At 36.9% G+C, this 115,343-nt stretch carries 116 protein-coding genes, 3 pseudogenes and 9 riboswitches (2 of these 128 running past the window's edge); of the genes and pseudogenes, 29 read left to right on the forward strand and 90 right to left on the reverse strand.

Annotated elements, in window-relative coordinates:
* The 8 genes and pseudogenes from O7776_RS11470 to O7776_RS11500 all read right to left on the reverse strand — a co-directional run.
* Positions 1-22, reverse strand: the beginning of a protein-coding gene (locus O7776_RS11470) for a GntR family transcriptional regulator (protein WP_274307202.1). Its footprint begins 356 nt before the window's first position; the window shows 22 of its 378 coding nt (coding positions 1-22); the start codon lies at positions 20-22; its stop codon lies off the left edge, out of view.
* A gap of 297 nt (positions 23-319) precedes the next feature.
* Positions 320-1,360, reverse strand: coding sequence for a serine hydrolase domain-containing protein (locus tag O7776_RS11475; RefSeq protein WP_274307203.1), 1,041 nt, complete (start codon positions 1,358-1,360; stop codon positions 320-322).
* 678 nt (positions 1,361-2,038) lie between these two features.
* Entirely contained in the window at positions 2,039-2,632 is a 594-nt protein-coding gene (locus tag O7776_RS11480) for a sensor histidine kinase (RefSeq protein ID WP_274307204.1), read from the reverse strand.
* Entirely contained in the window at positions 2,595-3,245 is a 651-nt protein-coding gene (locus O7776_RS11485) for a hypothetical protein (RefSeq protein WP_274307205.1), read from the reverse strand. Before O7776_RS11485 ends, O7776_RS11480 begins: the two co-directional genes overlap by 38 nt.
* Positions 3,246-3,805: 560 nt before the next feature.
* Positions 3,806-3,964, reverse strand: a pseudogene (locus O7776_RS20365) (hypothetical protein); the annotation flags it as partial.
* 284 nt (positions 3,965-4,248) lie between these two features.
* Complete coding sequence (locus O7776_RS11490) at positions 4,249-5,154, reverse strand: cation diffusion facilitator family transporter (protein WP_274307206.1); 906 nt, start codon at positions 5,152-5,154, stop codon at positions 4,249-4,251.
* 128 nt (positions 5,155-5,282) lie between these two features.
* Positions 5,283-5,453 (reverse strand): SDR family oxidoreductase, encoded by a 171-nt coding sequence (locus O7776_RS11495; RefSeq protein ID WP_420802180.1) that lies wholly within the window; start codon positions 5,451-5,453, stop codon positions 5,283-5,285.
* 96 nt (positions 5,454-5,549) lie between these two features.
* Positions 5,550-6,260, reverse strand: a complete 711-nt coding sequence (locus O7776_RS11500) for a metallophosphoesterase family protein (RefSeq protein WP_274307207.1) — start codon at positions 6,258-6,260, stop codon at positions 5,550-5,552.
* Between the two features lie 170 nt (positions 6,261-6,430).
* On the opposite strand from O7776_RS11500, the gene O7776_RS11505 reads away from it, so the two are divergent.
* The 3 genes from O7776_RS11505 (at position 6,431) to O7776_RS11515 (ending at position 8,857) form a co-directional block, all read left to right on the forward strand.
* Complete coding sequence (locus O7776_RS11505) at positions 6,431-6,994, forward strand: DUF6434 domain-containing protein (RefSeq protein WP_274307208.1); 564 nt, start codon at positions 6,431-6,433, stop codon at positions 6,992-6,994.
* Between the two features lie 498 nt (positions 6,995-7,492).
* On the forward strand, positions 7,493-8,029 hold the full coding sequence (locus O7776_RS11510; RefSeq protein WP_274307209.1) for a PadR family transcriptional regulator: 537 nt from the start codon (positions 7,493-7,495) through the stop codon (positions 8,027-8,029).
* A 78-nt stretch (positions 8,030-8,107) separates the two neighbouring features.
* Positions 8,108-8,857, forward strand: coding sequence for a transporter (locus O7776_RS11515; RefSeq protein ID WP_274307210.1), 750 nt, complete (start codon positions 8,108-8,110; stop codon positions 8,855-8,857).
* 381 nt (positions 8,858-9,238) lie between these two features.
* Here the strand turns inward: O7776_RS11515 and O7776_RS11520 are convergent, their stop codons facing one another.
* Positions 9,239-10,513 (reverse strand): histidine--tRNA ligase, encoded by a 1,275-nt coding sequence (locus O7776_RS11520; RefSeq protein ID WP_274307211.1) that lies wholly within the window; start codon positions 10,511-10,513, stop codon positions 9,239-9,241.
* Positions 10,514-10,844: 331 nt separating this feature from the next.
* On the opposite strand from O7776_RS11520, the gene O7776_RS11525 reads away from it, so the two are divergent.
* A complete protein-coding gene (locus O7776_RS11525) occupies positions 10,845-11,243 on the forward strand; it encodes a cobalamin biosynthesis protein CobN (protein WP_274307212.1) in 399 nt (132 codons plus the stop codon).
* A 41-nt stretch (positions 11,244-11,284) separates the two neighbouring features.
* Here the strand turns inward: O7776_RS11525 and O7776_RS11530 are convergent, their stop codons facing one another.
* Together O7776_RS11530 and O7776_RS11535 are read right to left on the reverse strand one after the other, a co-directional pair.
* Complete coding sequence (locus O7776_RS11530) at positions 11,285-12,043, reverse strand: class I SAM-dependent methyltransferase (protein WP_337999474.1); 759 nt, start codon at positions 12,041-12,043, stop codon at positions 11,285-11,287.
* 20 nt (positions 12,044-12,063) lie between these two features.
* Positions 12,064-12,951, reverse strand: a complete 888-nt coding sequence (locus O7776_RS11535) for an alpha/beta hydrolase fold domain-containing protein (protein ID WP_274307213.1) — start codon at positions 12,949-12,951, stop codon at positions 12,064-12,066.
* A gap of 940 nt (positions 12,952-13,891) precedes the next feature.
* A riboswitch (cobalamin riboswitch) is annotated at positions 13,892-14,071 on the forward strand.
* A gap of 136 nt (positions 14,072-14,207) precedes the next feature.
* Between O7776_RS11535 and O7776_RS11540 the strand changes: the two genes are divergently transcribed.
* From O7776_RS11540 to nrdF, 4 genes are read left to right on the forward strand one after another with little or no spacing between them, the layout of a single operon-like run.
* Positions 14,208-14,432 carry a glutaredoxin family protein gene (locus O7776_RS11540; RefSeq protein ID WP_274307214.1) on the forward strand — a complete coding sequence of 75 codons (225 nt, stop codon included), beginning with the start codon at positions 14,208-14,210 and terminating at the stop codon, positions 14,430-14,432.
* Entirely contained in the window at positions 14,429-14,794 is a 366-nt protein-coding gene (nrdI, locus tag O7776_RS11545) for a class Ib ribonucleoside-diphosphate reductase assembly flavoprotein NrdI (RefSeq protein WP_274307215.1), read from the forward strand. Before O7776_RS11540 ends, nrdI begins: the two co-directional genes overlap by 4 nt.
* The gene (gene nrdE, locus O7776_RS11550) at positions 14,794-16,887 is read left to right on the forward strand and encodes a class 1b ribonucleoside-diphosphate reductase subunit alpha (protein WP_274307216.1); all 2,094 of its coding nucleotides are present in this window, start codon (positions 14,794-14,796) and stop codon (positions 16,885-16,887) included. Before nrdI ends, nrdE begins: the two co-directional genes overlap by 1 nt.
* A complete protein-coding gene (nrdF, locus tag O7776_RS11555) occupies positions 16,875-17,837 on the forward strand; it encodes a class 1b ribonucleoside-diphosphate reductase subunit beta (protein WP_241369011.1) in 963 nt (320 codons plus the stop codon). Before nrdE ends, nrdF begins: the two co-directional genes overlap by 13 nt.
* A 43-nt stretch (positions 17,838-17,880) precedes the next feature.
* Here nrdF and O7776_RS11560 read toward each other — a convergent pair whose 3' ends face one another.
* The 5 genes from O7776_RS11560 to cobI are packed head-to-tail and all read right to left on the reverse strand — an operon-like array spanning position 17,881 to position 22,054.
* The gene (locus tag O7776_RS11560; RefSeq protein WP_274307217.1) at positions 17,881-19,080 is read right to left on the reverse strand and encodes a CbiX/SirB N-terminal domain-containing protein; all 1,200 of its coding nucleotides are present in this window, start codon (positions 19,078-19,080) and stop codon (positions 17,881-17,883) included.
* Positions 19,031-19,918, reverse strand: coding sequence for a class I SAM-dependent methyltransferase (locus O7776_RS11565; RefSeq protein WP_274307218.1), 888 nt, complete (start codon positions 19,916-19,918; stop codon positions 19,031-19,033). Before O7776_RS11565 ends, O7776_RS11560 begins: the two co-directional genes overlap by 50 nt.
* A gap of 18 nt (positions 19,919-19,936) precedes the next feature.
* On the reverse strand, positions 19,937-20,695 hold the full coding sequence (cobA, locus tag O7776_RS11570; protein ID WP_420802116.1) for a uroporphyrinogen-III C-methyltransferase: 759 nt from the start codon (positions 20,693-20,695) through the stop codon (positions 19,937-19,939).
* Between the two features lie 2 nt (positions 20,696-20,697).
* Positions 20,698-21,324, reverse strand: a complete 627-nt coding sequence (locus O7776_RS11575; RefSeq protein WP_274307220.1) for a precorrin-2 dehydrogenase/sirohydrochlorin ferrochelatase family protein — start codon at positions 21,322-21,324, stop codon at positions 20,698-20,700.
* Positions 21,325-21,349: 25 nt separating this feature from the next.
* Entirely contained in the window at positions 21,350-22,054 is a 705-nt protein-coding gene (cobI, locus tag O7776_RS11580; protein WP_274307221.1) for a precorrin-2 C(20)-methyltransferase, read from the reverse strand.
* Positions 22,055-22,196: 142 nt separating this feature from the next.
* Positions 22,197-22,380: riboswitch (cobalamin riboswitch) on the reverse strand.
* Between the two features lie 218 nt (positions 22,381-22,598).
* Positions 22,599-22,774, forward strand: a riboswitch (cobalamin riboswitch).
* 124 nt (positions 22,775-22,898) lie between these two features.
* Here cobI and O7776_RS11585 point away from each other — a divergent pair.
* From O7776_RS11585 to O7776_RS11605, 5 genes are read left to right on the forward strand one after another with little or no spacing between them, the layout of a single operon-like run.
* Positions 22,899-23,642 carry an energy-coupling factor ABC transporter permease gene (locus O7776_RS11585; protein WP_274307222.1) on the forward strand — a complete coding sequence of 248 codons (744 nt, stop codon included), beginning with the start codon at positions 22,899-22,901 and terminating at the stop codon, positions 23,640-23,642.
* A 1-nt stretch (position 23,643) separates the two neighbouring features.
* The gene (locus O7776_RS11590; protein ID WP_274307223.1) at positions 23,644-23,931 is read left to right on the forward strand and encodes an energy-coupling factor ABC transporter substrate-binding protein; all 288 of its coding nucleotides are present in this window, start codon (positions 23,644-23,646) and stop codon (positions 23,929-23,931) included.
* The gene (gene cbiQ / locus O7776_RS11595) at positions 23,918-24,694 is read left to right on the forward strand and encodes a cobalt ECF transporter T component CbiQ (protein ID WP_274307224.1); all 777 of its coding nucleotides are present in this window, start codon (positions 23,918-23,920) and stop codon (positions 24,692-24,694) included. Before O7776_RS11590 ends, cbiQ begins: the two co-directional genes overlap by 14 nt.
* Positions 24,695-24,707: 13 nt before the next feature.
* Positions 24,708-25,559 carry an energy-coupling factor ABC transporter ATP-binding protein gene (locus tag O7776_RS11600; RefSeq protein ID WP_274307225.1) on the forward strand — a complete coding sequence of 284 codons (852 nt, stop codon included), beginning with the start codon at positions 24,708-24,710 and terminating at the stop codon, positions 25,557-25,559.
* Between the two features lie 14 nt (positions 25,560-25,573).
* Entirely contained in the window at positions 25,574-25,705 is a 132-nt protein-coding gene (locus O7776_RS11605; protein ID WP_274307227.1) for a hypothetical protein, read from the forward strand.
* Between the two features lie 51 nt (positions 25,706-25,756).
* Here the strand turns inward: O7776_RS11605 and O7776_RS11610 are convergent, their stop codons facing one another.
* Positions 25,757-27,553, reverse strand: a complete 1,797-nt coding sequence (locus O7776_RS11610) for a carbon starvation CstA family protein (protein WP_274307228.1) — start codon at positions 27,551-27,553, stop codon at positions 25,757-25,759.
* Between the two features lie 332 nt (positions 27,554-27,885).
* A riboswitch (cobalamin riboswitch) is annotated at positions 27,886-28,064 on the forward strand.
* 352 nt (positions 28,065-28,416) lie between these two features.
* Here O7776_RS11610 and O7776_RS11615 point away from each other — a divergent pair.
* A pseudogene (locus O7776_RS11615) lies at positions 28,417-28,524 on the forward strand (biotin/lipoyl-containing protein); the annotation flags it as partial.
* Positions 28,525-28,687: 163 nt separating this feature from the next.
* A riboswitch (cobalamin riboswitch) is annotated at positions 28,688-28,868 on the forward strand.
* A gap of 441 nt (positions 28,869-29,309) precedes the next feature.
* Entirely contained in the window at positions 29,310-29,498 is a 189-nt protein-coding gene (locus tag O7776_RS11620; protein WP_274307229.1) for a hypothetical protein, read from the forward strand.
* Between the two features lie 276 nt (positions 29,499-29,774).
* Here the strand turns inward: O7776_RS11620 and O7776_RS11625 are convergent, their stop codons facing one another.
* From O7776_RS11625 to O7776_RS11695, 15 genes are all read right to left on the reverse strand, one after another.
* Positions 29,775-30,311 (reverse strand): histidine phosphatase family protein, encoded by a 537-nt coding sequence (locus O7776_RS11625; RefSeq protein WP_274307230.1) that lies wholly within the window; start codon positions 30,309-30,311, stop codon positions 29,775-29,777.
* A complete protein-coding gene (locus O7776_RS11630) occupies positions 30,280-31,362 on the reverse strand; it encodes a pyridoxal phosphate-dependent aminotransferase (protein ID WP_274307231.1) in 1,083 nt (360 codons plus the stop codon). Before O7776_RS11630 ends, O7776_RS11625 begins: the two co-directional genes overlap by 32 nt.
* Complete coding sequence (cbiB, locus tag O7776_RS11635; RefSeq protein ID WP_274307232.1) at positions 31,337-32,290, reverse strand: adenosylcobinamide-phosphate synthase CbiB; 954 nt, start codon at positions 32,288-32,290, stop codon at positions 31,337-31,339. Before cbiB ends, O7776_RS11630 begins: the two co-directional genes overlap by 26 nt.
* Before the next feature lie 68 nt (positions 32,291-32,358).
* A complete protein-coding gene (locus O7776_RS11640; RefSeq protein WP_274307233.1) occupies positions 32,359-33,831 on the reverse strand; it encodes a cobyric acid synthase in 1,473 nt (490 codons plus the stop codon).
* Positions 33,831-34,370: a cob(I)yrinic acid a,c-diamide adenosyltransferase gene (locus O7776_RS11645; RefSeq protein ID WP_274307234.1), complete on the reverse strand. Its 540-nt coding sequence runs from the start codon at positions 34,368-34,370 to the stop codon at positions 33,831-33,833. Before O7776_RS11645 ends, O7776_RS11640 begins: the two co-directional genes overlap by 1 nt.
* Before the next feature lie 10 nt (positions 34,371-34,380).
* Entirely contained in the window at positions 34,381-34,935 is a 555-nt protein-coding gene (locus tag O7776_RS11650) for a nitroreductase family protein (RefSeq protein WP_274307235.1), read from the reverse strand.
* Positions 34,936-36,306: a cobyrinic acid a,c-diamide synthase CobB gene (locus O7776_RS11655; protein ID WP_274307236.1), complete on the reverse strand. Its 1,371-nt coding sequence runs from the start codon at positions 36,304-36,306 to the stop codon at positions 34,936-34,938.
* A 2-nt stretch (positions 36,307-36,308) separates the two neighbouring features.
* Positions 36,309-37,439: a cobalt-precorrin 5A hydrolase gene (locus tag O7776_RS11660; RefSeq protein ID WP_274307237.1), complete on the reverse strand. Its 1,131-nt coding sequence runs from the start codon at positions 37,437-37,439 to the stop codon at positions 36,309-36,311.
* A complete protein-coding gene (gene cobM, locus O7776_RS11665) occupies positions 37,432-38,214 on the reverse strand; it encodes a precorrin-4 C(11)-methyltransferase (protein ID WP_274307238.1) in 783 nt (260 codons plus the stop codon). The genes O7776_RS11660 and cobM overlap by 8 nt, the downstream gene beginning before the upstream one ends.
* Complete coding sequence (cbiE, locus tag O7776_RS11670; protein ID WP_274310491.1) at positions 38,211-39,422, reverse strand: precorrin-6y C5,15-methyltransferase (decarboxylating) subunit CbiE; 1,212 nt, start codon at positions 39,420-39,422, stop codon at positions 38,211-38,213. Before cbiE ends, cobM begins: the two co-directional genes overlap by 4 nt.
* Entirely contained in the window at positions 39,397-40,491 is a 1,095-nt protein-coding gene (locus O7776_RS11675) for a cobalt-precorrin-5B (C(1))-methyltransferase (RefSeq protein WP_274307239.1), read from the reverse strand. Before O7776_RS11675 ends, cbiE begins: the two co-directional genes overlap by 26 nt.
* Before the next feature lie 16 nt (positions 40,492-40,507).
* Positions 40,508-41,173 carry a precorrin-8X methylmutase gene (locus O7776_RS11680; RefSeq protein ID WP_274310492.1) on the reverse strand — a complete coding sequence of 222 codons (666 nt, stop codon included), beginning with the start codon at positions 41,171-41,173 and terminating at the stop codon, positions 40,508-40,510.
* Positions 41,163-41,942 carry a precorrin-6A reductase gene (gene cobK / locus O7776_RS11685; RefSeq protein ID WP_274307240.1) on the reverse strand — a complete coding sequence of 260 codons (780 nt, stop codon included), beginning with the start codon at positions 41,940-41,942 and terminating at the stop codon, positions 41,163-41,165. The genes O7776_RS11680 and cobK overlap by 11 nt, the downstream gene beginning before the upstream one ends.
* An 8-nt stretch (positions 41,943-41,950) precedes the next feature.
* Positions 41,951-43,591 carry a precorrin-3B C(17)-methyltransferase gene (gene cobJ / locus O7776_RS11690; RefSeq protein ID WP_274307241.1) on the reverse strand — a complete coding sequence of 547 codons (1,641 nt, stop codon included), beginning with the start codon at positions 43,589-43,591 and terminating at the stop codon, positions 41,951-41,953.
* 144 nt (positions 43,592-43,735) lie between these two features.
* Positions 43,736-43,922, reverse strand: a riboswitch (cobalamin riboswitch).
* Between the two features lie 156 nt (positions 43,923-44,078).
* Entirely contained in the window at positions 44,079-44,747 is a 669-nt protein-coding gene (locus tag O7776_RS11695) for a hypothetical protein (RefSeq protein WP_274307242.1), read from the reverse strand.
* A 339-nt stretch (positions 44,748-45,086) separates the two neighbouring features.
* On the opposite strand from O7776_RS11695, the gene O7776_RS11700 reads away from it, so the two are divergent.
* The 5 genes from O7776_RS11700 to O7776_RS11720 are packed head-to-tail and all read left to right on the forward strand — an operon-like array spanning position 45,087 to position 47,908.
* On the forward strand, positions 45,087-45,542 hold the full coding sequence (locus O7776_RS11700) for a LytTR family DNA-binding domain-containing protein (RefSeq protein ID WP_274307243.1): 456 nt from the start codon (positions 45,087-45,089) through the stop codon (positions 45,540-45,542).
* A complete protein-coding gene (locus O7776_RS11705) occupies positions 45,539-45,949 on the forward strand; it encodes a DUF3021 domain-containing protein (protein ID WP_274307244.1) in 411 nt (136 codons plus the stop codon). The genes O7776_RS11700 and O7776_RS11705 overlap by 4 nt, the downstream gene beginning before the upstream one ends.
* A gap of 2 nt (positions 45,950-45,951) precedes the next feature.
* A complete protein-coding gene (locus O7776_RS11710; RefSeq protein WP_274307245.1) occupies positions 45,952-46,863 on the forward strand; it encodes an ABC transporter ATP-binding protein in 912 nt (303 codons plus the stop codon).
* Between the two features lie 8 nt (positions 46,864-46,871).
* Positions 46,872-47,738, forward strand: coding sequence for an ABC transporter permease (locus O7776_RS11715; protein ID WP_274307246.1), 867 nt, complete (start codon positions 46,872-46,874; stop codon positions 47,736-47,738).
* 11 nt (positions 47,739-47,749) lie between these two features.
* Positions 47,750-47,908: a hypothetical protein gene (locus O7776_RS11720; RefSeq protein ID WP_274307247.1), complete on the forward strand. Its 159-nt coding sequence runs from the start codon at positions 47,750-47,752 to the stop codon at positions 47,906-47,908.
* A 57-nt stretch (positions 47,909-47,965) separates the two neighbouring features.
* On the opposite strand, the gene O7776_RS11725 is transcribed toward O7776_RS11720, so the two are convergent.
* The 10 genes and pseudogenes from O7776_RS11725 to ribE all read right to left on the reverse strand — a co-directional run bounded on the left by O7776_RS11725 (position 47,966) and on the right by ribE (position 57,213).
* On the reverse strand, positions 47,966-49,681 hold the full coding sequence (locus O7776_RS11725; protein WP_274307248.1) for an FTR1 family iron permease: 1,716 nt from the start codon (positions 49,679-49,681) through the stop codon (positions 47,966-47,968).
* On the reverse strand, positions 49,656-50,915 hold the full coding sequence (gene efeB, locus O7776_RS11730) for an iron uptake transporter deferrochelatase/peroxidase subunit (protein WP_274307249.1): 1,260 nt from the start codon (positions 50,913-50,915) through the stop codon (positions 49,656-49,658). The genes O7776_RS11725 and efeB overlap by 26 nt, the downstream gene beginning before the upstream one ends.
* Positions 50,916-50,921: 6 nt before the next feature.
* Positions 50,922-51,797 (reverse strand): iron uptake system protein EfeO, encoded by an 876-nt coding sequence (efeO, locus tag O7776_RS11735; RefSeq protein WP_274307250.1) that lies wholly within the window; start codon positions 51,795-51,797, stop codon positions 50,922-50,924.
* A gap of 273 nt (positions 51,798-52,070) precedes the next feature.
* Complete coding sequence (locus tag O7776_RS11740; protein WP_274307251.1) at positions 52,071-52,826, reverse strand: ABC transporter permease; 756 nt, start codon at positions 52,824-52,826, stop codon at positions 52,071-52,073.
* Between the two features lie 131 nt (positions 52,827-52,957).
* Positions 52,958-53,392, reverse strand: a complete 435-nt coding sequence (locus tag O7776_RS11745; RefSeq protein ID WP_274307252.1) for a GNAT family N-acetyltransferase — start codon at positions 53,390-53,392, stop codon at positions 52,958-52,960.
* A 104-nt stretch (positions 53,393-53,496) separates the two neighbouring features.
* Positions 53,497-53,811, reverse strand: coding sequence for an ArsR/SmtB family transcription factor (locus tag O7776_RS11750; protein ID WP_274307253.1), 315 nt, complete (start codon positions 53,809-53,811; stop codon positions 53,497-53,499).
* A 12-nt stretch (positions 53,812-53,823) separates the two neighbouring features.
* On the reverse strand, positions 53,824-54,771 hold the full coding sequence (locus O7776_RS11755; RefSeq protein WP_274307254.1) for a cation diffusion facilitator family transporter: 948 nt from the start codon (positions 54,769-54,771) through the stop codon (positions 53,824-53,826).
* A 709-nt stretch (positions 54,772-55,480) separates the two neighbouring features.
* Entirely contained in the window at positions 55,481-55,948 is a 468-nt protein-coding gene (gene ribH / locus O7776_RS11760) for a 6,7-dimethyl-8-ribityllumazine synthase (RefSeq protein ID WP_274307255.1), read from the reverse strand.
* Between the two features lie 35 nt (positions 55,949-55,983).
* Positions 55,984-56,568: pseudogene (ribB, locus tag O7776_RS11765) on the reverse strand (3,4-dihydroxy-2-butanone-4-phosphate synthase); the annotation flags it as partial.
* Positions 56,569-56,580: 12 nt separating this feature from the next.
* Positions 56,581-57,213 (reverse strand): riboflavin synthase, encoded by a 633-nt coding sequence (gene ribE, locus O7776_RS11770; RefSeq protein WP_274307256.1) that lies wholly within the window; start codon positions 57,211-57,213, stop codon positions 56,581-56,583.
* Between the two features lie 130 nt (positions 57,214-57,343).
* A riboswitch (FMN riboswitch) is annotated at positions 57,344-57,477 on the reverse strand.
* Between the two features lie 168 nt (positions 57,478-57,645).
* Positions 57,646-57,780: riboswitch (FMN riboswitch) on the reverse strand.
* A 163-nt stretch (positions 57,781-57,943) separates the two neighbouring features.
* On the opposite strand from ribE, the gene O7776_RS11775 reads away from it, so the two are divergent.
* Positions 57,944-58,474, forward strand: coding sequence for an NUDIX hydrolase (locus O7776_RS11775; protein WP_274307257.1), 531 nt, complete (start codon positions 57,944-57,946; stop codon positions 58,472-58,474).
* Between the two features lie 195 nt (positions 58,475-58,669).
* On the opposite strand, the gene O7776_RS11780 is transcribed toward O7776_RS11775, so the two are convergent.
* A complete protein-coding gene (locus tag O7776_RS11780; RefSeq protein ID WP_274307258.1) occupies positions 58,670-59,221 on the reverse strand; it encodes a GNAT family N-acetyltransferase in 552 nt (183 codons plus the stop codon).
* A 162-nt stretch (positions 59,222-59,383) separates the two neighbouring features.
* Complete coding sequence (locus tag O7776_RS11785) at positions 59,384-59,965, reverse strand: O-methyltransferase (RefSeq protein WP_274307259.1); 582 nt, start codon at positions 59,963-59,965, stop codon at positions 59,384-59,386.
* A 236-nt stretch (positions 59,966-60,201) separates the two neighbouring features.
* On the opposite strand from O7776_RS11785, the gene O7776_RS11790 reads away from it, so the two are divergent.
* Positions 60,202-61,053: a pentapeptide repeat-containing protein gene (locus tag O7776_RS11790; RefSeq protein ID WP_274307260.1), complete on the forward strand. Its 852-nt coding sequence runs from the start codon at positions 60,202-60,204 to the stop codon at positions 61,051-61,053.
* Positions 61,054-61,201: 148 nt separating this feature from the next.
* Here the strand turns inward: O7776_RS11790 and O7776_RS11795 are convergent, their stop codons facing one another.
* Entirely contained in the window at positions 61,202-61,927 is a 726-nt protein-coding gene (locus tag O7776_RS11795) for a nucleotidyltransferase domain-containing protein (RefSeq protein WP_274307261.1), read from the reverse strand.
* Between the two features lie 491 nt (positions 61,928-62,418).
* Here O7776_RS11795 and O7776_RS11800 point away from each other — a divergent pair, with 491 nt between their 5' ends.
* Positions 62,419-62,970 carry a nucleotidyltransferase family protein gene (locus O7776_RS11800; RefSeq protein WP_274307262.1) on the forward strand — a complete coding sequence of 184 codons (552 nt, stop codon included), beginning with the start codon at positions 62,419-62,421 and terminating at the stop codon, positions 62,968-62,970.
* Between the two features lie 347 nt (positions 62,971-63,317).
* On the opposite strand, the gene O7776_RS11805 is transcribed toward O7776_RS11800, so the two are convergent.
* Both O7776_RS11805 and O7776_RS11810 read right to left on the reverse strand, forming a co-directional pair.
* Positions 63,318-64,565, reverse strand: a complete 1,248-nt coding sequence (locus tag O7776_RS11805; protein WP_420802117.1) for an MFS transporter — start codon at positions 64,563-64,565, stop codon at positions 63,318-63,320.
* A gap of 222 nt (positions 64,566-64,787) precedes the next feature.
* Positions 64,788-65,939, reverse strand: a complete 1,152-nt coding sequence (locus O7776_RS11810; RefSeq protein ID WP_274307264.1) for a cation:proton antiporter — start codon at positions 65,937-65,939, stop codon at positions 64,788-64,790.
* A gap of 338 nt (positions 65,940-66,277) precedes the next feature.
* Between O7776_RS11810 and O7776_RS11815 the strand changes: the two genes are divergently transcribed.
* Positions 66,278-66,943: a 2OG-Fe(II) oxygenase gene (locus O7776_RS11815; RefSeq protein ID WP_274307265.1), complete on the forward strand. Its 666-nt coding sequence runs from the start codon at positions 66,278-66,280 to the stop codon at positions 66,941-66,943.
* Between the two features lie 108 nt (positions 66,944-67,051).
* Here the strand turns inward: O7776_RS11815 and thrS are convergent, their stop codons facing one another.
* The 7 genes from thrS to O7776_RS11850 all read right to left on the reverse strand — a co-directional run bounded on the left by thrS (position 67,052) and on the right by O7776_RS11850 (position 75,208).
* The gene (gene thrS, locus O7776_RS11820; RefSeq protein WP_274307266.1) at positions 67,052-68,983 is read right to left on the reverse strand and encodes a threonine--tRNA ligase; all 1,932 of its coding nucleotides are present in this window, start codon (positions 68,981-68,983) and stop codon (positions 67,052-67,054) included.
* Between the two features lie 952 nt (positions 68,984-69,935).
* The gene (locus O7776_RS11825) at positions 69,936-70,565 is read right to left on the reverse strand and encodes a hypothetical protein (protein WP_274307267.1); all 630 of its coding nucleotides are present in this window, start codon (positions 70,563-70,565) and stop codon (positions 69,936-69,938) included.
* A gap of 24 nt (positions 70,566-70,589) precedes the next feature.
* On the reverse strand, positions 70,590-71,504 hold the full coding sequence (locus O7776_RS11830) for a Kiwa anti-phage protein KwaB-like domain-containing protein (RefSeq protein ID WP_274307268.1): 915 nt from the start codon (positions 71,502-71,504) through the stop codon (positions 70,590-70,592).
* 394 nt (positions 71,505-71,898) lie between these two features.
* The gene (gene cdaS / locus O7776_RS11835) at positions 71,899-72,489 is read right to left on the reverse strand and encodes a sporulation-specific diadenylate cyclase CdaS (RefSeq protein WP_420802181.1); all 591 of its coding nucleotides are present in this window, start codon (positions 72,487-72,489) and stop codon (positions 71,899-71,901) included.
* Between the two features lie 297 nt (positions 72,490-72,786).
* On the reverse strand, positions 72,787-73,560 hold the full coding sequence (locus O7776_RS11840) for a Cof-type HAD-IIB family hydrolase (protein ID WP_274307270.1): 774 nt from the start codon (positions 73,558-73,560) through the stop codon (positions 72,787-72,789).
* Between the two features lie 160 nt (positions 73,561-73,720).
* Positions 73,721-74,305, reverse strand: a complete 585-nt coding sequence (locus O7776_RS11845; protein ID WP_274307271.1) for a GNAT family N-acetyltransferase — start codon at positions 74,303-74,305, stop codon at positions 73,721-73,723.
* A 27-nt stretch (positions 74,306-74,332) separates the two neighbouring features.
* The gene (locus tag O7776_RS11850) at positions 74,333-75,208 is read right to left on the reverse strand and encodes a hypothetical protein (RefSeq protein WP_274307272.1); all 876 of its coding nucleotides are present in this window, start codon (positions 75,206-75,208) and stop codon (positions 74,333-74,335) included.
* A gap of 137 nt (positions 75,209-75,345) precedes the next feature.
* A riboswitch (SAM riboswitch) is annotated at positions 75,346-75,445 on the forward strand.
* Between the two features lie 89 nt (positions 75,446-75,534).
* On the opposite strand from O7776_RS11850, the gene O7776_RS11855 reads away from it, so the two are divergent.
* Both O7776_RS11855 and O7776_RS11860 read left to right on the forward strand, forming a co-directional pair.
* Positions 75,535-76,818 (forward strand): Na+/H+ antiporter NhaC family protein, encoded by a 1,284-nt coding sequence (locus tag O7776_RS11855; RefSeq protein ID WP_274307273.1) that lies wholly within the window; start codon positions 75,535-75,537, stop codon positions 76,816-76,818.
* Between the two features lie 252 nt (positions 76,819-77,070).
* Complete coding sequence (locus O7776_RS11860; protein WP_274307274.1) at positions 77,071-77,406, forward strand: 2Fe-2S iron-sulfur cluster-binding protein; 336 nt, start codon at positions 77,071-77,073, stop codon at positions 77,404-77,406.
* 75 nt (positions 77,407-77,481) lie between these two features.
* Here the strand turns inward: O7776_RS11860 and O7776_RS11865 are convergent, their stop codons facing one another.
* From O7776_RS11865 to O7776_RS11880, 4 genes are all read right to left on the reverse strand, one after another.
* Positions 77,482-77,883, reverse strand: a complete 402-nt coding sequence (locus tag O7776_RS11865) for an HIT family protein (RefSeq protein ID WP_274307275.1) — start codon at positions 77,881-77,883, stop codon at positions 77,482-77,484.
* An 88-nt stretch (positions 77,884-77,971) separates the two neighbouring features.
* Positions 77,972-79,156 (reverse strand): MFS transporter, encoded by a 1,185-nt coding sequence (locus O7776_RS11870; RefSeq protein ID WP_274307276.1) that lies wholly within the window; start codon positions 79,154-79,156, stop codon positions 77,972-77,974.
* A gap of 10 nt (positions 79,157-79,166) precedes the next feature.
* Entirely contained in the window at positions 79,167-79,595 is a 429-nt protein-coding gene (locus O7776_RS11875; RefSeq protein WP_274307277.1) for a MarR family winged helix-turn-helix transcriptional regulator, read from the reverse strand.
* Positions 79,596-79,985: 390 nt separating this feature from the next.
* Entirely contained in the window at positions 79,986-81,008 is a 1,023-nt protein-coding gene (locus O7776_RS11880) for a TlpA family protein disulfide reductase (RefSeq protein ID WP_274307278.1), read from the reverse strand.
* A gap of 328 nt (positions 81,009-81,336) precedes the next feature.
* Between O7776_RS11880 and O7776_RS11885 the strand changes: the two genes are divergently transcribed.
* A complete protein-coding gene (locus tag O7776_RS11885) occupies positions 81,337-81,723 on the forward strand; it encodes a YflT domain-containing protein (protein WP_274307279.1) in 387 nt (128 codons plus the stop codon).
* An 89-nt stretch (positions 81,724-81,812) separates the two neighbouring features.
* On the opposite strand, the gene O7776_RS11890 is transcribed toward O7776_RS11885, so the two are convergent.
* A complete protein-coding gene (locus O7776_RS11890; protein WP_274307280.1) occupies positions 81,813-83,372 on the reverse strand; it encodes an acyl-CoA carboxylase subunit beta in 1,560 nt (519 codons plus the stop codon).
* A gap of 2 nt (positions 83,373-83,374) precedes the next feature.
* Positions 83,375-83,788, reverse strand: a complete 414-nt coding sequence (gene mce, locus O7776_RS11895) for a methylmalonyl-CoA epimerase (protein ID WP_274307281.1) — start codon at positions 83,786-83,788, stop codon at positions 83,375-83,377.
* Positions 83,789-83,904: 116 nt separating this feature from the next.
* Between mce and prli42 the strand changes: the two genes are divergently transcribed.
* Positions 83,905-84,000 (forward strand): stressosome-associated protein Prli42, encoded by a 96-nt coding sequence (prli42, locus tag O7776_RS11900; protein ID WP_241368944.1) that lies wholly within the window; start codon positions 83,905-83,907, stop codon positions 83,998-84,000.
* Between the two features lie 22 nt (positions 84,001-84,022).
* Here the strand turns inward: prli42 and O7776_RS11905 are convergent, their stop codons facing one another.
* The 10 genes from O7776_RS11905 to O7776_RS11950 form a co-directional block, all read right to left on the reverse strand.
* The gene (locus tag O7776_RS11905) at positions 84,023-84,979 is read right to left on the reverse strand and encodes an aromatic acid exporter family protein (RefSeq protein WP_274307282.1); all 957 of its coding nucleotides are present in this window, start codon (positions 84,977-84,979) and stop codon (positions 84,023-84,025) included.
* Between the two features lie 73 nt (positions 84,980-85,052).
* The gene (locus O7776_RS11910; protein ID WP_274307283.1) at positions 85,053-85,493 is read right to left on the reverse strand and encodes a BrxA/BrxB family bacilliredoxin; all 441 of its coding nucleotides are present in this window, start codon (positions 85,491-85,493) and stop codon (positions 85,053-85,055) included.
* A 179-nt stretch (positions 85,494-85,672) separates the two neighbouring features.
* Positions 85,673-86,749 carry a methylmalonyl Co-A mutase-associated GTPase MeaB gene (gene meaB / locus O7776_RS11915; RefSeq protein WP_274307284.1) on the reverse strand — a complete coding sequence of 359 codons (1,077 nt, stop codon included), beginning with the start codon at positions 86,747-86,749 and terminating at the stop codon, positions 85,673-85,675.
* Complete coding sequence (scpA, locus tag O7776_RS11920) at positions 86,749-88,899, reverse strand: methylmalonyl-CoA mutase (RefSeq protein ID WP_274307285.1); 2,151 nt, start codon at positions 88,897-88,899, stop codon at positions 86,749-86,751. Before scpA ends, meaB begins: the two co-directional genes overlap by 1 nt.
* Positions 88,896-90,584: a methylmalonyl-CoA mutase family protein gene (locus tag O7776_RS11925; RefSeq protein WP_274307286.1), complete on the reverse strand. Its 1,689-nt coding sequence runs from the start codon at positions 90,582-90,584 to the stop codon at positions 88,896-88,898. The genes scpA and O7776_RS11925 overlap by 4 nt, the downstream gene beginning before the upstream one ends.
* 120 nt (positions 90,585-90,704) lie before the next feature.
* Positions 90,705-92,024 (reverse strand): dihydrolipoamide acetyltransferase family protein, encoded by a 1,320-nt coding sequence (locus O7776_RS11930; protein ID WP_274307287.1) that lies wholly within the window; start codon positions 92,022-92,024, stop codon positions 90,705-90,707.
* A 277-nt stretch (positions 92,025-92,301) separates the two neighbouring features.
* On the reverse strand, positions 92,302-93,285 hold the full coding sequence (locus O7776_RS11935; protein ID WP_274307288.1) for an alpha-ketoacid dehydrogenase subunit beta: 984 nt from the start codon (positions 93,283-93,285) through the stop codon (positions 92,302-92,304).
* On the reverse strand, positions 93,285-94,295 hold the full coding sequence (locus O7776_RS11940; protein WP_274307289.1) for a thiamine pyrophosphate-dependent dehydrogenase E1 component subunit alpha: 1,011 nt from the start codon (positions 94,293-94,295) through the stop codon (positions 93,285-93,287). The genes O7776_RS11935 and O7776_RS11940 overlap by 1 nt, the downstream gene beginning before the upstream one ends.
* A 143-nt stretch (positions 94,296-94,438) precedes the next feature.
* On the reverse strand, positions 94,439-95,848 hold the full coding sequence (gene lpdA / locus O7776_RS11945) for a dihydrolipoyl dehydrogenase (RefSeq protein ID WP_274307290.1): 1,410 nt from the start codon (positions 95,846-95,848) through the stop codon (positions 94,439-94,441).
* Positions 95,849-95,881: 33 nt separating this feature from the next.
* Positions 95,882-96,976: a Glu/Leu/Phe/Val family dehydrogenase gene (locus tag O7776_RS11950; RefSeq protein ID WP_274307291.1), complete on the reverse strand. Its 1,095-nt coding sequence runs from the start codon at positions 96,974-96,976 to the stop codon at positions 95,882-95,884.
* Positions 96,977-97,350: 374 nt separating this feature from the next.
* Between O7776_RS11950 and O7776_RS11955 the strand changes: the two genes are divergently transcribed.
* Entirely contained in the window at positions 97,351-97,587 is a 237-nt protein-coding gene (locus O7776_RS11955) for a DUF2627 domain-containing protein (RefSeq protein ID WP_241368933.1), read from the forward strand.
* A gap of 72 nt (positions 97,588-97,659) precedes the next feature.
* Here the strand turns inward: O7776_RS11955 and O7776_RS11960 are convergent, their stop codons facing one another.
* From O7776_RS11960 to O7776_RS12055, 20 genes are all read right to left on the reverse strand, one after another.
* Positions 97,660-98,376 (reverse strand): glycerophosphodiester phosphodiesterase, encoded by a 717-nt coding sequence (locus O7776_RS11960; RefSeq protein WP_274307292.1) that lies wholly within the window; start codon positions 98,374-98,376, stop codon positions 97,660-97,662.
* Positions 98,376-99,947 (reverse strand): flagellar assembly protein A, encoded by a 1,572-nt coding sequence (locus O7776_RS11965; protein WP_274307293.1) that lies wholly within the window; start codon positions 99,945-99,947, stop codon positions 98,376-98,378. The genes O7776_RS11960 and O7776_RS11965 overlap by 1 nt, the downstream gene beginning before the upstream one ends.
* Positions 99,948-100,765: 818 nt before the next feature.
* A complete protein-coding gene (locus O7776_RS11970) occupies positions 100,766-100,891 on the reverse strand; it encodes a hypothetical protein (protein WP_274307294.1) in 126 nt (41 codons plus the stop codon).
* Between the two features lie 201 nt (positions 100,892-101,092).
* Positions 101,093-101,470, reverse strand: a complete 378-nt coding sequence (locus O7776_RS11975) for a PH domain-containing protein (protein WP_274307295.1) — start codon at positions 101,468-101,470, stop codon at positions 101,093-101,095.
* A 252-nt stretch (positions 101,471-101,722) separates the two neighbouring features.
* The gene (locus O7776_RS20370; RefSeq protein ID WP_420802182.1) at positions 101,723-101,848 is read right to left on the reverse strand and encodes a recombinase family protein; all 126 of its coding nucleotides are present in this window, start codon (positions 101,846-101,848) and stop codon (positions 101,723-101,725) included.
* A 194-nt stretch (positions 101,849-102,042) separates the two neighbouring features.
* Positions 102,043-102,663 carry an NAD(P)-dependent oxidoreductase gene (locus O7776_RS11985; protein ID WP_274307296.1) on the reverse strand — a complete coding sequence of 207 codons (621 nt, stop codon included), beginning with the start codon at positions 102,661-102,663 and terminating at the stop codon, positions 102,043-102,045.
* A 164-nt stretch (positions 102,664-102,827) separates the two neighbouring features.
* Positions 102,828-103,040 carry a hypothetical protein gene (locus O7776_RS11990; protein WP_274307297.1) on the reverse strand — a complete coding sequence of 71 codons (213 nt, stop codon included), beginning with the start codon at positions 103,038-103,040 and terminating at the stop codon, positions 102,828-102,830.
* Between the two features lie 20 nt (positions 103,041-103,060).
* Positions 103,061-103,246 (reverse strand): hypothetical protein, encoded by a 186-nt coding sequence (locus O7776_RS11995; protein WP_274307298.1) that lies wholly within the window; start codon positions 103,244-103,246, stop codon positions 103,061-103,063.
* Between the two features lie 155 nt (positions 103,247-103,401).
* On the reverse strand, positions 103,402-104,190 hold the full coding sequence (gene spo0A / locus O7776_RS12000) for a sporulation transcription factor Spo0A (RefSeq protein WP_274307299.1): 789 nt from the start codon (positions 104,188-104,190) through the stop codon (positions 103,402-103,404).
* A gap of 332 nt (positions 104,191-104,522) precedes the next feature.
* Positions 104,523-105,446: a SpoIVB peptidase S55 domain-containing protein gene (locus tag O7776_RS12005; RefSeq protein WP_274307300.1), complete on the reverse strand. Its 924-nt coding sequence runs from the start codon at positions 105,444-105,446 to the stop codon at positions 104,523-104,525.
* A 122-nt stretch (positions 105,447-105,568) separates the two neighbouring features.
* The gene (gene recN, locus O7776_RS12010) at positions 105,569-107,260 is read right to left on the reverse strand and encodes a DNA repair protein RecN (RefSeq protein WP_274307301.1); all 1,692 of its coding nucleotides are present in this window, start codon (positions 107,258-107,260) and stop codon (positions 105,569-105,571) included.
* 16 nt (positions 107,261-107,276) lie between these two features.
* Positions 107,277-107,726, reverse strand: a complete 450-nt coding sequence (gene ahrC, locus O7776_RS12015) for a transcriptional regulator AhrC/ArgR (protein WP_274307302.1) — start codon at positions 107,724-107,726, stop codon at positions 107,277-107,279.
* Between the two features lie 247 nt (positions 107,727-107,973).
* Entirely contained in the window at positions 107,974-108,792 is an 819-nt protein-coding gene (locus O7776_RS12020) for a TlyA family RNA methyltransferase (RefSeq protein WP_274307303.1), read from the reverse strand.
* Between the two features lie 7 nt (positions 108,793-108,799).
* The gene (dxs, locus tag O7776_RS12025) at positions 108,800-110,695 is read right to left on the reverse strand and encodes a 1-deoxy-D-xylulose-5-phosphate synthase (RefSeq protein ID WP_274307304.1); all 1,896 of its coding nucleotides are present in this window, start codon (positions 110,693-110,695) and stop codon (positions 108,800-108,802) included.
* Positions 110,696-110,860: 165 nt separating this feature from the next.
* Positions 110,861-111,745: a polyprenyl synthetase family protein gene (locus O7776_RS12030; RefSeq protein WP_274307305.1), complete on the reverse strand. Its 885-nt coding sequence runs from the start codon at positions 111,743-111,745 to the stop codon at positions 110,861-110,863.
* A gap of 3 nt (positions 111,746-111,748) precedes the next feature.
* The gene (gene xseB / locus O7776_RS12035) at positions 111,749-111,976 is read right to left on the reverse strand and encodes an exodeoxyribonuclease VII small subunit (RefSeq protein ID WP_274307306.1); all 228 of its coding nucleotides are present in this window, start codon (positions 111,974-111,976) and stop codon (positions 111,749-111,751) included.
* Entirely contained in the window at positions 111,973-113,331 is a 1,359-nt protein-coding gene (xseA, locus tag O7776_RS12040; protein WP_274307307.1) for an exodeoxyribonuclease VII large subunit, read from the reverse strand. Before xseA ends, xseB begins: the two co-directional genes overlap by 4 nt.
* 90 nt (positions 113,332-113,421) lie before the next feature.
* Positions 113,422-114,285, reverse strand: a complete 864-nt coding sequence (gene folD, locus O7776_RS12045) for a bifunctional methylenetetrahydrofolate dehydrogenase/methenyltetrahydrofolate cyclohydrolase FolD (protein WP_274307308.1) — start codon at positions 114,283-114,285, stop codon at positions 113,422-113,424.
* 140 nt (positions 114,286-114,425) lie between these two features.
* The gene (nusB, locus tag O7776_RS12050) at positions 114,426-114,812 is read right to left on the reverse strand and encodes a transcription antitermination factor NusB (RefSeq protein WP_241369165.1); all 387 of its coding nucleotides are present in this window, start codon (positions 114,810-114,812) and stop codon (positions 114,426-114,428) included.
* Between the two features lie 304 nt (positions 114,813-115,116).
* Positions 115,117-115,343: the 3' portion of an aminopeptidase gene (locus O7776_RS12055; protein WP_274307309.1), read on the reverse strand. It continues 40 nt past the right edge of the window; 227 of the gene's 267 nt are visible here — the last part of the coding sequence; its start codon lies off the right edge, out of view — the gene reads right to left on this strand; it ends in the stop codon at positions 115,117-115,119.

Consider the following 115,343-nt stretch of genomic DNA (forward strand, 5'->3'; position numbering starts at 1 on the left):
CATTACTAATAATAATATTCATAACACACCTCATGTTTATAGTGTATATACTGTGTATACACACTATAATTTACAAACAGTATATTGTCAATAAAAAAAGATATGCGTTGAACACAATTGTTCAACGCATATCTTAACTATTAAACTAAGCTGCCCCTTTAGTTCAATTAGAAAAAAGAGCTGCATATGCAACTCAATGATCTTCAAGTAAAGCCCTCGTTAGTTGAAGAAGAAAAGAATCACTTATTCAACAATCGCGCCCGATTGTGGAATAACATATGCATTTGAGTAGCTCTGCAACACCTTTCAAACATTAATGTTATTGTATTGTTGATTTTATAGAACATTTATAAACAGTATCTCCAAAAGATTGAATGTCGCTTAGATAATCGTATCCTTCAGATGAACCATAACGGTTGAGCATTCTTACTGCTACTACGTTTTCCTCTGGAATGACGAGCAGAGCTACATTGGTGTAGCCGAGTAATTGATAAGAACCTTTTGGGACTGTATCGCCTATCTGGTTAAAACTATGGTTTGTGTCTTTTACAAACCATAAAAATCCGTTCTTCTGAATAGGAAGTGTTGGGTTAGGAGTTTGAATGGATGTAGCCATTTGAATGATTTCTCTAGGAATAATCTGTTTTCCTTCCCATTTCCCTTCTGTTAAATGAATGTAACCCAATAAAGCAAGCTCTTTTGCAGACACATACATATTCATTCCAGAACCATCTACTACATCCGTCTCAGTCCAAAAAGGGTTATCTGCATCTCTAATAGCGTCTGCAATTTTTGAATGAGGCTTACTCATCCTAATCCATTCTGTCGATTGAAAGCCTAGTGGTTCAATAACTTGCGATTTAATAATTTCAGCAACAGACAGTCCCGTTGTTTTTTGGATAATCATTGTCAACAGATCAATACTTGGACCTCTATATGCCCATGATTCACCAGGTTTATATTCACTTACTAGTTTATTAACATCAATAATTTTTAGCCCATGTGTGTGAGTTAATAAGTGACGAATGGTTACCTCTTCATACGCGGACAGATGTGAATCTTCTACAAACTGTTTAACTGGGGCATCAATAGAAAAGTAGCCATTGTATATAGCGTAAGCCGCAGCAAAACCGATATAAGCCTTTCTTACAGAGGCAATGTGGAATTGAGTGTCTACTTGAACATCTCGAGCGTGCTTTGCATTAGACTGTTTACCAAAATACGACTCTGTTACGATTTTGTCGTTACGGATAATAAAAATGGCACCACCACTAGCACCTAACTTTTCAGCACTTTCCATTACATGAGTACGTACATCTTCAAATAAGTTTGTGTAATCATTCTCGTTCTTTAAAATCAATTTTTTCACCCTCCTTAGAAAATAAAAAATGCCCCCAATATGATTGGAGGCACTGTGCAACATTACTGTTTTTAACCATTAAGGACACCAACACAAGTTATCTCACTTATGTCACCTGTATAACTATTATAATTGTATTTTAATTTAATAATTTTAGCAATAATCAGTTTTTTATCACAAACATCATTTATACCTTAATTTATTCAGTTAACCAGCCCTGTTTGTTTAAGTTAAATCCTTCACTCTCACTTGCATTACATAAATTATTTATTTACTCCACAATATGGCCCTTAAACGCAAATAGAGCCTTTCCTTATTCAAGGAAAGCGCCCTTTAATGGAATAACTATAAAATCACTTTGTCTTCTTCTCTATTTAAAATACTTACCCATAAATATATGGAGACACATACGACTGCGGCAAAACCGATAATTATTGGATTGATTGTTCACCTTTCTTCGGTAAAAATACCATTGCGAAAGCAGCTGAATATACAATTAGCCGGAAAAATTTTTCAACTAGCTGGCTATTCGTCGTGCGTACCGTAACAGTGCGCTATTTTTATATTTCGGGCTTATGGACGACTTGCTCTAGACACCGCTTAAAAAACTTATACTTTCTTTTCCACTAAGAAAGGCTATGGCACGTCATTTGAATTTGTACCACAACCTTTTACTATTTACTTAGTAGGGATTTTCACAATCGCTATTGTCTCTTTTTCGTTTATTGTATCAAGTGTAATCGTTCCATTGTATTTATTAATTGTTTCTTTAACAATAAACAAACCTTGTCCTCTAACTCTTCCTTTCTCTACTTTTTTCGTTGAGTAGCCTTGTTTAAAAATTTGATTTATGTCAGGTAGCTTTCGCCCAGCGTTCGTAATCGAGAACGTATAATATAACTCGTCTGCTTTACAGCTAACTGTAATATTACGTTGTTCCTCTGGCAACTCCATTGTCGCTTCTATCGCATTATCAATTATGTTCGATAATATATTGATTAAATCAATCGTTTTTATGTTATCAAATGGATTATCATCAACGGTTATCTGTATATCAATTTGTTGATTTTGACATGTTAATTTTTTTGTTTGCAGTAATATCGCTAATCCCGGGTGATCAAGATTCAATTTAATGGATTCAATTGCCTGTATGTCTTTAGACAAAGAATCGACATACTTTGTCGCTTGATCTACTTCACCTAAATGCAGAAATCCATGTAAAACTTGGATATGATTAATATAATCGTGCCTTAATAATAACAATAATAACAAAAAGTCCACTGAGTACTAATAGAACAATATTACTATTAATAACTGTTTCTTTAATCCCGTCAAGTGTATCCGTACTAATATCAATGCTAAGGTAGCTAATGATTTCCCCTTCTCCATTCATAATAGGAGTCCCAACCGTTATATAATGATGACCATATTTCGTATCTTCTAGAATCTCTGTTACAAATTGCTTTCCTTCCTCATACGCTAATTTCACTTGGGCTTCCGGTACTGTACAAGCTTCACCTATTAGAAAATCATTTGGATTATCCTTGTTTTCAGGATAACCTACAATTAAAACTTTCGATGTAGTAGGATTGTCTATTTCCATAGTATAGACGTATAATACACCTAGTTTTTCTCGGGCATCATTCAAATAATGTCGTATTGTCCAATAATCTTCATCACGATTCCGTTCTTTTAAAAATCGCTCATACGTTTCCAGATCAATCGCCTTTGCAATGGATTTGGCAGCTTCAAGATTTTGGTTAGCAATCGCCTCTTCCACTGTATCTTCAATCTTTGTATAGGAAGTATACATACTTATTCCAATAAAGAATGTGACTAATACGATAGATAACACTATAATTAGCTTTAATTTAAAACTTTTCATATCAAAACAATACTTCCTTCCTATAAAATAAATATTTTGCCGCAAATTAAACAATTAAATTATTTTCCCAAAAATGAAATAGCCCATCCCACCGACTGATGAAATAAGAGCTATTTCATTTAATTTCTTTATTCTTTGTACCAATGAAAAACACTTTAATACCATTTATTCGATATAAAGGAACAAAAAACAGTATAAATGTTCTAAATCCTTTTGTCCAAAAAAACTTTTATATTACCAAATAATGTAATTATTTATTTTTTCCACAAAGTTAATCCAATTTTTTTAGAATACTGCTAATTAATCTATTTAATTTGATAATAGATAAAGTCAAGGAAAAATCCCCTGGCTTTCACTTATTTATATCCTCAAACATGGTTGGTAACCTTTCATAAATAAAAATCTACAACAATAGCGCACGATTGTTGATTCCAATTACCTCACCAATATAAAGAAAATGTTATTTAGCTATAAATCGTTCTACTTTGACAATCTGATCCATTGTAATTTTTGGAGTAACACCTTGCATCCACTCATCATCAAAATTGCCTGCCCATTCTTTAGGACGGCTCGCAAGCCAATACAGATATTTCACCGCAAATAGCAGAGGAATATTTAAATCTGGTTTTTATTACAGCCATATCAATCCCCATTGCTGCTAAGTTAGAAGCATGTGTATGTCTTAGTGAATGTGGCGTTATTATCTTACGTTGTAGCCCAGAATGTTTATTAGTATTTCAAAAAAGGTAGTATATCTTATTAAAAGACATACCACCTTTTTATTTACACATTATTCATTCAATTCACAATTTACACATATAATCCCATCCAAAACCCTTATTAATCAAGCTATTAATGTAAGATTTTACAGTATTAGATTTATCCATCAAAATCAAATCAATTGTCTCTTAATAAACGCCTAAGATTAGACATTCTTTTTCAACAAATCCTTATAAATAACAAGGAATATCAGTATATCTTAGAATTGACAGTTCATTACCTATCAGAAATGATAATCATCTTCACAAATAATCATCTCTTTCGGATCATATGGCTCAATATGCACGAGTGTCATGGCATGCGGATTAAGTTGTTGCACCGCTTTTTCAATTTGCTCGGTAATAGTGTGCGAATCGCGAACATTTAAATTCGGGTTCACACAAACGGTAATATCCACTAAAATCAAACTTCCGTGCTGACGTCCGCGCACCTCTACTACTTCTCGAACGCGCGGAATTGTTGTTACACGTTCTTCGATTGATGAAATAAGCTCAGTATCAAAGCCATCTGTTAATGAAAATACCGCTTCTTTGAAAATTTCAATGGCCGTTTTAATAATGATTAAACCAATAACAAATGCTGTAATGGTATCAATTATTGCGAAGCCTAAAATTGCTGCCGTAATCCCGATTGCTGTTCCGATACTTACAAGGGCATCTGAACGATTATCATAGGCAGCCGCTTTAACCGCGCTACTATTAATTTTTTTCGCTAATGCGAAATTGTATTTATATACCGCAAACATCACAATCGCACTAAAAATCGCAATGACAATTGTTAATACGCTTGGCTCCTGATGAATCGGATGCACAATATTTTCAACAGCCGTCTTTAATACTTCAATTCCTACATAAACCATGATGAATGACGCAATTAGTGAAGCAATCGTTTCCGCACGAAAATGTCCATAACGATGATCGTCATCAGGTGGGCGCTGCGAAATTTTCAATCCTATTAATACCGCAATCGAAGCGATAATATCCGTCGTATTGTTTAAACCATCTGCTTTTAATGCTTCCGAATCGCCTAGATAGCCGACAATTAATTTAAGTAAGCTTAAAAAAATATAGGCGATAATCGAGATGTACGCGCCTTTTTCACCAGCACGTAAATTTGTATACTGCTCCAAAATGTTTCCTCCTTGAAAAACTTCTGTAAACACGAAAGAGGCTACCCCTTCTCAAAAAATTTTGAAAAGGAGTAACCTCTTTTACATGTAGTTTTTATTAGTATACCAAAAAATTGCGCGAAAAACGACTAAATCTTATTGGTATTGTTTATTGCTTGACGCATGCGCGCCATATTAGCAATTGTACCGCCATCTACTAGCAAGTCTGTCCCCGTTACATAAGACGCTGCATCACTCAGCAAAAACCCCACCACTTTTGCGATTTCGTCTGTATCGACCTCACGACGTAAGCGAGTGATTTATCAAGCATTGCCGATTCGCAGTTTATTATGTTAGAAAAATACAGATCTAGCTAAAAACTAGCGCTATGCACATTTAACGCATAACGCTAGTTTTTAACTCTGAACTTTATAAATTTCTAGTAATTCCCCTTGTTTATTCAACAATACTGCGTTTAACTGCCCGCTCATATAGCAACCACCATCAATGGCAATATAGCACTTGTCATCACTAAGCCATACATCATTAGATTCATGGATGTACGTTAAGGGTGTATGACCAAACACATTGATATACGGTGTTTTATTTGTTATTTCATAATGCTTACGAATCCAAATAAAATCACGCTCTGTTGTTTCTTCAAGTGTTGCAAACTCAGAATTAAAGCCAGCATGTGTGAAAAGTACATTGCCAATAATTTTATATACGGGAGCTAATTTCAAAAACGCTAGCTGTGATTTGTAATGCTCCTTTATTTCATTGGCTTGTAAGATATATGGTTGTTCCATTATGTAGGCAGGTAAAAGAACAAGTAAATTTTGCATCGTTTCTTTACCACCATTCTTATAATAATGCTCCTGCATTTCCATTGGATTGTTTAAAAAATTCAGCAGCATATCTTCATGGTTGCCTTTAACAAAAACCACATTATCACCGTATGATTGCTTAAGTTCAATTACTTTTTCAATTACCTGTAAGGATTGCGGCCCACGATCGATTAAATCCCCTAAAATCACTAGTACATCTTCTTGATTCCAATACGTTAATAGTTCTTCAAATTGCTTGTAATGTCCGTGAATATCACTTACTACGAATAGGTTGCTCATATTGTTTCATCTGCCGTTTCTGTAAATTATTAATGCCATTTTTTCTATAATAACACTATAAATAATGCAAAGTAGCTAACTATGAAAAGTTAATTCATTAAAATCCCATTGCCAAACAAAGAACAAACGTTCTATAATATATATGGATAAATTTTCAAAAGGAGCCTACTATGCGACCATTATTAAACAAAGATATACAAATACATGATTTTCTTAATTATTATTGGCTAAAAGAGGAGCTACAGCAATTTTGCCGAGAACACGGACTTAGTGCAACCGGTTCTAAGGCGGATATCACAAACCGAATTAAACTATTTTTAGATACGAGTGAAGTTGTAAAGCCAGAACGTAGCCAATCTTCAAAACAAAGCGTTGGAAAAAACAATTTAACATTGGAAACACTAATCAAAAAAGGACATACATGTAGCCAGCCTGTACGTCACTTTTTTAAACAGCATATTCCTAACTTTCATTTTTCCACATATATTCAAAACTATTTTAAAGAGAATATCGGTAAAACATATCAAGACGTCATTAATGCTTGGCACAAAGAACAGCATCGCCTTAAAGATCCTACTTATACGAAGAAAATCGCTCCTCAATTTGAATATAATCAATTTATTCGTGATTATTTTGCTGATCCAGCGAACAAAGCTAAAACAAGAAACGATGCTATCGCTGCTTGGAATGTAATCAAATCACAACCGGGAGACAACAAATACAAATTAAGATAAAGTATCTCAATTCTAAAAATGACTATATGAGAATACTGAATAACTCAAAAAGCGCTATTAATCAAGCCCTTACTTCTATTGAGATTTTTTACAATACTATTGAAAAGATAGGCGGATTTGGCTATGAATATTATAGACTTATAAAAGAATATGGACATTAGTAGCATGCTTAAATAATAAAACACGATGTGAATACACCTGTATCGAGTCTTATTTTTTGTTTAATTTCGGGATGTATTTTAAATTTGACGCGCTTCTTTTTATGTCTGTGGAAATAGTCCCCTTTAAAATGACTTCTATTATGACTACATCAGTATTCGCCACTTCAACTACGTCAACTATTTACTTGCAAAATTCGATGTACTTTCCGATCAAATACTGGGTTCTAAAGAGACTCTTCTAATTGAATTCACCTATCTCACATAATTATTATTGACATGGATAATTTAATCAAAGTAAAATACTCAATGTAAAGTATTTTTTGAGAAGGTGAATTTTTTGACTCAACTCCTTGTTTTAGGAGCATTAAATATGCAGCCAATGTCTGGTTATGACATACAAAACATGCTGCAAGAGAACGAAGCAGAAAGATGGTCGGGAGTACTAGTAGGTTCTATTTATCACGCTTTAAAAAAACTTGAGCAGAATAATTTTATAGAAATAGATCGAATTGAACATAGTGGTAATCGCCAAAAGTCTATCTATAAAATTACTGAGCTAGGAAAAGAACATTTAAAAGACTTAGTATACAATTCAATTATCTCTTCAGATGTCCCTTATCCCCTATCCTTTTACGCAGGTTTATCATTTATTGAGCAATTAGACGTTGAGAGAGCAATTGAAGCATTAAGACATCAATTAACAATGCTTGAACGTGAACTTGTTATAGTCGAAAGTGGAATATCAATAAAAGAAAAACATTTATCAACTGGGCTTTCACCATTAATGTCTATTGTATCAAATAATATGGTGAATATTATAAAACAACAAATTAACTTCGTGAAAGATTTATTAAAGAATTATAATTGCAATTAGTTTTGTTCCTCTATTAGGAGGAACAAAAAAATACATCAATACTCAATGTTGAGTATTGATTATAAGGAGCGATCAATTATGAAGATAGATCATTTAGTAATGAATGTAACTCCTCATTACCAGCAAGAAAGTAGTGAAGTTCAAAATATAAGAAAAGCTGGTCTCCCTTATAATGTAAAGAAAGGTAAGGGAACAAAAGGATTTAGGGCAACTAACATTTGGATTGGGCAAGAGTATTTTGAATTGATAACAATAAATAGTAATGACGGGGGCGGTTGGAAAAAAGAATGGGTCCATGCTTATAATACCGGACAACGAGGGCTAATTTGCCTAATGCTAGATGTAAATAACTTAGATGAGGTTGTTCAACGTTTACAAACACAAGAAATTTCAATTTCCGATCCTGAAAAAATAAAAATTGAATTTTTCTTTAAATTGTTTTCTAAAACAATGCCTTGGCAAAATAGTTATTTGAATTTTTTTGAAAATGTCCCCCTTCAAATTGGATTTCAACAACTAGATAGTAAAAAAATCCGAAAAGGGTTTGAAAAATATATGGTCCCTAATTCTAGTGAGAATAATATATCTGGTATCACACAAATCCATATTTTCGGTAACTTTACACTTTCTGATTTTAAAATGCTATGCACCGTTTTTGAAGAAACTATACTTACTGAAAATCAATTAACGGTACTTCTTGAAAACTGCCAAAAACTTATTTTTGAAACAAGTAAAGATTATTCAGTGCAAGTAACATTAAAAAGTGAAAATAATTTCTTTAATGTGGGGACATGTATAATCGAAAACACATCAATCAATTGTAAATAACACTTTATATACACCCTGGTATCCATCCCTTCTGTTAGGTTAGACATTGTACTAAGCAAAGGTGATAGGATAAAGTAAAATAAATCGAGTTCAAGACGAATGAAACTAAAAAGTGGACGTTTTTACAGTTATTGAAACGTTCACCACAAAAAGACTGCCTATTAATAGGGCAGTCTTCTTAAAAATTTTTGAAAAGAATGAAGTTAATTAGCCACTCATTTCGATAAACGGAATGACACGTGCGAGTTACATTATTGCTTCCACTAATATACCTATATGCATTTTTAAATCTCTATTCATCTCACCCCGGTTCAATTAAATTTTTGAAAATAAATAAATAAATAAATAAATAAATAAATAAACATATGACAGTTCATTTAATTAAAATTTAAATTCCACCTCTTCTACTCGACCACTTTCCATATCTTTTATGGCAATTTTATTTGCCGCAACTTCATTTTCTCCTAGTACAATAACTTTCCCAACATTTTCGCGATTGGCCTTATCCATTGCCTTCGATAATTTTTTCCCTGATAGCTCTACTTCAACACGTTGGCCAGTTTTTCTTAAAGCTTTTGCAAGGTACAAAGCTTGTTTTAATGTGTTCATTGGAATAATGTAGACATCAAATTCGCGTGGTTTTTGTTCTATTTTGTTTACTAATTCAAACGCAGTATAAATAACATCTAAGCCAAATGAAATGCCCACTGTAGCAAATGACGCATCCGTTCCAATCAGTCCACCAATAGCATTATCATAACGTCCACCACTGCCGATGCTTGATTTAATGGCACCATTTGTTAAGAAAATTTCGTAAATCGTTCCTGTATAAATTTCTAAGCCTCGCGCTAAAAACGGATTGAATAAGCATGAACTTTCAATTTGCAGTGCTTGTAAATAATCCATTAGTTCACGAATTTCTGTTACCCCTTGTGCAATAAAATCATTTTGGAAACTGTAATTTTCAAAATATGAAAGCGATGGATTAGCATCTAAAAAAGACTCAATATTATTTAGTGTTGCAGGTGTAAGTGCTAATTCAGCCAACTCTTTAACTAGAGTAATTCGGTCAATTTTCTCCTTTTTATCTAATATTAAAATGACACGATTCATCGCAGTTTCAGACACTTCAAACAATTGCAGTAAGCCTAACAAAAGCTTGCGGTTATTATATTGGATTTGAACCGACACTTGTAACTTTTCAAATGCATCGACTGCCATCATCATGAGCTCTGCTTCAGCTGCTTGTGACGCTACACCAACTATGTCTACATCACATTGCGTAAATTCTCGGAAACGCCCTGCTTTAATTGGTCCATCTCGGAAAACTTTACCGATTTCATAGCGCTTAAATGGCATTGCCAAATTTGGGTTCATCGCAACTACTTTGGCAAATGGAATGGTTAAATCATAGCGCAAAGCTAAGTCACGTTCGCCGCGATCCGTTAGTGTGTACATTTCCTGTAAAATTTCTGAACCACCCGCATATTTTGATGCCATTAGCTCCGTATAGTTAAGCATCGGTGTTTCTAATGGTTTACAGCCATATAAGATAAATGTATCTTCTAATGTCCCGCGAATTTTTCGGCGTACAACCTCCTGCTCAGGTAAAAAATCTTGAGTTCCTCTTACATTTTGATAATCCATTTTCTTCATATTCGTTCGCTCCCTTCGATTTTTGGCAAATAAAAAAATCGTATCTATATAAAGCTCCAAGTGGCTTTATGTATACGATTTCACGACGAAAAGTCTTCCTATTCGATATTAAAAAATTTAATAAAGATAGCAAGACTTTTATTTATGATGATGATTAGTAGTAAATAATTGCGACAAGTTCAATTGCATACAACCTTCTCCTTTCGATTAACTACAGACTATACAGTAAAAAAAATATAGACGCAACTGAAATTACAAAAAATTCACAATTTATCGAAACATTATTAATCATTTATCCGTATAATTATTATCGACTAAGGGGGCGACGATTATGTTACTTGGGTTTTATAGTGGACTCATCGTATTTGTACTACTGTTTTTTATAGTGCTATTTGTTTGGATTAAAACCTTTAAATTAAAGAAGCAAAATAAGATGCCTATTATAATGCTTGGTGTGCTAATGGTATTTACACTTGTTGTTGCTAGTATTTATACCACGGACTTTTTTTATTTAAAAACAGAGCAAACGAAGTCAACTGCCGGTGCTTGTACGCTCGAGTTTGTTAGTGGTGGCGGTAATAGCTTAGATACAACAGAAGTGATAATCGATAACAAAAAATATTCTATTAAATCTGAGCACTTCAAAGATATTGCAGATGGAAATTATTTTTGTGAAATCACCTATTTACCGGTAACAAAAATTGTGACAGAAATTTCGATTAAAAACTAAGCCATGCGTAGTAATCATTGAACTGCTACGCATGGCTATATTTATAATTTCCCAATATAAGCGACACTTTTATTTGGGACTTCAAGTACCCCATTTACGACAAATCGATTATATAAATTTGTTAACTCTTGCAGGTAATCCTCAAATAGATCGTCCCCTTGCTTCAACGAATAAGATGCGGATAAACTGCGTGCAATAAAGTCATCCTTTGAATAATATAGGTGATTTGAAAAGCTTTTAACAAAGAAATCACCATCAAAAAATGCTGAAATTTGCTCGTCGTTTTGTTTAATGCCTCCACTAAATCCCGTAAAGTTCCTACAATACTTTTGAAAAATTCGATATGTCTCTTGATTAACTGGTGACGCTTCATCACGCATATTCCAAATTAATAAAACTAGACCATTTGGTTTTAGAATACGCGTACATTCTTGTTTAAATCTTTCAATATCAAACCAATGAAATGCTTGTGCAACAGTAATAGCGTCTACTGAATGATCCGCTAACGATGTAGCTTCATCTGTTCCATTCAGTATTATCACGGTGTCAAAATACCGAAATCGTTCAGTTAATACAGCGCGCATGTCGTTGTTTGGTTCAATCGCAAACACCGTATTGCCCTTTTGCAAAATTAGCTCTGTGAATTTACCAGTACCTGCCCCGATATCCGCAACTATAGAATGTGGTGTTAAATAACCATTTTTATATAAATCATCTATTAATTCAGGTGCATACGAGGGACGACCTTGATTATAATGTTGTGCTTTTCCTGAAAATTTATCTATATTCTTTATAGTTATTACCTCCTACTTACTTAACATTATGTTTGAATAATGCTTAACAGTTCTTTAAATGCTTTTTTTGCCTCTGGAACCGGAAATACTGGGAATACATGATTCATTTTACTATATTCAAAATAATGGAGCGGCACGTGTTCTTGCTGCGCTTTTTCACGTAGCATATGTGCATCCACCAATAAAAGCTCCCCTGTTCCAACGAAAAGTGTGAGTTTCCCAATATCTTGTATATCCCCATTTAATGGGCTGACCTTGTAATTTTTTATTCCAACATCCTTTGCCCACAATCGACCCAGCTCTTGTGCCCCTTGAATCCCTAACATCGGATCAAACTTTTCAAGTTGTTTATAGCGAGGGTCCTCTCCGGTCACATCTAACCACGGCGAATGCAGGATAATATGCTCAGGCTGCCGCTTTTTTAACAACTTTACATCTTGTGCAAAACCTAGTGCTAATCCACCTCCTGCTGAATCTCCCATAAAAATAAAAGGGGCATCATAATGTTCTAACAGTCGCTCATATAAAGCATAAATCGCCTCATAGCATTCAAGTACTGTATGTCGAGGAAGCTTCGGATAAATCGGCACTACAATTGTATACTCTGTAGCTTTGGCAAGTTTTATTAAATAACGCCAATGAAAGCTTAGAGGATCATTAATATAAGCGCCACCGTGAAAATAATAAATCACCTTTTTCGGTTTGCGCTGTTCGTTAATTGTATAATATCGCATTCCGCTGATTTCATTTTTCAAAATGTCTTTCTTCACTCGAAAGGACTCATCTAATTGGTATGGTAACTCGTTATATTTACTTGCTATAAAATCATCCAATAATTTGGAATCTTGAAACTTTTTTTTCGATCCGCGCATAATTAAATACCATTTAAACGCTACACTTTGCCAGCTACGCATTGTCGACACCTCATTCGAGTTTATTTGTAGTGCATTTCCCCAAAATTACTTGTCTTTCAACATATGCATCTCGTGCGCTTTGTATAATTCATGTAGGTGTAGCTTTTTTTGTTCAATAATTAATTACGCTTGCTGTAGTGTCACCTGTTTTCACTTTTAACGCACAACATTATAATTTTCACGAGTATAAATTTACCCATCAATAAAATAACTTGTCATTCTGCTAACAACTTTGTACCATTTGTTTTATTTGGTATAATTATGATTATTCACAAATTTATACAAATTTTATGAGTAATAGAGGTGAATTTAAATGATGAGTAGTTCTGTTTTTTGGGTGAGCCTATTGATCAATCTCACCATTATTTCGCTTTTGACGTTTGGCTTAAAAAAGTATTATCGAAACAAGCCAAAAGTTGACAAAGGGTTTAAATTTGCTTATTTCGGCTTATCTTATCGTCGAAAATTTTTACGCACGTTTTATTCGATACCGTTTTTTCTATTGCTTATTGTTTTTATGTATTTTTTATTAGGGTTGAGTCCCCTATTTATCGGTTACGTTATTTTTGTTGTGATTATTTTCATCGTGCAGGTTAGCTACAATTATGTGAAATGGCAGGAAGAAAAAAAATCAGTATAGCATTGGCACATCATTTGAATGGTATCCTTTTTCAATTTTTTACTATTCAACTAACATTCTGCTTTTTCTAAAATCAATGAAAATTAGAAGAATGGATATTAAGAACGAATCGTTTTAGCAAAAATCCTAGTTAAATAATAAATCTATGCTAGAATAAAAAATAGCTATCAGAACGCAAATAGAAATTCTCACAAAAGAACTATACTTTTGCGAAGTATTTATAAAGAGTCAGTTGTCCGACTTTAAAGTCTAGCTTTACTTTTAACATACGAACACTTATACTCATATTCATAACTAGATATTGTGTTAATTTAACGCGGTACTACTAAATGTAGTTTAATAGGGAAGTTTGGTGCAAAACCAACGCTGTCCCCGCAACTGTAAAAGCTGACTGAAGACGTAAACCACTGTGTCAATGCACGGGAAGGTGTCGGAGGAATGACGCAAAGCCAGGAGACCTGCCACGCTAAATTCACGTACATTTCTTCGGGGAATAGGAAATGGAAACGAAAACTTAATTTTTGTTTCCATTTCAAGCTATCCTTTAATTGGATAGCTTTTTTCTTTGCCCAAATGTTATAGCACAATAAATTTATCATTAGTGAGGGATACCATTATGAAACTGTATACAAAAACAATTTGCCCAAAATGCCTATGGGTAAAATCAGAACTTGAAACAGCCAATTTACAAGTAGAAGTGATAAATATTGATCATGACGAAAATGCGAAGCAAACAGTAGTGGATGCAGGCTTTTTAGCAGTACCTGTGTTAGAGGTGAATGGAGAATGGTTTGCGGAGCCTAGCTCAATTATGGACCGTATTGCCGAGCTTAGCGCATGATTGTTTATGCTTCACGCACTGGGAACGTTCAAAGCATTGTCGGAAAACTTGGTTTACCTGCAATCGCAATTGATCAAGCGATATCCATAACAAAGCCGTTTTTACTGTTCACCTATACGGATGGACTAGGCTCGGTTCCCCTAGTCGTGGAAAATTATATGCAGCAGAACCACATGCTTTGTAAAGGAATCATTGTCAGTGGCAATAGAAATTTTGGTCATTCGATGTTTGGCCGTGCCGGTGATTTATTAGCGAACTATTACCAGCTTCCCTTAATCGCAAAGCTAGATTTACGTGGAACAACTGCTGATTATGAGCAAATAAAGCAATTTTATAACTCCATTTGGAATGAGGCTAGATGATGAAACAATATTTAACTCTTAACAACGATATTCTCAACCGCTACCGTGCGACAGGCGAAATCGATTTACAAAAAGATAAGGATGCGACACGCCGTTACTTTTTAGAGGAAATCAATGTGCGTCTTCGCTATTTTATTGATATCGAAGAAAAAGTACGCTATTTGGTGGATGAAGGCTACTATGAAAAGGAATTTATTGAACGTTATTCTATGGATTTCATTAAGCGCATGTACAAAAAGGCGTATGCTTATAAATTCCGCTTCCCTTCATTTATGAGTGCGTCTAAATTCTATGATAGCTATGCAATGAAAAGTAGAGATGGCAAAGAAATATTAGAAAAATATGAGGATCGCATTGTTATTATTGCTCTATACCTTGCACAAGGTGATGAAGCATTAGCAGAAAATGCAATAGAAGCAATTATGACTGCCTATCAGCCCGCTACCCCTACTGCATTAAACAGCGGAAAAAAAGCGCGTGGAGAACTGGTTTCATGCTTTAAATTAACGATGGATGATACGATGAACTCCATTGCTGAAAATATAGGCTATTGCTTAGAGTTATCTCGATTAGGTGGAGGTGTTGGTGTAAATTTAACCGACCTTCGTCCACTAGGTGATCCGATTAAAGGCATTTTAAACCGTGCAAGTGGTGTTATGCCAGTTGCAAAGTTGTTAGAAAACTCATTTAGCTATTCCAATCAGCTTGGTCAGCGCAATGGCTCTGGGGTTGTCTATTTGAATATTTTCCATGGTGATATTGAAAGCTTTGTTTCATCGAAAAAGCCAAATGCCGATGACAAAATTCGTCTAGCTACTCTATCTACCGGCATTATCATACCAGATATTTTCTTTGAACTTATGCGCCGTGATAAAGACATCGTGTTGTTTAGTTCATATGATATTTACAAAGAATATGGTAAACGCATGTCGGAAATTTCGATGACCGAGATGTATTACGAGCTTTTGGATAATCCAAATATCCGTAAGCTAAAACGCATCAATGCACGTAAATTATATACCGAAGTGAAAAAAGCACAATTTGAATCAGGCTACCCGTTTGAAATAATGGATGATAATGTAAATAACACTCACCCATTGAAAAATATCGGTCGCGTAAAAATGTCGAATTTATGCACTGAAATTCTTCAGTATCAGCAAACTAGCGTGATTACCGATCAAAATCAGCCAAATGAATATGGCTTAGATGTGTCATGTAACCTAGGCTCAATTGATATTCACGAAGCGACAAAGGTACATAGCTTTGAACAACTAGTACAAACTGCGATGCGCTTATTAACTAACGTATCGACGATGACCGACATCATTAATGTTCCTTCCGTATCAAAAGCCAATAAGGTAATGCACTCGGTTGGACTAGGTGTTATGAACTTACATGGTCATTTAGTAAGTAGTGGCATTCGTTATGGTTCAAAGGAATCAATCGCCTTTATCGACGCTTTTATGGAAGCATTGAATTATTATTCAATAAAAGCTTCTATGGAATTAGCAAAAGAGAAGAAAGAAACGTTTTATCGTTATGATGATAGTGATTATGCGTCAGGTACTTTCTTTGAAAAATATATTACGAAAGAAATAACGGAGCTTGACCAAATCGTTCAACACGCATTAGGTTCAACGCCAATCATTACTAACGAAATGTGGCAGCAGTTAAAAGTAGATGTTCAAACATACGGGCTTTTCCATAGCTACCGTTTAGCGATCGCGCCTACGGGATCCATTTCCTACATCCGTTCATGTACAGCGTCAATCTCACCTGTAACAGAGCGTGTGGAGGTTCGTGACTACGCAGACAGTCGAACAATTTATCCGATGCCGTTTTTAACGAATGATAACAAGGATCTTTATACAGAAGCCTATGACGTCAATCCTTACGAGCTTATTGATTTATACGCAGCCGCACAGCAGCATGTCGATCAAGGTATCTCGATGACATTATATGTAACCGATCAATGGAATACTGAACAGCTTGCAAAAGTTTATATTTATGCATGGATGAAGGGTATTAAATCGGTATATTATGTTCGTCAACGTTTACTGACAATTGAGGAGTGTGTCGCATGTCAAATTTAACTTACAAAGCAGTCAACTGGAACAAACCCACAAGTGAGCTTGCACGTATTTTCTGGGATCAGCAATGGAAACAAATTTGGTTCCCAGAAGAAATCGCTGTCAGTAAGGATGTAAAGCAATGGAAGGAATTCGAGCATCAGGATACGTATAAAAAAGTATTCGGTGGTCTTACACTACTCGATACAGTACAAACGAATATCGGAATGAACGAAATCGCCAAATTCACCCCTGATTTACAGGAAAAGGCCGTTCTAACTGTATTTGGCGCATTTGAAGCGATTCATGCAAAATCGTATTCGTACATTTTTACAACACTTTGTACGAATACCGAAATCGATGAAATTTTTGAATGGGTTCAAAAAAATGAATTCCTTCAATATAAAGCGAATCGCATAGGCGACGTTTATAAAGCAATACAAGAAGATGACCCTGAAAGCCTATGGAAAGCAATGTATGCCTCTGTCATGCTAGAAAGCTTCCTATTTTATTCAGGCTTCTTCTACCCTCTTTACTTAGGTGGACAAGGAACGCTACGTAACTCTGCAGAAGTGATTTCACTAATATTACGCGACGAGAGCATTCACGGTGTTGCAGTAGGCTTTTTTGCACAAAACATTTTCAAGGCGTTTTCTGAAGACAAAAAACAAGAATTAACGCTATGGGGCTATGAATTTTTACTCGATTTATATCAAAATGAAATGAAATATACAGAAGACCTTTACGCCGAAACAGGTCTATCCCCAGAAGTGAAAAAATATGTGCGCTACAATGCCAACAAAGCGCTGATGAACCTAGGTTTTGAAACCATGTTCCCAGAAGAAGAAGTGAATCCCGTTGTTATGAACGGAATTACGAATACTGGCTCAACATATGATTTCTTCAGTCAAAAAGGCGCTACATATGCAGTTGCAAAAGTAGCACCGATTACCGATGACACATTTAAATTTTAAAAAGAAGCTACTGACCACAATTGTGGACAGTAGCTTCTTCGCATTAATGATGATGGTGATGATGTTCATAGCCATGCTCTTCTGCATATTTTCTAAAGTTTTCTAAATCTTGCATTCCTGTAGATGTGCCATCAAGCGCTTGCTGCATACGCTCTAAAAGTACGGTTTTTAATTTTGGATGATAGCCAAAATAACCAGCAAGTTCGATTGTTATATCAGGGTATTGTGAAGTAAACTGCGTAGCCATTTTATGCATACGCTCCATTAAAATCCCCGTAAATAGGAAGTATGGCAGCATAATAATCTTTTTCGCGCCTAATTTGACACAACGTTCAATCCCTTGCTCAACTGTTGGCGTTGTTACCCCCATAAAGGCACTTTCAACAATTGGTACATTATGTTTCTCCCATAACAAACGCGAAATTTTATAAAAATCACCGTTCGCATACGGATCACTTCCACCTCGTGCAATTAATAATATTGCTGTGTCATCATGCTTTTCATCTGGATTGAAACCGATTTCCATTAAGCGAGACGATAAAATTTCAAAGATTTCTTCATGAATACCGATTGTTTGTCCATAAGTAAAGCGAATATCTGGAAAATGCTCTTTCGCATGCTCAATTTCGGCTGGAATATGCATTTTCGAATGCCCTGCATGCAATAAAATAATTGGAATGACATGCACTTCATCTGCCCCTTGTTCGATACAATGATGAATGCCATCTTCAATATCTGGTGATGCAAACTCTAAAAAGCACGTTTCTACGAGTAGCGACGAATCAATCATCGGTCTCATTTGCTGAACAAATTTACGCACTTCTTCATTTCCAGCTTCTAACTTGCTGCCATGTCCGACAAATAAGATCGCTTTTTTCACAGTCCCCTTCTCCTTTTTATATTTTTCAATTCCTTTTATTCGGTGTTCTGACCTTTTTCTCTCACCGTCTTGCATTGTATAAATAACCGCTTGTTCTTCAACATTTTCATGAACAATGGAACGCGCTGTTTGTTCAGCCTGAACGGAATACCAAGTACCTTTTGGATAATCGATTACTACACATTTATCCTTACAGCGACCGTTACAGCGTGTTCGTGATGTATGAATATTCTCATCCAATCTGGATTTACGAATTTCATCGCGAATTTGCTTGGTTACTTCTTCTGCTCCCGCACCCATGCAAGTTGCGCCATTACAAATAAGCAGATGACGCTGCATGTTTGTTAAGTTCCAAGTTGTCATCATATCCTCCTAGTTTAACTGGCTCCCAGCTAATAATGGCCGCATAAAATGTATGGCGGTACTCAATTTTACCTTGAATTTCTTCAATAAATGGCACTAGTGATGCCTTCACATGCGCTATATCAAATTGAGAATCTAATATCTTTTTACTCTGAGCAGCAAATAAAGCTTCCTCATTTTCGTAGCGATATGTTCGCTCCAGCTTTAACATTTCACAATCTGCGTAAATACCAAGCTGATACAGCATATTCACGATTTGAATATAATCACGACGTGGGTATTTAATTTTGTAACCATATTTTTGTTGAAGCATTTCATAATGCGGTTGAATCGGCCCTGTTGTAAGACCAATAATCGCACGTTTTTTCGCGAGCGCATTCATTTTTATAAGCGTCTCGTTCATTTCATACATGCGATAATAGCAATTGACGCCTACAACAATATCATGTGGCTCAAGCATTGCATCTTCCCATTTTGCATGCACAAACTGAACAGCTTCATCGTCTACGAAATACTGTTTTAAATAGTGGAGCACACTTTCTGAACCATCTACTAAAGTTAATTTTTCAACATCTTCTTGCAGTGAAAATGTATAATTTCCCCAACCTGGTCCAATCTCAATACAGCTTGCGCTAGCTGGGATATGGCGCTTCATTTTTTTATAAATTTGTTTGGCATGGGTGTCGGTTTGCTTATACGTTTTCTTTTGCATCGATTGTGCCCAAAATGCTTCTTCTAATTTATCATCGATCATTCGTTCTGGCATCTTACCATGCCAATCATGCATGCCCTCTTTCCATTGCTGTTCAAAATTTATCGTTAAAGGGGATTCTTTCATACAGTGAATCTCCTTTCATTAAGAAATCGTTAGCTTTTCTTTAAACCAAGCAATTTGGTCATGTAGCTGAACTACATCTCCAACTAATATCATAGCTGGATTTTTAATTTGTTCCGCTACAATTTGTTCACTAATCGTAGCAAGCTGACCCGTAATTGTACGTTGACGCTCGGTTGTACCCCACTCGATTACAGCAACAGGCGTATGTGCTGCTTTCCCATGTGTAATCAATTTTTGTGCTATAAATTCAATATTGCCCACACTCATATAAAAAGCGATTGTATCAATTTGTACTAATGCGTCCCAGCGTAAAAAATCTTGTCCTTTATCCTCACGACCATGTCCCGTGACAATCGCAAAGCTATTCGAAAAATCACGATGTGTTACCGGAATACCTGCATAGGCAGGTGCTGCAATGCCCGCTGAGATACCAGGTACAATTTCAAAGGACACATCATGTTCCTTTAAAAAAAGGGCTTCCTCCGCTCCACGGCCAAATACGAAAGGATCGCCACCTTTTAAGCGAACTACTAGTTTTTTGTTTTTTGCATGATTAACCAATGCTTCATTAATTTCTTGTTGAATCAGTCCATGCTTTCCAGGTTCTTTACCGCAATAGATTAACTGCGCCTCTTTTTTTGCATGCTGTAAAATTAGCGGATTCACCAATCGATCATATAAAATCACATCTGCTAACTGGAGACATTCCAATGCTCGAATTGTTAATAATTTTGGATCTCCCGGACCAGCACCAACTATGTAAACAAAGCCACTCACATTCATTCACCTTCTAATAATTGTTGTAAATAATTTTCACATTGCTCAAAATCTTGTTGTTGAATCCACTGTAAAACTTGCGGTTCTAAAAGTGCGGCTACAGCTAGACGTTTTTGCTCGCCTTTAAATTTCTCCAAAATGGCCTTTCTACCATGCTTTAAAAATGACGTATATGCCTCATAACTATCATCAAACTGTTCACTTAATTGTTGTTTTACTTGTCGCGTAAATGCTGGACTTGCCCCAGAAGTGGAAACGGTTAATACAAAATCACCTCGACGTACAACGGCTGGGTTCATAAAATCCATACGACCATTGTTATCTACCCTCATGAACAATTGCCAGTGCTGTGTTGCTTGTTCGATTTGATCATTGACCGTTTCCTCGTTAGTTGCAGCAAAAATTAATATCGCATCATCTAAATCTGCCGGCTCAAACGTTTTATTGCGCCACTGAATTTTTTGGAGTTGTGAGTAATGCTGTAACGTTGCCGTAAGCATTGGACTGACAACGACAATATTAGCCTTCGTCTCAAGTAGTGCCTCTACTTTTTGTGTTGCAACATGTCCACCACCAACAACGACTACTTTTTTATAATCGAGATTAAGCATAATTGGAAAATAACTCATCTTCTGTCCTCCAACGTTATCTTTCTTATTTACGAACAATCATGCACGATAAATAGTTCAATTCTGTACCACGTAAATTTTCAACCTCCCATATCACTTCTTCATCCGAAGTCACTTTTGTAACGACATGTGTGTTTTTTAATAAGTTCATTTCCTCCAACAAATCAAGCATTTGATCTAGTACTTTTGCGATTTTAATAAATACAATGCCATCATGTGTTTCTAATACATTACGCATTTCTTCTTTATTATCTGTTGCTGGAATCATCGCCACATGATCATCCCCATCAGCTAACGGTATATGAAGGCGATTAGCTGTTCCATTAAACGAAGAAATACCTGCAACCGATTGCATTGGTACGTCTGGATGTTGTTCTTTCATTAATTTCATCAAATGAATATACGTACTAAATAACATGGGGTCTCCTTCAGTTACAAAGGCTACATCCTTACCTTCCTGTAAATGGGCGTATATTTGCTCGACGGATTTTTTCCACTCTTGCTGTAACGTTTCTTGGTCCTTCGTCATTGGAAAAACGAGACCTAGCATTGTTTTTTGTTGTGGTTCCACATATAAATCAATTATTTTTTGAGCATATGATTTACTGCCGCGCATTTTTTTCGGATATGCAATTACTGGGCATTCCTTTAATTTACGAAAAGCTTTTATAGTAATTAATTCCGGATCTCCAGGACCAACGCCCACACCATATAATGTTCCAACTGTCATTGTCTTTTTCCCCTTTTAAAAAAATCGTATAAACACAAAAAAGCCTATTTCCGGCAAGTGCTAGAAATAGGCATGGACATCCTAAAAAAGTAAAAGGAAATACAAGTAATGTATTTGTCGCCGTCCTTCTCCCACCGAAAAGTCGTGTTGCAATAATAAAGCAGGTTTCCTGGCTCAGGCGTCATTTTACTATCACATCTTCCCATCTTTTTGACAGTGATTGGTTGTGAGTTCATCAGCTATTACAGTAGCGGGGGCTGCATTAGATTTTAACTAATTTCCCTTTTAACTCTTATAAAAAGAGCACTTTATTACTTGTACTATGAAATTAAAGTAACTCTATCACGTTACCACACTTTTGACAATATTAATTTACGAACAATTTATACAATTCAGAAGAAAAAACAGAATATACTAGAAAGCTACGCTCATAAATGACAGATAATTTTACATTATTTTCAGAAAATGACCTTGGATTTTGGAAGGGTTGAAAAAATTAATGATGACAAATGAAATAACGAATGATACTATTTCCTCACATGGTGAAAATTGAATGATTTTTGGTGCTTTTACAAGCTTAATAGGGAAACCGGTGTAATTCCGGTACTGTCCCGCAACTGTAACTTGGAGTATTACATAACACGTCACTGCATTTTTTGTGGGAAGACATGTAATACGTCGAAAAGAAGTCAGGAGACCTGCCAAAAATTAAGTTATTCAAACCTACGAGGATAGGTGCGTGAAACAAGCAAAATCGCTTGCTTTTTTGTGATGCACTTTTACTCTCAAAAGTGTATTTTTTTATGCACTTTTTTTCATCAAATAAGAAAAAAGGAGTAGAAACATGAAGCAATACTTACCAAAACTTGCTTACTTCGGTATCGTTTTATTATTTATGCCAAAGCAAGCATATGCCATGCACATTATGGAAGGATTTTTACCAATTGGTTGGGCAATTTTTTGGTTTGCACTATGCTTACCATTCCTTGTAAAAGGACTAAAAGTGATCCGCATCGTCGTGAAAGAAAATCCAGAAAGTAAATTATTACTTGCCCTATCAGGGGCCTTTACATTCGTCTTATCTGCATTAAAAATCCCATCAGTAACCGGGAGCTGTTCTCACCCTACTGGCGTTGGCTTAGGTTCAATTTTATTTGGACCTTTTGTTATGAGCGTTTTAGGATCAATCGTCCTATTATTCCAATCGCTATTACTAGCACATGGTGGCATAACGACTTTAGGCGCAAATATTTTCTCGATGGCTATCGTTGGTCCATTTATTGCAGTAGGTGTTTATAAGCTCGCAACAAAATGGGGCCTATCAATTAGCGTCGCAGTATTTTTCGCTGCCATGCTTGGTGATTTAGGAACATATGTTATGACATCTGTACAATTAGCATTAGCGTTCCCTTCAGAAGTTGGCGGCATTTTAGGTTCATTCCAAAAATTCGCAAGCATCTTTGCGTTAACACAAATTCCATTAGCGATCAGTGAAGGATTATTAACCGTAATGATTATGAACTTCTTACAAAAATATAACATGAAAGAATTAGTTCAATTACGTATTTTAAAGGCTAAGGAGAGCTAACATGTTTAAGAAAAATCTACTATTACTATTAGGCGTCGTGATCTTAGCGATTTTACCAATATTATTTTTACAGGATGCAGAATTCGGGGGTGCTGATGGTGAGGCTGAAGAAGCGATTACAGAAATCGCTGTAGACTATGAGCCTTGGTTTAGCGCTATTTGGGAGCCTCCAAGTGGTGAAATCGAAAGCTTATTATTCGTTTTACAAGGTGTTATTGGTGCACTAATTATCGGCTATTTCATCGGTTATATGCGCGGAAAGCATACAAAAGATCATGCTAAACATTGATTTTCTAGCGAGCCATAATGCGATTCAAAAGGTTGCCGCTAGTCAAAAAATAACGTTTAGTGTCATTTCATTATTACTTGTAACATTATTACGAAATAATATTTTATCGGTTTGGACACTACTCTTCATGAGTAGTGTCATTATCTTTTATGCCAGAATTCCTTGGAAAACATATGTAACATTACTTATCGCGCCAATTGGTTTTGTTTTTGCAGGTATGATAGCGATCGTGTTGTCCATTTCATTTGCACAACCTATACCAATTTCCGCATTATGGCATAGCACATTTCTTGGCATGCAGCTGTTTATATTGCCGAATGATTTACTTCGAGCTATCACGATATTTTTTACCTCGATTAGTGCAACAAGTTGCTTGTATTTTTTAATTTTAACAACACCGATGTATGAAATTAGCCCAGTACTTGCTAGATTAAAAGTACCAACGATTATCATTGAATTAATTGAGTTAATGTATCGTTTTATATTTTTACTTTTACAAACAGTTGCGCAGCTTTATACTGCGCAGGATGCTCGGCTAGGCTATCGAACATATCGAATAAGCTTTCAATCTTTAAGCTTACTCATTAGCGCTCTGTTTCGTTCGATTTTTTTCCGTCATCAGGCGATGTCCTATGCGATGACGGCACGAAATATTGAACAATTTATTATTCCACAGCAATTTTTGAGTGAAAAAGCATGGGATCAAAAACTGACTTTTATAGCAGGTGGATTTTTGATCGTTGCAATTGCATTAATCTTTTAAGGAGATTTTAGTTATGACAGAAAGCTATTTTACGTTTGAGCATGTATCATTTCAATATAGTGATGGTACACAGGCATTACATGATTTATCATTAACGATTCCAATGGGAAAAAAAGTAGCGATATTAGGTGAAAATGGTTCAGGTAAATCAACATTTTTCAAATTGCTCATGGGGCTAGAAAAACCTAGTATTGGTAAAATTCAATTTTTAAACGAACCATTACATTATTCTAAAAAACAATTAATTAAGTTACGGGAGCATGTTGGCTTTATCTTTCAAGAAGCAGACAATCAATTATTTGCCTCTACAGTTAAGCATGATATTTTATATGGTCCGATTAATTTAAAATGGCCACATGAAAAAATAGAACAACATGTTGATACCGCCATACAATTAACTGAATTAGAGGACTTAACCGAACGACCGATTCATTTTTTAAGTGGTGGACAAAAAAAACGTGTGACCATTGCAGGTGTTTATGCAATGGATCCTAAACTTTATATTTTAGATGAACCGACGAGCAGTTTAGATTACTATTTTTCAAATCAGCTTACAGCATATTTGGATGAATTAGATACAGAAAATCGAACATTTTTATACTCGACACATCAGGTCAACTTAATTTATGGGTGGGCAGATCATTTTATTGTTTTTCATAAAGGGCAATTATTGTATTCAGGTCAAAAGGATGTACTTTTCTCGAATGATGCACTACTAGAAAAAGCGCATATCGAAAAGCCTTGGATTGTAAAATGTTATGAGTCAATGTTACGTGAAGGGCTCATTCAACCACAACAGCAACTTCCCCGCTCGATGGATGAATTAATGCAATTGATGAAATGTTACACATTTACTACCCTTTAGTTAGGAGGCAGGCTATGAAAAACGACTTATTACAACCTATTGAAGCACAAGAACTCGTTTTATCAATTGATGAAAATGTTTATGAGGATTACGAAACATGTTTTATTCAATATGTAACAGCTTCACTAATAATTGAACTAAACTGATAATAAAAACAGCAAAAAAGCATCCCTTCGGTTTGAAGAGATGCTTTTTCATTACACTTGTTGAACTTTTTGCGTAAAACGTGGATGTGCCCAAAGCTCACGCCATTTCATGCATGATGCCACAACGATTATTAACCCTAACGTTAACATAATCACTGATAAAATTCCGTTTAACACATTATAGCCACCTGCTGCTGAATTCCAGTACACATTTTTCACCATCCAGAAACCTGCAACGTTTACTGTTACATAAAGGTATGCTAATGGAATGAAGCATGTTAATGCGTAAATGCGCTTGTCCGCAATTTTTAATACGAATGTTACACCACATACTAAACCGATTGCCGCCATTAACTGATTGGATACACCAAATAACGCCCAAACTGACGCGATATCACCTGAATTTAACAGATAGCCCCACATTAAACATGCGAGCGCACTTGCACCAATCGCACCGGGCAGCCAATCCGTTTTTTTCAGTGGCTTATACACATTACCTAAAAAGTCTTGAATTAAGTAACGTGCTGTACGTGTTCCAGCATCGATTGCAGTTAAAATAAATACCGCCTCAAACATGATTACGAATTGATAGAAATAACTTGTTAAATGACTAAACCATTCGACACCAGAGAAAATCGACGCCATACCTACAGCAAGTGTTACCGCCCCTCCTGTACGCCCTTCTAAATCCATACCAATTGCTTCAGAAAGCACTGGTAAATCGACAACTGACATACCAAGTGTAGCAAATTTTTCAGGTGCTGAATTAATAGCAAAATAGTCACCTGGATGTAAAACTGTAGCTGCAATTAGTGCCATAACCCCAACTACACACTCTACTAGCATCGCTCCAAAACCAACAACGCGAATATCTTCCCAACGATCAAGCATTTTTGGTGTCGTACCTGAACCGACAAAGGCATGGAAACCAGAAATCGCACCACAAGCAATAGTAATCGATACGAACGGCCAGACAGGTCCCGCTACAATCGGTCCTCCTCCGCCTAAAAAGTCAGGAATAACTGCTGGGAATTGAATAACAGGATTAATAATGAATACACCAATAATTAATGCAATAAATACACCAATTTTCATAAAGCTCGATAAATAATCACGCGGTGCTAATAAGAACCACACTGGTAATGCTGCTGCAAAAAATGCATAGATTGGTAAAATTAATGATAATGTCGCTTTATCTAATGTTAAAAGATCACCAAGCCATGAACCTTGGATATTTGGTCCGAAGAAAACAGCAGCAATTAACAATCCTACCCCTAAAATCGTTGATAACTTCAAATTGCCGGTAAATTTATTGATAACCCCCATTAACATCGCAATTGGAATTGTTGCTGCTACAGCAAATGTACCCCATGGATTATCTGCTAATGCACCTAAAATAACCATTGATAAACCCGCCATTGTTATCGTAATGATAAATAGCATCGCTAAACCTGTACAAAATCCTGCAACTGGTCCTAGTTCTTCACGCATTACTTCCGAAAGCGATTTACCGCCCTTTGTCATCGAAGCAAATAATACTACCGCATCATGTACGGCTCCACCGATTACTGCACCAACAAGTAGCCAAATATACCCCGGTAAATAACCAAATTGAGCAGCTAAAATAGGACCAACTAAAGGACCCGCCGCAGCGATTGCCGCAAAGTGATGACCAAATGCTACCCATTTATTCGTTGGCACGAAGTCCTTACCATCATTATTGGCATGCGCTGGTGTAGGCATATCCTCATTAATTTTTAAAACCTTTTTTGTAAAGAAAATTCCATAAAAACGATAGGCAATAACTAAAATACAGATTGCCGCAATTACTAAAGTTATGGCATTCATGAGCTTCCTCCAATATGTATCTATTAATCAACAATGCATTTCATTATTTTTAGATAATTCCAAATAGTTTTACATTGCTTTGTTTTCATAATCCTAGCATCTTTTATGTTATATAACAATCATTTTTCCAAACTCAACCTGTTATATATACAGATGCATTTATATAGTAAAAACACACTTTTTAATAGAATTTTCAAAATTTAATTTATACAATTTTACTGTTTTTCACGTCAATATTATTCTAAAAAAGTTCACATTCTTTTCAAATTCATAGTCTATTGTCTAAAAAATAATATTGCAATCGAAAATCATCTCTTTTAGCGTAAATAGCATAAATCAATCATTGAATTGGTATAACGAGTTCACCTCGTTAATAAAAGGGAAGTCTGTGAAAGTCAGACACTGTCCCGCAACTATATTTGGGAGTTTATTAGCAAAAGCCTTTTTCATTGGAAGATGCGATTAAATTTTGATCATAAGTCAGGAAATCTGCCAATTTCATGGCATCGATCAACCTACGTGGATTTAGGGAAGATGTTAATATTTGTCGCACAGAAAGCACAACAAAAAATGTGTCATTCAAATAGTTGCCAGTCATGGCTTAAAGAAGCAAGTCATTATGCCGACACATACGGCTATCTGATTATGATAAAAGCCGCACTTGGTGGTCATTCGTCTTATTGAAAGTGCTAATCATAAGGCTACTTAGGGCAGCCACATGGTGGATTCCTTAAAGAATTGCAACATATTATATTAATAAATCGTCAATCTAAAATGGTACGACCATGTGAACTATTACCAAAGTAGATTTATCACTAATTCAGCAAATGCTAGAGGATAAATATCCGCAACGGAAATTTACGAAAATGGAAACAACTGTTCAAGCTCCTAAAGATGGCATCATTAAAGACATTTATGTACATGCGGGCTCAGCCCTATCAACTGGCGATTTATTAATCAAATTCGAATAGATGAACTTACCCAAAAAGGAACACAGCTTAGTTTGTGTTCCTTTTTCCAACGTTTTTGTTGAACTAGAACTATTCAATACTAAATATTCTTAAAATTTGAATTTTTATTGACGAAACGTTATTTATCGCTTACACTAATTATAGTTTACTAATATAACTTTATATGAATCGTGTAAGTTATGGTGCTTATGAGAATAAGCTTAAAAGGGAAGAACGGTGTGATTCCGTCGCTGTCCCGCAACTGTATAATCGGAGTTTTTTACAAATGCCACTGGGTTAAACCTGGGAAGGTGTAAGAAATGTTGATGATAAGCCAGGAGACCTGCCAGAAACCAGTACACACCAATGCTCACGTGGAAATGAGTGGTGAAAATTCTCGTACGTCAAACGAATTTAAATGCCTTGTTTATCAGGCTTATTTGAATTGACATTTACCGACCATCTTCCATCTTTATGCGAAGATGGTCTTTTTTAGTGCTTGTCGGATGTCGATTTGTCTTAACTCTCCCCTATAAAGTTAACAAATCGGCATCTTGGAATTACTAAGATTTTCCCAAACAAGTAGTAGCTTCGTGCTAAAGCTCCTACTGCGAAATGGTTAGTCATACATGAAACACATTTCTTACATTGCCGAACATAGACTTTCGTGTTTTACAGATGATTAACCATTATTGCAAAATAATAAGGTTATTTAACTGAATAATTTTTTACTACCACTCATTCCTTGTTAGTGTAAGCAGTTTCTAAATAGCTTGAAAATTACGTTTACCTAGGAGGAAAATAAAATGATTGAAACTTACATTGATCTTTTAAAAGAGCAAATTATGCAAAATACATTAGGTAACACGGCAAAAACCTTAAACGAAATTGCCGAATCATTAAAACAACAATACACTGATCACAGTCAAGAAATTTCACAGGCTTTGCAACTTGTAAGTTTTGAACTTTCAGGTGAACCATTATTAGAAAAGTAAACTGTACACTATTTGGTGTGAAATGGTGACATTCATTTTGAAACGAGCTGTTTTTTTGATGGAAACGAGATTATATTCTGAAAAACAAGATTATCTTGAAAAAACGAGATTATTTCATAAACTGGTCGCTTTTATCTAAGTAGCACTCCAACTCAAAACGAGCCCCTAAATAAGAGGCTCGTTTTTCATGTCATATTTGAGTTTCTCCCTATTTAAATAAATAGAAATTCTGCTATCCCTTTATTACGTCTAAAATACTGATAAAGACGCTCATTGTTATTGATTTATCCAATCATATGCCTCGTAAGCAGCACTTGTCAGCATATATTCCCATAAATTCTCAATTGAATCATTACGTAACGCGCAAAATAAACAGGCTAACGCCACCCCATGTGAGACCACTGCAATGTTCTCATAGGTTGAGGCGAGCAGCTGCTCATGAACATGCAGCATGCGTTTTGTAACTGTGGCAAAGGATTCCTGTGATTGTGCCCTAAAATGCTGAGGTGTTTCCTGATAGCATTGATAGTGCGAATCGTGTTGTAATTGTTCAATCCATTTCCCCTGCCAGTTTCCTAGATAAATTTCACGAAGCTCGGCTCTTTGATGGATTGTATCATTAGGAAACATATAGTTCGCTGTAGCAACCGCCCGTTGTAGATCGCTACAATAAACAACATCAGGTTTCCACATAATTTGCTTCGCTAGTAAAACCCCATGCTGGGTTAACGGCGAATCATGCCACCCCTGTAATCTCCCTTGTTTATTCCACTCGGTTTCACTATGGCGATAATAACGAATTGTTTTTGACATAATCTTCAATCTCTTTCTTAGCTTGCTCCCACATGGTTTCTGTTTTTACTGCTATACGGAACCATTCTCCATGTAAGCCCTCATAATTTTTCGTATGGCGCAGTACAATACCGCGCTTTAATAAATAACTAAAAAAGTGCTGCGTATCATAAATTGCTGGTAATTTAAACAGCAAATAATTAGCTACGCTATTTGTATATATACAATCAATAGAATGAAAATAATATTTCATCTTTTTTAGTAAGTTCGCACTGTAATCCCTAGATTCTACAATAAATTTTTGTTGCTCTAGACAAATACAACCTAGCTCAATTGCTATATTACTTACACTCCAATGCGGTAAATAAGGACGTAATTTTTCAACTTGTTGTCCTAGCAAATAACCTAAACGAACACCTGCCATCGCAAACATTTTCGTCATCGAACGTACAACGATAACATTTGCATAATGTTTAATTAGTGTAATTACGGACTGGGCTTCATCTGTCCAATCGATAAATGCTTCATCAACGATAAATACGCACTGCCGATGCTGTTTGATTAATGCTTCAAGCCACTCATGATCATGCAGCACACCTGTTGGATTATTTGGATTACAAATATAACAGGCACGCGCATTTTGCAATCGGTTATGTAAATCATTCATATCAAATTCATAGCATTCTATGTCATTTGCCACTATTGATTGAATATGGCAATTATGCTGCTGCAACGTTCGCTTATATTCTGAAAATGAAGGCTCTAACACCACCACATTTTGCCCCTTAAAGTACTGTGCTAGAAGCATTAACCCTTCTGCTGCACCATTTGTAACAAGCACTTGATGTAACTGTACAACATGTGATTTTGCAACAAGTGAACGAAATGGCTCTGCTTGCTCATGTGGATAAGCCGAAACCTTTTCGATCAGCTTAGGCCATGCCTGTATGATTGCAGCTGGTATTCCTAAAGCATTGACGTTTTCACTCAAATCAATTACTTGCTGTGGCATTGTTATTCCCATCGCTTCATATAAAGTGCTTGCATTAGCTCCATGTGCTGGCAATTGCATAGAAAATCCCTCCCAATAGTAAACATCCGTATGTACAACGCTGCATTTGTTTAAGCGCTTCTAAAATATGTTGTTTGCCCATGACAAACAATGGCTCGCCCATATACGCGCGAAATGATTCTAGTTGACCATAACGATTATAGCCACCTAAACGAATCCCAAGCTGGTAGGCCGTTGCAGCTTCTAAATATCCACTGTTCGGACTTGGATGCTTTTTCGCATCAACAAGCCACTGTTTAAAGCGCTCACGAAATGTTTTTGACGAATAATTTTTCGTTATAATAAGTAGCATAAAACCCGAAATACGGCTAGGTAAAATATTGGCGACATCATCTAATTTCGCTGCAAAATAACCAAAATCCTCATAGCGCTCATTTTTATAGCCAACCATCGAATCCAGCGTATTAATCGCTTTATAGCACCAGGCGCCCGTTGAACCAAATAATAATGCATAAAACAAAGGTGCCGTAATGCCATCACTTGTATTTTCCGATACCGTTTCAATTACACCGCGCACTATTTCAGGTTCATCTAAATGCGCAGTATCTCTCCCAACAATCCAGCTTAAATAGTGGCGGGCATCCTTTATGTCACCGCGCTGCAAGGCGTCATACACAAGCATTGCAGCCTCCTTTAACGACTTTTGTGCAAGCGCCAGACTAATAAAAGCTACCTCAATCGTAAACCAGAGCGCAATATGAATTTTCATGGCTAACAACACAACGAAAAATACTGCGCATGTTGTCGTCATCACAACAAGTATTACGGTCAATAATCCTTTTACCTTACGAAATTTTGTATGATTCCATTTTCGTTCAAAAAATGAAATCATGTTACCTATATAAATAACGGGGTGCTTCCATTTCCTTGGATCTCCCAGCATTTGATCGCTGACAACCGCCAACAAACAAGCTAAAAATAATAGCATAACCTCACCTCGTAAAACTTCAAATACCGGTATACAAAATGCGTACACCGGTTCGATTTAATCATTCATTAAGCTAGTAATTCATATATTTTTTCCATATTTAAATGTTTGCGTACATGCGTATCTAACATTTCATATGCCTGTTCTCGTCGTTCAAAGTCTGATAATACAGCCTCTGAAATCAGCTCAAGTCCTTTGTTCTCACGAATTTCATTAAAATAGCTGCGCGTAAATTCTCGATTTTGGAAAATACCGTGCACATATGTACCAATCACTTTTTCTGTGTAAACACCATCTGTGCGTCCATCCTCAAATTCGATAAATGGCTGTACTGCTGACAGCATTTCGCTACGCCCTAAATGGATTTCGTAGCCACTAACCATATGACCTGTACACGTAATACCATGAACTTGAATTGTTTGCTTTTCATCTATAAATGTCGTTTCAATGGGTAATAGACCGAGTGCGACATATGTCCCACCACTGCCCTCGATCGCCTGCTCATCACGCAATGTTTCACCGAGCATTTGATAGCCACCACAAATTCCAACGATGCGAATATTCGTATGCTGAAGCTGCAAAATCCCTTGCATAAGCCCGGTTTGCTGTAGCCATAAAAAATCTTCTACTGTATTTTTTGTACCGGGGATAATCAATACATCTGGCTTTTTCAAGTCTTTTAATGAAGAGACAAAACGCACACCAACCCCTGGCTCTTCGAATAATGGATCTAAGTCCGTAAAATTGGAAATACGAGGCAAATGAATAACCGCTACATCAATAGCAAATTCGCTTGCTAATGGCTTTTTCAAGCGCAAGCTCGACAAAGCCAATGAATCTTCTGCTTCGATTTGCACATCAATATATGGAATCACCCCAAGTACTGGAATACCTGTATAGTCCTCTAGCCAATCAATACCGCTCGTTAATAATTCCTTCATGCCACGGAATTTATTAATAATAATTCCTTTCACTCGCGCTCGCTCAGATTCATCTAACAGCATGAGTGTACCAACAAGTGACGCAAAAACACCACCGCGCTCGATATCTGCGACTAAAATGACTGCTGCATCTGTTTCATGAGCCATACGCATATTAGCAATATCGCGGCTCTTCAAATTTATTTCTGCAGGGCTCCCAGCACCTTCTAATACGAGCACATCATAATCTTTCGACAAACGCTCTAATGATGAGCGCACCTCTGGCATCACTTGTTCCACAAAATTTTCACGATAGCTCATCGCATCCATATTGGCAAAATGCTTGCCGTGTAAAATAACCTCTGACACCATGTCCCCTTTTGGTTTGAGCAATATAGGGTTCATATCCGTTGTCGCCTCAATTTTGGCTGCCTCTGCTTGTACACCTTGTGCACGTCCAATTTCACCGCCATCTTTTGTAATATATGAATTGAGCGCCATGTTTTGTGATTTAAACGGAGCAACACGGTAACCATCATTTGCAAAAATGCGACAAAGTGCGGTACAAAGCACACTTTTTCCAACATCTGAAGCGGTACCTTGAATCATTATTGCACGCACTAGAATTCAAGCCCCTTCATCGCTGAGACGTCCTGTTCTTTATAGTAATGTTTTGTAGGTTCAATCGTTGACACAAGATCAGCCATTTCAAGTAATGTAGGGTGTGCTGAGCGTCCAGTAACGACTACATGCATTTTTGTTGGTCGATTTTGAATTGCCTCAAGTACTTCTTCAAGCGGTAACACATCGTCAATTGGAAACTTGGTAATCGCAAGTGCATTATTCAATTCATCTAATACAAGCACATCTGTTGTTTCGTCCTGCAACTCGTTTTTGACAATCGCCCATGCATTTTTTAATGCTTGACGGTGTTCTTCCGGTGTTTTTGTCCAAGTAAACCCAATTCCAAGCTGTACCGTTTCGACACCTAATTTTCGTAAGGCAATTTGCTCGCCATATGTACGGTCAGGAGATTTAATAAACTGAAAATATTTTACGTTCATCCCACGGCCAATTGCGCGTAAGGTTACACCCAATGAAGCCGTTGTTTTCCCCTTTCCTTCACCTGTATATACAAGTAGCATCCCTTTTCGCGCCATTGTAATCCCCCTAAACCCACGTTGTTTTTTCAGTAAATGGTGTTCGTTTTTTTTCTGTAGTAATTGGCGCTTCTGAATAACCGATACAAAGTGTCCCGATTAAACGTTCATTTTCTGTTGCGCCGATAAATTCATGGAGAGCTGTATCATGCACTAAACCCACCCCACGTGTACGCCAAACCATGCCTAAATCAAGATTTTCTGCCATTAGCCACATGGACATAATGGCACTGCTTACAGCAAATGTATTGTCAATCGTAGCACCTTCATCGCCTTCGACAACTTCTGACGTTACGACAATAATTAGTGGCGTATTTGTCACTGCCTTCATCGAACTTTCTACCAGCTGCGGCTTTGTTGGAAAACGCTGCTGTAAATAATCCAAAGCAACTTGTTCAAATTGTTTTAAACTTTTCCCTTGTAGCACATAAAAATGCCATGGCTCACGCATACGGTCGTTCGGTGCATACGTTGCAGCCTCTAACAAGCTTTCAATTTTCTCACGCTCTACCGGCTGTGGTAAAAAATTGCGAATCGCGCGTCGTTTTTTTAATGTCTCTAACATTTATTCAACCTCATTTCTAATTGATTTTTCACAGGCGGTTAGCCAATTTTTCACAAGCTGTGGATTTGATGCGAAATGGAAATGTGTATAGCCTGCCACTAAGTTTTCCTGTAAGTAACCTTCCTGCTGTGCGCGGAATCGCCCTTTACTAAAATACGCTGGTGACTCATGCGTGCCTTCATATACCGAATAATGGAATTCATGCCCTTTAGCCTGTTCGTGCTGTGAAATAAGGAAATTGCCCGCAACACCGCTAATTTCACGATAACCAAGTGCCGCTAATTTCGTTTGCATTTTAACACTACCTGGAATCATACCGACCATCGGAAAGCTTTGACCATCACGATTTCGAATGCTTTCGGTTAAATACATAAAGCCTCCGCACTCCGCTAATGTCGGTACACCACGCTTAATCGTTTCTTTAACAGAATATAGCGTCTCTTTGTTTGTCGCAAGTTCACTAGCAAATTCTTCTGGGAAGCCACCACCAATATACAAACCTTGCGCAACTTCTGGTACAACTTCATTAGCAAGTGGTGAGAAGAAATGAAGTACCGCGCCATTTGCTCTCAGTAATTCAAAATTTTCTTCATAATAAAAGTTGAAGGCTGCATCCTTTGCGACGGCGATATGTATCGGATTTACATTTTCTGCCGCTTCAAAAATCGTTGAACTTTGTTGTAACACTTTCGCTTTCGTGACCTCTAACAGTAAATCTAAATTGACATGCTCCTCAATTGCGGCTGCTAATTCATCGAAGTAGCCGTCCAATTCACCACGTTCAATGGCTGGCACTAGCCCTAAATGACGACTCGGTAACGTCGGCACAGCACCTTTTGGCAAATAGCCGAGCACCGGTACATTACACTCATGCTCAATCGCAGCTTTAACGATTTCAAAATGACTTTTACTGCCTAATTGATTAACAAGTACACCGACAATATTGGAATTTTCATCTAGCGATTGAAAACCTTTAACAATGGCCGCAACTGAGCGTGCCATACTTGCCGCATTGACAATTAAAATAACCGGGCTTTTTGTAATTTCACTAATATGTGCGGCTGAGCCTTCATTTGATAACGGGGATTTCCCGTCATAAAAGCCCATTACACCTTCAATAATTGCCACATTAGCATCCGCACTATTTTTTGCGACAATCGATTGCACAACCTCTTCAGTCATCATATAGCTATCAATATTACGAGAAATGCGCTTTGTTACGGCGGTATGATAGGTCGGATCAATATAATCTGGCCCACATTTGAATCCTTGAACAGTTAAACCTCTTTTCATCAATGCGCGCATGATTCCAATTGTGAAAGTCGTTTTCCCAACGCCACTTCCTGTTCCTGCAAGTACAAAACGATTCATATTCATACCTCCTCAAAAGCTATTCGTGCAACTGAAATTGTGACATTGCCGCTTTTCTTTTTTTCTAGTACCCATGAATTCGCATTTGCATAACGCAACGCGGCTGGCTCACTTACACCATAAGCACCCGTATATTTAAATACCGTTTCAGATGGGTTCGACAACGGCATTTCATTTAATTCTTGCGGGCTATACGTTACAAATTGCCAATGATTTTTGGCAGTTACGTCTATAAAGCCCTGTTCATCCTTTTTCAAATCAATTGTTGCAATGGCTTTCACGCTTTTCTTACTTAGCTTTAACTCGGCTAATGTTGCATCAATGCACGCTTCGATTTCCTCAGCGGACGTGCCACGGTTGCAGCCCATCCCAAGAACAAGAGATTTTGGGCGATAAATGACCCCGTTTTCTAAGAGCACTTGTTCATGCTGGTCAATTATTCGGTCTGTAATAAGTAATGTCGCATGAGGCTGTGCGGCGATAGCAGCCGCTGTTGTTTCATAAATATTTAACGTGGCTGGCATTGGCGTATCATGCATCCACCAATCGGCCTCTCCTGTTTCTTGTACAATCGCGACATGCTCCTCATTTACGACTGAAGCGCTGACTGGAGTTAATTTTCCCTCACTGTCCCACACCCAGCCAAAGCGCGCACCGAATAAATCAACAGGTATCGTTTTTTGTACATCAGATGCCGTTGTAATAATCGGTGCTGCATGAATGGCTTGCGCAAATTCATGCGTTAATGCATTTGCACCGCCAATATGACCTGATAGAACACTAATAACAAATTGGCCTTTATCATCAACAACTAAAACAGCAGGATCGGTTTTTTTATCTTCTAGAATCGGCGCAATCATGCGAACGACTGCTCCTAACGAAATAATTAAAATCATCGCCTTATATTGCTTAAATAATGCGGGTAGTAGTAATCGCACCGTGCCGTCAAATAATTGAATATTCTTTTGCGCTTCATCACCATATTCAAATTTCTTCATATAATAGACGTCTACATATGGAAACTTCTCTGCATAAGCACGTGCATTGGCAACACCGTGCTTTGTAATGGCCACAAGTGCATACGGCTTTGACACTTTAATTTCTGGAATTTCACCTTCTATTAAATTAATCATCAACCTTCACACCTTTGCGGAAGCCATGTGTAAACGTCGCATCATATAATTTTGAACGGTAATCCTTTTCATGAATTGCTGGATCTAATGCCCAACCTGCTAAAATCATGGCATGCTTGCGAATCCCATTGACGCGCATCGCTTCATCTAATTCACTAATCGTTGTGCGTACAATTTTTTGGTCAGGCCAAGATGCGCGTTGCACAACAGCCACTGGTGTATTTTCTGCCCAGCCAGCTGCGATTAATTCTTTCGTAATCTTTTTCGTTAATGTTGCACTTAAAAACATTGCAATCGTACAATGATGACTTGCTAAATCACGTAGCTGCTCACGCTCCGGCACCGGGGTACGACCTTCTGCACGTGTTAAAATGAGTGTTTGTGTTAATTCAGGAATTGTTAGCTCTGCCCCAACTGCTGCAGCCGATGCAAAAACCGAACTCACTCCCGGTACAACCTCATAACCTATTTCATGCTCTTTTAATAATGCAACTTGCTCCATTGTAGCACCGTACATTGCCGGATCACCTGTATGTAATCGCACAACCATTTTCCCTGCATGCACGCGCTCTGCAATACAATCAACCATTTCCTGTAAATGCATGCCGGCTGTACGAATTATTTCTGCTGTTTCAGAAGCTTTTGCAACAAGCTCTTCATTTACTAATGAATCGGTATACATGACAACATCCGCCTGCTGTAATAGCTTTAGGCCCTTTACCGTTATTAAATCCGGGTCTCCTGGTCCTGCTCCAACTATCCAAATTTTCTTCATTCGCTTTCACCATCATTTTCAATTATTTTTTGTGCAGTTAAAATAAATATCGGCGTTAACGGCTGTAAACGCGTTAAATTTAAAATCGGCTTGCTTCGGGAAATCGACGCTTGGATAAAATTCACTTCGCAATGAAGTGCTTTTAAAAACTTCAGCGCATCGGCAAAATTTTCAATCGTTGCTAAATTAATCACAATGCGACCATTCGGCTTTAAGCGACGCACACAAACTTCAAGCAGCTGCTCCATATTACCACCTGTACCACCGATAAAAATCGCATCTGGGTCCGGAAATTCATCTAATCGTGCAGGTGCTTTCCCTAAAACAGCCGTTAAATCTACTCGGTGTAAATGTTGATTTTGAATACAATTTTCTAAATCTAGCTCGTTTTTTTCAATGGCATAGACTTGACCTTCACGTGCTTGCTTGGCCATCTCAATTGCAACGGAGCCCGTGCAAGTACCAATATCCCACGCCACACTATTTTCCTGTAGCGCCAACGCATGTAATGACAGTACACGAATTTCTTTTTTTGTTACGAGGCCTTTTTCGGGTTTACGTTGAATAAACGAATCATCATCAATACCCATAGTTGCACGTTGTACAGGAACTCGCTGCTTTAAAATAACGACGTTTAACGGGCTGAAATCTGCATTTTCCATTTCATCTAATGTCAAGTAACGACAGCGCTCATCTTCACCCTCTAAATTTTCTGCAACAAATGCGTCGTATTCCGTCATGCCAAATGCTTTTAAATACGTCGCAATGGCATTTGGTGAATTTGTTTCATCTGTTAAAATGGCGACTTTTTTTCTGCCATCAATTTTTTGTGCTAAGCCTTTCATTGGTCGACCATGCACACTCGTTACATAAGCATCTTGCCAGCTGTCCTGCATCTTTGAAAAAGCTAATTGCACCGAGCTAGTATGCGGAAATAGTTCAAGTGACAGCTTTTTCGCTAGCACGCTCCCTAAGCCATAAAATAATGGATCTCCTGATGCTAAAATGACCACGTTACGTGTCTCCTGCTGTAAAGTAGCAACAAGTGCCTTTAACCCACCCTTAATTACAAGCTTTTCCCCAGTGAAATGTGGAAAAAAAGCTAAATGACGCTCTCCACCAACAAGTACATCACATTGTTCAATCCATTCTCTATATTGAGGCAGTAAGCTATTTGCGCCATTATCCCCGATACCAATCATTTTCATCCATTTTGTCAATATGCTCAGCCTTTCCTAATAAGTCTCCATTCATTGCATAAAGCGTTGTCGAAACGCTTAACTTTTCTTTCGTATGCTCAAGCGCATAGTAGCAGCAATTACGGCATAGTCCTTCAAAAAATGCCACATTATCCTGCATGATTTCTCCAACTTGCGAGGCGGTATTCGCTGTCAAAATTTCTTCTACCTGCTCTTTTGTAGCACCTGATTTTGCGGCAACCGCTGCTAAAAATTCTAGGCTCACTGGTGCACTTTTCGAATGCACCATCATGACCCCCTGTGCAACCTTCGAAAATTTCCCCATCATGCCTACGAGCGAGACATTCGGAATTTCTTTACGTGCAATATGTTTCAGTGTAAAGCCTACAAAATCACCCATTTCTATAAATGCTTCCTCTGGCAAATCTGGGTATTGCTTCATGGCGTATTTTTCACTACGACCACCCGTTGTAATGACTAAATGATCGCAGCCTGCCTCTTTTGCAACACTAATCGCCTGAACAATACTCGCCATATAAGCCGAGCTGGAAAACGGGACGACCGTGCCACGCGTGCCCAAAATCGAAATGCCACCTAGAATTCCAAGGCGCGCATTTAATGTTTTCTTCGCTATTTCTTCCCCGTCTGGTACGGATATAATAACTTCAATACCTTGCTCAAGCTGAAATTGCTCGATGGATTCCTCTACTACACCAAGAATCATTTTTCGTGGTACTGGATTTATTGCAGCTTCGCCAACAGCTACAGGTAATCCGGCTTTTGTCACACGGCCAACGCCAACACCACCGTCTAAATGAACTCCACGTTGCTCTACAAAACGCACCGTACTTTGAATGCGCGCTTTATGTGTTGCGTCTGGGTCATCCCCCGCATCTTTAATCGTTTCACACATTACCTCATTGTCTGTTACTATAAAAGATGCCACTTCAAAAGTGGCATCCTGTCCAACGGGTAAATGAATCGTTACTACTTCTGGTACTTCTCCTGTCACAAGCGCATGCAAGGCTGCTTTTGTCATCGCTGTTGCACAAGCTCCTGTTGTGTAGCCATGTCGCATTTGTGAAGGATCCTTTTTATTTCGATTTCTTTTTTCGTTCATCTGCCATAAGTGAGATGGCGTTTAAAGCTGCAACGGTAACGGTACTGCCACCTTTTCGTCCTACATTTGTAATGAATGGAATACCTTCTAAAATTGCAAGTTCTGCCTTTGATTCAGCAGCGGATACGAATCCTACAGGCATTCCGATAATTAAGTCCGGCTTTGCTAAACCTTCTTTAATTAAACGAATTAATTCAAGTAATGCAGTTGGTGCATTACCAATCGCGTAAATACCACCTTCATGCAGCTGAGTTGCTTTTTGCATTGAAATAATGGCACGCGTTGTCCCTAATTTTTTTGCCTCGATAGATACATCTTCGTCTGCAATATAACAGTGTAAATCCCCACCGTGTTTTTGGAATCGTTTACGACCTGACCCACTTTCAATCATTTGTACATCTGCTACGACATGACGTCCTGCTAAAATCGATTGAATGCCAGCTTCAATTGCATCATCTGTAATGATCATGCTACGTCCTAATTCAAAGTCAGCCGATGCGTGAATAACGCGACGTACAACTAACCACTCTTCATCTGTAAATGAATGCTCACCCATTTCCTCTGCGATAATTGAAAAACTGTAATCATAAATTTTGTCAGGATCAACCGTTAACGGTACGAAATCTGTATTAAAGTTCATGTTTGCCATATTGAATGCCTCCTAATTTTTCGTGTACTTCTTGAAACGTTGTACATTGATTTTCATATTGGATTTTTGGTCGTTTTATTAAAATAACCGGAATGCCTAGCTCGATGGCGGCCTCCATCTTTTCATCGACCGACCCTACTTTACCGCTTTCCTTAGTAATCACGAGGGTTGTTTCATATTGCTTATAGAGCGCGGTATTTAGCTCCTTAGAAAACGGACCCTGAATTGCAATAATGTCACGCTGTTTGACACCAAGAATATCGCATTTCTCCATATTTTCCTTGTTTGGTAGCATGCGGCAAACAACGCGGATTTTTTCATTACCGAGTAGCTTTTCCGTAAAGGTAGCTAACGTTTTGCTGCCAGTTGTCAGCATAATTGTTCCTTCGTGTGTCGTTGCCAATGCAGCTGCCTCTTCATATGTTTCCACTTTTGTAACTAGTGGATCGGCAAAATCCTGTGTTGGTCGTTCATAACGAATGTATGGTAAACCATGTTGCTTTGCTGCTGCCATCGCGGTTTTTGATGCTTCCTCTGCATATGGATGGCTAGCATCAATGATTGTTTGAATGTTTTCTTGTTCAATCATTGTACTCATATCCTGCTGCGATAACCGACCGACACGATAACTGATTTGCTCCTGCTGTAAGCTTGTTGCAGCGGAATCTGTTACAACGGTAGCGATTAACTCATGACCAGCATGCTTAAGCTCAACTGCAAGCTGCCTTGCATCACTTGTTCCTGCTAAAAATAAAATCATGCTGCCTCCTAGTCCCCACATGGTGCTTCTTCGACTTTAATTTTGCACGTCATATCAACATGCTCGAAGTTCAAGATCTTTTTTACTCGCTTAAAGTATTTAAAGAAACGTTCGTTTGGATGCGCATTTTTTTGATAATCCGCAATGATGTCTGTTAAAAGCGGAATTAATTGCTCGGGTGCTAGCCCTTCTACCACTGGTTGAGCTGCATGCGCTGTACGTCCAACTGGCTTCGAGCCGATAAATAAATCGAATTTCTTTTTACGGTATACAATCCCGATATCATCGAACACTGCACGGTAGCATGCCATACCACAGCCGTTAAATCCGACATGTAATTCTTTTGGCATTTTAATTCCACCTAGCGTTTCCATAATTTTTTCCGCATACGGAATAGACTCTGCCTTTTCCCCGTAACAAAAATCACATGCTTTAACGAGTACTACATCCCCAACTGGCTGAACAATTAATCCAGTTTGTTCAACGATTGCAACAAGTTTCTGTGGATTATCACTTGGTACTTTAATTACTAAACGATGATCAGGTGTATATTCCATCGTGCCTCGTTCACCAACAACTTCTGCTAGTGTGATCATTTGCTGAGGCGTAATCATTTTATTTGCAACACCTGGCGAAACAGCAAATTCAAAAATCGATTCTTGCTGTTGCTGAACTAAAAATGGATTCTCTTCTTTTTGCTCTTTTTGAACAAGTGATAACGCTTCATTCGCAAGCTCTAAACTGCTTATTTCAACTTTCGGTGTTTTTTTTTCAACCGCAACAATTTTTTCGTAGCCGGACTTAGCTTCACCTGTTTCTTGATTTAATGCCCAAGGCTCCGCTTCTTTTTTCAAACGTTGATGTGGCTTTAGTATCTGCTTCTCTTCTCCTAGCGTGTATTTTCGCTGATAGCCACGTGGGGTAATAATTTTATTATCATAGAAAAACGTTGATGAATTCCCGACAACAACCGTCGTTAACATGCCGATATCATGCTCCAGCATTTCCGATAGTGTAGTTAAAATAATGTCCTGAGTATCACGGTATGCTGCTTTTACAAGACCAACTGGTGTATCCGGCGAACGATATTTTAGTAAAATACGCTGTGCTTCAACGATTTGACGTGTACGACGACCTGATTTCGGATTATAAAAAGCAATCACAAAATCCGCCATCGCAGCTGCTTCAATCCGCTTTTCAATCACTGTCCATGGAGTTAAATGGTCACTTAAACTAATCGTGCAAGAATCATGCATAACTGGTGCTCCTAGTAGGCTCGCACAGGAGTTAATAGCTGAAATACCAGGCACAACTTCGACTTCTATACCTGTCGCTTCCGTCCACCCTTTTTCGATTAATACTTCGTAGACTAACCCTGCCATTCCGTAAACACCCGAATCTCCACTTGAAATGACTGAAACAATATGGCCAGCCTCAGCCTGCTTCACGGCTTCTTGTGCACGTGACACTTCTTCGGTCATTCCTGTACTAACGATCATTTTTGCTGTTACTAAATGTTCAATTAACTCTACATACGTTTTATAACCCATAATGTGATCACTTTGCTGAAGTGCATCGACCGCGCGCTTCGTAATATGCTCTCTATCTCCAGGACCGAAGCCAACAACAAAGATTTTTCCCTTTTGCATCCAAACACCCTCCGTATAAAAAATGAAAAAATGCCCGTACCTACTTTTTGAAAAGTAAGTACGGGCATGTGAAATGATATACGTATCATGTATAAAAAGACACAAAAACAAAATTGTTTCGCCTATACTTCTCCCTCCGAAAAGTAGGTATCGTTTAAATAAGCAGGTTTCCTGGCTCAAGCGTCATTTTACTCTCACATCTTCCCATCTATTTGACAGTGATTTTTTGTGATTTCATCAGCAATTACAGTAGCGGGGGCTGCATTAGCATTTCACTAATTTCCCTTTTACCTCACATAACATTGTGAGCACTTATTTAAATTGCAAATTATTAAATTATTATAAAAATAACATACAATTCTCCAGTTGGGTATGATTATTTTCGCTTTTAAGACATAAAGTAGTGTAATAAGATAATATTCATTTTGCATTATTATTCAAAAAAGCTTGTTTAGCACGGTTTTCACATCGTTAAGCAAGCTTTTTCCTATAGATTCAACATGTACTGCGTTATCGCTGATTTTGCATTTAACTGATTAACTAGCGAATGATTTGTTGATGTTTTTACTTCTGAATTTATAGTATCTAAGCCCGTTTGCTGACCTAATAACAAATCATTATTTGTAGATTTTGAAGCAATATAGTTTTCAATCAAATTAATATTCTGCTGCATTTGCTCGATTCGGTACTTTGCAGCAGCTGTAGGATTTTCACCCATTCGTTTTACATAACTGTCATACGAAGACTGTAAGTTCGATTTCGCAGCATTCATGTTATTTAAAATTTGCGATTGAAATGTACTTGCTAAGCTTTCCGTATAAGCATCTGTTGTCGATGTTGCATTAGAAAGACTTGTTAAGTTAGTTGCTGATGACATACCCGAAGATTTTAAACTTGCTATCAATTGTGATGTCATATCTGAGGTCGAATCTGAAGAACTCAAACCACTTAATAATGCATTTGTTCCGCCATTTGAATACAAATCAAGTAAAGAAGACATACTTGAGGTCGAGCTCGTACTGTTTGTTCCTAATGCATTCAATAAAAAGTTTTGAAAACTATCACTTGATGAATTTGTCGTTGATGTTGCTGTTGCATCATATGTAGAGCCAATTAAACTATAAATTGAATTCAGTGACGATAAATCCATAGACATGTTATTCACCTCCTTTGTTCTATTATATCGTCATATTATGAAATGAAAATGAAATCCTAACTAAATAGAACATAGGATTACTTAATCTTTTTACAGGTAATGAAATTCAACATGAAGAAAACGAGCTTCTCACGCAGACGCTCGTTTTCTTGTGCACTAAATTTCATTTAATTGTAAATTAATCACACAAATTAATCATAATAATTTATGCTGAATAGGCAATAGTTTCTGCATGTTATTTCACATATTTTACATGTTATCAAACATTTTTACTTGTTAGCTCATAACAGCAAATCATAGCAAAACGACATGCTACACTTACTTTTGAAAGGAGTTCTTATGAAAATTCATCTAAATATCGAAAGTGAATTGCAACAAATCGAAGTACATATTCATGCGCCTGAGTACAATGAAGCAGTAGAACAGCTTATGAAAAGGCTCAATCAGCAATCCCCTTCAAATCATATTGCGGGCTATAAGGACAGTGACATTCATTTACTACAAATTCACGAAGTATTTTCAATATATAGCGAAAACGGTAAAGTCTATCTCCAAACCGATGACGATGAATTTGAAGCAAAAAATAAGTTGTATGAGCTTGAAAATCGTTTCGAGCAGCAATATATACGCATCAATAAAGCAACACTCGTCAACATGAAAAAAATCATTTCCATTCAATCTAAGGTGCTTGGTAATCCGCAAGTTGTATTAGCAAATGATGCAACCATTCCCGTTAGCCGAAATTATTTAAAATCATTAAAAGAAGCACTCGGTTTAGGAGGTACAACGAAATGAAAAACTTTTTTATTAGCTTTATGGTTAGTGTTTTTGTGTCATATTTTACGATTGCCATGATTGCTTTTAACAACCCTGAATATTTATGGTCAAGCAAGACAATTATAGTGCAGTTTATATTAGCGAATGGCTTAGGATTTACGATTGGCTGCGCAAATTTATTATTTAGAATCCAACATTGGCCGTATATAGCAGTTTTGTCCGTTCATTATATCGTTGTTGTGACATCAACATTTATTATCGGAAAATTTGGTAATTGGTTTTACATGAATGAACCAATTACGATGATTTCATTATTTTTACGTGTTTCTATCGTTTATGTTGCCGTTTGGATTGTACTGAACTTTACTCAAAAACGTTCAATCAAACAAATGAATGAGCTATTACAAAAAAATCGAGGTGAATAATCATGAATAATATTATTGAAGTAAAACAATTAACTAAGCATTTCGGCAATGTTACGGCCGTTAAAGAAATTACCTTTAATGTAGTGGAAGGTTCGTTGTTTGCCTTTCTGGGCAGCAATGGCGCTGGAAAATCTACAACAATCGAAATGCTCTGTACATTGCTTGATAAATCAAGTGGCGATGTACGCATTAACGGACATGAACTAGGAACAATTAAGGGCAATGCGGCAATCCGTGAATCCATTGGTATTGTGTTTCAGCAAAGTATTTTAGATCAAACTTTAACTGTAAATGAAAACATTTTACATCGAGGCCGTTTTTATAACTTGCCTAAAAAACTATTGCAAGAAAACTATTATTTCGTACACCAGTTTCTACAACTTGAGGATATTGAAATGAAGAAATACGGTCAATTATCCGGCGGACAGCGTAGACGTGCTGACATTGCCCGGGCAATTATCCACAAGCCTTCCCTTCTGTTTTTAGATGAACCGACAACCGGCTTAGACCCACATACTCGTAAATTTGTTTGGGAAACGATAGAACGCTTACGTAAAGAAATTGGCATGACGATTTTTTTGACAACGCATTATATGGAGGAAGCAACGAATGCAGATCAAATTATTGTCATTAAACAAGGTACTATTGTCGCTCAAGGTACTCCAAATACGTTAAAAGAACGCTACGCAAGTGATCAGCTAGTTATCGTTGTAAAAGAAGGCATTGATATTAGCACAATTCTATCCAAAATTGAGCATCCGATTTATGCTGTTGGTGATGTTTATAAAATCAATATCCCTTCTACGATGCACGCAATTCCGATTCTCGAACAAATTCAACCATTCATAACGTCATTTGAAGTTGTCAAAGGCTCGCTTGATCAAGTATTTATTCAAATAAACGAAGAAAAGTAGGTGAAGTGATGTTAAGTAGTCTAATTAGCCGTAATAATAAAGTGTTTTTACGTAATAAAATGCTCGTGTTTTTCTCGCTACTTTCGGTACTGATTGCAGTTGGTTTATACGCCATTTTCCTACAAAAATTACAAGTGGACTCAATCAAGCAGTTCGTTCCTGTTACTAAAAATATCGAACAATTAGTAAGTGAATGGATGGTTGCAGGAATCTTAACAACAACTGCCATGACTTCAACGCTCGCTGTTTTTGGGATTTATATTCAAGATTTAGAATCAAAGCGAACAGCCGATTTTTTAGTTACCTCCGCTTCAAGGCTTAACATTCAGCTCAGCTACGTTTTTAGTTCTCTTATAATTGGCTTTGGTATGACATTCATTGCGTTTATTTGCTGTGAACTATTTATCGTAGCAATTGGTGGACAACTATTATCAATAGTTGCCCTTATAAAGGTGCTTTCGCTATTAGTTTTAGCTGTGCTATTAAGCGCGATGATTAATTTATTTATTGTATTGTTTATTAATTCTGAAACGGCTTTTTCTACAGTGAACACCATTATCGGCACGCTCATTGGCTTTTTATGTGCCATTTATGTTCCGATGGGGGTATTACCGAGCGCTGTTCAAACCGTCATTCATTTCTTCTCGGTTAGTCATATTGCTGTACTTCTACGCCAAGTGTTTATGGAAGATTCACTCCGGACCGTATTTGCCGGTGCAGTTACTTACGAAGAAGAATACAAACTGAATTATGGCGTTGTTTATGAAATCGGTGATTCAATTTTTTCTCCAATTTCAAGTGTGCTATTTATTGTTGGAACAATCATTGCTATCGGTCTATTCGCTGCCATTGTTTATAAACGAAAATATAAATAACAAAAAGCGCGATGCTACTTCGCGCTAAGGCAACTTCTTGGTCGATGTTTGGTGGTAATAAAACGAAGGCAGTTGGGGACTACGATGAAAATGAATTATGTTTCCAAGCATTTACAGAAACAAAGACAATTTTAGAAAAACCTTTTCTCAACGTAAAAGAGCATGCATAACAAAAAATTGCTGTACATGCTCTTTCATCGTATTACTTATATTCTATTAGTCAATGATCATTTTCTCTTCTTCAAAATAACCGTACCTATCACTAATACAATTAACACTGTCTGACCTAGCACTGTTTCAATCGTTGGATAAAAACCAATCGTACTAATTACCGGTAACCCATCTATCACCGTTGTCGAAATTTTACTTGTTAATTGTAGCGTATGGATACTTACGCCAATAATTTTAAATGCGAGTACATAAATTAACACCGTTGCAACGGCGAAGAATTTATGCACGGGAATTTTGCCACTTACTTTAAATAACACAATCGCAAAGACAATTAAAATGACCAGTGCCACGACAATACCTAATACGAATTGCGATAGCTCCATTTTCGGTGCAATCCCTGCATAAAATAGCAGCGTTTCTGCCCCTTCACGGAATACCGATAAAAAGCTAATAAATGCCATTGCAAACACAGATTGCTTTGAAATCGCATGGTTCATTTGTTTAGCAATATAGGCATTCCAACTAGTGACACTAGATTTATTATGCAACCAAATCCCAACACCTATCATCATTGCGGCCGCAATTAACCCAATACAGCCTTCTAGCAATTCGCGGTTTGTATTGACAGTTGCAGAATTAAATAGCGTCAACATTAAAATCGCCGTAATAGCTGACACCAATATCCCTGAACCAGCCCCTACATAAATCCACTTGCGCATATGAGGTTGACCGGATTTTTCTAAAAAGGCGACAAGTGCCATGATGATTAGTAACGCCTCTAATCCTTCACGTAATAATATAAGCGCAGAATCCCAAAAAGAATAATCGCTATTCTCTTGTACAAGCTGAATTTCCGTTTTAAATTGCTCTAACTGCTTCGTTACTTTTTTCGTATCAGGTGTAGCCTTCATCAATTCACTTACTAATAGTGGCATTGTACTTTCAATTTTTGTGTACAGTGAGCCATTGCGCGTTGAAATTTCCATTTCAACACTTGGCCAAATCGTAATAAACTCAGTAATTTGACCTGCAGCTTCATCAAATTGTTGCTTTTCGATGAAGTCACTCGCTTCATCAATGTAATTAATTAAAGATTGCAGTGAATAATCGCCTTCTACGACTTCAGCGGTTTCTTTTCCTGCGATAAAATCAGTAATCGTTTGCTTTAAGGAGTCGTATTGCGCTTGAATCGTTGCCATATCTGGATTCTCAGAGGCAAGTGTAATGCGTAAAAAAGCCATTTGTGTTTCAATTTGACCATACATCGCTACACTTTGCTCACGGATTGGACGTTCATTTTTATTCCACTTCACATTAAACTCTGTATAGGCTTCGTTAATTTGTGTGAGATCCTTGGAGGCAAGTGCCAGTTCGAATTGTTGCATCACCGGCGTAAATTTTTGTTCAAATTCTTTGCGTTGCGCCGCTTCATCGACTGGATTTTCTAGCTTTTCAAGTGCGCGTAATTCATTAGAAAGCGTTGAAAGTGCCTGCAAACGCTGTTCTTTTGTTGCACTACTCATTGCCGCATCAAAAGCCGCTGTAACTTTTTGTTGTTGCTCGGTTTCTTTTGTTTCAACAAGTGCCCAATCCGATGCAAATTGCTCTAACGCCTTCTGAACCTTGGTATCATTGTCCTGTTTTGTATTAATGAGCGCATCACTAATCGAAATATAAAGTGAACTATACGACTGCTGGGCAAAAGCACTTTGTAACGACAATGTCAGTAATAAGCTCAGGACTAAACTACAGCGAATTAAATAATGCTTCACCTAGATAACTCCCCTTTTCTACACCAGGGAAGCATGCAAATACCGCACTACCTCGATGGGTAACATATTCGTTCATTTTATCTAAACGCCCTAAGCTATTTTGAACAGCAATAAATTGCGCTGGATCTTGTTGAAACGAAATAAATAGCAAGCCGGCATCATGTGTGCCGGTTTTTGATAGCACACCCGACGCATAAGAAAAAGAACGTCTTAACATTTTTGCTCCTGATTTTACCGCTAAATGTACATGCGATGTTTCAGGAATAATGTACTTGCCTTCTAAATCCTTTTCCTCAATATCAAATTTAGCAAATTCATCCTTCTTACCAATCGGTGCGCCACTTTCACGATGACGACCAAATGTTGCTTCCTGGTCTTTTAATGACGTACGATCCCACGTTTCTAAATGCATTTGAATCGGGCGTGCGACTAAATAAGTTCCGTTTTTTAACCATCCACCCTGCACCCAAACAATTTCATTCATCGCTTTTTTGTCCGTTATTAACGGATTTCCTGTACCATCTTTAAAAGCAAATAAATTCCTTGGCGTTCCTTCGTGTGCCGGGAATGAATTAAAACCAGCCTGTGACCAATGAATTTCCACCAAGCCTGATGCTGCACGCACCAAATTACGCACGGCATGAAACGCTACTTGTGGATCGTCTGCACAAGCTTGTATACATAAATCTCCACCTGTTAAATTTTCTTGTAGCTGGTCTTTCGGAAAATGCGGTAAATCTTTCAGTGTTTTTGGTTGTAACTGCTTCATATTTAATTTTGAAAACAGCGATGGCCCAACTCCCACTGTAATCGTTAAATTGCTTGCATCAAGACCAGACGCTTCACCGGTATCACCTGTTGGCACACGAACATTAGTTGCATGGTCTACCATCAGTTCGCCATTCATTAAGCGAACCATTAGTGGTGTCCATTTTTGTAAGAGCGCTTGAAACTCTGCCTTCGAAGTGAATAACACATTTAACGATGCAAAATAAATATGCTTTTGAACAGGCGTAGCAATTCCTGATTGATGTGTTCCATAAAAATTCACTTTGTTTTCAGTTGTACTATCATCTGCAACTACTTCAAAAACATCCTGCCCCATCACTTTCATAACGCCACCAAGGCCGGTTGCGCCGATTGCAACACCGGCGACACCAGCCCCTGTAAGCTTTAACATGTCACGACGAGAGATTTTTTTGTTATACCATTTTTCATCGTGCTTTGACGTCATATACTATCACTCCACAACGATGCCCATTTGACTTAACGGCTCACCTAATTGGTTCACTGCTGCTGCTAAAGCTTTTGTGTCGGCATCTGTTAAGTCTAAATACGAAACATAGCCTCCATCTGCAGTTGCATAATTTGCTAATAAGTCATCTACGGCTTTGAATTTTTCATCTAATGTTGTCACTAAAGCTGCATCTTTTGCTTCTAATTTCGGACGTAAAATTTCAAAGATTTTTTCTGCACCTTCAATATTTGCCTTGAAGTCATATAGGTCTGTATGTGAATAAATTTCTTCTTCACCTGAAATTTTTGAAGTAGATACTTCGTTTAATAAATCAACTGCACCGGTAATCATTAAATCTGGTATTACTTCTACAGTTTGTACTAATGCATGTAATTCTTTTGTATCTGCTAATAATTGATCTGCAACTGCTTCATAACCTGCTGTTGTATTTTCTTCCCATAGTGCGTACTCAAGTTTATGATAGCCTGACCATTCTTCTTTGCCTTTACCTTCTTCTTCGATGTCAGCCAAACGACCATCAATGCGTGGGTCTAAGTCACCAAAGCTTTCTGCAATTGGTTCAGAGCGTTCAAAATACATACGTGCTGGTGCATAAGCCGCTTTTGCGCCTTCAATATCACCCGCTTTAAATAATTCAACAAATTTTTCAGTTTCAATTAAAAACTGATCCATTTGCTCTAATGCAAATTGTTGATAGCTTTGTAATTCAGCTGTTAAATCGGTTGCTACTTCCGTTGATTCAACATTTTCTGATTGGGTTGTTTCTTCTGATTCTACTTTTGAGGCCTCATCATTACCACACCCCGCTAGTAATAATCCTCCAACCATTAAGGCTGAATAAAACTTTGCTTTTTTCATAACTCATTTCCTGCTTTCATTTTAGAGTATAAAAGTGACGTTCAAATAGGTTATTGATGTATAAGGCACCTTTTATATGAGAATGATAATCAATGTAACTATTAATTGCAATACCAATTTAGAAATAAAGCAAAAATAAACAAAAATTAGTTTCTCTATACTTCAAGGAGATTTTTCGTACTTAATGTATCTTTTCTATTTGTAACTTTTTACACCTTTCATGGTCGAAAACAAAAAAACATGCCCGTATTTGAGGCATGTTAGAGCAGTTTATCATTCTTTCCACACAAGCTTTTGCATGCGGTTATTGAAAAATGTTGGATAAATTAAAAAACCTAAAATAATACTACTCAGCGCCGCGCAGCTTAACAAACCAAAAATGATTAATATTTGGAATTGCACCGCTTGGACAGGGTCCGCGCCACCAATAATTTGTCCGCTCATCATCCCCGGTAATTGTACAAGTCCAATCGTTTTTTGTGCTTCGATTGTGGGAATAGTGCTCGTTTTAATTGATTCCAATAATTGCTTATGTATCGCCTGCTTCGGTGTACCTCCAAGTGATAAAATCAGCTCAATTTGGTCCTCACTGGCAGCCATTTCTGATTTAAAACGATTTAAAAAAAGAATTGTAATGACCATCGCATTCCCTATAAGCATCCCACTAATCGGAATAATATATTGTGGTGTTGCTGGAACGATCTTGAAGCCAAGTAAAATCCCCTGCGTAAATACTTCAACCGTTGTTAACGTTAAGGCAATTTTCCAGGTAATTCCCTTAATGCCCTTGCCTTTTTTACGTGCATTTAACGTCGCTACCGTCAGCATAAAGACAATCATTAAACTTATAAAAAGGAAACTTTCCGCTTCAAAAATAAATTGAAGCACATAGCCAATCGCAAATAGCTGCACAACCGATCGCACAGTTGCAATGATAATATCCCTTTCTAAATGTAGGTTCAACGTTTTTGAAAGGATAAACGGAACAAACACGAATAGTAATGTTAACGATAAACTAAGTAAACTCATGGTCACTCTCCTTTGCGTATTAGAGGATAGGAAAGTTTATATTTCAAGGTAACCTACAAAGATGCGACATCATTTTTAACTATACAACTTTTCTATCTTATTCACCAAGCCAATCATGAGGATATGCATAATTATTTATCCAAAAATAACGTCATTCCTGGAGCCTCTGTATCACGTATTATAAAGCCTAGTTTTTCGTAAAACGGCTTCTTGCCTGGTGCACAAAAGAGCTGAACCGATTTCATACCTTGTTGCTGACAATGTTGTACTAAAGCTGTCATTACCTTTTTCCCTACCCCATTCGCCTGATAACTTGGTTGAATCATCACATCGCAAATAAATGTTTGGTAGACCCCATCTGAAACAATTCGCCCAAAGCCAATTAATTGCTGGTCATCATAAGCCGCAATTGAATACCAGCTATTGCATATTCCCTCATACAATTGATCAGGTGTAAAAAAGCCGTTCGCATTCCAACCTGTCGTAGAATGTAACGCTAAATACTGTTGTTTTTCAGGTAATTCATCACTGATAATAATGTGCTGAACTGTTGTTTTCTGTTCCATTCACCCGCCCCCTTTTCGTATTATTATAAGTACAAAGAAATAAATATACCATACGAAAAATAAAATAAGAACAATGTGGATTTCTCCGCATTGTTCTCTTAGATTTAGTGTTTTGCATGATCAATTGCCTGATGGAGTAAATTCATAACATGCTCATCATCGCTAGTATAATACATCGTTGTCCCTTCGCGTCGGAACTTAACGAGCCGTAAGTTTTTTAAAAAACGTAATTGATGTGACACCGTTGATTGACTTAAATTTAAGCTTTCTGCTATATCATTCACTGCATATTCCTCACAGCATAATAAATTTAAAATACGAATACGTGTTGGATCTCCTAGCGCTTTGAATAGTTGCGACACGACAAATAATGTTTCTTCATCTAGTTCGTGACGTACATTTTCAATTTGTTCGTTCATATTTGTCCCCCTTTAATGATGATGGTGGTGATGGCCGCTTACTTCTGCTTTTACAGTACAATAAATAGAATCGTCATGATTGTGCGCACTACCTTCAATTTGAATGGTCGCATGCTGAATATTGGCATGGAGTAGTTCATGTTCTATTTTGGCTAAAATCGCGCTACTCTGTTTTACCGTCAGTACATCATCTAATACAATATGGCAAGTTAGTGCATGAAAACCACTTGTCACTGTCCATATGTGAACATCATGCACACCGCGTACTTGCTCATGTCCATTCAAAATGCTAACTACTTGATCACTGTCAACCCCAGTTGGTGTTCCTTCCATTAATACATGGAGTGAATTTTTCGTTACTGAGTAACCACCACGAAGTACGAGCACCGCTACTATGACACTTGCTAATGGATCTGCCCAACCAAAACCGAAAAACATCATTAAGAGTGCTGCGATAATCGCTCCAACAGAACCAAGCATATCGCTAATGACATGTAAAAAGGCACCGCGCATATTTAAATTTTCTTCTGTGTCGCCGCCTTTAAGCATAATCCATGCAACTAAAATGTTAACGAGTAATCCGATAACACTAATAATAAGCATACCTGTCGTCGCAACTTCAGGTGGATTTTGAAAGCGATCAATCGCTTCATAAAAAATGTATAACGCAATTGCAATAAGCGTGACACCATTTAACGTAGCAGCAAGAATTTCGATTCGTTTATAGCCATACGTTTTTGACATCGTCACCGCTTTTTCAGACACAATAAAGGCTAAAAGTGCAATGGCAAGTGAAACCGCATCACTTAGCATATGCCCTGCGTCCGATAGCAACGCCAAACTATTCGTTAGAAAGCCACCAATTGCTTCGACAATCATAAAACTAAAAATTATTACAAATGAAATCAGTAAAATCTTTTTATTAGCCCCGTGTGAATGATTGTGTTGATGTTCAGCCATAAAACCAATCCTTTCTTTATATGAGCATATATTCATATATAAATATTAATACATTTTAAATTTTTTGTCAATTTAGAAGATAAAATCTCACAATAAGCATTTACAAAATTCGGAAAATAGTGCATGCAGATCATACAATTCGTTATGCTACGCTACGGGGCATGCTTTCCTGGGGGCGTGGCGGCAAGTATATAGTGGATTTTCCGCGCACGCTTTATCCCCAAGGAGTCCGCCCCTTCACTTCGCGGCACTCTACTATAAAACTAAAGTTTGTTTTTATTACTAAGCTTTTAAATGGAGTGTGTAGAATCGAACATTGTAATTGAAATAAAGTCTATTTTCGTCTAAGAATATTTTTATTTTGAGACAATCAAAATCGCTAATTTTTATTTGCAGAGATAACGTTTGATCCAAAATACAATACTGTAAACAGCGACATATTTTATTCTTCCCCGCCGCCTCGCGTTAGCGCAAGCGGCAGCATTGTCCTCTTTTAACTAAATTCACACGCAACATTTTAGTTTGGCGGGCCTTGCATGCGGCATTAAAGACAGTAGTATGGACACGTACCACGTGGTCATAATGCTGTCATGCCGTGCCCGCCGAAAATAAGTAACACTATACTTAATCCATTTTTTAGAAGTGAATTTTCTCATTATGAGAAAAAATAAAAAAGGATGAGCAGTATTACTACTCATCCCCCAAAAAATTATTTAAACAGTTGATTTAAATTGGCCATTTCAATTGCTGAAATCGCGCTGTCATACCCCTTGTTACCGGCTTTCGTACCAGCTCGTTCAATAGCTTGTTCTATATTTTCTGTCGTCACAATGCCGAAAATAATTGGTACTCCTGTATCTAAAGACACTTTTGCAATACCTTTTGCGGCTTCATTACACACATAATCATAATGCGTTGTTGCCCCACGAATGACCGTTCCTAAACCAATTACTGCATCATATTGTTTAGTTTCTGCCATTTTTTTCGCGATAAATGGTACCTCAAACGCACCTGGTACCCATGCGATATCAATATTTTCTTCGTTTACATCATGACGCTTTAATCCATCTAATGCACCCGATAAAAGTTTATCATTAATAAATTCATTAAAACGTCCTACAACGATTCCAATTTTAAGTTGTGTTCCAATTAATTGTGCTTCAAAAATTTTACCCATTATGCTGCTCCTTTTTAAACAAGTGATAGTTTTACGTAGTGTGTTAATTGTTCGATTGAAATTAGTTTCATATCCCATTTCGCTGCCAATTGTTCTAGTTGTGGCAGTCTTGCCATTGTGCCGTCTTCGTTTAAAATTTCACAAATAACTGCCACTTCAGCACTCTTACAAAGTTTTGCTAAGTCAACTGCAGCCTCTGTATGACCACGACGCACAACAACTCCACCTTCTTTTGCAATTAGCGGGAAAATATGACCTGGTCTTTTAAAATCCTCTGCCGTATTCGTTCCATCCAATAACGCATGGATTGTATCAGAACGTTCAAATGCGCTAATACCAGTTGTCGTTGTTTTGTAATCAATACTTACGGTAAAAGCCGTACCATGATGATCAGTATTCGCTTCAACCATTGGTGTAAGTGCAAATTTGTCAGCAATTTTTGTACTAATCGGTGTACAAATTAACCCTCGACCATGCATAGCCATGAAATTAATATTTTCAGGTGTCGCATGTTCGCCTAACATAATAAAATCTCCCTCATTTTCACGATTTTCATCATCGACAACAATGATAATATCGCCTTTTTTAAGCGCATGGATTGCTTCTTCTACTGTATGCATTTGTCCCTCTCCTTAAAATCCATTTCTTTTTAGGAAATCGCGTGTCACATTGGATGATTTAGCTTGCACATGCTGTTTCACATATTTACCAAGCAAATCCGTTTCCACATTGACTTGCTCCCCGACCTTTTTCATTCCTAGTACGGATTGATGACTTGTATGAGGGATGAGGGATACAGTTAGCATATTTTTTTGAAGTGCAAAAATCGTTAAACTTGTGCCATCAAGTGTAATTGATCCTTTCACAATACAGTTTTCAAGTAAACCATCTGCTACTGTTAGGTCTACATAGATCGCATTTGAAATTGTTTTTTTACTTTTGATCGTTGCAATACCATCGACATGGCCGCTTACAAAATGCCCGCCAAATCGGCCATTAGCATGCATTGCTCGCTCTAAATTTACAGGCATACCTTTTTGTAATGAAGTTAAATTTGTTGCATGAAACGTTTCTGGCATAACATCTGCATAAAAGCGGTCGCTTGAAAACTGTGTAACGGTTAAGCACACACCATTCACCGCAATGCTATCTCCTAACTGCACATCACTTAACACCTTAGTTGCCTTAATCTCTAGCTGCATCGCATCGGTACCCATATTTATTTTTTCGATGGTTCCGATTTCTTCAATGATTCCTGTAAACAACCTACTCACCTCATATCAATTATCTTGAACATAAAAAACCCCGTACGAAATGCGTCGGAGTTTGATGAGAGGTAAAATTGGCATCGTCAAATAAGACTTCTGATTGTATTTTTTCAAAAATCTCGCACAATGCTTCCTTCTCCCATCCAGACTATACTGTCGGCTTTGGATTCGCACCAAATCCTGCACACACAAAGTGGCTCGCGGGCTTAGAGATACCTCATCACCGCCGATTGGGAATTTCACCCGACCCCGAAGGAAATGTATTAAAATTGTGAAATAAAAAAATCCCTATACTCAGGGTACAGGGATTGAATACATAGCCAAATAAGCCTCATTTTTACGTTAAAAAATGATGCGTAAATTTTACCCACCCTAAAATCGGTGTGGCAAAAAAGCTTTTTGAAAGTATTACATTTTCAAAAAGTGCTACGATTCCTTCTCCCATCCAGACTATACTGTCGGCTTTGGATTTACACCAAATCCTGCACACACAAAGGTGGCTCGCGGGCTTAGAGTTACCTCATCACCGCCGATTGGGAATTTCACCCGACCCCGAAGGAATTTATTTAATTTCGTATGTTATTGTAACATATCTTTTGAAAAAGAAAAGATTTTATTAATAATATTGCCTTTTTTATTTTCAGATTGTTCATAAAATTGGACAACATTTATAGTATAATAGCACTTCTATTGTCTATTACAAAATTTTACACAAGGAGAACATTCGATGGAAAATTGGGATGTATACGATCAACACCGCAACAAAACAGGCAAAATCATTACAAGAGGTAGTGAAATGGCGGACGATGAATTTCATGTCGTTGTGCACGTATGTATCTTTAACAATCAAGGTGAGATGTTAATTCAGCAGCGCCAACCATTTAAAGTGGGCTGGCCAAACTATTGGGATGTTTCATGTGGAGGTAGTGCGATCACTGGGGACACGAGCCAACAAGCTGCCGCGCGTGAGCTATTTGAGGAACTTGGAATTTGGTACAATTTCGAAGAGATGCGCCCACAGCTGACAATTAATTTTGAACGTGGCTTTGATGATTATTATTTAATTGAGCATGAAGTAAATTTAACAGAACTTGTCCTTCAGCCAGAGGAAGTACAAGCTGTGAAATGGGCATCAAAGGATGAGATATTACAAATGATGCAGGAAGAAACATTCATTCCGTTTTATGAGCATTTTATTCATTTGCTTTTTGATATGCGCCATCAATATGGAACTTTAACAAAAATCTCGTTCAAGTAATTGCTGAACGAGTTTTTGATTTGAGTACTGTTATTGTTTTTGAAATTTTTCATCAAGTAGCAATTGATAGGATTGCTCCAAAAATCCATCGAACGGGAATTCTTTATTCTGTATTTTCTTCAGTAATCGTTCTTTCGCTTGTATAGCTTGCTCATTTCCCACCGTATTTAAGTACTTTTACTTCTAAGGGCTTTCTCATATTATTTCACCTTTCGATGTAGTATTGGGAAAAGTATCGTTTAGTATTGGCTGTGTAATCGTATTATTTTTCCAATCATCGTAAATGGCTGCATACAACATAGAATCAGAAATTGTTCCATCTTCGTTTTCCCAAGCATTTCGTAAATAGCCTTCCTTGACAAAATTGCCCTTTATGAAGCACTTTTGCATTGCAATATTATCTGCTCTTGTATAAGCTTCAATTCGAATTTTCTCGAGTTCACCAAACAAATAATCTTGAAGCCACTGTAATACTTTTACACCAATTCCCTTACCTCGCACGTTTTCGATAAGACGAATATCGAATAGTGGAATTGAATCATCGATATCATCTATTACAAGTATCCCAACTTTTTGTTGCTCAGAAATAATCCAAAATGTCTCTCTTCCATCGCTATAATAGCCTTTTTCTGCGGCATTTCGAATCGATTGTCTCTCAAGCCTAGCGTTCGCATGATATGGCCAATCATTCGAACACAGTAGCTCTACTAAATCCTCAATTTCCGACTTAAATTTTTGAATATTCATTCATTTTAACCCCTTTACAAATCGTAACGAGAAATAGAAACGGCGGTTATGTAATTAAAAAATTCCGACAATTCGATTTATTGTATTGCAACGAAACACTATATTTAACTAAAAAATATGTAACTAATACATTACCTTATCTTTTATTTCATCCGAGGATTATTACTTTACCTTTGTTGCTAGTATTGCAGATGAAGTTGGTGTTAGGTAAATTTCTGTTGCTATTAATCCACTATGATTTAGCCAATATTCCCTAACTTTATCGGGTTTCCCTTTCCATTCATCTGGAAATTGGTCTTCAGGAGTAAAATCATCCATAAACAACATTCCTCCGACATTTAATGTATTGAATAATAGTTCTCCTTCAATCGTTTTTGTAGCAGCAACATCGGCAAAAATAAATTGAAATGGACCTTTTGTAATAACCTCTTTCCAATCCCCACAAATAAATTCTGCTTGGTTATGTCTAATATGATTGGCAGTAGCATCAATTTTTTCTTTTGAATTATCTATCGTTATAAATTTTACTGTTGGAGCAATAGATGAAAGTATCCAAGAACTCCCTACACCAAAACCAGTTCCAACCTCAAGAATTTCTCCTTGTGTTATTTGTCCAACGAGAACTGATAATAGTCTTCCAGCTTCATCTGAACAGGAATTTACAAAATCATTTCTTTTATCTAACAACTTGCTGGTCTGAACTAATTCTGGAATATATGTATTCGAACGATACAATGTGGACATTAGATAAACCACCTTCCTTATGCAATTTTCTACATCTTTAATACATATTAGAATTATAAACCAAATAGGTAAAATTTGGTATAATGTATATAATTTACACTTCCATAATTTAAGGCTGAGGAAATTATGTTGAGAACGGTGCTCTCCTTCCCTGCTTTTCAACAAACGGATCGGGTACTTTAAGTCTTGTTTAATAAATTCAAAAGTTTTTTGATAAAAGGAATGAAGGTGGAAAAATGGATATTAAAACAGCCCAAAATATTAGAGAAAGTTTAACAGCCGATTGTTCGAAGTGCTTTGGACTTTGCTGCACAGCACTTAATATTGTAGCTTCAAGTGATTTTTCGATGAACAAACCAGCAGGTACTCCTTGTATGAATTTACAGTCTGATTACAGTTGCCAAATTCATAGTCAGTTGAGAGTGAAAGGATTCAAAGGCTGTACAGTATTTGATTGTTTGGGTGCTGGACAAGTCGTTTCTCAAGTTACTTTTAACGGTCAGAGTTGGCAAGAAAATCCTGATATTGGGAAGAAAATGTTTCAAGTATTTCCCATCATGGAGCAAATACATGAAATGATCGCGTACGTGGCAGAAGCTCTGTCTTACGATATACCCGATGATTTAGCTGAAAAATTGAGAAAACAGTTAAAGGAATTGCAGGATTTAACGAAGTTGGACGCAGATAATTTATTGTCACTTGATTTGGTGATGTATCGATTTTCTTTAAATGAACTGCTTACTTCAGCGAGTAATTTTGTCAGAAAAAATACAATCGACCAAATGCCCAGTCTTCGAAAAATTAAAGAGTTTAACCATGCGAGAGCTGATTGGATGGGTAAAAAGTTAAAGGGAAATGATTTAAGAGCAACTGATTTCAGGGGAGCCTATTTGATTGCTGCGGATATGAGAAATACTGATTTAAGGGCAGTCAATTTTATTGGTGCGGATTTGAGAGATGTTAATTTCAGTGGGGCTAATCTGTCCACTAGTATGTTTTTGACCCAAATGCAAATTAATTCGGCTAAAGGTGATGTAAAGACAATTTTACCCTCTCATATACATCGACCTTCTCATTGGATTCACTAATTCTGTAGATTTGCGTAGTGAAAAAGAATTTTTGAGGTTGGTTTTACTATCTGTCTTTTTCAAGGTTGAAAGAGTGATATATATTTAGGATGACTAATATGTATCACTCTTAATTAAAAGGCTACAAACATTTGAGTGTTTACTTAAGTTAGCTACTTGTTTTCCCCATCGAAAAACCCTCAAATAATCTTCCTCCAAACGGTTCTAATACATGATCTACAAATGTAATAATTTGTGTTTTGTCTTTCGTTTCATAATAAAAATTAAATGCTTCAAAAAATTGAAGTGCTATCTGTTCATCATGTGCTTTCAATAAACGAAACACCCATTTAGAAGTCCCCACCCATTTATCGTTTGTTCTTAATATAAACTCACTAATAAGCTCTGCTAACATATTCACAATAAAAAGTTCTTCATGTATCGTTGTACACCCTATAAAATCATCTAATACATCCGTAATAAAATAGCGCTTTGCATCAATTGTTTGTAATGACCAATGTTGTGGACCGTTTTCTAAAATTTGCTGTGCTTCCTTTTTTATTTGCTCTACAATCCCATCATCTTTTACAACAAATCCTTCTACGAGCATCTTTTGTAAGGATGATCTTGCCCTTTCATAATCCATCGCAAAATAATGTTTATATGATGTTAAATTATGTACAAACACTTCAATTGGCCATTCAAACTCGATAAATGATTCACGATAAGGATTTTTCACTTCCTTATCAAAAATAACAATATCTAAATCAGATGTTGTGGTAGCTTCACCACGAACGACGCTCCCTGCAAGTAATGCTGCTTGGCAGTTTGGAAAATACTTTTCTACAAATTGGCGAGCTGCTTTAAGTGGCTCTAATCTTTTGTTATTATGCATAACTTTACCCCTCTCATCTACAAGCATAACCCCGTTCTAGATTTAGGACGGGGTTACGATTATTCAATCTTATTTATCCAAAAGCAAAATAATGTAACTACCTGCACAAAGATATAAAGCAATTTGAGTTATAATATAAATTGAAAATTCAAATGAAGTTAACTTTCTTTCTTTCTTAGTTTTCTTAAAGTGACTATAATAAAAGACTGCACATATGAGTAGGATTACTGCTGATACTTGATAGGTGTTTTCTAACAGGTCGACCAAAGAAATCATCTCCTCATAAAATGTATACAATTCATATTAGCTTACCTACTTCATCAAAAAAACACTTTCCCCATTGTAAAAAAATGCTTCATCATTGTGTAGAAATTGCAACAAGAAGATAGAATGTTTCATTTAAAGAACTACGATCAAATGATAAAAACGTAAATATTCCACTAGAACATAGAGCAAATTTTCTAACCATATTATTACGGGAGGCTAAATTAATGATTTTCGAATCAGAATTAATTAAACTTTTAGAATCGGATAAATCCCTTTTCTCCATTTTGAAAGCAGTAGAAACACTAAATCTAAATGATTGCTGGATAGCTGCTGGCATTATTAGAAATAAAGTTTGGGATTCGTTACATAGTATGCAAAGTGAAACTAACGATATTGATGTTATTTATTTCGATGAAAATGAAACTTCAATTCAAGCCGAAAAAATATTGGAAGCTAAGTTGAATATAATCATTCCAAATCTACCTTGGTCCGTAAAAAATCAAGCTCGAATGCATACGAAAAATAATTTACCACCCTATCGTTGTTCGTTTGATGGAGTTGCTAATTTCCCTGAAACACCAACGGCAATTGCAGCTCGAATTAAACAGAATAAAATCGAAATAATGGCACCCTACGGATTACAAGATTTATATACTTTTCAAGTAAGACCAACTCCCAATTTCACAAAGAATTCAACTATGCATAATGTCTATTTAAATAGAATTCAAGAAAAAAACTGGAGACACACATGGGATAAGTTACAAATCATTACTTAATATCATTCCACTGCTCATCATAATAGGCTGGGATGACTTCATTTCTCATTAAAATGTGGATTCATAATCGGACCAAAAAATTATCTGGTAATTCGAACGCATTTCCCAAAAATCGCACGCAAATGTCCTAATTTCGCACATAAACCTCAAAATTCGCACGAATCTTGCGTGTTTTCGCACATAAAACCTGGAAAATCGCACGTATCAACGCATTCTGATAATACGATAGTCCCCCAAGGCATGTATCAAAGCCGACACGGAAAATCAAACCCATGTTTCGGGGACGAATCAATTACGCCTCGGCGTAATTGATTTACCCTTCATTACAAATCAACACTTCTGCCGTTTCATCTTCTTTTCATGATCCAGCCAATAAGCGGGAGTAATGCTAACGAAATAAGCGCGCCACTAATAGACAGCATCCCATAGCTCGTTTTAGCAACAATAATCCCTGAAAGTAAGCCTGCTGTTGCACCGGAAATAGCGATGAATACATCAATCGTCCCCTGTACTTTAGCTCTTTCTGCTATCGTCGTATGATCGACAATTAATGCCGTTCCACTAATTAATCCAAAATTCCATCCTAGGCCCAATAAAGCTAGCGCAATAATAAGGAAAATTAATGAATCTGTTGGCGCATAGGCAGCAACTATTCCCGATGCTAGTAATGTTACCGATGCACAGATAATCATCGCATTTCGCCCAAATCTATCTATCAAAATTCCCGTAACTAATGATGGAAAATACATAAAGCCAACATGAAAACCTATTACTAATCCAATGCTTGCTAAATTATGACCGTGATGTGTCATATGAATGGGTGTCATCGTCATAATAGCTACCATAACCACCTGCGTTATAATCATCACACCAGCACCAACAATAATGCCATCTTTCCTTTGCCCCTGTGAATGTCCCGATAACGTTGCTTGATTGGACGGATGATTTTCCTCTAGCTGTTTTGCAATTTGCAGTGGATCTGGTCGTAACATTAATAATAATGTTAAGCCTGCCAGTAAATAAGCAAACATTGAAAGTATAAATGGCCCTGCTAATTCAGGCATATGTAAACTCTCCGCTACATGTCCCATTGTAGAAATTAAGTTTGGCCCCGCTACCGCACCAAATGTTGTCATAACCATCGTTGTACTAATTGCTTTTGCCCGCTGCTCTTTCGTTGCTAAATCCGTCCCAGCATAACGAGCTTGCAAATTCGTCGCTGTGCCTGCACCATATACAAACAATGCGATAAATAATAAGATTAGATTATTTTGTATCGCAGCGACTATGACTCCAAGTGCACCAACTCCACCAACAAAAAATCCTGCAGACAATCCGATTCGCCTTCCATACTTTTGCGAGAGCTTTCCTACACTATATGCAGTAACTGCAGACCCTAATGTAAATAATGCTGTTGGAACCCCCGAAAAAGAGCTATCCCCTATCATTTGTTGAACGAGCAGTGCACCAACAGAAATACCTGCAGCTAATCCTGCACCACCGAATATTTGCGAGATACTAACTACAATTAACACCCGGTTGTACAACTTTTTAATTTCATCTCTCGACATAACTTGAGTATCCATTCTTTTCATATCCTTTCATACTCAAATATTTGGAATAATAGGTAAAGATTAATTAACAATTTTAAATTTGTCAATTTTATATAATACAATAGGCTTTTAGTCTTTCTGTAGAAAAATAGAGCATCAGGGTGCACTTTGTTAAACATAAAAAAACAGCATAGTTAGTCCACTACGCTGTCTCTTATCATCAGACGTAACTATATATCAGAGTATATTACGTTTAACAATTTATTATTTTACTATTTCCTGTGTATGTCTTTTGCCGAAAATTAGCTTCAATAATGGCGGCGTAACAATAGTAGTAACAATTACGACAATGATCATTGCTGTATAATAATTCGCCGGCAATAAGCCACTCTCTAATCCCATCGCGGCTAAAATCAATGCCACTTCGCCTCGTGACACCATTCCTGCACCGACACCCATTGATGATTTTGTATTAAATCCTGCTAATTTTGCACCGACACCAGATCCAATAAATTTAGATAAAATAGCAATTATAGAGAAAATGAAAATAAACCCAACTTGATCACCAATTCCATCAAATGAAACGGCTATACCAATGCTCACGAAGAAAAACGGAACAAAAATTCCATAGGCAATTGGCTCTACCTTATGTTCAATTTCTTTTTTAAATTTCGTTTGAGCGATTGCGATCCCTGCAAAAAATGCACCGATAATTCCTGCAATACCTAAAATTTCTGCAAAATAAGATAAACCAAAGCAAATTATTAATCCTGCACTCAATACCGATTCAGTTACTTTGAACTTTGTAAATAATTGAATGAAGTGTGGAATCACCCATTTTGAAATCAAAATTAGCACAGCAAAGAATAAAATTTTCTTTCCAATAAGTAAGCCAACATTTGTATCAGATCCTGCAAAAACACTCATCGCAATTGCAATTAAGATAACAACAACAATATCATCTAATACTGCTGCACCTAATAATGTCGAGCCTTCTTTACTATTTAACCAACCCAGCTCTCGCAATGCTTGAACTGAAATACTTACAGATGTTGCCGATAATAATAAACCAATAAAAATCGATTCGCCAACAGACATTCCGTAATATTGAGAACCAAAGTATCCTAAAATAATGGGTACAATAATACCACCAAATGCCACATAAATGGCTGCTTTCTTATTTTTATTCATTTCTTGCAAGTCTGTTTCAAGTCCCGCTAAAAACATTAATAAAAGAACACCAATTTGACTGAATGTCGTTAATAATTCTGTTTCATGAATCCATCCTAATAAAGCTGGACCCAAAATAATTCCTACAAGGATTTTTCCTAATACAGAAGGCTGCCCTAACCTAGCAGCCAAATGACCTGCAAATTTTGTAGCAAACAAAACAAGTACAATTTGTAAAATAAACATATTTTTCCTCCTCCAACACAAAAAAGACAAGGTGGGACCATAGTTGACTACGGCTCCACCTTGTCTTGCATATTATATTTTCTTACGTCAAGAATAACATATAAACAAATTCAAAGTCTATCAAAAAGAAAACTAATTTTACTGAATGTCTTTTGTGTAGTCTATTTAACAAATAAATATACTTAGGTAATCGATTAACCTTACATGGAATTATGTTCCCCCCATCCAATGCCAAAAAATAGTCCTCAAAAAAAAATCCTCATTTTATATAAAAAATTGAAGGAAATACAAAAAGTTTTGTAGAAATAAAAAAAACCAAATCAAGGAGGTTATGTGTATTGGCAAAAATTGATTCAGAAATACGTACTAAAGAAACCACTATCTTTAACCATAGTGGAAATAAAATTACTACAGTCGACAAAGAAATTGAAATCATCGCTAAATTCGATGAACCATTAGTCATTGTATTAGGTTCGGTTCTAGATGATGAGGAGTGTGACGCACTTATTCAATTATCAAAAGACCGTCTTGAACGTTCAAAAACTGGTAGTTCACGGGAAGTGAGTGATATTCGAACAAGTAGTGGTGTATTTTTAACAGATACGAACAATGAAATTGTTTTGCAAATTGAAAAAAGACTTGCATCTATTATCGACATCCCGATCGATCATGGAGAAGGATTACATATTTTGAACTACCTACCAGGACAAGAATATAAAGCACACTTCGACTATTTCGCTTCAACGAGTAAAGCTGCTAGCAACAATCGTATTGCTACATTTGTTCTGTACTTAAATGATGTCGAGGAAGGCGGGCAAACGTATTTTCCTAATTTAAACCTATCTGTATTTCCTAAAAAAGGAATGGCTGTATACTTCGAGTATTTTTACAACTATGTGCAATTAAATGAACTTACATTACACGGTGGTGCGCCAGTTACTCAAGGTGAGAAATGGATTGCCACTCAATGGATTCGGCGACAAAAAATTAGTAAAAATATTTAAATTCAATATGTTTAAACAAAAAAGCAAGCAGATTTTGCTTGCTTTTTTTGTTTACAATGATATCTAATTTATACAATGATTCAAATGCAGTTTTTGATGATTCGACTTTTATACATTTGCGAAATTCGGTAATTTTTTCTGTTCAATCTCTTCTATTACATATTCGACAAATGACTCAATGGACATTTTTGTTAAACCCTCTTGCTTAAATGCACGAATTGTCACTGAGTCCTCTTGTTGCTCTTCATCACCTAGAACTAAGATATATGGGACTTTTTGCATTTGTGCATCACGAATTTTACGACCTAGTTTTTCATTTCGCTCATCTACTGACACACGTATATTTGCTTGGCGTAAATCATGTAATACTTTTTCGACGTACGGTTTATGTACATCAGAAACGCCGATGATTTGTACCTGCTTTGGTGCAAGCCACAGTGGGAAGGCACCACCAAAATGCTCGATTAAAATCCCAAGAAAACGATCAATGGAACCAAAGACAGCTCGGTGAATCACAACAGGACGTACCTTTTCGTTGTCCTCATTCACATACGTTAAATCAAACTTCTCTGGTAGTTGGAAATCAAGCTGTACAGTCGCACATTGATGACTTCGCTTTATCGCATCTTTAATATGAATATCAATTTTTGGTCCATAAAATGCGCCGTCACCCTCATTAATTTTGTAAGGGAAACCTAAGTGATTTAACACGTTTTCAAGTGCCTGCTCTGCTTTGTCCCATAATGTGAGTTCACCCATATAATTATCCGGGCGTGTAGACAATTCAATGTCATATTCGAAGCCAAATACTTTGTATACATGGTCAATAATTTGCAATGCTAATGTAATTTCATCCTCGATTTGCTCCGGAGTTACGAAAATATGCGCATCATCCTGACAGAAAGTACGCACACGGAGTAACCCGTTTAGTGCACCACTAAATTCATGGCGATGCACTTGCCCAAACTCCGCCATACGAATTGGCAAATCACGATACGAATGCAAATCATTTTTGTAAATGAGCATATGTCCTGGACAGTTCATTGGTTTTAACGCAAATTTTTGCTCATCAACTTGTGTAAAGTACATATTTTCCTTGTAATGCTGCCAATGCCCAGATTGCTCCCACAGGCGTTGATTCATCATTAGTGGTGTGCGCACTTCTTTATAGTCATAGCTTGTTTGCAAGTTACGTAAGAAATTTTCTAACTCGCTTCGAATAATTTGCCCATTTGCTAAATAAAACGGCATACCCGGTGCTTCTTCAGAGAACATAAATAAATCGAGCTCTTTTCCCAGCTTACGATGATTACGTTTTTCGGCTTCTTCTAGGAACACGAAATAATCTTGCATATCCTCTTTCGTTGCAAACGCCACACCGTAAATACGCTGTAGCATTTGATAGTTACTATCACCGCGCCAGTACGCACCTGAAATATTCATCAGTTTAAAGTACTGCAATTTATTCGTTGACACTACATGTGGCCCTCTACATAAATCGACAAACTCTCCTTGTTCGTAAACTGTTACGAGTTCTTCAGTCGGTATCGCTTCTAATAGCTCAAGCTTTAAGTAATCTTCTTCAAAAATATGACTTGCTTGTTCTCGCGTTACTTCCTTACGCACTACTGGTAAATTCTCATTCACAATCTTTTTCATTTCACGTTCAATAGCACCTAAATCTTCTGGCACTAGCGTATGGCTCATCTCGATATCATAATAAAATCCATTTTCAATAATCGGCCCAACACCCAATTTTACACCTGGATATAATCGCTTTACTGCCTGCGCTAGCAAGTGAGCAGTTGAATGACGAAGTACCGCTAAGCCTTGTTGTGACACAGCATCATATAGAGAAATTTCAGCATCCACTAGAATCGGTCGTGTCAAATCGGTTGTCGTTGTATTTACACTACCTACGATTGATTTTTTCGCTAAGCTTGGACTAATCGATTTGGCGATTTCGGTTAGCGTAACACCTTTGGCAAAACGTTTTAGTTCGCCATTTGGAAATTGAATTGTTACTTCTTGATTTGACATACTACCTCTCCTTTTCTTTTATTGGTAATTCAATTCTCCCCTGCGAAATTGCGTCCAGATTTTTTCGAGTTTAGGATCACATGATGTGATGTTTTTAGGCTGACCTCATTTTTAAAACTCATATAAAACTCTGTGAATCTGCCGGGAGATATTACTTATCAGCCAATGTCATTTCATTGACTGAATAATAATAAAAAAACACATACTCATCCTCAAAGGGACGAATATGTGTTTGAATACCCGTGGTTCCACCCAAATTCCTACTGCACAGTTACATCAGTAGCTCATTGATACAGATAACGCCTGTACACGTCACTAGTTTCCTAGCGCAGCTCAAAGGGAGTAAATCGATTCGTCCAATTAGGAAACTTTCAACCAGTGATTTCCCTCTCTTGTAATCTTCACTAAAACGATTCATATCCTTTTCATTGCTTTTTAAATTGAAATTAGGTATTAATCTAACGTACTTTCAAAATATTGTCAATCACATCTTTTTGAAATTTGCAGAAAATATGCCCTACATTTGTTGCTATGATGGGTTTGAATTGCTTTGTAATGAAAAGCGAGCATTCTGTAATAGAATTAAAGTATCATGATTATTAAATATCAAACTTCAATGGTCATTATTTTAATGTCATTTATCAAGCAGAAGAAACCGAATGGACAATTGATATGTGGCTATTTTCAAACATGTAAGGATTTATAAAGCAGTTTTAGAATTTGAATAAAAAATGTGGATGTTTTTTTCCTTTGGACAACTACAAGCAATGCAGGTGTACAATGCTCTTATGAGTAATAAGGCTATATAACGGTCTTCTTTATTAAAATGTAAAAAGAAATGAATATGTAGCCGGCTTGTTTTTGGTCCACCCAAATGTGAACTAAAAGGGAATTAATTTCATTTAGGTAATAACTTGTACAAAACTATCGTACTTCCTCATTACTTACTAATCTATCCATACAAATCATCAGAATTCTCTTTCCTTTGTTGATACTCAGATAATATATAAATATCCCCTACTAGATTAACTTTTTTTATTGGTAATTTTCTTTTCGCGATTATCTTTAACTTCGACTTGCTTATTTTGGTAATATATATTTGCTCTTCTGCCGAAAAAACATTATACCCACAAATGTTATATAAGGGGTTCATAAAAAGTTGATCATTTCTAACGTAAAATGTACCAATGATTATAAAAAGAATAAGGTTAATTACCAAACTTCTATTACTTTGAATATCCATAGTTATTAATGGGACAATGTACGTGACTATATAACCGAGAGTATCTTCTCTTACAAATTCAGTATCTTTTATTTCACCTATTCTTCCTTCTGTTTTAGTGTAAACAAAGAAAAACAAAAAAACTCCAAACAAAGATAGCAAGCTTAGTATTAACAACCCCAGCCAAAAAAACGAAACAGAGGTACTTGTTTGAAAAAATTGACTAAAAAAACCTTTTAAAGTAAGAAGTTTCCCATTTCCATCTCTTATTTGTATGTTTTGAATAAATAATAAAAAATATAATGGAATAAAAGATGAGAGGTAAAATAGTATTTTTTGAATTCTTCTTTTCACCTTCATACTTTCCCTCCGTTCTAATCACTATTATTGCGAAATATCTTCACCTATTCGATTTAATAATAGGGATAGATAATAGGCATCAGCAATACAAAAAAGTATTTCGCTTCGCACCTGTCTATTTCGTGTATAAATAATTTGTCCATCTTCATTCAGTTCTATTTCTAAGGCGGCTTCTTCTATCACATTGGGGAGTAGATTGGCGTTCGCTAAAAACCCCTCAATTCGTCCGGGTGTATTAATAATTTTTGTAATTCTTTTAGATGCTTGTCTATCATTTAAGCAGTCCTCTCTAAATTCTTCGAAATTAGAAATTACGTTCCCATTTTCAATATGATCCAAAGCCTCTGTTGCCCTAGTTGTGAAATAATCCTGCAAGTTAAAAATAGTTTGTAATGCAAATCTATTAACAATCAACATTTCTCCTTGATATACTAAAATATCAATATCTCTATCTAAACCTATGAAAAGATCATTATCAAATTTACGTAATGTGTTGTCTTCTATAAATGTTGAAATTCCCCGTCTGATTTTTTTCATCTTCGTAAATCGTCTAAAAATATAAACTGATTCTCCGTTCCGTGTAAATGTTACACAATAAAAATTAATATCGTCTAAATTCATTTCATTCATGTCTCCATGGATGTTTTCCTCAGACTCTAATTTTTCTATGGTTTCATCAACATGTGCCACATACAACGGGGCAACTGATAGATATCCATCTTGCCCTACATTTGGATTATATTCTTCTTGTGGAAGTCCAAATAATCTAGTTTGGAGTACCTCTACATATAGTTCTTTTAAATCTCTTTGCAATCGATTTCGCACTATTGGTTCGTAAACTTCATATTCCTGATCTATTTTTTGTACCAGTTTTACAGAAATATTTCCTGTATCAACATTGAAATCTCTAAAAAATTGTCTAAGACCTAGAATATCCATTCCTTTTTATCCCCTTCTAGAATATTCAACATTTTCCTTTATCATACAATATTCGGAATACTCTGCAAAATAAAAGGACTCAAAGTACGTACGTTCCGTTTATTTCAACCTATAATGTCTACAAATTCAAGCAAGAAAAGCCAACAAACTCCAAGGGGATGGATACTTGTTGGCTACTATAAATATTACATACTAGCATATTATTATATTCATTCTGCGCTGCATATGTCCCTTAATTGCCCTACTCAATTTTCAGGCCGTATACTCCAAAAAGAAGAATAGAAAGACGCTCTGCAGCAACATTAGTAGACATCATATCTTGATAAATCAGTTTATATGGTGAATCGAACAGAAGGAATTTCTCAAATGTATTCTTTTGTACGCACTTACATTTTTAAAACGAACCTTGATTAATTATAGGATAAAGATTTCCGCTTTTTGCAAAAGAAACTCTGCCTGTTTCTTCAGATACTACGAGTACAAGAGCATCGCTTTGTTCCGACAATCCTAGTGCAGCACGATGTCGTGTACCTAGTTTTTTCTCTCCTGTGTATCGATCTGATAGTGGAAGGACATTAGCCGCGGAAACAATATGATTTTGACTTACAACTACAGCACCATCATGAAGTGGATTTCCAGGAAAAAAAATTGATTCTAATAACGAATGAGTTAATTCTGCTCCAATTGGAATACCTGGCTTCAACAAAGATTTAAGGGAGTCTTCTCTTTGAATTACTATTAACCCTCCATGTCTCCTTTTTGACATATTTTGCACACAAATAGATATTTCTGGGTATTTATCCGTAAATGGGGATAAGTAACAGTTTAAATAAAAAGTAGCAGCTTTCATCTCAATAGACAAAAATTCATCTTTTATTTTCTCAAAATCTCCAAGAAGACAATAGTTTCCGTCCCCCATCATATCTACATTATTTTGTAATGCATTTATGACTTTGCGAATATCCTCTTTTAACGATTGCTCCATTGGTGAAAAATCACAACCTACATTCTCCACGAAGATACACCACCCTTTTTACTTCACTCAATTAATTTAAATTATCATAAATCGATGTGAATAAAGTTTGTCCACCACCAATTTATTTATTCAATTTATGTGTTAAGTTGGCCAAGTTAGTGAATAACAAAAAAAATTAGCCGGCAAAGAGCTAATATATTTTTGAAGAGGCAACATATCATTTTTCTGTAGAAAAAAATTGCGATCATCTTTTAAACGAAGGTGCTTAGTGATTGTTGAAGTACTGTCTAATATTCTCTGGAATAATTAAATCAAATCATACTTCTTTAATGCCAATGCAATACCATCCTCACTAGAATCTTTCGTAACAAAGTTAGCGATTGATTTTAATGTTTCATTTGCGTTTCCCATCGCAATACCTAAGTCTACAAGTTCTAGCATATCAACATCATTTTCTCCATCCCCAAAAGCAATAGCCTCTTCCTTCGTCAATCCAAAATAATTGAGCACTTTTTTAATTGCCACGGACTTAGAAACCTCGTCTACGAGTACATTTACAATATAGGAATGCCAGCGTTTATAGTGGATTTTTGGAAAATGGGATTTGTACTTTTCAATTTCTGTATCATCAGCAAACAAACAGAGCAAATATGTCTCGTTAAGATCTACTGCCTTATAAATAGGTGGAAATTCCTCTAACCGCAATGTTTCATACAGTGCCTTCATTACTTTAGGATGTTGTACCTCATTCATATGTAATTTTTCAGAATAATAAGTAAGTGCATTTTGTTCTTGAAATGCAAACTTGGTAAATTTATTAACCGTTTCACTAGGTAAAACTGTTTTATGAATGCATGTCCCTCGATGTGTTACGTAAGCTCCATTAGCCGTAATAAATGTGTCTACTCCTAGTTCAGCTATTTCACCACACATTGATAATGGTCTACCTGTTGCTGCTACCACTTTCATCCCACTTGTTGTTAGCTGCCTTATCGCCATTTTTGTGCTTTCTGGAATAGTCCCATCTTTATAATTTGTAATGGTTCCATCTACATCAAAGAATATTATCTTGTACTTCACATTAACCCTCCAATAGCAATAATTCACTTACTATTCTATTTTAATTTAATATTTCATCGTATATCATTATCTTCTCCACTAAAAAACTTGTGGCGCAACTCGAACTCACAAAACTGCTAACAGTTCGCTCGATTAATTCTTATACTATCTTCCTCTCAAATTATTGATTAATCACTTTCACATAGCAAACACATTCATGTTTGCGCTTTACATGTTGAAACAGCTCTAGACTCTTCCCTGTGTAATGCGCAAAAGCTGTGACAGGGTATAATTGATCAACGGATGCGTTCATCAAATTTTTCATTTCATTTCCTTCTAAATACACGTGATAATAGGATGATGTTTTTTCAAAGTCATTTTTTTCATACCAATTTTGCACACATGGATCGTCTCTTGTCCATGCTTCGAAATACTCTATATGTAACTTCATTGCTTGTTGTTGCACTGCATGTAGTAGCGCTTCTCCAATCCCTTGACGCTGAAAATCAGGGTGTACCGCAATATGCCAAATCATCCCTCCAATTGAATCTTGCTGCGTGCATACTGTCTTTGGCGTGGCTTCATACTCTACATCAATTAGCCCAACGATTTGCCCGTCGATTTCGGCGACTAGCTCAATTGCTGCATTTTTGTATGTTTCTTTCAGTTGGAGCACATTGTCAAAATAAGCCGTATTTAAGAATGATAGTATACGGCAACGAAGCCACCCTTGTTCGTCTTTTTCTGTATAGTTACGAATTATCATAAGTTCTCCTTTCAATTCTGTGTATTTTCAAACCATTTTTCTATAAGTAACTTTTTTTAATGAGCCCCATTCTTTTTCTAAAGCATCAGTTGCTAGTAGCTTCCACGGATTAAAGATGGTTTGTCCATGCTTGTTAAAAAATAGGTTATCGCCAATATAATAAGCGGCATGCTGAATCGTTCCTATGTCATCAAGCCAAGCCAAAACATCACCTGTAATCAGTTCCTCACTATCCACTATTTCATATTGACTTAACGCTAATTTTTCTAAAAACGTTTTTTGATGTACCCATTCATGGATTATCCATTGCTGTTTGCCATTAGAAATTGCATATAAGACGGCAGCTAAGCAATTTGCTCCTTGCTGATGACTAAATACATTTGTAAAAGGCTTTAAATGCTGTGGCAAGGATGCAGGAGCTTGTTCACATTCCCCATTATCCCACCACTGTGAAACCATTGTTTTTAAAATTTGTTCTTTCGTTTTCCAACTCAAAGTGTCCCACATTGCCCGCTGAAAAACGACTTGATTATTATGTATATAATCTTTAGGAATTTCTTCTAAATTATCTATAAAGGATACGGGCACCACTAATCCGCGCTCACATTGCACTTGTGCTTGTAAAAGCATTTGTTTCTGTTCAGTCGGGATTTGCTCAATCCACTGACAATTTGCTACGATTACATAATTTACATACTTGATATTCCAGTATTCATAGCTATTTGTAAAATCAATTTGACTGTATGTGCTATGTGTATAAAACTCTTCAATCGGCATAACAAGTACTTGTGAAAAATCGATTTGTTTATGATAAAGTTCACCGCTAATAAAAAATAGATCTCTTCTTGGTACATAATTTTCAATCCATGCCGTTAAATTTTCGGCACTTGGTATTATTTTCATTTACCTATCCCCCTTGGAAGTATAATCCAAATAATAAACGATATTTCTGAATAAAACAATTATTGAGAAATAACTAACAAATTGACTTATAGTAATTTTTCGTATATTCTAAAGCTTATTTATTAAAAATGAATAGTTTCTTATCATGAGAGATGGAGGGACGGGCCCTTTGAAGTCTCGGCAGCGGAATAATTTCTATGCCAAATCCTGCAAGAATTTTTTCTTGATAGATAAGATGAGTATATGATTTCATACCTCTTCTTGTTTACTTAAGAAGGGGCTTTTTATATGTATTCGATATGATTTGAACTATATTGGAGGTAGCAATGCAAAAAGGAAATCCATGGGCGTTAATCCCTTTTGTTGTGTTTTTAATTTTATTTATCGGTTCAGGCATTGTGCTTGATGACTTTTATGCCTTCCCCGTTATTGTTGCCATCACAATTTCTAGTGTTGTTGCAATTTTAATGAATCGAAAAGAAACGTTATCGAAAAAAATTGATGTTTTTAATCAGGGTGCAGGTAATCCGAACGTTATGCTAATGGTATTAATTTTCTTACTAGCTGGTGCGTTTTCTGAAACGGCAAAAGGTATGGGTGCGATTGAAGCGACAGTGAACTTTGCTTTATCAGTTTTACCACAAAACTTACTAGTCGTCGGCTTATTTATTATCGCGTGCTTTATATCACTTGCGATGGGTACCTCTGTTGGAACAATTGTGGCTCTAGCTCCGATCGGTTTAGGTATTGGTGAGCAGACAGATATTTCTATACCACTTTTAATGGCTACAGTTATTGGTGGTGCAATGTTTGGGGATAACTTATCGTTCATTTCCGATACGACGATCGCCTCAGTTCGTTCGCAAGGTGCGGAAATGAAGGACAAATTTAAGGTGAACTTTTTCATCGTTTTACCTGCAGCGATTATTACATGTGTTATTTTAGCAATATTTACATTAAATGCATCGGCGGAAGTGGAATATACGACCTTTGAATTGTATAAAATAGTGCCATATATCTTCGTCATTTTATTTGCATTAATTGGTTTTAATGTATTCACAGTGTTAGCTAGTGGAATTATTTTAGCTGGAATAATTGGTCTAATCGATGGGAGCTATTCCATTATGTCATTCGTACAAGCGATTGGAACTGGTATGAGTGCCATGTTTGAAATGGCATTTTTAGCAATATTAATTGGTGGGATGGTTGAAGTCATTCGACATAACGGTGGGATTGATTTTATCGTCCATATTGTGACACGAAAAATCAAATCGAAAAAAGAAGCTCAATTTGCGATAGCGGGTCTTGTAAGTTTAACAGACCTTTCAACAGCGAATAATACGATTGCTATTATGATTGCTGGCCCATTAGCAAAAAATATTGCGGAGCAGTATCAGATTGAACCGCGCAAATCTGCAAGTATTATCGATATTTTCTCTTGTGTCGTTCAGGGCATTATCCCATACGGCGCACAGTTTTTAGTTGCCGCTAGTGTTGCAGGCATTTCCCCTATTTTAATTATGCAATACTCGTATTACTCTATTTTAGTTGGAGTATGTGGCGTGATTGCGATTTTAATTGGATATCCGAAGACAAAAAAGCAGATTTAATGTAAAGTCCGTAAACGAGTGAAAACTTGTTTGTGGATTTTTTTTTCGAAATCTCCAAAAAATTTAATAATTCCCACTGCCCATTATATCTACAATTTTTTTTAATGCCTTTATGATTTTGCAAATATCCTCTTTTAACGATTCCACTACAAATTTAATTGTTCAATTTATGTGTTAAGTAGGGCAAATTAGAGAATAAGTAAAAGGAAGCATATTTTTAATATACTATTTTTATGAGGAGTGTCATATCTAATGCCTTACGTAAGTGTCATTAATGAGGGTACATTTGAGGTGGAAATAGGGAAAAAATTAGTATTAGCACTGGAAGATAACGGTGTTAATATTCTTCACCTATGTGGTGGGAATGCTCGTTGCACTACTTGCCGAGTAGAAATTTTGGCGGGTGATTACTTAGATGTATCCCAAAAAGAAAAGAAAGCCTTTGCGAATAAAGCCGTTGACGAGTTCTTATATGATGATTGTTTGCGATTGTCTTGTCAAATAACAGTAAGTAAAGATATTACAATTCGCCCAATAATGACTGTAGAAAACACTGGCAAAGATGCTGGTCCAAGGCCTGCAGACTAATTAATGTTTTTTCAAATTTTACTTACACACGTGTTGATTATCTATTTTGGTTATTCAACACGTGTATCTTTTCATTTAAATTGTTTGTGTCAATAGCTTTAACTGCTTTTTTAACTCATTAATCGAAAGTGGCTGTTCAACAACTTGTTGGTTAGCCCAAAAGTGGTCGTCATGATATCGTGGAACAATGTGCACATGAAAATGAGTGCCCTCATCCATGATTTTACCGTTATTTTGAATGACACTAACCCCATCTACATGAAATTCTTTTTCTAGTAATGCAATCAGTTGTTTTTGAATTACCAGTAATTCAACTAATAGCTCCTCACTTAATTCTAAAATCGTTTCGAAATGTGCTTTTGAAATAATTAGCAAATGACCTATTTGAATCGGATCAATATCAAAAACCACTTTATAGTTTTCTGTTTCAAGTATCACGTGATGATCTTCTATTCCTTCACAAAACACACAGTCCATTAGATCCCCTCCAATTAGTAAAATCCCCTATATTTTAACATACTAAAAACGGCATATGAAAAGTTCCCCTTCCATACACCGAAATCATTTACCCTACATATAAATGATCTTTTCGACCATGCAATATATAATACAAAATTAAAAAAGCAAAAATGAAAATTCCTAAACCGAAATACATTGAACCATAGCCAATGATCGGCTCTAAATATCCTAACAAATACGGACCAAAACCTAGCCCGACATCAAGCCCAATGAAGTATGTTGACGTAGCTAACCCCATATTTTCTGGAGATGTCACTTTAATTGCAAGCGCTTGGAATGTAGAGGCAACGTTCCCGTAACCTATCCCAATAATTGCACCTGCTAGTAACAATGTAAATGATGAATGCGCGGTACTTAATAGAAGTAAGCCGACAGCAAACAACACAATGCCTGGATACATAATAATGTTTGCCCCTTTTGCATCCATTAAACGCCCTGTAAATGGACGTGTTAATAGGAGCGCTACAGCATATACAAAGAAAAATAAGCTCGAAGCTGAGACAACATCTCGTTCTTCGGCAAAGAAATTAATAAACGATAAAATCCCTGCATAGCCAAGTGCAAATAGCATAATTAAAATACCTATTGGTAGAGCCTTTAAATCAATAAAATCCCCAATATGGAAGCCTTTTGTCGTTGAAGCTGTTGTTTTTTTGCTTGCAGTCGCAATAGAAGTTGTTAGTGCAGCTAAAAATGCGATAACACCCAATGCACAACAAATTAGGAATATAACAAAATATGAAATATGTTGCGCTAACATTAACCCAACGAACGGTCCAATTGCTGTTGCCAGAGTCGAGCTCATACTATAGTAGCCAATACCCTCACCTTTTCGAGTCTCAGGTAAAATTTGCGCAATCATTGTTCCTGTAGCTGTTGATGCAATCCCTACTGCAATCCCGTTTACTAAACGAATAACTAATAGCGCGGAAATCCCAGCAGGTATTAAGTATAAGAGTAGTGTACATACAAATAACGCTAAGCCAATCATTAATATTTTTTTCGAACCTACTTTTTGTATAACACGCCCAGTAAATAATCGTCCAATCAGTGCACCAACAATATAAATCCCCGAAATGAGTCCCGCTTGTGCAGTCGATGCGTGTAACTCTTTAACTGCATACGGTGCGATTGTTACGATTAACAAGTAGAAAATCATAATAATAATGAAGTTTACAATCGCGATTGTTATAAAATTTCTCGTCCATAATGGTTCTTTTTTGGAATTCAAACTCCATCACCTACTCTTTCTGTAATAAACGTGCACGAACTGTTTCGAGAGTACGTTGTGTAATCGCCAACTCTTCTTCTGTGAATCCTTCTACAAGTTCTAGCTCAAATAGTGTTATTTGAGTTTGCAATGTTTCATAAACTTGACGCCCTATTTCAGTAATCAAAATATCTTTTTTTCGGCGATCTGATTTTGAAGGCTGGATTTCTATATAATCGAGCTTCACTAAATATTTAATAGCTCTTGTGACATTTGCCTGATCCATATTTAAAAATTGCCCAACTTCGGTTAAAGACAGTTCCGGTTCATTGATAAACAAATAAAGAATTGCCCATTCCGGCCTACGTAGCTCAAAGGTTTCTAAATAAGCATTTAGCTGTCGCGCAAACGGATGAAAAGTTAAAATCAAATCAAAAAATAATTGCTTGTGTACTCGCATCTAATCACCTCACCAAAAATACTTGTCGATGACAAGTATTATTATTATTATTATAAATTTATTTCTAAAAATAAACAATGGTTTCACAAAAATTGTCCGGTCATTGTAGATGCCTTAAAGTAAAATTGTATATATTTGGTTTTCAATTGAGGTGTTTGTATGAATCTAGACAAAGCAAAAAATCATTTAAATTCTAGGATATATTTTTGATAGAATTGGTATCATTGGGAGTAGTGTCCAACTGCTGAAATCACCCTATCCGTTTGTGAAATTTTTATCGTTACGAGTAGTAATCATTTGTTCCCTTGTAATCGGGGCATTTATTCGTGAATGGTTTGTTATAAAAGAAAAAACTCGAACAAATGCTTCGTAATTTGTTCGAGCTTATCTTTAGTTTTCCACCACTTTCCGTAATTGTTGCTCACTCACCGGACCAACAAAACGCTGAACTTCGACTCCATCCTTTAACACAACAGTCGTAGGAATCGATATGACACCATAGCTTTTCCCAAAAACATCGTCTACATCAAGTAAAATTGGAAATGTGATACTAAACTTTTCTACAAATTTTAGTAACGCTTCTTCTCCATGATCGCGCTTTGTTAAATTGACCCCTATTAGCTGTGTATTCTCAGGTAACTTTGTTGCAAAGCTTTGTAAATGGGGCATTTCCGCATTACACGGTAGACACCATGTCGCAAAGAAATTGACAATAACATACGATTCATCCTGATCTGAGATACGGTACAATTCTCCTGTCGTTGTTTGTAGCTCAATTGCCTTACGAGCCGTTTCTTGCTTTTTAATTTCAAAATCGCTCAAAGTAATACTAATTAACCCCGCTACAACTGCTAACGCAAGAAGCTGTGCCTTTTTCTCACGCAAAAGATCTAGTATAAAAATAAGCAGAAATCCGTAAATAAAGTAGCTAAACCAGCCACTAATCCAACTAATTAATAGCCATTGCACTATAAGTACCCATTGCGTATTAAATTTCCAACTCGCCATGAGGATACTTACCCAAATAATAAGCAAAATCCAATGCCCCGTTAAAGCAAAATACAGGACATGATACGCACTAACAAAATGCAGCCACGCTTTGACTAGTACATCCATTTGCAGATCATGACGCTTTATCCAAATTACATAAACAATGGAAATTAACGCTAATACATGCCCGCGTAGCCCTCCATCAAAGTAAAGAATTGAACTTGGAGCTGCAAGAAATTGTTCTAAAGAAAACACGATATAACTGACCTTCCACACAAGCAAATACTGCCAAACAAAGCGGTCCATCATCTTTACAGTCGGCTCATTCTGTTTTTTCATGACCAAATCTATATAAAATACCGCACCAAAAAAGGCCAGCCATAGTACTGGAATCGACCACCTGCTTATTGTTAAGTAATCCATACCAAACCTCCATTTATCTTCTTGACCCCATTATACCTATATGGGTATAAAAAATCAGTTATTCAAAGCTTTTTTTCATAATACTTGTAATATATGCAGATTAAAAAACTTTTTAAAACTGAATCTATTATGAAGGGCGTATCGTCTTATAGCAGAATTGGAAATATATAAAAAATGAAGAATTGAAAAGAATTATAATAAATGCGTTTATTAAAATTTTAGGTCCTTTCGTATTTCATGTAACTTTCAATCAAAATTCATCAAAAACACTTCCAACTGTTCATGTAAAACAATAAAATATAAAAAAGTACATTAGGATGTGAAGATAATGGAGTATCGACGTGAGGTTGCTTTAGTGTTTTCATTGGAAGAGGCTTTACAAAAGTTGAATAGCATGCGTGCGCACGGCTTCTCTGAATTCGAAATCCATGTATTCGCAAAAAATATTAAACCGTTACTGTCGTTAAAGATGTATCCCGACATTCATGTTCATAAAGCAGGCAATCTGATGGATCAATTTTGGCGCTTGTTCTCTCGCGGAAATTTATATGAAGTGTGTTTACGAAGTTTTGATTTTTCAAAAGAAGAACGCGCACATTATGGTCATGGAATTGAACAAGGTGCTTACTTTTTAATAGCCGAGCACGAGCATCCACTCGAAAAACAACCAAATAAGGTAAATGCCGCGTGGAAAACAACGAACGCTACGGATTAACAAATAAGAGATGGTACGATTAATCGTATCATCTTCTTTTCGTAAAAAACCCCTTGCTGGAAAGTACACAGCAAAGGGCTTGACAATGTTTATAGTGGAATATTTCCGTGTTTTTTGTAAGGACGGTCTTCGTGTTTTGTAGAAAGCATATCTAATGCTTGGATTAGCTTAATACGTGTTTCACGAGGATCAATTACATCGTCAACCATACCACGAGATGCAGCTACATATGGGTTAGCGAATTTTTCTTTGTATTCTTCAATTTTTGCTGCACGAGTTGCTTCTGGGTCAGCAGATTTCGCAATTTCTCCCGCGTGGATGATGTTTGCCGCACCAGCAGCACCCATTACCGCGATTTCAGCATTTGGCCAAGCAAATACTAAGTCAGCACCGATTGATTTTGAGTTTAATGCTACATACGCACCACCATATGCTTTACGTAAGATCACTGTAATTTTTGGTACAGTAGCTTCCGAGTAAGCATAAAGGATTTTCGCGCCGTGACGGATAATACCTCCGTGTTCTTGTTTTACACCTGGGAAGAAGCCAGAAACGTCTTCGAAAGTAATTACAGGTACGTTGAATGAGTCACAAGTACGAACGAAACGAGCTAATTTATCAGATGAATCAATATCTAAACCACCAGCTAAGAACTTAGGCTGGTTACATACTAAACCTACAGACTCACCAGCGATACGTGCGAAACCTACTACGATGTTTTTAGCGAATTCTTTTTGAACTTCCATGAACGAACCTTCGTCCACCACTTGCTCAACTACTTTACGCACATCATATGATTTAGTTTGATCGATTGGCACGATATCAACAAGCTCTGAACGGAAGTTGTCCCCTTCTGGAGCAGCTTGTTTTGGTGCTTTTTCTTTATTATTTTGTGGTAGGTAAGAAAGTAATTGCTGAATTTGCGCAATTGCTGCTTCCTCGTTTTCTGCACGGAAGTGAGCATTCCCTGATACTGCGTTGTGTACTTTTGAACCACCTAAGCCTTCAGCTGAAATTTTCTCACCTGTTACTGTTTCAATTACTTTAGGACCTGTGATAAACATTTGAGACGTTTTATCAACCATTAAAATGAAATCCGTAATTGCTGGAGAGTAAACCGCACCACCAGCACATGGCCCCATGATTACTGAAATTTGTGGAATTACACCAGAATAAATTGAGTTACGGTAGAAAATATGACCATATCCGTCTAATGAAAGTACGCCTTCCTGAATACGCGCGCCGCCTGAATCGTTAATGCCGATAAATGGTGTGCCGTTTTTCGCAGCTAAATCCATTACCGCAGCGATTTTTTTCGCGTGCATTTCGCCTAGTGCGCCACCAAATACTGTGAAGTCTTGTGCGAATAAGTATACGTTACGACCGTTAATTTTACCGAAACCAGTAACAACACCATCACCAGGACCTTCTAATTTTTCCATTCCGAAGTCTACAGTACGGTGTGTGATGAATGGGTTAATTTCTACAAATGTACCATCATCTAAAAGCATTTCGATACGCTCACGAGCTGTCATTTTACCTTTCTCGTGTTGCTTTTCGATACGAGCGTCACCGCCACCAAGTTGAATCACTTCTTTACGGTCATAAAGCTCATTAATTTTATCAAACATATCTAGTGTAATTGTCATTTTTATTTGTCCCCTTTTCCGCTTTTATCACATAATTCATAAAGTACACCATATGAGTCTTTCGGATGTAAAAACGCTACTTCCGCGCCACCTGCACCAGGGCCAGGCTCGTCAGATAATAAACGAATACCCTTTTCGCGAAGTTCAGCCATGCGCTCACGAATCCCCGTTACGCCGAAAGCTACATGGTGAATCCCTTCTCCGCGTTTTTCTAAAAAGCCATGGATTGCGCTTTTTTCGCTCATTGGTTCTAATAGCTCGATTTTCACATTGCCAGCATCGATGAAGGCAACTTTCACTTGCTGCGACTCAACTTCTTCTACTTTTAATAATTTTAAGCCTAACGTTTCTGTGTAGTATGTAATTCTTTCTTCGATATTACGTACTGCAATACCAATATGATCTACTTTTTCCACAATGATAGCTCCCCTATAATAAAATATAAAAATTTCGATGATGAAAATCATTTGTACTTGAGAATTCTTCGAGATTTGTTAAACTATTACTAGTTCAATATGAAGGAGCGAAATATATGAGCAATAAAAAATTCCAAAAAATCGTCGTATATTCAATGGTTATTATTATGTTAATCTCAACAATTGCAATGGGTGTAGCCGCAATCATGTAATGGATGTGTCTACATCCATTTTTTATTTCAACCCTTTAAATGATTGCTTGATAACCAAATATTCATCCATTTCTTCGATAAACTGGTACATCGCAGCCATTGCTAGGAATGTTTCGTGATTTTCTGGTAATGGCATTTTCGCAAACTCTTGTTTCACTTTATCCAACTTCTCTAAAAAATGACTTGCGGTATTTCCTCCGTGAACATGTTCACTTAAATCTTCCAAAAATGTAGCAATGAGTGGTGCTTGCTCTGTCATAACAGGCAATGCAGTAATTTTCGGTAATACGCGTTCAATAATTTCTAGCTGCTTTTCACGCATATCGAAATACACATAGTAAATATTGTCCTTACGCGTTAGATGGTTTTGTACGTCTTTGAAGGCTAATGCTTTTGCTGCATTAATAGTCTTTGTCGCTTCAATTAATTCCTTACCATCCCATAATGTATCACCGTTACGTAAATAACTTGCAATTTCAGCTAAAATTTTCTTAAATAGCTCTTCTACTTTGGATTGATGGTTTATAATGCCCTTTTGAATATCCGGCATATACATGTTGACTATGAGCCCCATTCCAAAGCCAATTGCCATAATTGCGAGTTCATTCAAGAATAAATCGAGCGTAAAGTTAGCTGTTAAATAGATGTGCATCATTATAACGGCACTCGACACGAAGCCTTCTGCTACTCCAAGCGAGACAATAGTTGGTATAAACAGCAACAATACAATGCCTAATACTATCGGATAATAACCAAATATTTCGAAAAATACAAATGCAAAAGCCATTCCAACAAGTGAAGAAACGATACGTGTATAAACGGCATGTACTGATTTTCGTTTTGTTGGCTGAATGCATAGAATTGTTAAAATGCCAGCAGCTGTAAAAAACTGTAGTTCAAAATATTGTGCAATTGCTATTGCAATAGAAGCTCCGAATGCTGTTTTCAGTGTACGATAGCCAATAGAAAACTTTTTCATTTTAGAAAGGCGCTCCTCCTATGACAAAGTGAGTTAGGTGCGCAAATTTCGCGCACCACTCTCCATCTACTGCTTATACTTCTTCGCAATATTCCTCAAAATGACCTTGTAAATTTGTTACAACACTCATTGGTTCATGACCTTCGATTTCGTAACGACCTACTTCTGCTACAACTTGACCATCTTTTAATAAAACAAATGATGGAGATGAAGGAATATGATCTTCACCGAAATAATAACGTGCCGCTGCTGCTGCATCTTTGTCTTGACCAGCAAACACAGTTACTAAATGATCCGGGCGTTTGTCATAGTGTACAGCGTGTGTTGCTGCTGGACGAGCGATACCGCCTGCACATCCACATACTGAATTCACCATTACTAATGTAGTACCTTTACGTGCGAAAGCATCTTCAACTTCTTCTGGTGTACGTAATTGCTCGTACCCCGCTGCTTCCATTTCTGCACGTGCTGTTGTTGTAATTTGTTGCATAAATAAATCATAATCCATATTCATAAGCTTTATAGCCCCTTTCATTATTCCCTATTATCATAGCAAGGTTATGAAAGATGTGCAAAGACTGTTGATTACAATTCATGCGTCTCTTTTTTAGTGAATTAGAAATTCTAAATTTTCTAAGAACTTCACATAAGAATAGACATCATATCGCGCTATTTAGCGCGATATGTATTCTACTAATCAAACAACGCATTGACACCTTGTGTTACTGTAAGACGTCCGTGCAATATTTCATCCTCGAATTTACGCACCTGTTGTTTGCGTTCTGGATTTCCATAAAACGAGTCAATTAATTGGTCGGTAATCATCGAATGGAACCAGTCACGAGTTTGCTCACGACGGCGAATATTCCAGTAATTTGTTTTTTTCACCGTTTGCTCAAATTCCATTAACATGTCCCATACTTTGTCTAAACCGACCTTTTCCATTGATGAAACACTTAATGCTGTACTAAGCCAACCTGGTGTCGAAGGCTGTAAGAAATGAAGGATTTGCTTATATTCTTGCATCGTACGTCTTGCAGGGCGCAAATTATCACCATCTGCTTTATGTACGATAATACCGTCTGCAAGTTCCATAATGCCTTTTTTCATTCCTTGTAGCTCATCTCCAGCACCTGTTAATACAAGCAATAAGAAGAAATCCACCATACCGCGCACATACGTTTCACTTTGACCAACACCAACTGTTTCGATTAATAACACATCGTAGCCAGCTGCTTCACAAAGTAGCATGGTCTCACGCGACTTTTTGTGCACACCACCTAATGTACCAGCACTAGGAGACGGACGAACAAAGGCATTTTCTTGACGAACTAGCTCTTCCATTCGTGTTTTATCCCCTAAAATACTACCACCTGACAGTGACGAGCTTGGGTCAATCGCCAGAACTGCTACACGCTTGCCCATTTTACAAAGCATTGTACCGAACGCTTCGATAAATGAACTTTTCCCCGCTCCCGGTACACCGGTAATACCAACCCGAATGGCATTTCCTGTATATGGAAGTAGTTCTTGTAAAAGCTTTTGTGCCCGCTCTTTATGTTCCATATTGGAGCTTTCAATTAATGTTATCGCTTTTGACAATGCGGTGCGGTTCCCCGCATGCACATCATTAGCTAGCTTTTCTATATCAAGTACTTCCTGCTTCTTTTTACGGAATTTCTTTGGGTTTGAATAGCTCATTCCATCATGACCACCCTTCACACCATCCATGACAAATAAAGCACTTTGGTCTTGATGTGGCATCGTCATTACTCTGCCACTTCCTCGTAGCCTAACTTTTTGTAAATTTCTTCGATAATACGCATTGCTGATACCGGAATTACCGTTCCAGGACCGAAGATTGCCACCGCACCTGCTTCATATAAGAAGTCATAGTCTTGCGCTGGAATTACACCACCACAAATTACGATGATATCTTCACGACCTAATTTCTTCAGCTCCGCAACTAACTCTGGTACTAATGTTTTGTGACCTGCTGCTAGTGAAGATACACCAACACAGTGTACGTCATTTTCATTTGCCATTTGTGCTGTTTCTTCAGGTGTCATGAATAATGGTGAAATATCTACGTCGAAACCTAGGTCTGCATAACCTGTTGCAACTACTTTCGCACCACGGTCATGTCCGTCTTGACCCATTTTTGCTACTAATATACGTGGGCGACGTCCTTCCGCTTCTAAGAAATCTTCTGTCATTTGTTTTACTTCTGTAATCATTTCATCATCTGAGAAGTTTGCAGAGTATACGCCAGAAATCGAGCGAATAATTGCTTTGTGACGACCAGATACTGCTTCAATTGCATCAGAAATTTCACCAAGAGATGCACGAGCACGCGCTGCATCTACAGCAATCGCTAATAAGTTTTCTGAACCGTCTTCAGCTGCTTTTGTTAAGCGCGCTAAATGATTTTGCACTTCTTCTTCGTTACGATCCGCCTTCATTTTCTCTAAACGAGCAATTTGTGCTTCACGTACAATTGCGTTGTCGATATCTAAAATATCAATTGGATCTTCTTCTGCTAAACGGTATTTGTTCACACCTACGATTGTCTCTGATTTTGAGTCAATTTTCGCTTGGCGTTTTGCCGCTGCTTCTTCAACTTTCATTTTTGGAAGTCCTGTTTCGATTGCTTTCGCCATACCACCAAGTCCTTCGATTTCTTCAATTAACGCCCATGCTTTTTCAGTAATCTCATCTGTCAATTTCTCAACATAGTAAGAGCCACCCCATGGATCGATAACTTTTGTCATGCCTGTTTCTTCTTGTAAGAATAACTGAGTATTACGCGCAATACGTGCTGAAAAGTCTGTAGGTAATGCAATCGCTTCGTCTAACGCGTTTGTGTGAAGTGATTGTGTATGTCCCATTGCAGCTGCGTTTGCTTCTATTAATGTACGTGTTACGTTGTTGAACGGATCTTGCTCTGTTAAACTCCAACCTGAAGTTTGAGAGTGTGTACGTAACGCTAATGTTTTTGGGTTCTTTGGATTGAACGTACTCATCATTTGAGCCCAAATGCGACGTGCTGCACGCATTTTTGCTACTTCCATGTAGTAGTTCATACCAATTGCCCAGAAGAATGATAATCGAGGTGCGAATGCATCGATATCAATTCCAGCTTTTAAGCCTGTACGAACATATTCTAAACCATCTGCTAATGTATACGCTAACTCAATGTCGTTTGTTGCTCCAGCTTCTTGGATATGGTAACCAGAGATTGAAATTGAGTTGAATTTTGGCATAAATTTTGCTGTGTATTCAAAAATATCCGCGATAATTTTCATCGACATTGCTGGTGGGTATATGTATGTGTTACGCACCATGTATTCTTTTAAAATGTCGTTTTGGATTGTACCAGCAAGCTTATCTGGTGTTACACCCTGTTCTTCTGCCGCAACAATATAGAATGCTAGTACTGGTAAAACCGCACCGTTCATTGTCATCGATACCGACATTTGATCTAATGGAATACCGTCGAATAAAATTTTTGCATCTTCGACTGAGTCGATTGCTACGCCGGCTTTACCAACGTCACCTGTTACACGTGGGTGGTCAGAGTCATAGCCACGGTGCGTCGCTAAGTCGAAAGCTACCGATAGCCCTTTTTGACCCATCGCTAAGTTACGACGGTAGAATGCATTTGATTCTTCTGCTGTAGAGAAACCTGCATATTGACGTACTGTCCAAGGACGGGCTACATACATTGTTGGGTAAGGTCCACGTGTATTTGGTGCAATACCAGCTACGTCATTTAAATGTTTTACATCTTTAATATCCTCTGCATTATAAACAGAGTTCACTTCGATGCCTTCGTTTGTCATAAATGTGCTTGTAGAAGAAAGTTGTGATTGTGCTAATACATCTTCAATAACAACTGATCCGAAATTTGCTTTACTCATTGTTGTGCCCCCTTCACAGTTGTTACAACACCGTTTAACTTTTCTACGATGTTTTGCCCTGCAAAAATAAAGCCATTTAAGCCGTTTGCAGTCCAAGCTTCTGCTTCTTCTTTATATTTACCAGCTGCGTCTAATACTAGATTTTGTTTTTTACCTTCTAAAAGGGCTGGGATTAATTGTTTTGTATCATCATCTGTTGCTGCCACAACAACGTAATCATAATCTGTAGCGGCTAACCAAGCTTTTGCCTCATCAATTGATTGGAAGCCTTCTGTTTGGTCTGCTACAATACCCGCTGTCGCAAAGAAACCTTGTACGAAATCCGCACGTGGCTTGTAGTTTTTCAGCTGACCAAATGTTAAAATCGCTGCTTTAAGATTTGCTTGTTCAAAGCTTGCACGTAAGTTTTCGAATGGTAGTGCAATACGTTTCACATCTACAAATTGTTTATTTTCAATTGTTGGAATTTCATCTACTGGGTTTGCGTAAATGTTTGTTCCAATTAATGTATGCTTGCGTGTTTCTACTTGCTTAATTCGCGTGTTGTATACTTCTTCGATTTTTGTATCGATGTCATATGCTTTTAAGCCTCCAGCTAGTTCGATTTCAAGGAACATTGCCCATGCCGCTTTTACGTAATCTGCTGTTAATGACTCTATGAAGTAAGAACCACCTGCAGGATCAAGTACTTTTGTAACGTGAGATTCTTCTTTTGTTACTAAAGAAACGTTACGTGCAATACGTACTGATTGCTCAGTAGTTTGCGTTAAACTGTCATGAGGGTGAACAGTAATGACATCCGCACCGCCGATAGCTGCTGAAAATGCTTCATTGCCTGAGCGTAGTAAATTCACATACACATCGTACTTCGAGAAGCTACGAGCTGATGTTTCAACTACGACTGGGACAGCGCTTGCTTCATTGCCGAATGCTGAAGCAAACGCTTTCCATAAAACTTTAAAGGCACGAATTTTTGCAACTTCTGCAAAGAATTGTGTATCTACCGCAAATTGTACGAAGAATTTTTGTTCAAACGCTTTGAAATCTTCAACCGATTGTGCTAAATGTGACGCTTGTGCTAACGCAATTGCAAGTTCTTGTACTGCATTTGCACCATTATTGTGATAGGGAATAGTATTAGCTGCAAAAGTACGTACATTTGGGAAACCAGCAACATCCACAGCTTCAGGTGCAATAATGTAACCGTTTACTATTTCTTTTTTAGAAGCCTCAATTTTGTCGAATACAGCTAACACTTCATCGTCTGTTGATTGAACTGTAATCTTGAATGAATTTTCAGTTAAAATTGTAGCCAATTTTGCGATTGCTGTTTCTGTCCATTCAAAAGATACTGGGCTATAAATTGTAATGACTTCATTGCCACGCTCTATGCTTTCCCCTAAGTTAGCAAAGAAACTTTCTTCCGTCGCACCTACTATTTGCTGAGCAATCGCAAACGTTGGTGATTGTGATAATGTTCGAATTGTTGAAACTTGCTTTTCTAATTGCTTGCCTAACTTCTCGATTAAACTTTCTTTCGTGTATAGTGGCTCGAGCGTAATGTTTTCTATTGTTTTTGTGAACAATGATTCGAATGGTTTACCTTTTAGGGCCTTTACCGCTTCTTCTTGCCACTGATCATAGCTAGCTGATTGAAATTCAATCTCTTTCATATTAGTTGACATGTGGACGCTTACTAGCTTCCCCCCTTGTTATATTTCTGTACTATATTCTACACGAGAATGTTCTGACAATAAAGCAAAAAAAATTCCGAAAGCTTGATTTAACAAGCTTCCGGAACTATTTCAGTAGACTGACATCTTATTTTTATCTACATTTTCGAGAATATCTTTTACTCTAGATAGGAATTTGCCGCAAATCAATCCATCTAAAATTCTATGATCTAATGACAAACATAAATTTACCATATGACGTGGAGCGACCATGTTACCCTGTACTATTACAGGTCGTTTTACAATACTTTCCACTTGCAAGATTGCAGCTTGAGGATAATTGATTATCCCCATCGACTGCACTGAACCAAATGATCCCGTATTATTAACTGTAAACGTACCACCCTGCATATGCTCTAATTTTAATTTTCCATGGCGAACGATATGTGCATATTCGTGTATTTCTTTGGCGATGCCTTTAATCGATTTTTCATCGACATTTTTAATAACGGGTACGAATAACGCATCATCCGTCGCAACTGCGATTGATAAATTAATATCTTTCTTTTGAATAATTTTATCTTCCGCCCACACTGAGTTCATCATTGGGAATTCTTTGAGCGCTTGTGAAACAGCTTTTAAGAAAAATGCAAAGTATGTTAAATTAAAGCCTTCCTTTTTCTTAAATTCATTTTTTATGCTATCACGATATTCGACAAGCTCCGTCACATCAACTTCCATCATCATCCAAGCATGTGGAATTTCATGAGTACTTCTTAGCATATTTTTCGCAATCGCTTTACGTACTTGTGTGACCGGAATTTCGATATCACCAACAACAGTAGGGATAGGCTCAGGTTGTTTCGTTGATTCTTGTACTTTCGATGAAGTCACTTGAACTTCTGGATCAGCTTGTTGTGCCACTGGTTGTTGGGTTGTTGTCGGCTTCCCTGCCGCAATATAGGCTTCGACGTCTTTACGAGTAATACGGTTGTTTGCACCGGTACCTGTAACTTGTGCTAAATCTACATTGTTTTCAGATGCAAGTACGACTACAGCCGGTGAGTAACGACCACCTGTACGCTCAGTTTTCACTGTATTTTCTGCAGTATTTGTAGGTGGTAGCTCCTCTTTGCGCTGTAATCCAGCATTTAAAATTGCTGAACTAACATTCGAGCTTTTTGGCGCAGGTGCAGGAGGTAACTCAGAGCCCTCCACTTCAATCGAACAAACGACCGTGCCAACAGGTAACGTTTCACCCTCTATAGCAATTAGTTCCTTAATAACCCCCGCAAATGATGATGGAATTTCGGCATTTACTTTATCCGTCGTCACTTCTGCTAATGGATCATATTTATTAATTGTATCACCAACTTGTACAAGCCAGCGTTCAATTTTTCCTTCAGTTACACTTTCGCCAAGTTGCGGCATTACGATGTTTTGAATCGTCATGTTAGATCCTCCTCAATCATTTACTGGAAGAATATCAATTACGCCTCGGCGTAATTGTGTCTAGATTTTTTCGAGCAGGCTCGAAAAACTCCTTTAAAAATCTATGACATCCGCCGGGAACAAAGGTCAACACGAGGTTGATCACGAAGGCGTTGTCACAGGACGTGACGTTTTTAGCCTTCGTTCCATTAAGCATAGGCTTAAACCCCTGCCAAATAAAAGACATACTTGGGCAGTCTTCACCCTTATAAAAATGAAGAATGAAGGCTTAAGCAAGTTAAAACGCCGCTAATTCACGGAGCACACGTTCTACTTTATCAGGATTAATCATAAAATATTTTTCCATTGTTGGTGCATATGGCATTGCTGGTACATCTGGTCCTGCTAGACGTTGAATTGGCGCATCTAAATCAAATAAACAATGTTCGGCGATAATCGCTGCAACCTCGCTCATGATGCTACCCTCTTTATTATCTTCAGTAACCAATAAAATTTTCCCTGTTTTCTTAGCAGCTTCAATAATTGCTTCTTTATCTAACGGGTAAACTGTACGTAAATCTAAAATATGCGTTTCAATTCCATCCTTCGCCAAACGATCTGCTGCCTGCAACGCAAAATGAACCGCTAAACCATACGTAATGACCGTGACATCATCACCTTCACGCTTCACATCCGCTTTACCAATCGGCAATGTGTAGTCATCAGTCGGTACCTCGCCTTTAATTAAACGATACGCCCGCTTATGCTCAAAAAACAATACTGGGTCAGGATCGCGAATGGCTGCCTTTAATAAGCCTTTTGCATCATAAGGTGTTGATGGAATGACGATTTTTAAACCTGGTGTCCCCGCAAATAACGCTTCAACGGATTGCGAATGATACAAGGCTCCATGAATTCCCCCACCAAAAGGCGCACGCACAACAAGCGGGCAGCTCCAATCATTGTTTGAACGATATCGGATTTTTGCCGCTTCAGAAACAATTTGGTTAACGGCAGGCATGATAAAATCAGCAAACTGCATTTCTGCAATTGGACGCATACCATACATCGCCGCACCAATTGCCACACCAGCAATCGCACTTTCCGCAAGAGGAGTATCTAGCACACGCTGTTCGCCGAATTGATCGTACAAACCAGTTGTCGCTTTAAATACACCACCCTTTACCCCAACATCTTCACCAAGGACGAAGACGCGGTCATCTCGTTCCATTTCTTCTTTCATTGCAAGATTAATTGCATCAATATAAGAAATTACCGGCATTACGCATCTTCTCCTTCCGCATAAACAAACTTAAGTGCATATTCGGGTAAGGCATACGGTGCATTTTCCGCATACTCTGTCGCTTCATTGACAAGCTGCATTATGTTGTCATTTAATTCTTTAATTAATAAATCGTCTACTACACCCCGTTCTTTCAGGTAGCTTTCGAAAAGCAGAATTGGGTCTTTTGCTTTCCCTTCTGCAATATCTTCCGCTGTACGATATTGGCGGTCATCATCATCTGAGGAATGGGCTGTCAAACGATAGCTCACCGTTTCGATTAATGACGGCCCACCTCCATTTCGTGCTCGATCAGCAGCCTCTTTCACTACTTTATATACTTCTAAAGGATTTTTCCCGTCTACTGTCACGCCAGGCATACCGTAACCAATTGCACGATCAGACACCTTTGCACAACCTAATTGACGCTCAACTGGAACAGAAATTGCATATTGGTTATTCTCAACCATTATAATTACAGGAAGCTTATGAACCCCAGCAAAGTTAGCGCCCTCATGGAAATCTCCCTGATTAGATGAGCCTTCTCCAAGCGTTACAAACGTAATAAAATCTTTTTTTTGCATTTTTCCTGCTAGTGCAACACCTACTGCATGAGGAACTTGCGTCGTTACCGGAGAAGAACCTGTTATAATTCGGTTTTTCTTTTGTCCAAAATGTCCCGGCATTTGGCGTCCACCTGAGTTTGGGTCTTCTGCTTTCGCAAACGCCGATAACATTAAATCCTGTGCGGTCATCCCAAAATGCAAGACAACCCCCATATCACGGTAATACGGTGCAATATAATCTTTTGTATGATCTAATGCAAATGCCGCGCCAACTTGTGCTGCTTCTTGCCCTTGACACGAAATAACAAATGGAATTTTCCCGGCGCGATTTAATAGCCACATGCGTTCATCAATTCGTCGTGCTAAAAGCATCGTTTCATACATTTTTATTACGTCTGCATTCGTCAACCCTAGCTGTTCATGCGTTATTTGTTGTTCTGTCATAATACAAACCCCCAATCGAGTTTAAAGAAATCCATACGATGCCATATAGCACGAAAAGATGGCGTACTCTATGGATTTCTCATAAAAAATACATTCAATCTATTCTGTATCAATTACGCCTCGGCGTAATTGCGTGAATCAAGTTAAAAATGAATTGCCTTACCTTCAATTGCTAAAGCAGCTTCTCCAATAACCTCACTTAAACTCGGATGTAGATGTACCATTTGTCCAACTTCCCACGGTGAAGCATTTAAAAATAGTCCAAGTGCCGCTTCTGATATTAAATCCGTGGCATGTGGTCCAATTAAATGGGCACCAACTAGATCATTTGACGATTCATCAGCTATGACTTTTATAAAGCCTTCTGATTCGCCGTAAACAATCGCTTTACCGATTGCTTTAAATGGGAATGTAGCAGTTTTCACTTTAAAGCCATTTTGACGTGCTTGTGCTTCTGTTAGGCCTACGCTTGCTACTTCAGGAGAACTATATACACCACGGGCAATATTTGCGTAATTAATTGGCATTGACTGCTCCCCTGCAATATGCTCAACCGCACGAATCCCTTCATGTGAAGCAACATGCGCTAGTTGCATGCCACCAATAACATCACCAATTGCGTATATATGACTCTCTTTAGTTTGGAAATTGTCATTCACAACAATCGAGCCATTATCTACCTGAATTTCGGTATTTTCAATTCCAATATTTTCGGTATTCGCAACACGCCCAACAGATAATAATAATGCTTGTGCCTCAATTGTAGTGTCTTCAAGCGGAATCGATACTTGCTCATTTACTTGTATTGCTGATGGGTCTAACTGCACATTAAAATGGATGTTCACGCCGCGCTTAGTCAATTGCTTATACATTTCTTCGGAGATGGCTTCATCCTCTGTTGGAATTAAGCGATCTCCTACTTCTAAAACGGTCACGTCAACATCAAAATCTATGAGCATCGAAGCCCATTCAACACCGATAACACCACCGCCAATAATGATTACGGATTTCGGCAATTGTTCTAGTGTTAAAAACTCATCTGACGTTAATACTTTTTTTCCATCAACTTTTAAACCTACTAAATGGCGCGGTCTTGAACCAGTAGCAATGATTACATTATTCGGTATAAGCATTTCGTTTTCAGAGCCATCCGTCATTTCTACAGAAATCGTACCTGGCATTGGTGAAAATATGGACGGTCCTAAAATTCGACCATATCCCTCATAAACATCAATTTTGCCCTTTTTCATAAGATGCTGCACACCTTTATAAAGCTGATTCACAACAAGTTCTTTACGTTGTTGAATACGATTAAACTGTAGTGTTACACCTTGTACTTCTATACCAAAATCAAGTGCTTTTTTTGATTGCACGTATACTTCGGCACTACGTAGCAAAGCTTTTGTTGGAATACAACCTGCATGTAAACACGTACCACCTAGTTTATTTTTTTCGACAATGGCCGTTTTTAAACCTAGCTGGGAGGCACGGATTGCTGCTACATAGCCACCTGTTCCTCCACCTAAAATGACAACATCATACTCCTTTGCCATGTGCAACACCCCTTGTAAAATAATTTCGTTTAATTAGCGGCCATTTAAAATATTTTTTTCATTTTTTAAGAATGTGCTACGTGTTTTGGCAACACGTGCAATTCTTTCTTCTGCTAAATGATTTGCTGCTAAGTACGTTGGAATATCTTGTTCTTTAGAAATGGCAAAAATCTTTTCTAAGCTCGTATAAATCGTTTCGACACGTTTCATTGCTCGATCACGATTGTAGCCATATAATTCATCTGCCACGTTAATTACTCCGCCCGCGTTAATTACATAATCCGGTGCATATATTATACCCAGTTCATGTAAAACTTTTCCATGCTTTGATTCTGCTAATTGGTTATTTGCCGAACCAGCGATGACTTTAGCTTTTAATTTAGGAATCGTTGTATCGTTAATAATTGCACCCAATGCACATGGCGCAAAAATATCGACATCTTGCTCATAAATTTCATTTGGTAATACGGCGATGGCACCAAAATCGTTAACTACTCGATCTATTGCGACTTGGTTGATGTCTGTCACTACCAAGTGAGCACCTTCTTTATGTAAGTACTCACATAATGTATATGCAACGTTACCAAGACCTTGTACTGCAACTTTTCGTCCACCTAAATTGTCATCACCAAACGCTTCTTTTGCTGCTGCTTTCATCCCTAAGAAAACACCATATGCAGTTACTGGTGAAGGATTACCCGAGCTACCAAATGCTGGTGAAATCCCTGTTACATAATTGGTTTCCTCATGAATTAAATCCATATCCGAAACGCTAGTACCTACATCTTCTGCTGTAATGTAACGCCCGTTTAGTCCTTGTATGAAACGACCTAATGCGCGAAACATTTCTTCATTTTTATCTTTAAATGGATCACCAATAATTACGGTTTTCCCGCCACCTAAATTTAAACCTGCGGCGGCATTTTTATATGTCATTCCACGAGCTAATCGAAGTGCATCTTCAATAGCATCTTCTTCAGAAGCATAAGTCCACATGCGTGAACCACCTAGTGCTGGACCTAATGTTGTATCATGAATTGCAATAATAGCCTTTAAACCCGAAGCTTCGTCTTGGCAAAAAACTAGTTGTTCATAATCATACTTTTTCATGTAATTAAATATTTCCATAACACACTACTCCTTTATCAAGAAAGCGCTTACTTTCTCGTGTTCTGTATTTTTTTCTGCTTAAGGTTCGACAAAAACTAAAATGTGAATAACTTTTGTCTTTAAATTTACAATACTTTCAAATTCATAATGTTGCAACTATTATTCGTCAATTTTAATCAAGTTAGAAAATTCTGAAAAATCAACCGGTTATTCCTATGATTGCGAACTTACAATTATCTAATTTTCCTAATTATTAATTATTCTAATAAAATAAATTGTCGCAGTTTCGTCATATTGTCTTATTCAATTACAACTTTTTTATGTATACAATTGACAGTAATTATTGATATTGTAAAATCAATGTTGTTTTACTTAGTGGAGGGGATACGTACATGGCAAGAATGGCTGCTTTTATTGTGCTTGTAATACCTGCCATACTCATGGCTGCAGGTATTAAGTTTATGCGAGATACACTTTTCGGGATATTAATTTCACCATTCCCTTGGATTTGGGTTCAATTTGTTGTTGGAGTTATTTTCTTTGCTGTTTCATTTCTATTTTTTGCTGGATTTTTACTTCATCGCGATCGCAAGCGCGGAAAAGTTGCCGATCGTTGGCAAAATAAATAAATTTCAACTAGCTTCATCAACATCAGATACATAAAAAAAGACGCCTATGGAACCCCCATAAGCGTCTTTTTGCTATTTTAATTGTGCTCTTTGAACTTTATCAGGAAAATCAGTTATCCAACCTCTAACTGCTGGGTGTGGATTTTTCAAAAATGATTCATTTCCTACTATTCCATAGAAGCGTATTCCAATTTCTGCATCATTAAAATATTGCAAATATTCATGTTTATAAAATTTTTTATGTGCATGAATGGTATCAAAGAATCGATGTTCACTCATCGAAGACCAATCGAATTTTTTCGTAACAATATAAGCCGTTTCCATTTCTGGTCGTACTTCTTTAACGATTATTAATAATCTTTCGTGAAATGATGAAAAATGACTGTTCTTAGGTACTTGAATCGGTACTAAAAATTTACGGAGTGCAGCTTCATTCATTAGCAATGACTGTTTCAACTCAATATTCAAAGGAAATTGCTGTTCATTGGCCCAATCCAAAATATCTTGAAACGCTTCAATGTGATGACTCGAAAAGAATCGAATAAAGCGCTTTCCTAATTTATAGCTTCTTAATTCTTCGAAGGAACAATCAGATACTTTCCGCTTTTTTCCCGCTAGTCTTTTTAAATCCAAATCATGAAATACTACCAATATACCATCCTTTGAAACTTGGATATCTAATTCAATTCCATCTGCGCCCAAGCTTTGCGCTTTTTTAAAAGCTGCAAAAGTATTCTCTAAACATTCATGTGATGCACCACGATGTGCAAAAACTGGAATCGTTTTCATTATACATTTAACTCTCCAGATTCAAGTAAGAATCGACCTTTTGTATTACGTGATAACACTGTCGATTTTTTGCCAATTTGAAGGAATGTTCCCGGATACGCTTCCTTAGTCACAGTTATTTCTTCTTTACCTACACTACGTAAATCGTTCATCAATTGTTTAATCTCACGGTCTATACTCGCTGCCGATTCTTTATTAGACGAAAGTTTTTGCTTTGTTTGTTCAAATGCAGCAATTTGTGGCTTCGTTAAATTATTTACAATCGGTAGAATACGATTTACTTGTGATTCAAGCTGTAAAATATCTTCTTGCATTGATTTTAATAGTGCAGCCTTTGATTGAATTAATTCAAGACCATCTGCTTTATTGACACTATTTATTATTAATTCTGTCTTACGCTCTAAGCGATTGCCTGTAATTGCCGATACAATTATACTCTTTGCAATAGCTCTGCCACCAATGATTTTGCCTTTTCGATCATCCACTAATATCGAATGCGCTTGAATATTAGAACCTAATGCATAAAATCCGATATTTACATCTCCATCGGCAATTAAGTTTGCATCGTTCACATGTTTTACGAAAATATTCCCACCTGCTTCAACTCGTGTTTCACCTATGCCAAAAATACCTCCACGAATGAATACATCCCCATCGATTGATTTAATCAATTTAGCTCCTGAAACACCTTCAGGGGCTTCAATCGATATATCTCCTTTTGCAATTACTGAAAACCCAGCTTGCACTGTACCACGAATTGAAATCGAACCATTAAAATCAATATTACCAGTTTCAACACCGACATCACCATTTATTGGTAAATGATGATTTACACTAACCATGCCTCTATGTTCCTCTAATACACCATTTATTTTAGATCGTATTACTGTTTTTCCATCTTCTTCAACTTCATATGCAGATTTACGATCATATTTAAGCGATGCATCTCGGCCATGTTGTGCTGCTACAAGCTCTCCATAAACATTGTTACCCGGGATACCCGGTTTAGCATGGATTTTTTCCCCTAACAATGCTCCTTCTTCAATTTCATAGATGAAGTTCATATCATAATAGTCTGCTTTACCATCTTCGCGAATTACTGGTTTACGTTCAGGAACTTCTAAGTATGTCACCTTAGCGTCTTCACCTTTAACGGGTGCTGTTCCCTGCGCAATTAATATTGCTTTCCCACTAACCATTGTTTCAAATTTAATGTCTTGAATTCCATGAATAACATTATTTTCTTTTAATAACCTTAATACTGTTTGTTGGAATGATTGCGAATTTGAACGAATATAGTCCAAGGTTTCATATACAAATAACGAAGCAGACATTTTATCGCGTGAAACTTCTAATGTAACTGATGGTAGCCATGTCCCAATCTCTACTGGATTCGGCGTGATTTCATTTAATACTTGTTTCAGTACTGCAAAATTCGTTAGTTTAATGCGAGGATTAAGGCGTACAATCATATCAAAATCTTTTAACATAAAGCCTGGTTTTTTAGTCTTTATATAAACCTTCTCATCTTTTTCTAAGATTTCAAAAAACTGATTCTCAAATATAGCCACGCATATCCCCTCCCATAAAGTATAGTATATACAAATTTTAGGACTTTGTTTAGCTAAATATCAGAGAAACTAGCTTGTTTTTTGTCACTATTACAAAAATACCACAAAAGTAATAGGTAATTAAGTACTAAATCCCTAATATTTAAAAATAAAATATAATTTTATAGTCCTATAAATAATGATATATTTCTGATATGTTGATTAAGTAACTTTCGTCTTCTCTCACGATTGCAGTAAAAGTTTTCTTCATCAGCAATATATCTAATCAAATTGAGTCAATTAACAATTCATTGTTAATTCCTTTGGTCAAAATCAAATTATTTACTTTTTGGAGCCCTTTACTATCTGTTTTAATTTAATGTATAAAGTAATAATATTCTGTTGTATCAATTCTCTCACTACTCTTGTAAATCTAATTTATATCATTGACTAACTGGATCATTGTAGTTTGCCTGAATAACAGTAGTACTTTTTTGTTATTTTGGTACAACAGCTGACAAGGTAATGCCTACTCGAGAGCGTATGTAAACGATTAACACTACTTTTTCATTGCACTCATCATTCTCACTTTTTCTATCATTTTAACCATAAACTATATTTATTAAATGATATATATGTTACAATTTGATGAATTTCAAAGGAACATCGAAAAAATCCCAATAAAAAAAGTGCCTCGAAAAAATGAGGCACTTAAAAGAATAATATTGAGTAATCATACCATTCTAAAAAAGGAGGTAAAAACTAATAGTAAAAATCATCTTACTAAAGTCATAATACCCCTCCAATACATTTTTAAACATCATTTCCAAAAAAAGTTGTTAACTCGCAACCATTTCTATACGAATTTTATCGGCAATCATGGCGATGAACTCTGAATTGGTCGGTTTTGACTTCATATGGTGCATACCTTCGTAGCGTACTATCTGCTTTTTGCGTACTTCCATCGTAACACCACATAAATGTATTTATACATTTTAGAACCTTCTATGTCAGTTTTGCGTTTTTAATATCGCCTACTAGACGATTCCACACGAACATCATCTATCCGCTTAACCGAATCTCGATGCGTTAGAATTTAGAATTTCGTCTGACAACACAAAAAAGAACGACCCACACAATAATATGTTGACCGTTCAATTTAATCGCTATCCTAAAACATATTCTGCTAATACGCTTTGAACTTTATAAATATTAGTCGATTTATTAAAGTTTTTTTGTATAGGCACCCCACTACCCGACACCCAAATTTTTAATTCTGCATCTAAATCAAAAGTTCCGGCAGTTTCAACTGAAAAATGTAGAATACTTTTATATGGTATTGAGTGATACTCGGTTTTCTTTCCAGTCACCCCTTGTTTATCGATCAATATTAGTCTTTTATCAGTAAAGATAAATGTATCCCTTATAACTTTATAAGCGTTTTTTATTGTTTCGTTAGGAATTAGCAAATCCTTTAATTCTTCTTCTAATTTATTAAGATTTACTTCGCTTGCATTTCCTATTAATCCATCGAATAATCCCATGTAAATTCCCCCTTATATATATTACATTATTCACAAACCTATTTATTACATAAATTCAAGTTAATATTAAATTCATTGTATATACCACTGAATGAATAAATATTGCGTTTAATTATTGGACAGTAGAAAGAGCCCGTCAAAATATGGGGCTTAGGATCACGCACTTTCCGTCGTTGCTGAACGGGCAATACGGTCTAGCTTCGTTACGACTAACTTGTCGCCTGCCTCTAACTTCGCCAATAACTAGTTGAATTACGGTCTATCCATTTTAGTTCCAGTAAAATGCTCCTTATAGATAACATCGTAACGTTCATTCTCTAACGCTTGAATTTGCGTTTCTAACTCTCGCCCTACCGTTGATACCCTTGCATACCGTATTTAACCATTTTGCCGTCTCTCTTCCTGACAACAAGGTATGATACCTTTTCATACCTTGATATTATTACATCGATCAACTTATTCAACTAACGGTGCAGAAAGAACGTTAGTTGAAGGATGGGGATTTTTGCCGCATCCCATTTTCTTTTATAATAAACGGGTTAATCCAATATAAAATTAGTATACGAATATTATTAGTAGGCGATACCTACACGTGATTTTATATAATCGCTTGCTTTTATCTGTTTAAATGTAAATTCTGCTGTATCGAGTACGGATATTTCAGCCCCACCCTCCGGCAAAAAATTTCGTTCTATTCGATATTTGCCCACCCTTGCTCCATCCGGCAAGTACGTTGGACAGACAATCGTCCATTCGAGGCTAGATTGTTTGAGCATATCGTAAACTTTATGATGCTCTTTCGCTGCACGGGTTGACTTCTGTTTTGATTCACTTGATTGATAACGCAGAAAACTTGGCGTTGTTCTACTTTGCAGAATACCTGCAGTTCCTATAGTTATTATTCGTTTTATACCTTCGTTTTCCATTGATTCGATAATAAGTGGCATACTTTCTGATAGAGTGGTTGTGCCGTCAGTGTTTAATGCACTAATAACTATATCAATCCCATGCATTGCACGTACGATATCATCTTTAATTAAGACATCCCCTTCCATAATGGATAAATTTTCATTACTTATTTGAATCTTCTCTGGAGTGCGAACTAATACAGTAACATGATGACTTTCATTAAGGGCATAAGTAACTATTTGACTCCCAACTCGTCCAGTTGCACCAAAAATTAAAATATTCATATGAATGAGGCTCCTTTACCAAATACTAATATTTTACTATAAAAGTTATATTATCGTCTTTTCAACGAACGTAAAAACCAATAGGTATTACAATAAAGATTGTGAATAATTGTACTTAAACTAACGGAGTTTTTTAGTTGAAGAAGAGCACGGAAAAAACGTTTCTATTCATTATCTTCTAGCATAACCTTCATTTTACGCTCTGGCTTCACGTTCTTGACGTTTTTCATTGGATTGGTACGAATCACCTGTTCTTGATACAAATACGCAAAAAACACCTTTATATTGCGTGTATAGTTGGCTATTGTTGTATTGGATATGTTCTTACCATAATCGTCTTTTATTGTTATTGGCATTGTCATTGACAGTCCATTCATATTTCTCACGTTCCCCCAAACTACGGCATGTAACTTCCTAAATGTTCCGCCTTGACCAGTCTAGGTGAATCGATTTCAAATTCAACAAATATCCATTTAGCAAATAACCTTATTGTCTGTTCATAAGATTTTAATGTTTTAACTGACAATCCATTCGCAGAACAATCCAACATAAATCGATAAATCTCTATATCAAATTCATTCAAAAAAACACCTCCATGAACGAGATTTACCCGTAAATGAACGTGTTTCATAGTTTACTTAAATTAATTAACATTAGTTGTATAAATTCAGTGGTTAGTTGGTATAGTTGCAATGAATTCATATCTTAAGATTCTTACAAACCCAGTCACTCCAACGCTTAACTAGCAACCATTTCAATACGAATCTTATCCGCAATCATGGCGATGAATTCTGAATTGGTCGGTTTTGACTTCATATGGTGCACGGTATAGCCAAACAACTCTGAAATGTTTTCATAGCTGCCCCGATTCCATGCGACCTCAATGGCATGACGAATCGCACGTTCGACACGTGAGGATGTAGTATTGAATTTTTTAGCGATTTCTGGGTACAAAATTTTTGTTACAGAGCTTAATAGTTCAATATCGTAATACACCATTTGAATTGCTTCACGTAAGTAAGCATAGCCTTTAATATGTGCTGGAACTCCAATTTCTTTAATAATTGAAGTAATTGTTGAATCAAGTTGACGTTGATCGATTTTTGTTCCAGTCGAAACTATATCAAGTGGGCGTTTTTCTACCTCTAATTTTTTATTCGCACAATGTAAAATCTTTTGTACAAGTTGCTCAAATTCAAAAGGCTTCAGCATAAAATAAGAGGCACCGAAGTTTACAGCTTGTTTCATCACATCTTCTTGACCAAAAGCTGTCAGCATAATAACTTGCGTGCGCTCATGACGATCATCATTATACATTGCTTCCAGAACAGCTAAACCATCTAAATGCGGCATAATAATATCTAATAGTAAAACATCAACAGTATGCTCTTCTATCATTTTAATACACATTTTTCCATTAGCGGCAGTGGCAACAACTTCAATCTGTGGATGATTTGCAAAATACATCTCCATCATTTTCACTAATTCACGATTATCATCAGCAATCGCAATCTTCACCTTCGTCAAACAAAATCCCCCTTTAAAATTATCATTTTCGCATTTATTCTTACATTTTACATTGATAGAAGCAGTGATTCGCCATTGTTTCCACCCTGTGCCTAAACATTTGCATACATTTTTTTAGTCATTTTTGTTATGTTTTGACATTAAATGAGTTTTCGACATAATCAAAAAAAATCCTTTTCTATCTATAAAAATGAGTATCTAGTAATACGAATTCTCTTCAAATCGACATGGAAATTAATAGAAATACATTTGTCGAATTATCATTATGTACTATTTTATTTAAAAAAGTAGAAAAAGACTATACTTTGTAGCAAAGTATAGTCAAATAGTTATTAATTGGGGCTTTTTTTCAGCATTTCGATAACAAGGATTCCTGCGCCTTTCGTCGGTTCTTCGACAAACATATGTGTTATCGCACCAACAAATTGATTATTTTGTATAATGGGACTTCCACTCATGCCTTGAATAATCCCTCCAGTTTCGCGTATTAATCGCTTGTCTGAAACTTGAAACGTAAACGTTGTGTCTGAAATTTCATCAATTTCAATGTCGAATGCTTCAATTTTTTCACCATCAATTGCCGTCAATAAATGGGCTGTTCCTTGCTTTAATTGACCTTTATGCATAATTTCAAGCGGCTGATGCAAACTTTCTTGTAAAGGCTGTTCCCAACGCCCAAAAATTCCGTATAATTCATTACTATTAACAGTTCCTAATGGTGTTGTCGCTTTATCAACAACGGACACTTTATAACCTGGTTGACCGGGAATGCTTTTTTTCACTTGTGAGATGGATGCCTCAAAAATAGCTCCGTTGTTGAATGTTGGTGGTTGCTTTAAAACAGAATCAATTATTTGGTGTCCTAACGCTCCGTATTCTAATGTACTTGGGTCGATATAAGTTAATGTACCAACACCATCCGTAGCATTTTTCACAAATGGTCGCAAACGCTGTAATTGTTGCTTTGATACTTCCAATTTCCGTGAATTTTGTGCATTTTCAACCGTTATTTGTGCTTGTTCATTATCAAATAATTGTTCAAGGTTCGCTATCGTTTTTCCATTTATTTCTGTGATTCGTTCTCCTTGCTTTAACCATTCACCAGACTCAAGCAACACGTCATGCGACACATAGACATAAGGCATTTCTAGCTGTACTCCAATGGAATGCCCCATTGGAATCAGCTGTTTTGCACTTACTTGTAATGGAATACAGATTAAAAAAAGCATCACAACAATGGACCATTTAGCCTTCATAACTCACCTCCTCGATACAATTACTATGTGGAGCTTTTACAGAGTTATGAACGGTAAAATTTTGTTTGAATAGTAAATGAAATTTAAAACGAGAAGCCTAATTTAACAGACTTCTCGTTGTATTATTTCATCGCTTCTTTACGTTCATTTGCCAATTGTAATAATTCAGAAGCGTGCTGTAACGTTAAATCCGTTATTTCTGCACCGCTCATCATTCGGCTAATTTCTTCAATACGTTCATGTTGTTCCATTTCAGTAATCGTTGTAAATGTACGATCATGCTCTACCTGTTTTTTTATGTAGTATTGATGATCTGCCATCGCTGCTACTTGAGGTAAATGGGAAATACATAGAACTTGGGAATTGACTGAGATTGCAGCAATTTTTTCCGCGATTGCCTGTGCTACGCGACCACTTACACCAGTATCTACCTCGTCGAATATGATTGATGTAATGCCATTCGAAGAAGAAAAAATCGTTTTTAACGCAAGCATCATACGTGACAACTCTCCACCCGACGCCACTTTTGGTAAAGATTTTGGTGGCTCTCCGACGTTTGTCGAAATATAAAAAGCTACATAATCTTTACCGTTTATATCAAAATGATCAAGTTGTTCAAAGTTAACGATAAATTGGGCTTTTTCCATATGTAACATCCGTAACTCATTCATAATTGCTTCACTTAATTTCAGTGCACTTTGTTTACGAACTGTTGTTAATTGTTCAGCAAATTCATTTAAATCGATTTCCATCTGCGCTAATAATTGCTCATTTTTTTGCATCGCTTCATCTCGATTTAACAATTGACTTAACTCTTCTTCTATTTTTTCGTAGTAAAAGAGAATTTCTTCTACCGTTGTACCATATTTACGTTTCATATTCTGATAGAGTGCCAGACGTTGTTCAACTTCATTTAAACGCTCGGCATCATATTCTAAGTCGTCTAACGCATTTTTCACTTGATAAGCTGCATCTTGAAGCGCATAAAAGCTTGAAGTTACAGCCTCTGAAGATTCTTTAAAGATCGAATCAAGGCGCACAATGTCTTCTAATGCATTCATAGCGTTTCCGATAAAATCTAACCCGTTGCCCTCACCTGAAATTGATTCATAAGCCATATTGGCACGCTCAAAGATTTTATGGAAATTCATTAGACGAGTACGTTCTTCAGAAAGCGACTCTTCTTCATCAACACGTAATGCGGCTTGCTCAAGTTCTTGAATTTGGAATTGATATAAATCAATACGTTGCGCAGCGCGTTGCTCATTAATGCTTAATTCTGCTACTTCTCGTTTTAATTGACGATACGTTTCATACGCCTCATCATAGTTTGCTTTAATAACCTTTAAATCATGATAAGCAAAATGATCCAATAAATGAATATGAAATTTTTCATCCATTAATTCTTGGTTTTCATGCTGACCATGAATATCAATTAAGCTTCCACCAATTTCGCGTAATACAGATAATGGCACAAGCTTACCGTTTACTCGACAAATACTTTTTCCGGATTCATTTAAGTCCCGCCGTAAAATAATCGAACCTTCTTCTGCTTCGATGCCATGCTCCTCTAATTTCAAATAAATTGGATGCTTCTCACTGCTAATTTCAAAATGGCCACCTAATTCTGCTTTTTTTTCACCGTGGCGAATAAACTCAGTAGAGCCACGACCACCAGCTAAAATATGGACAGCATCAATAATAATCGATTTACCTGCACCTGTTTCACCTGTTAAAACAGTCAAGCCTTCTGAAAAGCTAACAGTCAAATCATCAATAATAGCAAAATTTCGAATGCTAAGTTCTTTTAACAAACGTTTCCACCTCGGTTTATAGCATATCTAATAAGCGAATTTTAATTTCTTCTCGGTCGTTTTCCGTACGACATAAAATTAATATTGTATCGTCTCCGCAAATCGTACCTAGCACTTCTGTCCAATCTAAGTGGTCTAATAATGAGCCAATTGCGTTAGCATTACCTGGCAATGTTTTCATCACTAAAAAGTGTGATGCCCCATCGATTGACACAAATGCATCGGCAAGTAATCGATGTAATTTTTGAATGGGATTAAAGCGTTGATCTGCAGGTAAGCTATATTTATAACGACCATCTTGTAGTGGTACCTTCACTAAATGCAATTCTTTAATATCGCGTGAAACAGTTGCTTGTGTCACATTATAGCCTGCGTTTTTCAGTTGATCTACTAACTCATCCTGTGTTTCAATCTCATTATTTGTAATAATATCGCGAATACGAATATGGCGTTGTCCTTTATTCATAAAAGTCACCTCATTAAAGTATTTAATAATCTATGTATATTTACACTACCACTTGCATAAAAGAAATACAAGAAAAAACCGTACATACGTTCAAAAATACGTTGTTATCAACTTTTATCGAAACTTCTTTCAATTTATTATGAGCATTACTACATGAAGATACGCCGTGAATAGACTACTACAATGAATAATATTTTGACATGAGAAAAAACGCTAAACGAAGAAAATACTTCATTTAGCGTTTTAGTTATTTTAATTGTGCGTGTGCATCCTTTACAATTTCTTCAAGATTATTAAAGGCAACAACATCTTCCCCTTCATGCGGGTTATATAAATGGAATAAGAATTCGATATTTCCTTCGCCACCCGTTATTGGAGAAAATGATGCATCTTTCACAACAAAGCCCACTTCACTAGCCATTTTTGCCGTTTCCTCTAACACAGCTAAATGCACTTTTGGTTCACGTACGATCCCTTTTTTTCCGACATTTTCTCGACCCGCTTCAAATTGAGGCTTTACAAGCGCCATCACATCTCCACCTGGCATTAATACCGTCTTTAAAACAGGTAAAATTAATGATAGTGAAATGAATGACACATCAATCGTCGCAAAATTTGGTAATCCTTCTACTAAATCTTCTGGTTTTGTATAACGGAAATTTGTTTTTTCCATTACCGTTACTCGCTCGTCTGAACGAATTTTCCACGCTAATTGATTCGAACCTACGTCCAAAGCGTAGCAATGACGCGCACCGTTTTGTAATGCACAATCTGTAAATCCACCTGTTGACGAACCAATATCCAGCATTAGCTTACCATCTACAGACATATTAAAAATTTGAAGTGCCTTTTCTAACTTTAAGCCACCACGAGATACATATTTTAAATCTGAACCTTTTACTTGTAATGGCGCATCTATCGCAATTTTTTCGCCCGCTTTGTCAATGCGAATTTCATTGGAAAATACAAGCCCCGCCATTATTGAGCGCTTTGCTTTTTCACGTGTTTCACAAAGTCCACGCTCTACAAGTAATAGGTCCACACGTTCTTTCGGTTGTTTTGTCATAAATCTATTAAACCCTACCTGACTGTTTTTTCGGTACAAGCTTGGTAATGCGTTTTACCGCCTCATCCGCTGTTACATGAATTTCTGCAAGTAATAGGTCTACTTCACCATGCTCGATAAATTCATCTGGAATACCGATACGATCTAAGTTTATATTATGGTATCCATTATCAAATGCAAACTCTAATACCGCGCTACCAAAGCCGCCTTGAAGCATGGATTCTTCAATAGTTAAAATCGGCATTTGTGCTTTCATTAGATCATGCAACATTGCTTCATCCATCGGCTTAATGAAACGAGCATTGACAACTCGTACAGAAAGTCCTTGTTCTGCTAATCTGTCAGCAGCTTCAAGTGCCATGCCAATTGTCGTACCAAACGTTAAAATGACAGCATCGTTGCCATCGCGTAATACTTCCCAAGAACCAATTGGTAAAGCTTTCATTTCCGCATCCATTTCAACACCTAATCCGTTACCACGTGGGTAGCGAAGTGCGATTGGACCATCATTATATTCTAGCGCAGTTTTTACCATGTGCTGCCCTTCGTTTTCATCTTTTGGCATCATTAATACCATATTTGGAATATGACGAAGGAATGAAATATCAAATACACCTTGATGTGTTTCACCATCTGCACCAACTAAGCCTGCTCGGTCAATTCCGATGAAGACATTTAGTTTTGGTCGTGCAATATCATGTAGCACTTGGTCATATGCACGTTGTAGGAATGTTGAATAGATAGCTAAAAATGGCTTCATGTTTTGAGTTGCAAGACCTGCTGCCATTGTTGTAGCGTGCTGCTCTGCAATCCCTACATCAAAGAAACGATTTGGGAAGTCCTTTTGGATACCTTCCAATTTTGAACCTACTGGCATCGCTGGTGTAATTGTTGCAATTCGGTCATCTTCTGCCATACATTTTCGTACAGATTCTGCTACTAAGCTACTCCATGCTGGCCCTTTTGTAGCAGACTTAACAAATGCACCTGTTTCCATTTTATATGGACCTGTACCATGCCATGTCCCAACTGTGTCATCTTCAGCTGGTTTATAGCCCTTACCTTTTTTCGTAAGTACATGCACTAATACTGGACCTTCAACTTTTTTTGCATATTCTAACGTTTTTTCTAACGCTTCCAAATCATGCCCGTCGATTGGTCCTAAATATTTAAAGCCCATTTCCTCAAAAAACACGCCAGAAACGACTAAATATTTCAAACTATCCTTAACACGTTCAGCCGTAGCTGCTAGTTTATCGCCAACAACAGGAATTTTATGCATTAATGATTCTAAATCCTCTTTTGCACGAGAGTATTCCTTCGCTGTGCGTAGACGACCTAATACATCATGTAGCGCTCCTACATTTGGTGCGATTGACATTTCATTATCGTTTAAAATAACGATCATATTTGTTTTTTCGTGTCCAATATGATTTAACGCTTCTAATGCCATACCACCAGTTAACGCACCGTCACCGATAATCGGTACAACAAAATTATTATCACCTTTAATATCACGCGCTACTGCCATACCCATTGCAGCAGAAAGTGACGTTGAACTATGACCTGTTTCCCACATATCATGTTCACTTTCAATTAACTTAGGGAAACCACATAGACCTTTAAATTGGCGTAGCGTATCAAATTGATCTGCACGACCAGTTAAAATTTTATGGACATATGCTTGATGTCCAACATCCCACAAAAATTTATCCTTTGGACTGTTAAAAGCTTTATGCAAAGCAATCGTTAGCTCGACAACACCTAGATTCGGTCCAATATGACCACCTGTTTTCGAGCATTTCTCGATTAAAAAGGCACGGATGTCTCTAGCTAGTGCCTCAAGTTGCTTTTGATTCAAGTCTTTTAAAAAGGATGGACTAGAAATTTTAGTTAAATCCATCTCTACACACACCTTTTCATCAGTTTATTCACCGTTGTGATTTTTCTTTTTATGTGTTTACACAATTATTCTCTGCAAGAACCCATTCCTATACTTCAACATTTCATCTGATACAGTTTTAATTATTATAGCAATGTCTAACACAAGACAAAAGTTTAACACACTTTAGTTAGTACGTCTCACAATATATTGTGCAAATTGATGTAATAATGATGTATCAATACTTACTTTTTGTAATGCTTCAATAGCAAAATCGTAATGTTCGGTTAATTTTTGTTTCGCACCGTCTAATGTTAAAAGTGCAGGGTATGTACTTTTTTCTGCTGCAACATCTTTCCCTGCTGTTTTACCTAGCTGCTCTGATGTGCCTTCAATATCTAAAATATCATCTTGTATTTGGAATGCCAAGCCGATATGATGCGCATACTCCACAAGTGCTTCGCGGTCTTTTGTAGAAGCGCCAGCTAATATAGCACCTGATTCAATACTAAAACGCAGAATCGCTCCTGTTTTGTTGACATGAACTGTTTCTAGCTCTTGTAAATTTAACAAACGTTTTTCGCCATCCATATCTAAAATCTGACCGCCAACCATTCCTTCTGCACCCGCTGCAACACTAAGTAAATGCACAAGTTCTAACTTTTGTTCAGCCGACACATTTTCTAAACGTGCAAGAATACCAAAAGCCAATGTGTTTAACGCATCTCCTGCTAATGTTGCAAGTGCTTCACCATAAACAACATGATTCGTCGGTTTTCCTCGGCGTAATTCATCATCGTCCATGCAAGGAAGGTCATCATGAATAAGTGAATACGTATGAATCATTTCAACTGCCGAACCAACGACATAGCTTGAAGCTAATGGTTTGTTGTACGCTTCACATACGGCTGCTACAAAAAGTGGACGAATTCGCTTACCGCCAGCTTTTAATGAATAGAGCATAGACTCTTTTAAATGCGCTGGTGCTTCAATTTTTTCGACTAATTGATACATTGTCTCTTCGATATTAGGTATATTTACATCAATAAATTGTTTTAATGTCGCTTCCATTCCCTATTCTTCTCCGTTCCCTTGTTGGAAAGGTTTCTTTTCTCCATCTTCTCCAACGAGTGAAATTAATTGCTGTTCAGCGTTTTGTAACGTATCATGGCAAAGTTTAGAAAGTTCCATGCCTTTTTTATAAAGATCAATGGCTTCTTCTAACGGAACGTCACCTTGTTCTAATTTCCTTACAACATCTTCTAATTCTGTCATTGCTGTAGCAAATGTTGGTTTTGTCATTTCGCTTCCCCTTCCTTTTGCACATGCGTTTTGACAATTTTCGCTTCCGCAAAACCATCTTGGAATGTCATTTTCACAACATCTCCACTTTTAAGCTCATGTACTGATTTTACTACGTTTTCATCTTTATATGCCACACTAAACCCCTTGCTCATCAATGAAAGTGGATTTAACGCCTCTAACATGCGTACCTGATTTTGAAACGCTAACTTATTTTGGGCTAATTGCTGTTTCATTGTACGGTGTAGTTGATTATTCGTATGTTGTAATTGCTGTTTTGCAGCTTGTAGTTGATGTTGCGGCGAATATAGCTTCATTTTACTATCAACAGTTTGTAATTTTGCCTGCTGATTTAATAAATAAAGCTTTGTTGCATTTTGTAGGTTTGCATCAACTTGCGCAAGTCTTTCTATAAAAGGACGATATAATCGCTCAGGAGTTGCAAGTGGATAAGAATTTTGTAATTTTGATAAGCGACTACGTTCAAAATTTAAACGTGATGTCATTACTTGATGCATAAACGATTGCTTTTGTAAAATTCGTTGGAATAATTCTTGCTGACTTGGTACAGCTAGCTCTGCAGCGGCAGTTGGAGTCGGAGCACGTAAATCGGCAACAAAATCGGCAATCGTTGTATCCGTTTCATGTCCAACCGCACTTATGATTGGAATACGACTTTCAAAAATTGCACGTGCGACGATTTCTTCATTGAAAGCCCACAAATCTTCAATCGAACCACCACCACGCCCAACAATTAAAACATCACAAAGTCCGTGCCTGTTCGCCAAATATATATTCTCACTAATATTGGATGCTGCTCCCGTACCTTGTACGAGTGTTGGGTAAATTACTATTTCCACTTGTGGATAGCGGCGCGTGATTGTTGTACAAATATCACGAATAGCAGCTCCAGTCGTAGCAGTTAATATGCCAATGGTTTTTGGATATTCTGGAATCGGCTGTTTAAAATTTGGATTAAATAAGCCTTCTTTTTGTAAGCGCTCTTTTAATTGGTTAAACGCTACGAATAGCCCACCAATTCCGTCAGGTTCCATCGTTTGAGCATATAATTGATATACTCCACTTGCTTCATATATGTTGACATCACCACGGATAAATACCTTCATTCCTTCTTCAGGCTTGAATGATAATTTTGCCGCTTGATTACGGAACATAGTTGAAGTAATGCGTGAGCTTTCGTCTTTTAAAGTAAAATAAATATGACCCGAGCTATGGATTTTGACATTTGATAATTCACCAGTTACATAGACATCACGCAAATGTGGATCGGCATCAAATTTTCGTTTTAAATATTTCGTTAAGGCTTTCACAGATAAATACGAAGACATTTGCATATCACTCCTTATCGTTACGTGAAGTTAATTGCGTATAAGCTAAAAATCACGATTTTGATCTACGTCAAAATCGTGATTTTTGAAGTTAGATTATTTCGCTTGACGTTCTAACTCTTTTTCAGCTGCTTGTACAGTGTTTTCTAATAACATTGTAATGGTCATTGGGCCAACACCGCCTGGCACTGGTGTAATATGTGAAGCAAGCTCACTTACCTCAGTAAAATTCACATCGCCAACTAATTTATTTTGTTCGTTGCGATTAATACCAACATCAATTACGACAGCACCTTCTTTAATATGCTCTTTCGTGATAAAGTTTGGTCGGCCAACCGCCGCAATCAGAATATCTGCTTGTTTTGTGAATGATGGTAAATTTGGTGTTTTTGAGTGTGTATAAGTAACAGTTGCGTCTTTTTGTAATAATAACTGCCCCATTGGCTTACCAACGATGTGGCTACGTCCAACAATAACAGCATGCTTACCTGCAATTTCAATTCCTGAGTGTTCTAAAAGTTTCATGACCCCATAAGGCGTACATGGCAAGTATGTATCTTGACCTAACATCATTTTTCCAACACTAATCGGTGAGAAGCCGTCTACATCTTTTTCTGGAGAAATTGCTTGGATGACTTGATCTTCATCGATATGTTTCGGTAATGGAAGTTGTACAAGGATACCGTGAATATCACTACGCGTGTTTAATTCACTAATTTGTTCTAGTAAAGCTTGTTCTGAAATATCTTCTGGTAGTTTAATTAATTCTGAAAACATACCAATTTGCTCGCAAGATTTTTGCTTGTTAGCTACATATGTTTTTGATGCTGGGTTGTCCCCTACTAATATAACCGCTAAGCCAGGTGTTACACCTTTAGATTTTAATGCTTCCACACGAGTTGCCACTGCCCCTCGAATTTCTTGACCAATCTCTTTACCATTAATTATTGCACTTGACATGTTGTTACTCCTTCCAGTGATCACGACAATGTGGAGGGCTGTCATCCATTGAAAAGACAGGATACGTATACGTTTGGTGACAACCGTTCCAACTAAATCTTTATATATTGTGAATCTTTATAGACTTGAATACATTGATTTTATTGCTCAGTAAATTTCGAAAGTACACCATTAACGAATTTGCTTGATTTCTCATCACCATACGTTTTGCATAGTTCGATTGCTTCATTCATTACAACTTTGTTTGGTGTGTCTAGTTCATGTAGTATTTCGTACACGGCTAAACGTAATACCGTTCTCTCAATTTTAGGTAGACGGTTAAGCGTCCATTTTTCTAATTTTTGTTCTAGCGCTGCATCAATTTCCGCTTGGTTTTCAGTTGTTCCACGAACTAATTTGTTTAAAAAAGCATTTGACTCTTGTTCTTCCTCTAGAACGTGGCCAATTGCTTCTTCAATAGTAAGTTCTGTGCTGTCTAACTGAAATAAAGCTTGGAACGCTTTTTGGCGCGCTTCAGTTCGTTTCATCACTTTAAAGCTCTCCTTCATAAGTAGCATTAGTTCTTATCATAGCATATTTTCGTAGTCATAGCACAGTTTGAATGAAAAATTTTACCGTACCAATAAGATTTATTAGATCTATTATTAAAAGCGTTCATTTACGATAAAAATGCTGCAATTTTGAAATTGTCGTTGATTTAAATTTTAGGTTTTCAAATGCCTTCATGTAAAAAACGACCTCTCAGATAAAGAGATCGTTTTCGTACAATAATATTACTATGATTGTCGCTTTTCCTTCATTATATAAATAATTAGTTACGTTTGTTTAAAGCTAATTATTTTGAAGTGGGATTACAATTGTACCTGTTTCGCGTTTGCCGTCAGTTTTTTCAGGGAACTCGAAAAGGTATGTAATGTCTGTTACTTTTTCTTTTAGGACTACAAAATTGAAATGGCGTACATTGTGTAAAAAGTATTTAATGTCCTGCATCGCCATTAATTCTCCCACTTCTTCATAATGTGCTAATGCCTGTTCAAAATAGGCAATAATTAATTGCA

The organism is Solibacillus daqui, assembly GCF_028747805.1.
Taxonomy (GTDB): domain Bacteria; phylum Bacillota; class Bacilli; order Bacillales_A; family Planococcaceae; genus Solibacillus; species Solibacillus daqui.

What these genes read in the sequence shown, in the direction of transcription:
- O7776_RS11485 (WP_274307205.1), bottom strand. Translation starts at nt 3,245, where the DNA reads ATGAAAAGTTTTAAATTAAAGCTAATTATAGTGTTATCTATCGTATTA.
- O7776_RS11500 (WP_274307207.1), bottom strand. Translation starts at nt 6,260, where the DNA reads ATGAGCAACCTATTCGTAGTAAGTGATATTCACGGACATTACAAGCAA.
- O7776_RS11505 (WP_274307208.1), top strand. Translation starts at nt 6,431, where the DNA reads ATGCGACCATTATTAAACAAAGATATACAAATACATGATTTTCTTAAT.
- O7776_RS11515 (WP_274307210.1), top strand. Translation starts at nt 8,108, where the DNA reads ATGAAGATAGATCATTTAGTAATGAATGTAACTCCTCATTACCAGCAA.
- O7776_RS11520 (WP_274307211.1), bottom strand. Translation starts at nt 10,513, where the DNA reads ATGAAGAAAATGGATTATCAAAATGTAAGAGGAACTCAAGATTTTTTA.
- O7776_RS11525 (WP_274307212.1), top strand. Translation starts at nt 10,845, where the DNA reads ATGTTACTTGGGTTTTATAGTGGACTCATCGTATTTGTACTACTGTTT.
- O7776_RS11535 (WP_274307213.1), bottom strand. Translation starts at nt 12,951, where the DNA reads ATGCGTAGCTGGCAAAGTGTAGCGTTTAAATGGTATTTAATTATGCGC.
- O7776_RS11540 (WP_274307214.1), top strand. Translation starts at nt 14,208, where the DNA reads ATGAAACTGTATACAAAAACAATTTGCCCAAAATGCCTATGGGTAAAA.
- nrdI (WP_274307215.1), top strand. Translation starts at nt 14,429, where the DNA reads ATGATTGTTTATGCTTCACGCACTGGGAACGTTCAAAGCATTGTCGGA.
- nrdE (WP_274307216.1), top strand. Translation starts at nt 14,794, where the DNA reads ATGAAACAATATTTAACTCTTAACAACGATATTCTCAACCGCTACCGT.
- nrdF (WP_241369011.1), top strand. Translation starts at nt 16,875, where the DNA reads ATGTCAAATTTAACTTACAAAGCAGTCAACTGGAACAAACCCACAAGT.
- O7776_RS11560 (WP_274307217.1), bottom strand. Translation starts at nt 19,080, where the DNA reads ATGACAACTTGGAACTTAACAAACATGCAGCGTCATCTGCTTATTTGT.
- O7776_RS11565 (WP_274307218.1), bottom strand. Translation starts at nt 19,918, where the DNA reads ATGAAAGAATCCCCTTTAACGATAAATTTTGAACAGCAATGGAAAGAG.
- O7776_RS11575 (WP_274307220.1), bottom strand. Translation starts at nt 21,324, where the DNA reads ATGAGTTATTTTCCAATTATGCTTAATCTCGATTATAAAAAAGTAGTC.
- cobI (WP_274307221.1), bottom strand. Translation starts at nt 22,054, where the DNA reads ATGACAGTTGGAACATTATATGGTGTGGGCGTTGGTCCTGGAGATCCG.
- O7776_RS11585 (WP_274307222.1), top strand. Translation starts at nt 22,899, where the DNA reads ATGAAGCAATACTTACCAAAACTTGCTTACTTCGGTATCGTTTTATTA.
- O7776_RS11590 (WP_274307223.1), top strand. Translation starts at nt 23,644, where the DNA reads ATGTTTAAGAAAAATCTACTATTACTATTAGGCGTCGTGATCTTAGCG.
- cbiQ (WP_274307224.1), top strand. Translation starts at nt 23,918, where the DNA reads ATGCTAAACATTGATTTTCTAGCGAGCCATAATGCGATTCAAAAGGTT.
- O7776_RS11600 (WP_274307225.1), top strand. Translation starts at nt 24,708, where the DNA reads ATGACAGAAAGCTATTTTACGTTTGAGCATGTATCATTTCAATATAGT.
- O7776_RS11605 (WP_274307227.1), top strand. Translation starts at nt 25,574, where the DNA reads ATGAAAAACGACTTATTACAACCTATTGAAGCACAAGAACTCGTTTTA.
- O7776_RS11610 (WP_274307228.1), bottom strand. Translation starts at nt 27,553, where the DNA reads ATGAATGCCATAACTTTAGTAATTGCGGCAATCTGTATTTTAGTTATT.
- O7776_RS11620 (WP_274307229.1), top strand. Translation starts at nt 29,310, where the DNA reads ATGATTGAAACTTACATTGATCTTTTAAAAGAGCAAATTATGCAAAAT.
- O7776_RS11625 (WP_274307230.1), bottom strand. Translation starts at nt 30,311, where the DNA reads ATGTCAAAAACAATTCGTTATTATCGCCATAGTGAAACCGAGTGGAAT.
- O7776_RS11630 (WP_274307231.1), bottom strand. Translation starts at nt 31,362, where the DNA reads ATGCAATTGCCAGCACATGGAGCTAATGCAAGCACTTTATATGAAGCG.
- cbiB (WP_274307232.1), bottom strand. Translation starts at nt 32,290, where the DNA reads ATGCTATTATTTTTAGCTTGTTTGTTGGCGGTTGTCAGCGATCAAATG.
- O7776_RS11645 (WP_274307234.1), bottom strand. Translation starts at nt 34,370, where the DNA reads ATGGCGCGAAAAGGGATGCTACTTGTATATACAGGTGAAGGAAAGGGG.
- O7776_RS11650 (WP_274307235.1), bottom strand. Translation starts at nt 34,935, where the DNA reads ATGTTAGAGACATTAAAAAAACGACGCGCGATTCGCAATTTTTTACCA.
- O7776_RS11655 (WP_274307236.1), bottom strand. Translation starts at nt 36,306, where the DNA reads ATGAATCGTTTTGTACTTGCAGGAACAGGAAGTGGCGTTGGGAAAACG.
- O7776_RS11660 (WP_274307237.1), bottom strand. Translation starts at nt 37,439, where the DNA reads ATGATTAATTTAATAGAAGGTGAAATTCCAGAAATTAAAGTGTCAAAG.
- cobM (WP_274307238.1), bottom strand. Translation starts at nt 38,214, where the DNA reads ATGAAGAAAATTTGGATAGTTGGAGCAGGACCAGGAGACCCGGATTTA.
- cbiE (WP_274310491.1), bottom strand. Translation starts at nt 39,422, where the DNA reads ATGAAAATGATTGGTATCGGGGATAATGGCGCAAATAGCTTACTGCCT.
- O7776_RS11675 (WP_274307239.1), bottom strand. Translation starts at nt 40,491, where the DNA reads ATGCGACATGGCTACACAACAGGAGCTTGTGCAACAGCGATGACAAAA.
- O7776_RS11680 (WP_274310492.1), bottom strand. Translation starts at nt 41,173, where the DNA reads ATGAACTTTAATACAGATTTCGTACCGTTAACGGTTGATCCTGACAAA.
- cobK (WP_274307240.1), bottom strand. Translation starts at nt 41,942, where the DNA reads ATGATTTTATTTTTAGCAGGAACAAGTGATGCAAGGCAGCTTGCAGTT.
- cobJ (WP_274307241.1), bottom strand. Translation starts at nt 43,591, where the DNA reads ATGCAAAAGGGAAAAATCTTTGTTGTTGGCTTCGGTCCTGGAGATAGA.
- O7776_RS11695 (WP_274307242.1), bottom strand. Translation starts at nt 44,747, where the DNA reads ATGTCTATGGATTTATCGTCACTGAATTCAATTTATAGTTTAATTGGC.
- O7776_RS11700 (WP_274307243.1), top strand. Translation starts at nt 45,087, where the DNA reads ATGAAAATTCATCTAAATATCGAAAGTGAATTGCAACAAATCGAAGTA.
- O7776_RS11705 (WP_274307244.1), top strand. Translation starts at nt 45,539, where the DNA reads ATGAAAAACTTTTTTATTAGCTTTATGGTTAGTGTTTTTGTGTCATAT.
- O7776_RS11710 (WP_274307245.1), top strand. Translation starts at nt 45,952, where the DNA reads ATGAATAATATTATTGAAGTAAAACAATTAACTAAGCATTTCGGCAAT.
- O7776_RS11715 (WP_274307246.1), top strand. Translation starts at nt 46,872, where the DNA reads ATGTTAAGTAGTCTAATTAGCCGTAATAATAAAGTGTTTTTACGTAAT.
- O7776_RS11720 (WP_274307247.1), top strand. Translation starts at nt 47,750, where the DNA reads ATGCTACTTCGCGCTAAGGCAACTTCTTGGTCGATGTTTGGTGGTAAT.
- efeB (WP_274307249.1), bottom strand. Translation starts at nt 50,915, where the DNA reads ATGACGTCAAAGCACGATGAAAAATGGTATAACAAAAAAATCTCTCGT.
- efeO (WP_274307250.1), bottom strand. Translation starts at nt 51,797, where the DNA reads ATGAAAAAAGCAAAGTTTTATTCAGCCTTAATGGTTGGAGGATTATTA.
- O7776_RS11740 (WP_274307251.1), bottom strand. Translation starts at nt 52,826, where the DNA reads ATGAGTTTACTTAGTTTATCGTTAACATTACTATTCGTGTTTGTTCCG.
- O7776_RS11745 (WP_274307252.1), bottom strand. Translation starts at nt 53,392, where the DNA reads ATGGAACAGAAAACAACAGTTCAGCACATTATTATCAGTGATGAATTA.
- O7776_RS11750 (WP_274307253.1), bottom strand. Translation starts at nt 53,811, where the DNA reads ATGAACGAACAAATTGAAAATGTACGTCACGAACTAGATGAAGAAACA.
- O7776_RS11755 (WP_274307254.1), bottom strand. Translation starts at nt 54,771, where the DNA reads ATGGCTGAACATCAACACAATCATTCACACGGGGCTAATAAAAAGATT.
- ribH (WP_274307255.1), bottom strand. Translation starts at nt 55,948, where the DNA reads ATGGGTAAAATTTTTGAAGCACAATTAATTGGAACACAACTTAAAATT.
- O7776_RS11775 (WP_274307257.1), top strand. Translation starts at nt 57,944, where the DNA reads ATGGAAAATTGGGATGTATACGATCAACACCGCAACAAAACAGGCAAA.
- O7776_RS11780 (WP_274307258.1), bottom strand. Translation starts at nt 59,221, where the DNA reads ATGAATATTCAAAAATTTAAGTCGGAAATTGAGGATTTAGTAGAGCTA.
- O7776_RS11785 (WP_274307259.1), bottom strand. Translation starts at nt 59,965, where the DNA reads ATGTCCACATTGTATCGTTCGAATACATATATTCCAGAATTAGTTCAG.
- O7776_RS11790 (WP_274307260.1), top strand. Translation starts at nt 60,202, where the DNA reads ATGGATATTAAAACAGCCCAAAATATTAGAGAAAGTTTAACAGCCGAT.
- O7776_RS11795 (WP_274307261.1), bottom strand. Translation starts at nt 61,927, where the DNA reads ATGCATAATAACAAAAGATTAGAGCCACTTAAAGCAGCTCGCCAATTT.
- O7776_RS11800 (WP_274307262.1), top strand. Translation starts at nt 62,419, where the DNA reads ATGATTTTCGAATCAGAATTAATTAAACTTTTAGAATCGGATAAATCC.
- O7776_RS11805 (WP_420802117.1), bottom strand. Translation starts at nt 64,565, where the DNA reads ATGAAAAGAATGGATACTCAAGTTATGTCGAGAGATGAAATTAAAAAG.
- O7776_RS11810 (WP_274307264.1), bottom strand. Translation starts at nt 65,939, where the DNA reads ATGTTTATTTTACAAATTGTACTTGTTTTGTTTGCTACAAAATTTGCA.
- thrS (WP_274307266.1), bottom strand. Translation starts at nt 68,983, where the DNA reads ATGTCAAATCAAGAAGTAACAATTCAATTTCCAAATGGCGAACTAAAA.
- O7776_RS11825 (WP_274307267.1), bottom strand. Translation starts at nt 70,565, where the DNA reads ATGAAGGTGAAAAGAAGAATTCAAAAAATACTATTTTACCTCTCATCT.
- O7776_RS11830 (WP_274307268.1), bottom strand. Translation starts at nt 71,504, where the DNA reads ATGGATATTCTAGGTCTTAGACAATTTTTTAGAGATTTCAATGTTGAT.
- cdaS (WP_420802181.1), bottom strand. Translation starts at nt 72,489, where the DNA reads ATGGAGCAATCGTTAAAAGAGGATATTCGCAAAGTCATAAATGCATTA.
- O7776_RS11845 (WP_274307271.1), bottom strand. Translation starts at nt 74,305, where the DNA reads ATGATAATTCGTAACTATACAGAAAAAGACGAACAAGGGTGGCTTCGT.
- O7776_RS11850 (WP_274307272.1), bottom strand. Translation starts at nt 75,208, where the DNA reads ATGAAAATAATACCAAGTGCCGAAAATTTAACGGCATGGATTGAAAAT.
- O7776_RS11855 (WP_274307273.1), top strand. Translation starts at nt 75,535, where the DNA reads ATGCAAAAAGGAAATCCATGGGCGTTAATCCCTTTTGTTGTGTTTTTA.
- O7776_RS11860 (WP_274307274.1), top strand. Translation starts at nt 77,071, where the DNA reads ATGCCTTACGTAAGTGTCATTAATGAGGGTACATTTGAGGTGGAAATA.
- O7776_RS11865 (WP_274307275.1), bottom strand. Translation starts at nt 77,883, where the DNA reads ATGGACTGTGTGTTTTGTGAAGGAATAGAAGATCATCACGTGATACTT.
- O7776_RS11875 (WP_274307277.1), bottom strand. Translation starts at nt 79,595, where the DNA reads ATGCGAGTACACAAGCAATTATTTTTTGATTTGATTTTAACTTTTCAT.
- O7776_RS11880 (WP_274307278.1), bottom strand. Translation starts at nt 81,008, where the DNA reads ATGGATTACTTAACAATAAGCAGGTGGTCGATTCCAGTACTATGGCTG.
- O7776_RS11885 (WP_274307279.1), top strand. Translation starts at nt 81,337, where the DNA reads ATGGAGTATCGACGTGAGGTTGCTTTAGTGTTTTCATTGGAAGAGGCT.
- O7776_RS11890 (WP_274307280.1), bottom strand. Translation starts at nt 83,372, where the DNA reads ATGACAATTACACTAGATATGTTTGATAAAATTAATGAGCTTTATGAC.
- prli42 (WP_241368944.1), top strand. Translation starts at nt 83,905, where the DNA reads ATGAGCAATAAAAAATTCCAAAAAATCGTCGTATATTCAATGGTTATT.
- O7776_RS11905 (WP_274307282.1), bottom strand. Translation starts at nt 84,979, where the DNA reads ATGAAAAAGTTTTCTATTGGCTATCGTACACTGAAAACAGCATTCGGA.
- O7776_RS11910 (WP_274307283.1), bottom strand. Translation starts at nt 85,493, where the DNA reads ATGAATATGGATTATGATTTATTTATGCAACAAATTACAACAACAGCA.
- meaB (WP_274307284.1), bottom strand. Translation starts at nt 86,749, where the DNA reads ATGACGATGCCACATCAAGACCAAAGTGCTTTATTTGTCATGGATGGT.
- scpA (WP_274307285.1), bottom strand. Translation starts at nt 88,899, where the DNA reads ATGAGTAAAGCAAATTTCGGATCAGTTGTTATTGAAGATGTATTAGCA.
- O7776_RS11925 (WP_274307286.1), bottom strand. Translation starts at nt 90,584, where the DNA reads ATGTCAACTAATATGAAAGAGATTGAATTTCAATCAGCTAGCTATGAT.
- O7776_RS11930 (WP_274307287.1), bottom strand. Translation starts at nt 92,024, where the DNA reads ATGACGATTCAAAACATCGTAATGCCGCAACTTGGCGAAAGTGTAACT.
- O7776_RS11935 (WP_274307288.1), bottom strand. Translation starts at nt 93,285, where the DNA reads ATGCCGGTAATTTCTTATATTGATGCAATTAATCTTGCAATGAAAGAA.
- O7776_RS11940 (WP_274307289.1), bottom strand. Translation starts at nt 94,295, where the DNA reads ATGACAGAACAACAAATAACGCATGAACAGCTAGGGTTGACGAATGCA.
- lpdA (WP_274307290.1), bottom strand. Translation starts at nt 95,848, where the DNA reads ATGGCAAAGGAGTATGATGTTGTCATTTTAGGTGGAGGAACAGGTGGC.
- O7776_RS11950 (WP_274307291.1), bottom strand. Translation starts at nt 96,976, where the DNA reads ATGGAAATATTTAATTACATGAAAAAGTATGATTATGAACAACTAGTT.
- O7776_RS11955 (WP_241368933.1), top strand. Translation starts at nt 97,351, where the DNA reads ATGGCAAGAATGGCTGCTTTTATTGTGCTTGTAATACCTGCCATACTC.
- O7776_RS11960 (WP_274307292.1), bottom strand. Translation starts at nt 98,376, where the DNA reads ATGAAAACGATTCCAGTTTTTGCACATCGTGGTGCATCACATGAATGT.
- O7776_RS11970 (WP_274307294.1), bottom strand. Translation starts at nt 100,891, where the DNA reads ATGGAAGTACGCAAAAAGCAGATAGTACGCTACGAAGGTATGCACCAT.
- O7776_RS11975 (WP_274307295.1), bottom strand. Translation starts at nt 101,470, where the DNA reads ATGGGATTATTCGATGGATTAATAGGAAATGCAAGCGAAGTAAATCTT.
- O7776_RS11985 (WP_274307296.1), bottom strand. Translation starts at nt 102,663, where the DNA reads ATGAATATTTTAATTTTTGGTGCAACTGGACGAGTTGGGAGTCAAATA.
- O7776_RS11990 (WP_274307297.1), bottom strand. Translation starts at nt 103,040, where the DNA reads ATGAATGGACTGTCAATGACAATGCCAATAACAATAAAAGACGATTAT.
- O7776_RS12005 (WP_274307300.1), bottom strand. Translation starts at nt 105,446, where the DNA reads ATGAAGGCTAAATGGTCCATTGTTGTGATGCTTTTTTTAATCTGTATT.
- ahrC (WP_274307302.1), bottom strand. Translation starts at nt 107,726, where the DNA reads ATGAATAAAGGACAACGCCATATTCGTATTCGCGATATTATTACAAAT.
- O7776_RS12020 (WP_274307303.1), bottom strand. Translation starts at nt 108,792, where the DNA reads ATGACAAAACAACCGAAAGAACGTGTGGACCTATTACTTGTAGAGCGT.
- dxs (WP_274307304.1), bottom strand. Translation starts at nt 110,695, where the DNA reads ATGGATTTAACTAAAATTTCTAGTCCATCCTTTTTAAAAGACTTGAAT.
- O7776_RS12030 (WP_274307305.1), bottom strand. Translation starts at nt 111,745, where the DNA reads ATGGAAGCGACATTAAAACAATTTATTGATGTAAATATACCTAATATC.
- xseB (WP_274307306.1), bottom strand. Translation starts at nt 111,976, where the DNA reads ATGACAAAACCAACATTTGCTACAGCAATGACAGAATTAGAAGATGTT.
- xseA (WP_274307307.1), bottom strand. Translation starts at nt 113,331, where the DNA reads ATGCAAATGTCTTCGTATTTATCTGTGAAAGCCTTAACGAAATATTTA.
- folD (WP_274307308.1), bottom strand. Translation starts at nt 114,285, where the DNA reads ATGTCAAGTGCAATAATTAATGGTAAAGAGATTGGTCAAGAAATTCGA.
- nusB (WP_241369165.1), bottom strand. Translation starts at nt 114,812, where the DNA reads ATGAAACGAACTGAAGCGCGCCAAAAAGCGTTCCAAGCTTTATTTCAG.